Genomic DNA, 109,140 nt, shown 5'->3' on the forward strand with positions numbered 1-109,140 from the left:
TCGGCCAGCGTGATCATGGTGTCGAGCACTTCCTTGACCATCTCGGGGTCGAGCGCAGAGGTGGGCTCGTCGAACAGCATGATCTTGGGCGCCATGCACAGCGCCCGCGCGATCGCGACGCGCTGCTGCTGGCCGCCCGAGAGCTGGCTCGGATACTTGTTGGCCTGCTCCGGAATGCGCACGCGCTGGAGGTACTTCATTGCCACCTCCTCGGCCTGCGCCTTCGTCATGCCGCGCGAGCGCATCGGCGCGAGCGTGCAGTTCTCGAGGATGGTGAGGTGCGGGAACAGGTTGAACTGCTGGAACACCATGCCCACCTCGGCACGCACCGCATCGACGTTCTTGCCGCCGGCCGTGAGGTCGATGCCGTCGACCACGATGCGGCCCTTCTGCACCGTCTCCAGCCGGTTGATGCAGCGGATCAGCGTGGACTTGCCCGAGCCCGAGGGCCCGCAGATCACGATGCGCTCGCCCTGGCGCACCGACAGATCGATGCCGGTCAACACCTGGAATTCACCGTACCACTTGTTGACCGCTTCCATGCGGATGATCGATTCCGTCGTCATGCCAGGATTCCTTCAGCCTCGGGGTTGCTTATTGCATCTTGGGCAGGTCTGCCTGCAGCCACTTTTGATACAGCTTGTTCAGCTCACCATTGGCGGTGTTCTTCTGCACGAAGTCGTTCACCGCCTTGTGCAGCTCTTCCTGGCCGGGGCGCATCGCGATGCCCATCGACTGCTGCACCAGCGTGAACTTGTTCTCGAAGGTGTTGGCCGGCACGCGCTTGGCGATCTGGGCTGCGACGGTCACCGAGCAGCCGATGGCGTCGACCTGGCCGGAGATCAGTGCCTGCATGGCGGAGGCGTCGTCGTCGAAGCGGCGGATCTCGGTGCCTTCGGGGGCGGCCTTGGTCACGGCCACGTCCTGCGTGGAGGCGCGGGCCACGCCCACGCGCAGGCCCTTCAGGTCGCCAGCGGCCTTGATGGGGGTCTTGATCGCGCCGTACAGCACGATGGTGGCGGCCGCGTAGGGCTGCGAGAACTGCACCTGCTTGGCGCGCTCGGGCGTGATGGCCAGCGAGGCCACCAGCAGGTCGACCTTGTTGGTCAGCAGGAAGGGAATGCGGTTGGGGCCGGTCACGGGAACGATGTTGGCCTTCACGCCCCAGTCCTTGGCCAGCAGCTTGGCCACGTCGGCGTCGTAGCCGTCGGGCTGGTTCTTCGCGTCGGTGGTGCCGTAGGGCGGAAAGTCGACCAGCATGCCGATGGTGATCTCGCCCTTCTTCTTGATGTCGGCCACGCTCTGCGCCGAGGCGAAGGGAGCGAACACGGTGAGGGCGGCGCCGAGGCCGAGGGCTGCGAGCGCGACGCGGCGCGAGGTGGTACGGGTCATTGGATGTCTCCTGAGGAAGAAAGAGAAACGAAGAACGAAAAACGAAGAACCAAGAAAGCGAAAGGGGCTTAGCGGGCCAGGGCCCGGGCGCGCTTGCGCTCCATGCTCGCGGCCAGCAGCGACAGCGGCCAGCAGATGACGAAGTAGATCGCCGCCACCACCGAGAACACGATGAGCGGCTGGAAGGTGGCGTTGTTGACGATCTGCCCCGCGCGCGTGACCTCCACGAAGCCGATAATGGCCGCCAGCGAGGTGCCCTTGATGATCTGCACCAGGTAGCCCACCGTGGGCGCGAGCGCGATCTTCAAGGCCTGCGGCAGCACCACGTCGCGCATGCGGTCGAAGTACTTGAGGTTCAGGGCCTGCGCCGCCTCCCACTGCCCGCGCGGAATGGCCTGGATGCAGCCGCGCCAGATCTCGCCGAGGAAGGCGCCGCTGTTGAGGATGAGCGCCACGCCGGCGGCGATCCACGGGTTGATGTCCAGCCCGAGCACCGGCGCGCCGAAGAACACCAGGAACAGCTGCAGCAGCAGCGGCGTGCCCTGGAAGACCTGGATGAAGGTGGTCGACGCGCCGCGCGCCCACGTCGACTCCGACGTGCGCATCAGCGCCAGCGCCAGGCCCAGGATCGCGCCGCCCACGAAGGCGATGGCCGACAGCGCGAGCGTCCACTTGGCCGCTTCGAGGATGAAAAGGAATTCGGGAAAGCCGAAGGTGCGCATGGTGTTGTTGCTCCGTCCGTCGTCTGTGTCTCTGGGTGATCAGCGGCGGTCCGGGTAGTTGAGCGTGCGCTTGTAGATCAGCTTGAACATGGCCGAGAAGGCCAGTGCCAGCGCGAGGTAGATGGCGGCCACGACGATGTAGATCTCGAAGCTGCGGAAGGTCTGCGACTGCAGGTTGGCCGCCACCGAGGTCAGGTCGTCGGCCGAGATGACCGACACCACCGCCGAGCTCAGCATCAGCAAGATGAACTGGCTCGTGAGCGCCGGGTAGATGGCCTTGAGCGCCGGCTTGATGATGACGAAGCGGAAGATCTCCCAGGGCTTGAGGTTCAGCGCCCTGCCCGCCTCGATCTGCCCCTTGGGAATCGACTCGATGCCCGCGCGGATGATTTCCGTGGCGTAGGCGCCCAGGTTCACCACCATGGCCACCAGCGCGGCCGTCTGCGGCGACCAGCGCAGCCCGATGGCCGGCAGCGCGAAGAAGAAAAAGAACAGCTGCACGAGGAAGGGCGTGTTGCGGATCACCTCGATGTAGGCATTGATGATGAAGCGCAGCCAGCCCGGGCCCGAGGTCTTGCCCCAGGCGCAGAAGATGGCCACCACCAGCCCCAGCACCGTGGCAACGAGCGAGAGCTGGATCGTGATCCACGTGCCCTTGAGCAGCAGCGGCCAGGCGGCGAAGACGGCGTCGAATTGAAACTGGTAGTTCATGGTGGGCGGACCCTGAAGCTGCGCGGCGCAGACGCGCGCAGACCCTGAAAGCAATGCTTGCAGCTTATATGAAACCGGTTTCAGGATTTCATAGGGATTCCCCTAGGTGGTCGTTTTGTCCCACCTTCTGCCTACTTCAATGCCATGCTGAATCCACCCGCGGCCAACATGCCCACAGAGGCGAATGCGCTCCCCACGGGCGCGCCCACCGTGCAGCACTTCAGGCAGGCGCTGCTCTGGCCCCTGCGGCTGATGCCCGCGCCGCACGCCGGCCACCATCACGCGCCATGGCACGTGCTGCGCGAGATGGGCGATGCATCGCCCTGGCGCGAGGAGGTCGACGAATACACCGGCGACAGCAGCCGCTTCCACGAACGGCACTACAACGAGTTCGTGAGCTTCCTGCCGTACGTGCAGCGCTTCCTCTACGGCGAGGGCCGCTCGCGCGGCAACGGCGACGGGAGCGACGGCGACTCGCCCATGCGCATCTTCCGCCGCCACGACGTCGCAGCCGTGCGCCTCGTGTCGAAGCCGGGCGATGCACCGGTCACGCTCGACGTGATCCATTGCGACCTCTACTTCTTTTTCGACGTCGACGTGGTGATGCTCAACCTCGAAGTCGGCGCGAGCGACCTGAGCCTCGCGCAGGCGCAGGACATCCTCTACCGCTTCGGCCGCGCCTACCCCTCGGGCTGGGAAGCCGACGGTTCGGCGCTGCATTGCATGACCAGCGTCGAATGGCTGGGCGTCGACGGCCGCGTGCTCGCGAGCTCCGACGCGCAGCAGCGCGAGGCCTTTCTCTCGCACGTGGCGCAGCACCGCGCACCGCGCATCGCCGCGCACTGGGCCTACCTGATGCAGCCGCTCGTTAGCGACCATTCCGAAGACGCGGGCGTTCTGCGCTACCGGCAGATCGAGTACTACCGCATGCCGGTGATGGCATATCTGTCGCTCGACGATCCGCGCCGCCTCACGCGCGACGACTTCGTGCGGCTGGCGCTCGTCACCGGCGCAGGCGCCACCGACGCACACCTGCCCTACGCCGACCATCATCTCGCCGACTTCGAGCACAAGTACTGCTACGACCGCTTCTGGGTGAACGCGGGCGCCGCACCCAACACGCGCTACCTGTGCAACGGCCACGCGCTCATCGTGGTGGGCGACGCGCGCTCCGAGTTCTTCTGCTGCCGCGACCGCGGCGTGCTCGCGCAGTTCAGGCATCAGCACTTCCTGCTGTTCCTCATCGCGCACTTCCAGAAGGCCTCGCTGCTGATGTTCTCCGACCAGCTGGTGGAAGCGCTGAAGCGGCTGGACATCCGCAGCACGCCGAGCGTGAAGCAGTTCAAGCGCGCCATCCGCGCGAGCTTCGAGCGCTTCTTGCGCTTCACGCACCGCTACTGGTTCCACGAGATCTCCGAGCAGGCGCAGGTGCGCGCCCTCTCCCACATGTGCGCAACGCACCTCGGGCTCGATCCGCTCTACGACGAGGTCAAGGCGCGCATCGCCGACATGAACACGTACCTCGACGCCGACAGCCTGCGCCGCCAAGCCGCCACCGTGGTGCGGCTCACGGTTGTCACGCTCTTCGGCCTCATCGGCACCATCACCACCGGCTTCCTCGGCATGAACCTGCTGGCAGAGGCCGAGGCGCCGCTGTGGCGCAAGGCCGTGTGGTTCGGCGTGGTGTTCGTCGCCACGACCTGGCTCACGATCTACACGATGGTGAAGTCGCAGCGGCTCTCGGACTTCATCGATGCGCTGTCGAACGACAGGCTGGGGTTCAGGGGCAAGCTGGCGGCGCTGGCGAAGGTGTGGCGGCCTGGGGCGGATTGACTGATTTCCCCAGAGCATCGCGCAGAGAACTGATCGTGCTGTCCGCAGCTTCGATTCGCCGTTGCAGCTCCTCGTTGACCAGGCGGAACAGCGCGCCGAATTCGGATCGCGTCGGATAGATCTCCTCGCGCTCGTTCACCTGCATCGGAACGACGAGCTTTTCGAGGCACACGTAGGCGCTGTGCACCTGGCGAATGCCCTCGACGTCGTCGCCCGCCTGCAGGGCAGCCGACTCGGCATTTGCGTTTGAATGGGGATGAACCGGCTTCGGCGTTGAAGCGGTATCGGATTTCGGCGCGTGCTTGAGCACGCGGGCAGACTTGGTCACGGAAGACCTCCAGAGGTTGCGATTTGCAAAAACCGCCACACCCGCTGCTAAACGAGGCGGCAGCTCGGACGGGTTAGCAGACCGGCCAACCTCTTGCGAGAAACCGGCAGGGCGCGAGCCCTCCCATCCGAGCCGCCAAAACTGGAAGCACGAATGACAAAGCCGCAGGTCCTGCGGAGACTGCGGCTTGCGTCGCAGAGGTTGCTTCGGGCTGCTAAACCCGATCACGCCTCATTCGGCGTGACGGGCGCAGTATAGCCATGCAGTTGGCTCGCAGCCGTGCGACTCGGCATTGGTGTTCGTGGCGGCGACTCGGTTCGCGATTCCCTCAGAATCGGCACATGCGCATTGCCATCGTCTCCGACATCCACGGAAACCTTCCCGCACTCGAAGCCGTCGTCGATGACGTCGGCCGCCGCGGCGTCGATACCGTCGTCAACCTGGGCGACAGCCTCTCCGGCCCGCTGATGCCGCTGGAAACCGCACGTTTCCTGATGGCGCAGGACTGGACGCATCTCGCGGGCAACCACGAGCGCCAGGTGCTCACCCTTCCTGCCGGCAAACGCGGCGCGTCCGACGAGTTCGCGCACGCGCGACTAGGCCCTCAGGAGTTCGCGTGGATGGCCTCGCTCGAACACAGCCTGCGATTGAGCGCCGAGGTGCTGCTGTGCCACGGCACGCCCGACAGCGATCTGCACTACTTCCTGGAGACGGTCGAGCCTTCGCTGCTCAGGCCGGCCACGATGGCCGAGATCGATGCGCGGCTCGGCACGGTCGATGCGCAGGTACGGCTCGTCGCCTGCGGGCACACGCACGTGCCGCGCGTGGTTCGCGCTTCTGGCGGGCAGCTGATCGTCAATCCGGGCAGCGTCGGGCTGCAGGCTTATGACGACATCCACCCGCATCCGCACGTCGTCGAGACGGGCTCGCCCGATGCGCGCTATGCCATCGTCGAGCGGCTGGCGAACGAAAGCTGGGCTGTGACGCTGATCTCAGTGCCCTACGACCACGCGAGCATGGCGGCGCTTGCGATGACCAATGGCAGGCCGGACTGGGCGAGCGCACTCGCCACTGGCCGGATGCCCTGAGGCCGTTGACGCTACGCGCGGAATACATGCCGGCGGGCAAAGAAAAACCCGCCGAAGCGGGTCGATTGCGTCGCAGAGGTTGCTTCGGGCTGCTAAACCCGATCACGCCTCATTCGGCGTGACGGGCGCAGTACGGCCACGCAGTTCGCTCACGGGCCGAGTGCTACCAGCCGCGAAGCCTTTCATTGGCAGCTGAAACTCTCGGCCTTCTCGATATCGCCCGTGCCCTTGTAGCGCGCAACCTTCGGGTAAGCGCAGAGCGGCCGGGTGCGGGTGGGCGACCAGCCTGCGGGAACATCCCCGTTCACGCCGCCCGCGTTGCCTGCACCGCGCGCCGAAGCGACGACGGAATCGGCGGCCTCGCCCTTCTCCACCCAGTTGACGAGCGGAGCGAGCATGTCGAACTGGTCGGTGGTCGGGCCGCCGGAGCAGTGGTTCATTCCGGGCACCCGATAGAAGCGCGCGAAGTTGGATGCATCGCCGCCGTTGGCCGCGGTCAGCTGGTCATACCAGTGCTGCGTGTCGTCGCTCGAGAAGATGGGATCGCTCGTCCCGTGATAGGCCATGACCTTGGCGCCGCGCTTCTTCAAGCGGCTCAGATCGGTCGGGTTCGGCGGCGTCATGAACGAAAGCGAGTTCTCGGTGTAGAGCCCGTCGGTCGAGGTGATCTTCGCGAGGATCGAATCGATGTTGGCCGTGAGCGTGAAGTTGGGGCCATTGAAGCCGGACGGGTTCTCGGGCGGCACCTGCCAGACGAAGGCGACCGCGCCCGAATCGAGGTTCAATGAATTCGAGAACTTCCACGACGACCAGCCGGTGGTGTTCAGGCCTGCATCGAAGGGAAAGCTCGCATAGATCTTCTTTCCGCCGCCGTCGAGCGCGCCCGCGAAGAGCTGCCCGATGCGAAGCTTCTGGTCGGCAGAGAGGCATGTGCCATCGCGCGAGCCGCTGCAGGTGGGAACGTCGCGGTCGATGGAGAAAGCCGCCTGGCATGCGCCGGTGTCCTGCACGATGCCGTCGGTTGTGCCGTCGAGGGCGTCGCACTTGGCAAGGACTGCGTTGGAGACCAGGGTGCGTTCGGCCAGCGTGAAGCCCGTGCCCGGATCGCCCGGGGTGGTTGCCAGGGCGTTGTAGTTCTGGGCGCCGACGATGTTGGCGGAGGCCGCAAGGGGAAGCCGGAAGCCGGGGTCGCCCACCAGGAAGCCGTCGTAGTCGTCCGCATAGCGCGACATGGCGACCATCGTGTGGCGCCCGCCATTGGAGCAACCGCCGATGTAGGAGCGGTCCGGGCCCTTTCCGTAGGCCGACGCGATCAACGCCTTCGCCATCGGCGTGAGCTTGCCGACCGCCTGGTAGCCGTAGTCGAGGCGGGCCTGCGGGTCGATGCCGAAGAACGGCGTGGGTGCCGCGTGCCCCGCGTCGGAGCTGATCACGGCGAAGCCCTTGTTCAGCGCGTTGTCCAGAACGCCGCCTCCGCCCACCGGCCCGGCAGCAGTGCCGATGCTGCCGTCGAGCCCCCCGTTGGCTTGATAGAAATACCGCCCGTTCCAGTTCACCGGCAAACGCATCTCGAAGCCGATCGCATAGCTCTGGCCATCGACCGGACTCGTGCGCTGATACATCGATCCGCGCACCTGGCAGTGCGCCCCTACCGGCTTGCCTGCGACGCTCAGAGCGCCGGCGGCAATCGAATTGGCTGCGGTGATGGTCGTGTTAGCAAAGGTGAAGCCGGCGAGCGAGGCGCAATCGATGAGCGCCGCGCCGGTGGCCGCGCCGAGCACCGGCAGTGTCTCGACGGGCGGCGCCGGATTGTCGGGAGGAGGCGTCACGGGATTGCCGTTGCCGGCCGGCGGGGTGCTCGTCGGCGTGCCGGTCGCGGGGAACGAGGCGAGAAAGCTGCCACCGCCATTTCCTCCGCCACAGGCGGTCAGCAACGAAGCGACAAATATCAGGGATGCAGAGGTCTTCAAGAATGTCTCCTTTGACGCCTGGATTCAGCGCCAATTAGTTAATCTACTTAACTATCAAAGATAACCAGTTATGGTTTTCCATTAAGCAGTTTGCATTCCCAGCACGACCCCTGATTCAGTTAGATCAGGCAGTGAATCACTTGGAGGCCGAACGACAATGCCCGGAATGCCCAAGAACAGAAGCAATCCGGTAGACGCCACACCAGCCGGCCGGCTGGTCGAAGCGTCCCTGCATCACGTGCTCGGCTATCAGCTCGCACAGGCGACGATCGTCACCGACGCAGTGTTCGCCGAGCGAGTGGGCGCACCTTTCGACCTGCGCCCGGTCGAGTTCACGGTGCTGTGCCTGATCCACGAAAACCCCGACGTGTCGGCCGCCCGCCTGGCGAAGGCGCTCGCGGTCACGGCACCCAACATCGCCGCATGGCTCGAACGGCTCGAACGGCGAGAGTTGATCCGCCGCACGCCGCACGCAACGGACCGCAGGGCCCAGCACCTTCGCACCACCCCGACCGGCGCCACCCTTGCGAGCAGCGCGACGCGGTCGGTCATCGAAGGAGAGCAGCAGGCGCTCGGCAACCTCTCCAAGGGCGAGCAAATGATCTTGATCGAGCTTCTGCACAAGGTTGCCATGTCACGCAGCGCGTGAGCGCTCAGGCAACGCGCACGTGCTCCGTGCGGTTCGTGCAGGCTGTGTTCTTCAGTCGCCGAAGGCGACTTCCGCGCTGGCGATTGCGCGGATCGGCACGCCGAAGCTCGTGATGTCCGCGAGCGTGGCGTTGTGATGCTCGCGGATCTTCGCGCCCGTGGCGTGCGGCTTGTCGTGCGAAGTGTGCGCATCGGCCGCGAGTACCACGTGGTAGCCCAGCGCGGCAGCGCGGCGCACTGTCGTGTCGACGCAGAACTCCGACGAATAGCCGCAGACCACCACGCGCTTCACGCCGTGCTCGGAGAGCCAGGCTTCCAGGGGCGTGCGCAGGAAGGAATCGGGCGTGATCTTGCGGATGCGCGCGTCGCGCGAATCGGTGTTGAGCACGCTCGCAAGCTGCCAGCGCTCCGAGTCGAATTCGAGGTCGACGGCGTTCTCGTGCTGGATGAAGGCCACCGGCACGCCGGCAGCGCGGGCGCGTTCGGTGAGCGCGTTGATGCGCTGCATCACCTCGTGGGCCTCATGGGGGCGCGGCGGATCGTCGCAAAGGCCACGCTGGACATCGATGACGAGAACGGCAGTTTTCATGGGTCCGGATCGGCGGGTTCTTGACCGGCGCGATTGTGCCCGACCCTGCCTGACCGGCGCCCTACTGCCAACCCCCAGGCGCTCTATTGCCAGGCGCTCACCTCCAGCCGCACCTTGCCGCTGATGCCCGGCGCGGCCGGCGCTGCGCCCAGGCTCGACAGCGGCACCACGAACTGCAGCTTGCCGCTCGCGAGCTGCTTGGGGCTCATCGGCAGCGAGGCGCGGCCGGCGGTGTCGGTCTGCCAGCCGTACTTGACGTTCCAGTTCTGCGCTGCGTCGTCCGGCTGCGGCGGCGCGATCTCGATGATCAGCGTGTCGCGGAAGAGCGAGCTGCCCTCGTAGTGGCCGTCGAGCCAGAACTTGTTGTTGACTTGGTAGTCGGGCACGCGCACGCCCAGGGTCATGGCGTAAGCCAGCGTGGGTCGGTCCTGCTTCACGCGGGCCCGGTTGGCGAGGAACACGGTCGAGAGATAGATGGAGCGGCGGTCGGCCGTGGCCGGGTCGGTCAGTTCCTTGTGCGTGCGGCAGGCGGGCGAGTCTTCTTCGGCGATGCGGCGGCTCAAGTACCAGCGCTTGCCGCGCGGCGCGGCCAGCAGTTCGACCTGGTAGAGCGCATCGACGTCGGCGCCCTTCGGCAGGTCGGGCGGCAGCGTGACGCCGTCGACGTCGAACCAAAGGTCCACGCGCACGTCGCCGAACAGGAAGCGCGTGAGGTTCTGGTAGGCCTCCTCGGAATTGACGATGCCGAAGTAGCCAGAGTGCGAGCGGTAGGTGTACGCGGTGGCCACCGGCTGGGTCTTGCCCGCTCCGTCGACGGCCCAGAGCGATGCGTTCTCGATGCGCACGAGGCCATCGCTGCCGTGGCCCGCGAACATGCGCGAGAGGCCCTTGGCGGTCTCGTAATCGCCACGGTTGGTGCCGACCATGCAGAAGAAGCGCTCGGGCGGAAAAGCCGCCGCAGGCAGGTAGTCCATGCGGCCGTTGACGGCGGGCGTGGCCAGGAACTCGGACATCTTCTCGCGGTTGAAGGTGTTCATCTCGTTCAGCGTGAGCCAGGCCGGCACGTTGATGCCGCCCATGTCGATGCCGTTGTGCGGCGTGGCGTAGGTGAACACCTTGTCGACGCAGGCGCGCGCGGCCGCGTCGCCGAGCGCGGGGTTCTGCAGGAAGGCGCGCACCACCAGCCCGCCCATGGAATGCGCGACGAGGTAGCAGCGGAAGTCGTCGGCCGTGAAGCCCGAGGGGCCTTCGCGCTTCACGACGAGGTCGCGCACGCGCAGGATGAGCTGGCTCAGGCCCTGCGCGTACACCTTGACGTCTTTCGCCTTGCCGTCGCCCAGCAGCTCGGAGCCCGAGTCGTAGTAGCGGTAGATGATGACCGAGGCCGATGGAATGCCGTCGACGTCGTTGCCGTTGGCGTCGGGCGAAGGCTTCCAGTCGGGGTCGAGGATGTCCAGGCCGTTCTGGTAGACGCTCTGGTACTGGAAGTCGGCCAGCAGCCGCACCATCGGCGACTCGAAGACGAACTTCTGCGCCGGCGCCTCCTTCTTCACGGTGGCGCGATACACCGTGGAGCCGATGTTGAAGCCGCAGAACGGATCGGCCGCCGTCTCGTCGCGCTCCGATTCGGTCATGGCGTAGCCGCGCACGTAGATGATGGGATAGCGATTGCTGCTCATGGATCTGCCGCTTCCTGGAAATCGATGAAGTCCGGCAGTGTGCCGGGCCACGTCGATGCCCGCCATACGGCACATGGCATAGCACCGGAATGCCCCTCCCGCCCGAATGTTTCTATCGCTGAAACCATTGAAACACGCGCCTTCGATAGTCTCCGGCCATCCGACAAACACAATCCAGAAGGCTCTCCCATGGCTGAAGACCCCGGCTCGCAAGGCTCCTACCTGCCCCAACTCCTGCGCCGCGGCACCGCGCTCGCCGCGGCCGGCTGCGCCTTCGTCGCAGGCTGCAGCGCCGCGGGCGGCGGCGAAACGCGCTACGAGAACTCGCCCCAGTTCAAGGACGGCGGCTTCCACAACATGGCCAACCCCGACCTGCCCCAGCAGGCCAGCGCATGGCGCATCTGGTCGCGCTTCATCGTGGGCAGCAAGATCGACACGGTGCCGGTCGATCCGATTCCGGTGAAACCGCTGGACAAGCCCACCCTCGACGCGCTGGACACCCAAACCAACCACGTCGTGCGCCTGGGCCATTCCTCGCATCTGCTGAAGCTGCGCGACAAGTACTGGTTGATCGACCCCGTGTTCAGCGACCGCGCGTCGCCGGTGCAGTGGGCGGGGCCGAAGCGCTTCCACAAGACGCCGATCGCGCTGGAGGACCTGCCGCCCGTCGAGGGCGTGATCCTCTCGCACGACCACTACGACCACCTCGACGTGGCGACCATCGAATACCTCGCCAGGGACGTGAAGCGCTACTTCGTGCCGCTGGGCGTGCGCTCGCGGCTGCTGGCGATGGGCGTGCCGGCCGATCGCGTGACCGAACTCGACTGGTGGCAGTCGGCCGAACACGACGGCGTGAAGCTCACCGCCACGCCCGCGCAGCACTTCTCGGGCCGCACACTGGGCGACCGCGACCGCACGCTGTGGGCCTCATGGGTGGTGCAAAGCGGCGACCAACGCATCTTCTACAGCGGCGACTCTGGCTACTTCCCGGGCTTCAAGCAGATCGGCGAGCGCTTCGGCGGCTTCGACATCGCGCTCATGGAGAACGGCGCCTACGACAGCATGTGGCCCGCCGTGCACATGACGCCCGAGCAGAGCGTGAAGGCCTTCGAAGACCTGCGCGGCAAGGTGTTCTTCTCGGTGCACAACAGCACCTTCGACCTCGCCTTCCACAACTGGCACGACCCGCTGGACCGCATTGCGGCCCTCACGGAGTCGAAGAAGATCGAGCTGGCGACGCCGGTGATCGGCGAAGTGGTGACGGTGGGAGCGGCGCGGACCAACACGCGGTGGTGGGTCGGCCTGCGATAGAAGCGATTCACCGCGAATACGGCTGTCGCGGCCACCTCGACGATGGTTCCGTCGCAAGAGCAAACTGCGAGTGCGATGCTCTATAGTTCGGCCGCCATGTCCGCCTCCCCCACGCCGATCAAGCCACCGAAGACCCGGGATCGCGACGTGCGGTCGCTCGTGCTGAGAACCGTGCTGGCCGATCATGCCAACGATGCCAATGCCCGAATAGTTCAGGAGCTCGGCTTGGAACACGGCTCATGTCGCGTCGACATCGCCGTCGTGAATGGTTACTTGCACGGGTTCGAACTCAAGAGCGACGCAGACAATCTTTCAAGGTTGCCCAGGCAGGTCGAGGCCTATTCCCGCTCGCTCGACAGGGCCACCCTTGTCGTGGGTAGTGCGCATTTGCCGGAAGCGCAGGCTTTGATCCCGTCATGGTGGGGAATCAAGGTCGTCCATATGGGGAGCAAAGGTGCCTTGAAGCTCGAAACGCATCGGAGACTGCGCAACAACCCCGACCCTTCGCTCTTTCACATGGCACATCTGATGTGGCGACACGAGGTGGTCGAGGTACTGAAGGCAAACGGCGCAACTCAAAAGGAAATGGGCCTGAATCGCGCTGGCCTGTATCGCTTGTTCGTTGATTCCTTTCAACCAGGCGACGTCCGGCGGAAAATCAGGGAGGCGCTAAAGTCCCGTGAAAACTGGCGACGTCCCGAACAGCCTTCGTAACATGGTGATTTGTAGCAACGGAGGGCCAGGTAGACGAGCCACCCGTTCCCCTCCGAGCCTAGCGCGCAGCCATGAATGTAGGCATCCCCCCATGAATAGCCAGGCCCCGGGAAATACGAGGGACTTGCATTGATGATGCCTTGACACATAGCTTGATATTGCCCTCTTCCAAAGCGCTTGACCTGCGTCCCCACGTGCACGATCCATTCATCGCTCAACGTGTATTTGATCTTGGCATTGGGATCGACCATGCGCGGATCGAGCTCTCCCGTATTTGGACTCGATGTGGCGTAGTCTCCGAACGTGGGCTTTCTGGCGGAAACCGCAAGTTGCCGAACAAGCTCCTTGTATGCGAGCCATTCGCTTCTGGGAGTCCGTCCGTGCGGGCGATATTGATCGGCACCGAGTGCTGCAGGAAATGACGTACCGACCAAGGTGAGAGTGCGCCAGGGCGTCGCTGAAATCTGCGAAAGACAGGTCGACCACGTCGATACCTGTATTGGCAGGACCTCGGCAATTGACGCCTCAAGGTCGATGACAAGGTCAACGTAGCGGACCGGGATGGCGAGAGCCTGAATCAATGACTGAAGAGTTGATTGAAGCCCAGGTCCGAAATCATCCCTTTCCAGTCGGACGCAGACTCCGTTTTGCGTCCAGCCAACGATGAATTGGACAGCCGCCAGATAAGCGGGATGCCTTTGCAGGCCAATCACGGGAATCGCCGAACAGCCGGCCTGCCTTGCCTGCAGGAAGATGTGCTGCATATGGTGCACACCTGTCGAAAGTACGCTTGCACCGTCCAGATAGGGACTGTCGATAAAACAGGTCCGAGCGCCCCATTTGGAGAACAGCTTTTCCCCGAAGCCCGCCAAATGATCATCGAGCGAGCGCAGAGGCGCTTCCGTTTCGAAGTTCCATCCTTCGGTTGGTATTTCGAAAAGAGGGGTAACCCAGTCCTTGACGAGTTCTCCCAACCGCATGAGAGCTTGGTATTCGCCCATGCGCCACTTAAGCACAGGCACGTAGTGATTGTGATCGAACATTTTTCTTCTCCCTTGCCGAAATTGGCAAACCAATCTTAGAGAGAAAAATATTCAAAAAGGGAAGTATGGCGTTCAGTCTCGCGAATAGCACACCGTTGAATGATTGCGATGCGATTTCTATTCATCGATCGCTCTGGACCGCCAAGCTTCAGCCGCCGCGCTCCTTGCGCTCGCGGGCGCGCCGCACCTGGCGCGTCTCGTTCGCCTGCGAGACGATGCGGTCCTTCTCACGCTTCTTGGCCGCCCGCTTCTCGCGCATGCGCCGGCCCAGCACGTAGCTGCCGATGCCGGTGACCACGGCGATGAAGACGCCGATGACGCTGATGTCGATGCCGCCCATGGCTACTGCACCCGCACGATGCTGGTCGGCTTGAAGCCCAGGTCGGCTGCCTTGCCCTTGCGTGCGCGGCTGCCGCGTGCGTTGTTGAGCGTGCGGATCTCCAGCGTTTCCTCGCGCTCCTTGCCGCCGCGGCCGATGCCTTCGATCTTCACGCTGCGCGTGTAGGCGGCCGCGCCGGCCAGGGTGTCCTTGGCTTCCAGGTCGATCAGCGTGAGGCCGCGGCCGCCCTTGGGCAGGCTCTTGAGCTCGGCGATGTCGAAGGTCAGGATGCGTCCGCCGGTCGAGGCGCAGGCCACGTGCGTGGCCAGGGGCATCGGCTCGGCGCCGCTCGCGCCGCCCACCAGCGAGGGGCGACACAGCTGCTCGCCCTCGCCCACGTCGATGAAGGCCTTGCCGCCGCGCTGGCGCGACATCATGTTCTCGACCGTGGCGATGAAGCCGTAGCCGCCGGTGTTGGCCAGCAGCAGGCTCGCGCCCACCGGTCCCGCGAAAAAGTGCGTGACGTGCGTGCCCGCATCCAGGTCGATGAGCGTGGTGACGGGCTGGCCGTCGCCGCGGCCGCCGGGCAGCGACGCCACGGGCACGGTGTAGACGCGCACGCTCTTGTCCTTGGCGCTGCCGAAGACCAGCAGCGTGTCGACGCTGCGGCACTCGAAGGCGCCGTAGAGCGAGTCGCCCGACTTGAAGCTGTACTCGGGCGCCGCACCGTTTCCGTTGCCCGCCGCCTTCTCGCTGGCCCAGCCCTTCTGCGTACGGACCCAACCCTTCTGCGACACGATGACGGTGACGGGCTCGTCGACCACCTTCACCTCGGCCACGGCGCGCTTCTCGGCCTGGATCAGCGTGCGGCGCGGGTCTTCGAAACTCTTGGCGTCGGCCTCGATTTCCTTCACCAGCAGGCGACGCAGCGCCGCGGGGCTGGCGAGGATGTCTTCGAGCTTCTTCTGCTCTTCGCGCAGTTCCTTGAGCTGCTGCTCGATCTTGATGGCCTCCAGCCGCGCAAGCTGGCGCAGCCGGATTTCAAGAATGTCCTCTGCCTGGATCTCGCTCAGATTGAAGCGCGCGATGAGCGCCGCCTTCGGGTCTTCCGCCGCGCGGATGATCGCGATCACTTCATCGATATTCAGCAGCACCAGCTGCCGGCCTTCGAGGATGTGGATGCGGTCCTGCACCTTGCCCAGGCGGAAGCGCGAGCGCTTCTCGACGGTGATCTCGCGGAACGCGATCCACTCGTTGAGCATCTGGCGCAGCGACTTCTGCGTGGGCTTGCCGTCGATGCCGACCATCGTGAGGTTGATCGGCGAGGAGGTTTCCAGCGAGGTCTGCGCGAGCAGCGTGGTGATGAACTCTTCCTGGCTGATGCGCGAGGTCTTGGGCTCGAACACCAGGCGCACGGCGGCGTCCTTGCTCGACTCGTCGCGCACCACGTCGAGCACCGACAGCATCGCGGCCTTGAGCTGCGTCTGTTCCGCGCTCAACGCCTTCTTGCCGGCCTTGACCTTGGGGTTGGTGATTTCCTCGATTTCTTCCAGCACGCGCTGCGAGCTGACGCCCGGCGGCAGTTCGTTGACCACCAGCTGCCACTGGCCGCGCGCCAGTTCCTCGATCTTCCAGCGCGCGCGCACCTTGAGCGAGCCGCGGCCGGTGCGGTAGGCGTCGGCGATGTCCGCCGCGCTGCTGATGATCTGCGCGCCGCCCGGATAGTCGGGGCCGGGCACGATGGCGAAGAGTTCTTCCTCGCTGAGCTTGCCGTTCGACTTGATCAGCGCCACGCAGGCGTCGGCAATCTCGCGCAGGTTGTGGCTCGGGATCTCGGTGGCGAGGCCGACCGCGATGCCGCTGGCGCCATTGAGCAGCGTGAACGGCAGCCGCGCGGGCAGCAGGCGCGGCTCTTCGGTGCTGCCGTCGTAGTTGGGAATGAAGTCGACCGTGCCTTCGTCGATCTCGTCGAGCAGCAGGCTGGTGATGCGCGCCAGGCGCGCTTCGGTGTAGCGCATGGCGGCTGCGCCGTCGCCGTCGCGGCTGCCGAAGTTGCCCTGGCCATCGACCAGCGGATAGCGCTGAGAGAAGTCTTGCGCCATGCGCACCAGCGCGTCGTACGCGGCCTGGTCGCTGTGCGGGTGGAAGCGGCCGAGCACGTCGCCGACCACGCGCGCGCTCTTCACGGGCTTGGCGCCCACGGTGCCGTTGGTGCCACCGAAGCCCAGGCCCATGCGCGACATCGAATACAGGATGCGGCGCTGCACCGGCTTCTGGCCGTCGGACACATCGGGCAGCGCGCGGCCCTTGACCACGCTCAGCGCGTATTCGAGGTAGGCGGTCTGTGCGTAGTCGGCGAGGGTCAGGGTCGTGTCGCCGTCGGTGGGACCCTGGAGATCGAGCGGAGGTTGGGAATCCATGAAAGAACTGGTGAGAAAAACTTTTGTTGTTGCTGGCTGCGCGTTCAGCCCAGGGTAAAGGCCTCGTGGACTGCGGACTGTACGGCGCCGCCGAGCACCGCGCCGCCGCCGGCCACGTAGATCCAGTCGCCGATGACGGCCGCGCCCACGGCGTGGCGCGGCGTGGTCATCGGGGCGTGCCGCTGCCAGGTGTCGTCGACGGGGTTGTAGCTTTCCATCTGGCCGAACACCTTCGCCTGGCGCGGCACGCCGTCGACGAGGATGCCGCCCTCCCCGCCCATGGCGAAGAAGCGGCCGCGATACACCACGAGCCCGTGGCCCGATCGCGCGGTTGGCAGCGGCGAGCGCAGCTCCCAGGTGTCGCGCGCGGGCAGGTAGACGTGGTGCAGGTCGGTGTTGTATTCGAAGGTGTTGAAGCGCCCGCCGATCACATGGATCTGGCCGCCGTGCGACACGCAGCCCACGTGGTCGCGCGCGCCCGGCAGCGGCTTGCGGGCGGACCAGCGGTCGGCCTTCGGGTCGTAGACCTCGTGCCAGCCCACGCTCGCGCGCTCCGCGGCGGGCTCGGACGCGCCGCCGATCAGATGCAGCGCGCCGTCGAGCATCACGGCGGCTGCGGCGCCACGCGGACGGGGCAGTGGCGCAATGGCGCTCCAGCGGTTGGCGGCGATGTCGTAGACGTAGGTGTTGGTGTCGGAGCGCCGGTTCTGCTCGACGAAGCCGCCCAGCGCGTAGACGCGGCCGCCGTCGGCCGTCACCGCGACGTGGTTGGCACCGCGCGGCAGCGGCGCGCCGTCGAGCCAGCGGTCGGCTTTCGGGTCATAGATGTGGTGGTAGTCGCGGTTGACCTTGCCTTCGCCATAGCCGCCGACCACGTGCATGCGGCCCATCGCCGCAGTGGCCCAGGCCATCTCGCTGCGCGGGATCGGCAATGCAGCGCGCGGCTCCCAGCGGCCCTGCGGGCCGGGCGGCGCGGAACTCTCGATGAAGCGCTGGGCTTCCTGCTCGGGCGTCATGTGGTGCGGCACGCCGCCCTGCAGACGCGCATAGGGCTCGGCCGAGGAAGGCACGGCCGGCAGCGTGTCATGCGTGGCCGCGTGCTGCGCACGCGCCGTGCCCGCCACCATGCCGGCAGCGGTCGCGAGAACGAAGCTTCGACGATCCATGGCCTCCTCCCTCCTCCGGTCGATCAGGACATCGGCGTGCCCGGTGGCGCATCAGCCGCGCCCGTAGGCACTGTCGACGGCTCGGGGATGTCGGGCATGGCCGGCATGTTGCGGGGCGCGTCCGACGGCATGTTGCCGCGGCCGAGCGCGCCGCCCTGCGGCACGGTCAGCTCCATGCGGATGCGCCCCGGCGTCTTGCCGCCGCGTGCGACCGCGCTGCCGCCGGTGGCAACGGAGGGCTTCAGGTACGCATACAGCTGCAGCACCGTCTGCACGTAGTTCTGCGTTTCCTTGTAGTTCGGGATCTTGTTGCCCGCGCGCTGCACCGCGCCCTCGCCCGCGTTGTAGGCGGCCAGCGCGAGCTCGATCTGCCCCGGGAACATCGCGATCAGGTCGCGCAGGTAGCGCGAGCCGGCGGCGATGTTGATGCGCGGATCGAACAGCTTCTTCTCGATGGTCGCGCGCTTGTCCGCCGCGACGCCGTAGCGCTGCGCGGTGGCGGGCATGAGCTGCATCAGGCCCATCGCGCCCTTGGGCGAGACGGCCTGCGCGTCGAAGCCCGACTCGGTGGCCACCAGCGCCTGCAGCAGTTCGTAGTCGATCGCGTGCTTGCTCGCCGCATCGCGCAGCGCCGACTTGGCGGTCTTGTAGCTCGGCGAAGCCTCGAACATCGCCAGCAGGCTCTGCGAGGCCGGCGGCACCTTGCCGTCGAGCTTGCCCACGCCGCGGCCCAGCGGGGCGATGCCGTTGGCGGTATCGAAGCTCTGGCCGCCGCGGAAGAAGATCTGGTAGCGCTCGTCGAGCTTCTCGGAGGCGAAGTGCGCGTTGCCCTTGCTGTCGATGTAGCCGTAGATGTCGGTGGCGTGCGCAGCCTGCTGCGACAGCACGAGCGCTGCACACAGCATGAATGGACGGAACCAGCGTTTCATGGCGATGCGGGTCCTGCCTTCAGAACCACCAGCCGTAGCGCTTGCGGCGCTCGGCGTGAACGGCGGCATCGTCGCCCATGCTCTTCGCATGGCCGCCGCCCTTTAGTCCGACCCAGAGCGACATGCCGCCCAGCGCGAGCACTGCGAAAAAGACGGGCAGATGTTCGACCTCGATGCCGGTGAAGATCATCGACACGGCCAGTCCCAGGAAGATGAGCGCAGCGCTCCAGCAAAGGATGCGGCGCGTCCAGAGCCACGTGGTAGCGACAACCCGCTCGACGCGGCTGGGCTCGGCGTTGTCGTTGACCGCGTCGTCCCACCAACCCATCCAGACGAACACGAATGCCAGCAGGATGCAGATTCCGGCGAAGAACATGTTCGCGGCCTGCCCGACCTGGTCGCGCTCCGCCAGCAGCAGGCCTGCTGCTCCAGCAACGCAAGCCCCTGCCAGCGAACCGCAAATGATCTTGTGTCCGTTCATGCCCTGTCGTGAGAAATGTCCCGGCCGGAATCAGACGTCGATATCGACGTCATCGGCGCGCAACTCCATGAGCTCGCGCCGCGCCGCCGCTTCGCCCTTGCCCATCAGCTTGGTGATTTCGCCCTGGGTGGACGTGAAATCGAAGCGGCCCAATTGGACCTGCATCAGGCGCCGGGTGTCGGGATTGAGCGTGGTTTCCCACAATTGTTCCGCGCTCATTTCGCCCAGGCCCTTGAAGCGGCTGATGCTCCAGGCGCCTTCGCGCACGCCGTCCTTGCGGAGCTTGTCGAGCGTGGCGGTCAGTTCGCCTTCGTCCAGAGCATAGACCTTGGAGGCCGGTTTCTTGCCGCGCGCGGGGGCATCGACCCGGAACAATGGCGGCTTCGCGACATACACGTGGCCGGCTTCGATGAGTTTCGGAAAGTGCCGGAAGAAAAGCGTGAGCAGCAGCACCTGGATGTGGGAGCCGTCCACGTCGGCGTCGCTCAGGATGCAGATCTTGCCGTAGCGCAGGCCGCTGAGGTCGGGCGAATCGCCGGGGCCGTGCGGATCGACGCCGATGGCAACCGAGATGTCGTGGATTTCGGTGTTGGCGAAGAGCCGATCGCGCTCCACTTCCCAGGTGTTGAGCACCTTGCCGCGCAGCGGAAGAATGGCCTGGCTTTCCTTGTCGCGGCCCATCTTGGCGCTGCCGCCGGCGGAATCGCCCTCGACCAGGAAGACTTCGTTGTGGCTGATGTCCTTGCTCTCGCAATCGGTGAGCTTGCCGGGCAGCACGGCCACGCCGGAGCCTTTTCGCTTCTCGACCTTCTGGCCGGCGCGCTGGCGGGTCTGGGCGGCCTTGATGGCCAGTTCGGCCAGCTTGCGGCCGTAGTCGACGTGCTGGTTGAGCCACAGCTCCAGCGCGGGGCGCACGAAGCTCGACACGAGGCGCACTGCGTCGCGCGAGTTCAGGCGCTCCTTGATCTGGCCCTGGAACTGCGGGTCGAGCACCTTGGCGCTCAACACATACGAGGCGCGCGCGAACACGTCCTCGGGCAGCAGCTTCACGCCCTTGGGCAGCAGCGAGTGCAGCTCGATGAAGCTCTTCACCGCATTGAACAGGCCGTCGCGCAGGCCGCTTTCGTGCGTGCCGCCGGCGCTGGTCGGAATGAGGTTGACGTAGCTCTCACGCACCGGCTGGCCTTCCTCGGTGAAGGCGACGGCCCAGTCGGCACCCTCGCCCTCGGCGAAGTTGTCCGCGTTCTTGTCGGCGTGGCCGCTGCCTTCGAACAGCGGAATGACCGGGTCGCCGTTGAGCGTCTGCATCAGGTAGTCGCTCAGGCCGCCCTTGTAGAGCCACTGCTGCGTTTCCTTGGTCTTCTCGTTGACGAGCGTGACGCTCACGCCCGGCATCAGCACGGCCTTGCTGCGCAGCAGGTGGGTGAGTTCGCCCATGGGCAGCGCGGCGGTCTCGAAGTACTTGGCGTCGGGCCAGGCACGAACCGTGGTGCCCTGCTTGCGCTCGCCGGCCTCGAGCTTGCGGACCTCCAGCGCCTCGATCACGTCGCCGCCGCTGAAGGCCAGCTTCGCGACCGAGCCCTCGCGGTGCGTGGCCACCTCGAGGCGCTTCGACAGCGCATTGGTCACCGACACGCCCACGCCGTGCAGGCCGCCCGAGAAGCTGTAGGCGCCGCCCGAGCCCTTGTCGAACTTGCCGCCGGCATGCAGCCGGGTGTAGACCAGCTCGACCACGGGCGCCTTCTCTTCCGGATGAAGGCCGAAGGGAATGCCCCGGCCGTCGTCTTCCACGCTGACCGAGCCGTCGGCGTGCAGCGTGACCTTGATCTTCTTGCCGTGGCCCGCGAGCGCCTCGTCGGCGGCGTTGTCGAGCACTTCCTGGATGATGTGCAGCGGGTTGTCGGTGCGGGTGTACATGCCCGGGCGCTGCTTGACGGGCTCGAGGCCCTTGAGCACGCGGATGGAGCCTTCCGAATAGCCGGAGGATGCGGACGATGAACTGGGGGGAGTCTTGGGGGGAGTCGCCATGGGGGCGGATTGTAGTCAGTACCCGCCAAACAACTGGATACCCATACAGGAGCCTGCCGGGCTCGGCAGGCGGCGGCCCGCACGGGAGCGGCTACTTGTCGAGGAGGGCCTGGCCCGAATAGGCGAGCCAGCCCAATTCGGCCTTCGCCTTTTCGGGTGTCTCCAAGTCCAGCACGATGCTGCCGGTCACGAGCCCGAAAGACGGCGACATGCGCACGTATTTGGTTTCGCCTTCCTCGAGCGGAATACCGAGCGTTTTCTGGGGGTCGGCCACGGTTGCCGCCAGGTAGGTGCCCGCAGGACGGTCGACGAAGAAGAAGCTGCCGGGCCTCGACTTTCCGACAGCCACCTTGTCCAGGCGGACGCCCGGCTGCAGCGCGGAGCCAAAGGGCGTGTCGGCCCGGAAGAAGAAGATGCGCCCCTCGCCCGGCTTGATCTTGGCAAGGACGTTGGCCATGTCACGGTACTTCGTGCCGCCGTTACTGGCGCAACCCGCCGACAGCAGCGCCAATGCGGCAATGGCGATGAATTTCAGGGCGGTTCTTCTCATCGTCGACATCCTTCCTGGAGGAATTTGAAAACAGAAAACCACCGGAATGTAACGAATCGCAGCAAAGGCTTGTGACAAGGCATGCCACCAATGCGTTGCGTGCATTGAAACCCGCCCGATAAATCATCAATGGCTTTGGCCGGTGCGCCACCTGCTCGAGCAGGCGAATAGTTACATTCGAAGTCATGCAATCCCCAGCCGCCCCCGCCCTCTCGGTCAAGCAAGTCCTTTTCTGCGGGGCGATGATCGTCACGCTGTCGATGGGCATACGCCACGGTTTCGGCCTCTGGCTGCAGCCGATCACGCAGGCGCAGGACTGGAGCCGGCAGACCTTCTCGTTCGCGCTGGCGATACAGAACCTCTCGTGGGGCATCTTCGGCGTGTTCGCGGGCATGCTGGCCGACAGGTTCGGCGCGTTCAAGGTGCTGATCGGCGGCTCCATCTTCTATGCGCTGGGGCTCTTCGGCATGGCGCATTCGCCGACGCCGCTGCTCTTCACGCTGAGCGCGGGCATCCTGATCGGCGCGGCGCAGGCGGGCTCGACCTACGCGGTGATCTACGGCGTGATCGGGCGGCAGATCCCGGCCGAGCGGCGCTCGTGGGCCATGGGCGTGGCGGCGGCGGCCGGCTCGTTCGGGCAGTTCCTCATGGCGCCCATCGAGGGCCGGCTGATCGGCAGCCTGGGCTGGCAGACGGCGCTGGCGGTGGTAGCGGTGCTGGCGCTGGTGATCGTTCCACTGGCCTTCGGGCTGCGCGAGCCGAAGACGGCGGCACAGGCCGGCCACCGCGAGCAATCGGTGATGCAGGCGGTGGGCGAGGCCTTCCGCTACCCGAGCTTCGGCCTGCTGATGGCGGGCTACTTCGTCTGCGGCTTCCAGCTGGCCTTCATCGGCATCCACATGCCGACCTACCTGCGCGACCGCAGCCTGCCGGCCGAAGTGGCGGGCTACGCGCTGGCGCTGATCGGCCTGTTCAACGTGTTCGGCACCTACACCGTGGGGCTGCTGGGGCAGAAGCTGGCCAAGCGCAAGATCCTGGCGGCCATCTACTTTGCGCGGGCGGTGTCGATCGCGCTCTTCCTGATCGCACCGATCTCTCCGATGAGCGTGTACCTCTTCTCCGCGGCGATGGGCTTCCTGTGGCTGTCCACGGTGCCGGCCACCAATGCCATCGTGGCGGGCATCTTCGGCGTGGCGCATCTCTCGATGCTCAGCGGCTTCGTGTTCCTGAGCCACCAGGTCGGCTCCTTCCTGGGCGTGTGGCTGGGCGGCTACCTGTACGACACCACGGGCAGCTACGACATCGTCTGGTACATCGCGATCGCGCTGGGCGTGTTCGCGGCGGTGGTCAACCTGCCGGTGAAGGAAAGCGCCATTCCGCGCGGTCCGCAGCCGGTGGGCGCCGCGGGCTGATCCCGAGCCGGTTGCGTGTAAAACAGGGCCATGACTCCCCGGATGCGACATCACATCGTCCACGCAGGCTGGCTGGCCGCCGCGCTGGCGGTGCTGGGCGGCGTGTTCGCGCTGTACGTGCATCCGGACTTCCTGGTGACGCTGGTCGACCAGATCTGGTCCTGCTTCTGAGCCTCATTGCTATGAAAGAAATAGCGCCGATGCACGGCCTGGGTGCACCTTCCGAATGGATCGTGCGGTGGTCGCACCTGCTTGCGACCGGCACGTCGGTGCTGGACGTGGCCTGCGGCGCGGGGCGGCACATGAAGTGGTTCGCCGGACGCGGGCACGCGGTCACCGGCGTCGACCGCTCTCCCGAGGCCGTCGAGGCGGCAAGCGCGTTCGGCAAGGTGGTCGAGGCCGACATCGAATCCGGCCCCTGGCCCTTCTCCGGCCGGGCCTTCGGCGCCGTGGTCGTCACCAACTACCTCTGGCGCCCGCGCATGGCCGACATTTTGGCTGCCGTGGCGCCGGGCGGCGTGCTGCTCTACGAGACCTTCGCCGCGGGCAACGAGACCGTCGGCAAGCCCTCGCGGCCCGACTTCCTGCTGCAGCCGGGCGAGCTGCTGGCGGCATGCGCCGGACTGCGCGTGGTGGCGTACGAGGACGGCTTCATCGAACAGCCCGAACGCTTCGTGCAACGCATCGCAGCCGTTCGCCCGGCCGCGGCCGATTCCGGCCTGCCGGCGCGCCGCTTCCTTAAGGGAAACTAAGGGGCCCGGCGCCGCTGTCTGGCCGGGCGCCGGAGTAAGTAGAATCGGCGCTTTCGTCCACCGACAAAGAGATTCCCCCTTGGAGCAACTGACAGGCAGCATCGTCGCGCTCGTCACGCCGATGCACGACGACGGCAGTGTCGACTACCCCGCCCTGCGGCGACTCATCGACTGGCACATCGAAGAAGGCACCGACTGCCTGGGCGTGGTCGGCACCACCGGCGAATCGCCGACGGTCGATGTCGAGGAGCACTGCGAAATCATCCGCGTCTCGGTCGAGCAGGCCAAGGGCCGGGTGCCCGTGATGGCCGGCTGCGGCGCGAACTCCACCAAGGAAGCCATCGAGCTCGCCAAGTTCGCCAAGGGCGTGGGCGCCGACTCGCAGCTCCAGGTCGTGCCCTACTACAACAAGCCCACGCAAGAGGGCCAGTACCAGCACTTCAAGGCCATCGCCGAAGCCGTGGGCGACCTGCCCATCGTGCTGTACAACGTGCCCGGCCGCACGGTCGCCGATATGGCGCACGACACCGTGCTGCGCCTGGCACAAGTGCCCGGCATCATCGGCATCAAGGAAGCCACCGGCAACATCGAACGGGCCCAGTGGCTCATCCGCGAAGTGCCGAAGAACTTTGCCGTCTATTCCGGCGACGACCCGACCGCGGTCGCGCTCATGCTCTGCGGCGGCCAGGGCAACATCAGCGTCACGGCCAACATCGCGCCGCGCAAGATGCACGAACTGTGCGTGGCTGCGCTGGCGGGCGACGTGAAGCGCGCCATGCAGATCCAGTTCGAGCTCATGCCGCTGCATCGCAACCTGTTCGTGGAGCCCAACCCGATCCCGCTGAAGTGGGCGATGGCAAGGCTCGGCCTGTGCGGCGGTACGCTGCGCCTGCCGCTCACCGAACTCGGCGAAGCGAGCCGCCCCGCGGTCGAGGGCGCCCTGCGCGCCACCGGCCTGCTGAAGGGCTGAGCACTCCTCTCCAGCACGTCCCGGACCCGCCTTTCCCCTGGCCGCAGCAAGGTTAAGCAACCTTTTGCCCGAACCGCGCTCAGAGATGGCGGCGGGCACTGCGGCCCCTAGATTGACCGAACCATTCCAACAAGGAAGACGACGTTGAAGAACCTTTCGCGACTTGCACTGCTGGCCCTCGTTGCCAGCCTCGCCGCCTGCTCCGTCCTCGAGAGCGACAAGATCGACTACAAGAGCGCAGGCAAGGCCCCGACGCTCGAAGTCCCACCCGATCTCTCCCAGCTCTCGCGCGACAACCGCTACGCCATCCCCGGCGGCGCCGTGACCGCCAACTCGTACCAGGCCGGCATCGCCAACGCCCCGGGCATCCCCACCGCGGTGGCCAACATCGGCGACGTGCGCATGGAGCGCTCGGGCACGCAGCGCTGGATCGTCGTCAACCGCACCCCCGACCAGCTCTGGGACCCGGTGAAGGACTTCTGGCAGGAAAACGGCTTCCTGCTGACCACCGACCAGCGCAACCTGGGCATCATGGAAACCGACTGGGCCGAGAACCGCGCCAAGCTGCCGCAGGACATCATCCGCGGCACGCTGGGCAAGCTGGTCGACTCGGTCTACTCGACCGGCGAACTCGACCGCTTCCGCACCCGCCTGGAGCGCAGCACCACCGGTACCGGCACCGAGATCTTCATCAGCCACCGCGGCATGCAGGAGGTCTACAACAACTCCCGCCAGGACCAGACCGTGTGGCAGCCCCGCCCGAGCGATCCTGAGCTCGAGACCGAATTCCTGCGCCGCTTGATGGTCAAGCTCGGCGTGTCGCAGGAGCAGTCGAAGATCCTGGCCGCGACCACCGCGACGCCCAAGACCGCGACGATCTCCAAGGTCGGCAACCAGCCGGTCGTGCAGATCAGCGAAGGCTTCGACCGCGCATGGCGCCGCGTCGGCCTGGCGCTCGACCGCACCGGCTTCACCGTGGAAGACCGCGACCGCACCGCCGGCGTCTACTTCGTGCGCTACGTGCCGCCGAACCCCGACAAGAAGGAGCCCGGCTTCTTCGGCAAGCTGTTCGGTGGCTCGAGCAAGACCGAGGCGCCCGCGAAGTTCCGCATCTCGGTCAAGGGCCAGGGCGAATCCACCACCGTGTCGGTGCTCAACGAAGCCGGCGCGCCCGAGACCTCGGTCAACGCCGAGCGCATCGTCAAGGTCATCGCCGACGACCTGAGATAACCCGCATGCTCCGCTTCCGAAGCCTCGGCAGCGGCAGCACGGGCAACGCCGCGCTGGTCGAGACGACCAGCGCCGGCCGCACCTCCCGCCTCCTCGTCGACTGCGGCTTCGGCATCAAGCAGCTCGACCTGCGCCTGGCCCAGGCGGGCCTTGCAGCCAGCGACATCGATGCGGTCTTCGTGACACACGAGCACGGCGACCACATCGGCTGCGCCCATTCGCTGTCGCGGCGCAACCGCATTCCCGTCTGGATGAGCGAAGGCACGTGGCTCGCCACCGGCGGGCGCGACTTCGAGGGCCTGCTGAACTTCGCGCGCGACGATGCCGACTTCACGGTCGGCGACATCTGTGTGCAGCCCTTCACCGTTCCGCACGATGCGCGCGAGCCGCTGCAGCTGCGCTGCACCGACGGCAACCGCACCCTGGGCGTGCTGACCGACCTGGGGCACGCCACGGCCCACGTGCTGGCCCGGCTGGGCGGCGTGCATTCGCTGCTGCTGGAGTTCAACCACGACAGCGATCTGCTGGCGAACTCGAGCTACCCGCCCTTCCTCAAGCACCGCGTGGGCGGCAACTACGGGCACCTGTCGAACACGGCCGCCGCGGAGATCGCACGCGCGCTTCTCCACGACGGGCTGCGGCACGTGGTCGCGGCACACCTGAGCGAGCAGAACAACCGGCCCGAGATCGTGCGGCGCCTCATGGCCGAAGCGCTGGGCGGCAACGAGTCGGAGATGCTGACGGCCACGGCCAGCACAGGCTCGCCCTGGCTCGACGTCTGAGCGCCAGGGCCCTCACGCTCTCCTAAGAAAAAAAGCCGCCTCATGGCGGCTTTTTCATCGCTGGTGCAGCGCTTGCTGTTTACTGCTTCGGCGCTTCATTCTTCTTCGCGGCCTCGGTCGCAGCGTTCGCGGCATCGAGCGCGGACTGAGAGCCCGAAGAAGGCGCGGTCGACGACGAAGACGATGCGCCCGGATCGGCCGATGGCGCAGGAGCCGGAGCAGCGGGCGCAGGTGCGGGTTCGGTCACAGGCGCAGGAGGCGGCGTCACGACAGCCGGCGCTGCATCCTCCTTCTTCCCGCAGGCGACGAGCGCGGCAGCGGCAATCAGCGAGGCGATCAGGACGGACGATGACTTCTTCATGGAAACTCCTTTGGCAATGAAGGTCAGGAACGAAAAAATTCTAGACCTGCATATCCGCCCGAATATGTCTCGCGGCCGCATTCGCGGCATTGGCTTACAAGCCGAGTGTCGATGCCGGAAACGCGGCGCGCCCGAGACGCCAGCACTCTTCGATGGCCTCGCGCAGTTCACGGCGCGCACGCGAATCGGTGCCGCTCACGCCCCTGCCGCGTTCAGGGTCGATGCGGTGCACGAACCATGTGGGCGTCCAGATGGCGCTCGGTACTTCCGAGCCCGCGGCCTTGCCGGTGGCGCGGCATTCGATGATGTGGTCCCACATGCGGCGCCATGCAACGAAGCGCGCATGGCCGCGTTCGAGAACGTCGTAGCGCTGCGCGAGCAGCATCAGGCGACGGCCGCTCGCCGACCAGGCTTGCAGCGCCTCGATGGTCGCGCGCTCGCCGAGGGGCCAGTCGGCGAAGTCGGCGTCGCTGAAGACGATCTCCTTCCAGCCCTCGCGCGCCGCGGCAGAGAGCGCACTGCGCAGGAGCGCATCGAAGGCTTCGCGGCCGTCGAAGCGCCCTTCAGGCAAGGCTGAACCGGACGCCTCATCCGGCATGGAGCCACCCTGCCTCGCACCACTCGCCAAGCAATGCAAGAGCGCCCTCGCTGGCACGCGCGAGTTCGCGCGGGCCGAGCTCGCGGCGGTCGGCCAGCTTGCGCATCAGCGTCGCGTCGGCACCGCCCGCGCGAAAGCTCTCGCCGTTGATGTAGATGTGCCGCGCGTCGTAGAGCATGCGCGTGCGGCGATCGAGCTTCACGTGCTGCATCGCGTCGGGCGCCTCGCCGCCTTCGCCGAACCAGACGTTGGCCTTGGGCTCGGTGAGCGACTCGCCGAGGGCGCGCTCGATGGCGTCGGGGTCGCGCAGCGCAGCCTCGATGGCCTTGCGCGCAAAGCCCTGCAGCGCGGCGGGCATCGCTGCCGGTGCATCGACCGCCGGCTGGGTCGGATCGCGGTAGCGCGCCAGCTCGGCCGGGCCGGCGTCTTCCAGGTCTTCCGCATAGGCCTGCGCCATGCGCGCGAGCAGGTCGGCGCCGAGCTCGCCAAGTGCCGACGAACGCAGGCCGATGGAACATGTCATGCAGTCGTCGCCCACTGCCACGCCATCATGGGCATAGCGCGGCGGCAGGTAGAGCATGTCGCCGGGCTCGAGCACGAAGGTCTGCTCGGGCTCGAAGTTCTCGAGGATCTTCAGCGGCAGGCCCGGCTGCAGGCGCAGGTCGCCCTGCTTGCCGATGGACCAGCGCCGGCGCCCCTGCGCCTGCAGCAGGAACACGTCGTAGCTGTCGAAATGCGCGCCCACGCCGCCGGTGTCGCTCGCATAGCTGATCATCAGGTCGTCGAGGCGGGCGTCGGGCAGGAAGCGGAACTGCCGCATCAGTTCGTGCACGCCCTCGTGATGCAGGTCGACGCCTTGCACCAGCAGCGTCCACGCCGGCTGCTTCAGCGGCGGCAGTGCGCGCCGGGCGAGCGGCCCGTGCTTCAGCGACCAGCCGGCCTTGCCGTGGCGGATGAGGCGCGATTCGACATCCTCACGCCCGGCAAGCGCGAACAACTCGGAACGCTCGATCGGTGGCACCATCGCGGGTATCGCCTGCCGCACGAGCAAGGGTTTCTTCTGCCAATGCCGCCGCATGAACTGCGCGGCGCTCAGGCCACCCAGCAAGGGCAGCGGTTTGTTGATCTCCATGGGAGAATTCTGCAATGGAAATCTCTGAACAATGCGTGGTCGGCCTGACCTGGACGATGAAAGACACGCTCGGCGACGTGCTTGACGTGCTCGACGAGCCGGTCGAATTCCTGGTCGGCGGCGACGATCTCTTCGACGTGATCGAAGCGGCCCTGCAGGGCCATGAACCCGGCGCCCGGGTGCAACTGCAGATCGAGCCGGAACAAGGCTTCGGCGACTTCAACGACCAGTTGCTCTTCCTGGAGCCGCGCTCGCTCTTCCCCGAAGGCACGGAAGAGGGCATGACCTTCGACGGCTCCGCCCTGCCCAAGGGCGTGAATGCCGACATTCCGAAGGACACGATCTACACCGTGGCCGAGATCTATCCCGACCACCTCGTGCTCGACGGCAACCATCCGCTGGCCGGCATCGCGATCCGGCTCGACATCACGGTGCGCTCGGTGCGCGAGGCCACCGAAGAGGAAATCGGCCGCGGCACGGCAGGCACGGGCTTCTTCAAGGTCGCGCCGATGGCGCCTGGCAACGAGACGCTGCACTGACGGCGGCATGCGCCACCCATGAAAAAGCCGGGCATGCCCGGCTTTTTCGTTCCCCGACGAGCGGGGGTTCGCTTACATCCGCGAGATCTGGCCGTTGTCGATGCGCACGCGGTCGCCGATGCGCAGGTCGCCGGGGCTCTGCACGTCGAAGGCGCGGTAGCCGCCGCGGTCGGTCTGCACCGACACCCGGTACATCTCGTAGACGCGCGGACCGTTCTGCTGCGCCTCGATGGTGTTGCCCAGCAGGGCGCCGCCCACGATGCCCAGCGCGGTCGCCGCGGCGCGGCCATTGCCTCGGCCGAACTGGTTGCCCACCACGCCGCCGATGACGCCACCGGCGACGGCACCGCCACCCGTGGTGCCGGTGCCGGCGGTTTCGCTGCGCAGCACCTCGATGTTGGCCACGTGGCCGTACTCGACGTAGGAAGCTTCCTGATAGGGAATGGCCTGCGGAGGCGCCTGGTAGGGATAGCGCGAGGTCTGGTAGACGGGCGCCGGTGCCACGCACGCCGTGAGCGTGGCCACGGCCAGCACGGAAGCGGTGACGGAAACAAAGCGCATTGAGATCTTCATGTTGGAGGCTCCTCGGAAAGAACGATGCAAGGATGATGAATGCATGCACCCTGCGTGTGCCTGACTAACGCCGCAGCATCGGCCGCGATGACGCCGTTCACACACTGAAACCTTCGAGGCCGCAAGGCCCGGGCCGGTTCCGCTCTTTACCGCCCGGAAACTCAGCCGATCTTCAGGATTCGCTCAATGTTTGCCGGTGGAGCCGTATCCGCCCTCGCCGCGTTGCGTAGGTGCAAATTCCGTGACCACACGAAACTGCGCCTGCACCACGGGCACGATCACCAGTTGCGCCAGCCGCTCCATCGGGTTCAGCACGAAGGGCGTGTCGCTGCGGTTCCAGGCGCTGATCTTCAGCTCGCCCTGGTAGTCGCTGTCGATCAGGCCGACGAGGTTGCCCAGCACGATACCGTGCTTGTGGCCCAGCCCCGAGCGCGGAAGGATGAGCGCCGCATAGGCCGGGTCGGCCAGGTGGATGGCGATGCCGGTGCCCACCAGCTGCCAGCCGTTGGGCTCCAGCGTGATGGGGGCGTCGAGGCAGGCTCTCAGGTCGAGGCCCGCGCTTCCGGGGGTGGCGTATGCGGGCAGTTGATCCACCATGCGCGGATCGAGGATGCGAACGTCGACTTTCACTTAGTTGTTGCCTTGTTTCTGTTGCTGTTCTCTTTGTTTTCGGGCCGCCTCTTCGAGCACCTGCTGCCACTTGGCGACGCCGGGGGTGAACTTCACGCCCTTCAGTTTCTTGCCGAACCAGGCGGCCAGCGCCGCCAGGACGATCAGCACGCCGAAGGGCACGCCCGCCGCCCAGAGCACCAGGAATGCCAGCGCGCCGAAGATGCCGAGCACCTTGAGCAGCGCCGGGTCGAACGAGCCCGGCTGCTTTCTCGGCACCTCGCCGGGCGGCAGCTCGGCGCGCTGCATCGCGGCCGTGACGGGGCCCTGCCCCTGGTGCGGGCCCGCGGTCGGCGTCATGCCGACGTCGAGGCCGTGCTCGCCAGGCGAAGCGGCCCGCTTCGGCAGCGCCGCCTGCGCGGCCAGCCGCTCGACATAGCGGGCGAAATCGCCGTTAGGCGGCGTGTTCCATTCGGGGTTCATCATCAGACCCTCCAGTCGGGAAGCCTCGCTGCGATCTCGGTCATGAGCTCGCGCGCCAGCGTGAGCTTGGGTGCGCGCGGCAGTTCGCGCACGCCGTTGGCATCGACCAGCAGCAGCGCGTTGTCGTCCTGCCCGAAGGTCAGCGGGCCGATATTGCCCACCAGCAGCGGGATGCCCTTGCGCTCGCGCTTGGCCTTGGCGTGTTCGGCAAGGTTCTCGCTCTCGGCGGCGAAGCCCACGCAGAAGAGCTTCTTCGACTGCGCCCGCTCGCTCTTCGCGACGGAAAGGAGGATGTCGGTGTTTTCGGTGAAGTGGAGCACCGGCGTCCTGCCGCTGCCGTCCTTCTTGATCTTCTGATCGCTCTGTGTGGCCGGGCGCCAGTCGGCAACAGCCGCCGTAGCTACAAAAATGCTAGCACTCTGCGCAGCGCGCGTGGTGGCTTCGAGCATGTCCTGCGCCGAGAGCACGTCGACGCGCGTCACGCCGCGCGGGGTGGGCAGGTGCACCGGGCCGGCCACCAACGTGACCTCGGCGCCCGCCTCGCGGGCAGCCCGGGCGATGGCGAAGCCCATCTTGCCGGACGAATGGTTGGTGATGCCGCGTATCGGGTCCAGCGCCTCGAAGGTCGGGCCGGCCGTGACCAGCACCTTCTGCCCCGCCAGCAGCTTGGGGCTGAAGAAGGCGGTGATGTCTTCCAGCAGCTGTGCCGGCTCCAGCATGCGGCCGTCGCCGGTCTCGCCGCAGGCCTGCCAACCGTTACCCACGCCCAGCACGGTCGCGCCGTCGGCGGCCACCTGCATCAGGTTGCGCTGCGTGGCGGGATGAACCCACATCTCGCGGTTCATGGCCGGGGCGATCAGCAGCGGAACGCGGTCCATCGGGCGGGCCAGGCACATCAGGCTCAGCAGGTCGTCGGAGCGGCCCTGCACCAGCCGGGCGATGAAGTCGGCGCTGCAGGGCGCCAGCACGATCGCGTCGGCCTCGCGGCTCAGGTTGATGTGCGGCATGTTGTTGGGCTCGCGGGTGTCCCACTGCGAGGTATAGACGGTACGCCCCGAGAGCGCCTGCATGGTCACGGGCGTGATGAACTGCTCGGCCGCCTCGGTCATGACCACCTGGACGGTCGCGCCCGCCTTCACGAACAGCCGGCACAGCTCGGCCGACTTGTAGCAGGCGATGCCTCCGGTGAGGCCCAGGACGATGTGTTTGCCGGCGAGGTCTTGCATGGGCTGTATTGTTGCTCACATGCCATCGGCCCCAAGGCAACAAGCCCTTGGCGGGAGGTGTCGCGAAGGGCACACCTATAATCGCAATTTCCCACTGCCCGGATTCACAGCGTCCGGAACTGGCATGACCAAATTTGTCTTCGTCACCGGTGGTGTCGTTTCTTCCCTTGGCAAGGGAATCGCCTCCGCCTCGCTCGCCGCGATCCTCGAATCGCGCGGCCTCCAAGTCACCCTCATCAAGCTCGATCCGTACATCAATGTCGACCCCGGCACGATGTCGCCCTTCCAGCATGGTGAAGTGTTCGTCACCGATGACGGCGCAGAGACCGACCTCGACCTCGGCCACTACGAGCGCTTCATCGACACGCGGATGCGCAAGGCCAACAACTTCACGACCGGCCAGATCTACAAGACCGTGCTCGAAAAAGAGCGCCGTGGCGACTACCTCGGCAAGACGGTCCAGGTGATCCCGCACATCACCAACGAGATCCAGGAATACATCAAGCGCGGCGCCGGCATCGGCACGGCGCACGAGGTGGACGTGGCCATCGTCGAGATCGGCGGCACCGTGGGCGACATCGAATCGCTGCCCTTCCTGGAGGCCGTGCGCCAGATGAGCCTGCGCATGGGCCCGAACAATTCGGCCTTCGTGCACCTGAGCTACGTGCCCTGGATCGCCGCCGCCGGCGAGCTCAAGACCAAGCCCACGCAGCACACCGCGCAGAAGCTGCGCGAGATCGGCATCCAGGCCGACGCCCTGCTATGCCGCGCCGACCGCCGCATCCCGGACGACGAGCGCGCCAAGATCTCGCTGTTCTCGAACGTGCCCGAATGGGGCGTGATCTCCATGTGGGACGTGGACACCATCTACAAGGTGCCCCGCATGCTGCACGAGCAGGGCCTGGACGGCCTGATCTGCGACAAGCTGCGCATCAACACCCCGCCCGCCAAGCTGCAGCGCTGGGACGACCTGGTCTACGAGGTCGAGCATCCGCAGAAGGAAGTGTCGATTGCCATGGTCGGCAAGTACGTCGACCTGTCGGACAGCTACAAGTCGCTCAACGAGGCGCTGCGCCATGCCGGCATGAAGAACCATGCCCGCGTGAAGATCGACTACATCGACTCCGAGACCATCTCCGCGCAGGACGTGTCCCGCCTGGCCAAGTACGACGCCATCCTGGTGCCGGGCGGCTTCGGCCAGCGCGGCGTGGAAGGCAAGATCTCGGCCGCGCGCTTCGCCCGCGAGAGCAAGGTGCCCTACCTCGGCATCTGCCTGGGCATGCAGGTGGCCACCATCGAATACGCCCGCCACGTGGCCGGCCTGAAGAACGCCAACAGCACCGAGTTCGACCCCGAGACGCCCACCCCCGTGATCGCCCTGATCACCGAGTGGAAGGACGCCGACGGCACCGTGAAGACGCGCGACGAGAAGTCCGACCTCGGCGGCACCATGCGCCTGGGCGCGCAGAGCTCCGACGTGGCTCCGGGCACGCTGGCCCACAGCATCTACGGCGACGTGGTCACCGAGCGTCACCGCCACCGCTACGAAGCCAACGTGAACTACCTCGACCAGCTGCGTAGTGCCGGCCTGGTGATCTCCGCCCTCACCCAGCGCGAGCACCTCACCGAGATCGTCGAGCTGCCGCAGGACGTGCACCCGTGGTTCATGGGCGTGCAGTTCCACCCCGAGTTCAAGTCGACCCCGTGGGGCGGCCACCCGCTGTTCAACGCCTTCATCAAGGCTGCGCTCGAGCACAAGGAAAAGGGTTCGGGCAGCACCAACAAGACGCTCAAGGCCGTCGCATGAGTAGTGGCTACGTTATCGCGCACGTCGAGGTCACGAACCCGACGCAGTACGAGGAATACAAGAAGTGGTCGACCGTGGCCATGCAGGCGCACGGCGCCGAGGTGTGCGTGCGCGGCGGCCAGGTGCAGCCGCTGGAAGGCGACTGGAAGCCCACGCGCATCGTGATCCTCAAGTTCCCCAGCTTCGAGAAGGCCAAGGCCTTCTACGAGACGCCCGAGTACCTCAAGGCGCGCGAGGCGCGTGCCGGCGCCGCGATCATGAACATGATCGCCGTCGAGGGCCTCTGAGCCGTCCGATCCGTTTTCCCATCTATTCATCCGCCCAAAGAGACCAGAAAGAGAAAGACAGAAGATGAGTGCAATCGTTGACATCGTCGGCCGCGAAATTCTCGACAGCCGAGGCAACCCCACCGTCGAATGCGACGTGCTGCTCGAGTCGGGCACCATGGGCCGCGCGGCCGTGCCCTCGGGCGCGTCGACCGGCTCGCGCGAAGCCATCGAGCTGCGCGACGGCGACAAGAGCCGCTATCTCGGCAAGGGCGTGCTGAAGGCCGTCGAGAACATCAACACCGAGATCTCGGAAGCCGTGCTCGGCCTGGACGCCAGCGAACAGGCCTTCCTCGATCGCACGATGATCGACCTCGACGGCACCGACAACAAGGGCCGCCTGGGCGCCAACGCCACCCTCGCCGTCTCGATGGCGGTGGCCCGCGCCGCGGCCGAAGAGTCGGGCCTGCCGCTGTACCGCTACTTCGGCGGCATGGGCGGCATGCAGCTGCCGGTGCCGATGATGAACGTCATCAACGGCGGCGCGCACGCCAACAACAGCCTCGACCTGCAGGAATTCATGATCATCCCCGTGGGCGCCAAGAGCTTCCGCGAGGCCGTGCGCTATGGCGCCGAGGTGTTCCACGCACTCAAGAAGATCCTGGGCGACCGCGGCATCAGCACGGCGGTGGGCGACGAAGGCGGCTTCGCTCCCAGCGTCGAGAGCCACGAAGCTGCCATCCAGCTGATCCTGGAAGCCATCGACAAGGCCGGCTACACGGCAGGCGAGCAGATCGCCCTGGGCCTCGATTGCGCGGCCAGCGAGTTCTACAAGGACGGCAAGTACGTGCTGTCGGGCGAAAACCTGTCGCTCACGGCCGAAAGCTGGACCGACATGCTCGCGACCTGGGTCGACAAGTACCCGATCATCAGCATCGAAGACGGCATGCACGAAGGCGACTGGGACGGCTGGAAGCACCTGACCGAACGCCTGGGCAAGCGCGTGCAGCTGGTGGGCGACGACCTGTTCGTCACCAACACCAAGATCCTGCAGGAAGGCATCGACAAAGGCATTGCCAACTCGATCCTGATCAAGATCAACCAGATCGGCACGCTGACCGAGACCTTCGCCGCCATCGAGATGGCCAAGCGCGCGGGCTACACCGCCGTCATCTCGCACCGCTCGGGCGAGACGGAAGACAGCACCATCGCCGACATCGCCGTGGGCACCAACGCCGGCCAGATCAAGACCGGCTCGCTGTCGCGCTCGGACCGCATCGCCAAGTACAACCAGCTGCTGCGCATCGAAGAAGACCTCGGCGACATCGCCGTCTACCCCGGCCGCGGCGCGTTCTACAACCTGAAGTAACGCCCGGACGCCACGCGGCATGCGCGCCCGCCTCGTTCCACCGATCGTCCTGCTGCTCCTGCTGGCCATCCTGCAGTGGCAGCTGTGGAACGGGCGCGGCAGCGTGCGCGACGTGACCCAGCTGCGCACCAAGCTGGCCGACCAGAAGGAAGCCAACGCCAAGGCCGCGCTGAACAACGAGCGCCTGAGCTCCGAGGTCAACGACCTCAAGGACGGCCTCGAGATGGTCGAGGAGCGGGCGCGCGCCGAACTCGGCATGGTGAAACCGAACGAAGTGTTCGTACAAATCGCGCACTGACCCTTCTTCATCTTTCCGCCTGCTGATGACCGAGCTTCTCTCGGCCCCCGCATTCCTGCTCTGGGGCTCTCCTGTCAGCTGGCTCGAACTCGTCGCGTCGACGCTGGCGCTCGCCATGGTGGGCTGCAACATGCGAGAGATCCACTGGGGATGGCCGCTGGCCATTGTCAGCTCGGTGCTCTACGTGGCGGTGTTCGCCAAGGCGCGCATCTACGGCGACGCCTCGCTGCAGGTCTTCTTCGCGCTCGTCGCCCTCTGGGGATGGGCGCAGTGGCTGCGCGGCCATCGCGCCGACGGCAGCGCGCTGCGCGTCAGCCGGCTTTCGTCGCGCGGCATCGCGCTCACGCTGCTGGCCTGCGCAGTGGCATGGCCGGCGGTCGCCCTCTTCCTGCGCCGCTTCACCGACACCGACGTGCCCTGGTGGGACGGCTTCGCCACCGGCCTGAGCCTGGTCGGGCAGTTCCTGCTGGGGCGCAAGTTCATCGAGAACTGGCTGATCTGGCTGGCGGTGAACGTGGTGAGCGTGGGCCTCTTCATCCACAAGGGCCTGTGGCTCACGGTGGGGCTGTACGCGGTGTTCGCAGTGCTCAGCGTGGCCGGCTACCTTGCCTGGCGCCAGCGCATGCCGTCCAGCGCCTCCGAGGCTGCGCGCGCATGACACCCGTGCTGCCGAAGGGCTGCGTCATTGCCCTCGTGGGTGCCGAAAGCACCGGCAAGACCGAGCTGACCCGCGCCATCGCGCAGCGCCTGCAGGACCGCGGCGTTCCGACGATATTGGTGAGCGAGTACCTGCGCGAATGGTGCGAACGCGAGAACCGCACGCCGCGCCCCGACGAGCAGCAGGCCATCGCCGACGAGCAGACGCGCCGTATCGCAGCCGCCGCAGCCAGCGGCGTGGTGGTGGCCGACACCACCGCGCTCATGACGGCCGTCTACAGCGAGCAGCTCTTCGCCGACACGTCACTCTACGAAGCCGCCCTGGCCGCCCAGCGCGGCTACGCCATCACGCTGCTGACCGCGCTCGACCTGCCCTGGGTCGCCGACGACATGCGCGACGGCCCGCACGCACAGCAGCCGACCGACACGCTGGTGCGCGCCGCGCTCGCGGGCGCGAAGCTCTCATATGCCGTGGTGCACGGCAGCGGCGCCGAGCGGCTGGCCAACGCCTGGAACGCCATCGTCTCCATCGCGGGCAACGAGGGCCGGCCGCGCACGCGCGTCAAGTCCGACGCGAAACCCGCCTCCTGGTCGTGGCCTTGCGAGAAATGCTCCGACCCCGGAATGCGAACATAAGCTCTTCAGCGATCTCATCGCGCGCCGCGAGTAACGCGCCTCGCCTTCCCTCCCCTTACCCGGAGACCCGATGCCCCTTTCGACCCTCGCGCGCATCGCGCTTCTTCCTGCCGCCGCACTGCTTCTGCCCGCCACCGGCCCAGCCCACGCGGCGCCCGTCGCAGCCACCGTCGAGAACGGCACCACCACCACCGCCTGCGCCGAGGAAGACAACGTCTCGCTGACCCTGCGCGGCGAAGGCATCCGCCGCATGCGCATCGAGGCGCTGCAGCCCGACTACCTCGACAAGATCGGCAACGACGTCACCGCGCCCGACTTCTCCGGCTGCAACTTCGACGGTGGCGCGCATCCCACCGACCCGGCCTACCGCTTCCGCAAGCGCACCGTGGTGCTGATGGACAACGCCCAGTGGCGCGTCGTCGGCATGACGCTGCCCAGCTTCTGGCGGCCGCAGCGCGTGCCCGTGCAGGTGGGCAAGCGCAAGGACCGCGGCTTCCACCTGCTGCAGGTGTTCAAGAAGGAGAACGGCAAGCCGCTCGAAGCCATCGTGCTCTATCCGTCGGACGGCTACTGGCGCATCAAGCCGCTGCCCGAGGCGCGCTTCGGCGACGGCGTGTACGGCTCGTCCTTCCTGCTAGGCCCGGTCGAGGCCGCCGCGCGGCCGGTGGTGAACATCGCGTCGATCCGCATCGTGCCCCGGCCGCTGGCCATCCACGTGCGCTTCACCGACGGCGGCAGTGCAGCGGTGAAGGTCGACGAGATCAGCCGCGTACGCACCGCGCTCGACGTCACGCTGTCGAAGCCCACCGCGAGCAACCAGCCCTTCGCGGTGCTGCGCTCGATGTACGTCACGCCCGATAACGCCGACGTGAGCGAAGTGCGTTGGCAGGCGTCGCCCCAGGCGGCGCAGCAGGTGCTGCCGCTGCCGGAGGTGAAGAGCCTGCAGGGCACGCAACTGCGCTTCGGGCGCAGCCTGCCGTCGAAGCACAACACCAGCGCGCCGGACATCGCGTTCGGCGGCTTCGACGATCGCGACTAAGCCGCTGGCGCGCTACTCGATGCCCAGGTCGGCGATGAGGCGCTCGCGCCGCTCCAGCGCCTGCAGCGCCTTTTGGCCCAAGTCAGTGGCGACAAGGTTCAGCAGCCCTTCGCAGAAGATCACGTAGGCGCCCATCGAATTGCTGAAGAAGGTACTGCCATGCGGCACGAAGAAGGAATGCTTCGCGAAGGCTGCAAGCGGCGAGGCGCGATGGTCGGTGATGGCGATCACGACCATGCCGGCCTTGGCCGCGGCCTCGGCCGTCTCAGCGATGCTGCGTGTGTAGGGCTCCACGCTGGTCACCACCACCAGGTCGCCGGGCTGCAGTTGGGCCAGTCCTTCGGCCACGCCCAGCCCGTGCGGATCGAGGAGCGCCACGTCGCCGCGCACCATCGCCAGCCCGTAGGCCAGGAAGCTCGCAAGCGCGCTGAACTGCCGCAGGCCGTGCACGCGCACCCGTGGCGCCGTGGCAAGCAGTCGGGCCGCCTGCTGCAATTCGTCGGCCGACAGTTGCGCGAGAAAGCCTTCGGTGTTGGCGATCGAATCGCGGGCGATCTGCACCATCGTGTCGATCTCCGGACGCTGCCCCGGCCCTTCGGACTGCGAACGCTCCGATGCATGCGCCACCAGCCGGCCGGCCTGCTCGCTGTAGAAGTGGCGATGCCTGGACGCCAGCCCGTCGCGGAACACGGTCTGGAACTCGACGAAGCCGGCGTAACCCAGCCGAGTGGCAAGGCGTGTGAGCGTCGATGCGTTCACGCCCAGCGAATCCGCCAGTTCGGTGATGGTGCGCACCGCAACCTCTTCCGGGCGCTCGACCAGACGCGCCAGCACGCTGTGCGCCTTGCTGCCCATCGAGATCAGCGCGTCGCCGCGCCCGAGGCTCACCGTCAGCGCGCGCAGTTCCTCGACGGTTCGCGGCGGCGAAGCACCGGTCGCACCGGCGTCATCGGTTTCATCGGCATCAGTCGGGGCGGGCACGCTGGCTTTTTTCGGTGCTTGCATGGCCGTCGATCATATGGAATCGCGGCGGCCGGGCCGGGTGCTCATACACCGCCCACTCGATGTACGAAGCACCGGCGACGATGCGGATGTCCGCAGTCGCCATCGTGTTCTCCGCGTCGCTGTCGTCCGGACTGGCACGCAGGATCGGGAACTCCGCGTTGCTTCCGTCGGCCAGCAGGTGCAGCGGTTCGATCGCCGCGCCCTCGCCGGCCAGCAGTGCATCGCCGCGCTCCTGCCGATGCCGCGAAGAGCCCGTGACGATCTGCGGCAGTTCGCGCAGCGACTCGTGCAGCGCATGGTTGGCATGCAGCTGGCGCCCGTCGATCTCCACGATGGAGCATGCTTCGGAGCTGAACTCCACGCTGAAGAGCCCGGGCGACGCCCGGTGCGCCACCGTGAGGTGGAAGCCGCCTGCGCGCTCGTTCGACTCGAGCAGCGTGCGCACATCCTGCACGCTGGCGGCTTCGAGCAGCGCCCGCGCGAGCACCATGCGCGGAACGCCCGGCCGCACGTTCAGGCAGCGAAGGTTGTTCACCGTCATCGCGAGCCCGCCGTCGGTCACCGCGAAGGTGTGGCCGGGCAGCGATCCCGGATAGACGAAGGACGCGAACGAGGCCCCGCCCTCCACCACGCACCCGGCGATCGCGCAATGGCCGGCGAAGGCCGGGTCGCCGTCTTCGTTGTGCGTGATGCGGCGCAGCGCGCCCGCCGATTCCTGCACGGTGGTGCAGCCGTCGGGCGCCATGGCCCACAGGTCGCCGCGGCAGTTCCACAGGAACACGTCTTCGAAGGGCAGCTCCAGCCCTGCGGCCAGGCCCTGGAGTTCGTCCCAGATGCGCGGGAAGCGCGAACGCACCAAGGCGGACATCGCCACCGCGGCGGGTGTGCCACGATGGTGCATCACCGATGCCCAGGCAGGCGAATCCTGCGCGTAGTCCTGCATCGCCGCGGCGCCGAAGCGGCCCAGCGTTCTTCCGATCTCGAAGGGCGATCCTGCGGCCTCGAGGTAATTCAATGTCGGCATGTCACTCCACGTGCTGAAGAAAGTCGCGCAGGCGCTGGTTGGGCGGGTTGTCCAGCAGCTGCGCCGGCGGTCCGTCGACCGTGATGTGGCCGTGCTCCATGAAGATGAGCCGCGTCCCGACCTTGCGGGCGAACTGCATCTCGTGGGTCACGACCACCATCGTCATGCCCTCCTCCGCGAGCGACTGCATCACGCGCAGGACCTCCTGGCGCAGCTCGGGGTCGAGCGCGGAAGTGGGCTCGTCGAACAGCATCAGCTTGGGCCTCACGGCCAGCGCGCGCGCGATGGCCACGCGCTGCTGCTGTCCGCCTGAGAGTTCGCTCGGGTAGTGGTTCATGCGCTCGGCGAGCCCCACCTTGGCGAGCAGTTCGGCCGCCTGGGCCTGCGCCTGCGACTTGGAGGCGCCGCGCACCTGGCGCGGGCCGAAGGCGACGTTCTCCAGCGCGGTCATCTGCGGGAACAGGTTGAACTGCTGGAACACCATGCCGGCCTCCTGGCGGATCTCGCGCGCCACGGCATTGCCGCCGCGCACGCTGAGGCCGTCCACCAGCAGGTCGCCGCCGTCGATCTGCTCCAGCGCATTGATGCAGCGCAGCAGCGTCGACTTGCCCGAGCCCGAGGGGCCGATCAGCACCACGACCTCGCCCTTGCGGATCTGCAGGCTCACGCGGTCGAGCACCTTGTTGGCGCCGAAGCGCTTCTCGACATTCTTGAATTCGACGATGTTCACAGGATGCGCATCCTTCTTTCGACAGTCCGCAGGCCGAGCGTGAGAAGCCCGATCAGCAGCAGGTAGATCGCTGCGACCGCGCTCCAGATCTCGATGGCGCGGAAGTTGGCGGCCATGATTTCCTGCCCCTGGCGCGTGAGCTCTCCCACGCCGATGACGATGAAGAGCGAGGTGTCCTTCAGGCTCACGATGAACTGGTTGCCCAGCGCCGGCGTCATGCGCCGGAACGCGACCGGGCCGACGACGAAGGCCAGCACCCGCCAGCGCGGCAGGCCCATGGCCAGCCCCGCCTCGCTCAGGCCACGGGGCACGGAGAGAAAAGCGCCGCGCACGATTTCCGCGATGTAGGCGCCCGAGTTGATGACGATGGAGGCGATGGCCGCCGTCATCGGGTCCACGCGCACGCCCAGCAGGCCGGGCAAGGCGAAGTAGATGAACATGACCTGCACCACTATGGGCGTGCCGCGCACCAGCCCCACGTAGGCGAAGCCGATGCTCGCGACGAGGTTGTTCCCGTAGGCGCGCATCAGGCCGAACAGCACGCCCAGCAGCGTGCCTCCGGCAAGACCCGCCACGGTGATGAGCACCGTCAGTTGCGCACCCTTCAAGAGCGCCGGCAGCGCGCCGGCGATCACTGACCAATCGAAATCCATGAATGGCTCCGCGGCTGCCGCTCAGGACTTCGGCGGTTCGGCCTTGAACCACTTGCGGTAGATGGTGGCGTAGCGGCCGTCGGCCTTGATCTTCGCGAGCGCCGCGTTCACCTGCGGCACCAGCGGGCTGCCCTTGGGAAAGCCGATGCCGTACTGCTGCGCCATCATCTGCGGGCCCACCGCCTTGGCCTTGCCCGCACCTGCGGTGGCGATGTAGTACAGGACATTGGGCGTGTCGTGCATGGCGGCATCGACGCGGCCGGTCATCAGCTCCAGGTAGGCGTTGTCGATGTTCGGGAACTGGCGCAGCTCGGTGCCGGCGAAGTTGGCCTTGGCGTAGTCGGCGGCGGAGGTGCCGGTCTTGATGGCCAGCGTCTTGCCCTTCAGGTCGGCCACGCCGGCGATCTTGCTGGCGGTGGGCACCATGAGGATGAAGCCGCTGTCGTAGTAGCCGTCGGAGAAATCGATGACCTTCTTGCGCTCGTCCTTGATGGTGATGCCGGCCAGCGCCACGTCGACGTTCTTGGTCTGCAGCGCGGGCAGGATGCCCGCGAAGTCCATCGGCTGCAGCTTGTATTCGAGCTTCAGCTCCTTGGCGACGGCCTCCCACAGGTCGATGTCGAAGCCCACGTACTTGTCGCCCTCCTTGAATTCGAAGGGGACGAATGCGGTATCGACCGCCACCAGCAGCGGGCCGGCCGCCATCGCGGGCGCGGTGATGAACGACGTGGCGACGGCCGCGGCCGCGAGCAGTCGGAGTACGAGTTTCTTCATGACAATCCTTCCGGAGTAAGAGCTCACCGAATTGGTGCAATTGAATTTGCATGAAAATCAAATTCGCAAATCCATTTGCATAATGTGTGCCATGCGGCAGCGCGCGGCAAGCTCGGGTTTGCCCTGAGCGCCACGGCAGCGGCTCGCCCCGATGCCTGAGGCAGGGGCGATGCGGATGTCCTGGAAACGGGAAGCTGGAACTCGAAAGCCCCCCGCGGCGGGGGGGCAGGCGGCTCGGCCGCATCAGGCAGGCGTTGCGCCTGCCTGCATCTGTCGTCTGATTACTGCACGACCGGGCTGCCCGGAATCTGGTCGCCCAGCGGCGTGAACAGCTGCGCCGCATCCACCGCGTCGAAGCGGTACTGCTTTCCGCAGAAGTCGCAGCCCACCTCGATGTTGCCGCGCTCGGCGAGGATACTCTCGGCCTCCTGCTCGCCGAGGCCGCGAATCATCTGCGCCACGCGCTCGCGACCGCAGGTGCAGGCGAAGCGCGGGCCGAGCATGCCGGCCTGCGGCTCGAAGCGCAGCAGCTTCTCTTCCCAGAACAGGCGGCGCAGGATGGTCTCGACGTCGAGCGTGAGCAGCTCGTCGCGCGTGAGGCTCGACGCGAGGATCGAGATGCGGTTGTAGTCCTCGTTGCGGCCGATCTGGTCTTCGTTGGCCTGGTCGTGGTCCTTGTCGGCGGTGCCTTCGAGGTTGCCCTCTCCCTTGACCGGCAGGCGCTGGATCAGCAGGCCCGCGGCCACCTTGTCGTCGGCGGCCAGCACCAGCGTGGTGTCGAGCTGCTCGCTTTGCAGCATGTAGTGCTGCAGCACGTCGCTGAGCTTGCCCAGCTTCTCGCCGTCGTCGCCGAAGAGCGGCACGACGCCCTGGTAGGGGGTGGTGCCGGGCAGCTTGTCCTTGGGGTCGAGCGTGATGGCGCAGCGGCCCTTGTTGTTCACGTTGACCATGTCGGGCAGGTGCGCGTCGGCGGGCAGCTCGCCCATCACCTTGGCGGTGGCGCGAAGGCTCAGGTCGGGCTTGGATTCGGCCACCGCCACCTTGACGGGCCCGTCGCCGAAGATCTGCAGGATCAGCGCGCCGTTGAACTTGATGTTGGCCTGCATCAGCGTGGCAGCAGCCGTCATCTCGCCGAGCAGTTCGACCACCGGCTGCGGATAGGCGCCGGTGGCGGTGTTGGAGGCGCGCCGCGCGAGGATCTCCTGCCACGCGTCCGTCAGGCGCACGATCATGCCGCGCACCGGCAGGCCATCGAACAGGAATTTGTGCAGCTCGCTCAAAACATCTTCTTTCTGTGTATGTGCCTGCGACCGGGATGGTCAGGCGATCTTCTTCAGCCCTTTGGCAAAGCGGCGGGCGTTGGCCACGTAGTTCTCCGCGCCCTGGCGCAGCTTGGCGGCGGCCTCGTCGTCGAGGGTGCGCACCACCTTGGCGGGCGATCCCATGATGAGCGAGTTGTCGGGAAACTCCTTGCCCTCGGTCACCACGCTGCCGGCGCCAACGATCGAGTTGCGGCCGATCTTCGCGTTATTCAAGACCACGGCCTGGATGCCGATCAGCGTGTTGTCGCCGATGGTGCAGCCATGCAGCATCACCTGGTGGCCGACGGTCACGTTGTCGCCGACGGTCAGGGGACAGCCGATGTCGGCGTGCAGCACCGACAGGTCCTGGATGTTGCTGTTGCGCCCGATGCTCAGCGTCTCGGTGTCGCCGCGCAGCACGGCGCCGAACCACACGTTGGCGTTGTCCGCCAGCCTGACGTTGCCCATCACCTCCGCGCTGTCGGCCACCCATGCACCTTCGCCCACCTGGGGTGCCACACCGTCGAGTTCGTAGAGCGCCATTGTTTCCAGTCCCTGCAAGGTCAAAACCTAGAATTGTAGGGATGCACCCCCGATTGAGCGCGCTGGCCGCGCTTCGCCTTACAGATCCCGATGAAAAGGTGGCCGCCACCCGTGCCATCAGCGCCATCCCTCTGGACGGCGCTACCGATTCCATAGCAACCGAAGCCATCCGCACCACGGGCGACGATCTGGGCGTGCCGGGCCGCCCCGAACGCCCGCTGCGCGTGGCCGCCACCGCCGTCCAGAAGCGCTCGCCCTTCACCACCGAAGGCCGCGCCGCGCTGATCCATTCGATCTGCCACATCGAGTTCAACGCCATCAATCTCGCGCTCGACGCCGTCTGGCGCTACGACGGCATGCCCGAGGCCTACTACCGCGACTGGCTGCGCGTGGCCCACGAAGAGGCGCTGCACTTCACGCTGCTGCATGCGCATCTGCAGGACATGGGCTGGCGCTACGGCGACTTCCCCGGCCACGACGGCCTGTGGAACATGTGCGAGAAGACGAAGGACGACGTGCTCGCCCGCATGGCGCTGGTGCCGCGCACGCTGGAGGCGCGCGGGCTCGACGCCACGCCGCTCATCCAGGGCAAGCTCAAGCGCGTGAACACGCCCGACGCGCTGCGCGCGGTGGAGATCCTCGACATCATCCTGCGCGACGAAGTGGGCCACGTGGCCATCGGCAACCACTGGTACCGCTGGCTGTGCGAGCGCGCTGGCATCGACCCGGAGGCCAGCTATCCGGCGCTGGTCGCGCGCTACGACGCGCCGCGGCACAAGCCGCCTTTCAACCTCGAGGCGCGCGGCCGGGCCGGCTTCAGCGCCGAAGAGCTTCGCCAGCTCTCGCAAGCACAGGACAAGGCCTGAGGCCGCGCCCGGGGCTTTCCTGGGCTCAGGCTGGGCGGGCGTGCACCACCAGCTTCGGCGAGAAGTCCTGGAGCACCTCGCCGCGCTGGTTGAGCGTCTGGCAATGCATCGTCACCATCGCGCGCCCGGGCTTGGAGCGCGAAGGTGCGATCGCGATCACCTCGCCCTCCACGTGCAACACGTCGCCGGGCCGCGTCGGCCGGGGCCACTGCAGTTCGCCGCCCGAGCCGATGATGCCGTCGGCCAGCGGGATGCCGCTCTCGACCAGCAGCTTCATCGTGAGGGCGGCCGTGTGCCAGCCGCTCGCGGCAAGGCCGCCGAAGAAGGTGTTCTTCGCGGCCTCTTCGTCGGTGTGGAAGGGCTGCGGATCGAACTGCTGCGCGAAGGCCTTGATCTGCGCCACGTCGAGCGCGTGCTCGCCGCTGCGGAAGCGGTCGCCGACCTTCAGGTCTTCGAGATACAGCTTGGCCATGGGGTCTCCTTTGTCTTCAGTGGCGATCGTCATTCTCGCGCTCGGCGCTGCGTTCAGACGCGCTCGAGGATCGTCGCGATACCCTGCCCTCCGCCGATGCACTGCGTGGCCAACGCATAGCGGCCGTTCTCGCGCGCCAGCAGCGACGCCGCCTTGCCGGTAATGCGCGCACCGGTCGCGCCCAGCGGATGTCCGATGGCGAGGCCGCCGCCGTCGAGGTTGATCTTCGCCGGATCGAGCCCCAGGTCGCGGATGCAGGCCAGCGCCTGCGAGGAGAAGGCTTCGTTGATCTCGATCACGTCGAGGTCGGCCGCGCTCAGGCCCGCGCGTGCCAGCGCCTTGCGCGTGGCCGGGATCGGGCCGATGCCCATGATCGCCGGGTCGACGCCCACGGTCGCGAACGAGCGGATGCGTGCCAGCGCCTTCAGGCCGTGCTTCGCCGCGAATTCGTCGCTGGTGACGAGCACCGCCGCCGCGCCGTCGGTCAGCGGGGACGAGGTGCCGGCCGTCACCACGCCGTCCGGGCGGAACGCCGGCTTGAGGTTCGCCAGCGCCTCGGCGGAGGTAGTCGGGCGGATGCAGCCGTCGGCATCGATCACGTCGCCCGAAGCCAGGCGCACCGGCACGATCTCGCCGGCCAGGCGCCCCTGCGCGCGCGCCTCGGACGCCTTGCGGTGCGACTCCACCGCGAAGGCTTCCTGGTCGGCGCGGCTAACGTTCCAGCGCTGCGCGACGTTCTCGGCGGTCTCGCCCATCGAGATGTAGGCGTCGGTGTTCTCCTTGAGCTCCGGGCTCGGCGAGAAGTTGAAGCCGCCCTGCGGCACCATCGTCATCGACTCGACGCCCACGCACAGGAACGCATCGCCCATGCCCGCCTCGATCTGCGCGGCGGCGATGTGCACGGCCTGCATCGACGAGCCGCAGAAGCGGTTGACCGTCATGCCGCCCACTTCGTGCGGAAGGCCCGCCAGCAGCCCGACGATGCGCGCGAGGTTGTTGCCCTGCGAGGCCTCGGGGTAGGCGCAGCCGAGGATGACGTCCTCGAGCAGCGCGGGATCGAGATCGGCGCGCTGCAGCAGGCCGCGCACCACGCCGGCGGCGAGCGTGTCGGGGCGCACCTCGGCGAGCGCGCCCTTCTTCGCGAAGTGGAACGGGGAACGGGCGTAGGCGGAAATGACGGCTTTCATGAATGCTCTCCAGCAGGTTTGACTACCTTCCAATCGGTAGGCTTAGAGGTCGAAAAATAAGCACGCCGAAGCGTGCCTGCACGGCGCCGGGCGCTCAGCCCGGCAAGGAACTCCTGAGTTGGGCGATGGCGTCGTCGAAATCTTCGACGCGGCCCGTCATGCGCGCCGACAGCAGCGCGCCCTGGCATACGGAAAAGACGTAGGCAGCCAGCGAAGCCACCGAGGCGCCGGTCTTGCGCTGCGGCATCAGCGCGCCCAGCACGCCGGTGAGCCACGTCACCTGCGTGTTGCGCAGCTCCTGCACGGCCAGGCGCAGTTCGTCGTTGACGACGCCCCAGCCCGGCGCCATCGCCCCTGCGGGACACATCGCCGAGCCGGCCCTGAGCGTGTTGCGGTACATGCGGAAATACGATTCGAGCGCGTCCTTCGGCTCGCGCGCCCGGGCGGCGTCCCAGTCCTTGAAGCCCTGCGTGGCCCCGCGGATCACCGCGACGCCCAGCGCCTCCTTGGTCGGGAAGTGGTGGTACAGACTGGCCTTGCGCACGCCGACCGCATCGGCCACGTCCTGGAAGCTGAAGCCCAGGTAGGAGCGCGTTTCGATCAGGCCCCGCGCCACCGCGAGGATCTGCTCGCGGGTGCTGCCGGTGGCCAGGGCTGTGGCGTTGATCATCTACCTACTATAAGGTAGGGAAGATTAACCCACAAGCGGAGGTGTCATGAAGGCGTCAGCTTGGTCGGTCGGCCTGCTCAATCGGCCTTGATGCCCGCCGCCTTGACGATGCGCCCGTTGCTCTCGAACTCGCTGGCGATTTCCTTCGCGAACGCGGCCGGCGTGCCGCCGGTGGGCACGTTGTCGGTGGCCGTCAGCTTGGCGCGCAGTTCGGGCGTGGCCAGCGCCTTGTTGATCTCTGCGTTGTACTTCGCGACCAGCGCCGGCGGCGTGGCGGCGGGCGCGAACACACCGAACAGCGAATTGATGTTCGCCGCCTTGTAGCCCAGCTCGCCCAGCGTGGGCACCTGCGGGAGGCTGTCGAGCCGCGCGGGCGCGCCCACCGCCAGCGGGCGCAGCTTGCCCGACTGGATGTGCGAAGAGAGCGTCGGGCTCGCGTTGGTGGAAAGAATCTCGAACTGCCCGCCGATCGCGTCGTTGAGCTGCTGGCCGCCGCCCTTGTAGGGCACGTGCGTGATGTCGACGCCGGCCGCGGCGCGCAGTTGCTCCAGCACGATGTGGCCGAGCGACGCCGGCCCCGAGGTGGCCCAGCGCACCGCGCCCGGATGCGCCTTGGCATCGTCGATCAGCGCCTTGAAGTCCTTGGCCTTGCTCGCCGGCGTGGCGATCAGCAGCACCGGCGAATACATCACGCTGGCCACAGGCGCCACGTCCTTCAGCGGATCGAAGGGCAGCTTGCCCAGGTGCGGGCTCAGCACGAGCGGGCTGATGGCCGAGAAGCCCAGCGTCGCACCGTCGGGCGCGGCCTTGGCGACGGCGTCCATGCCGATGGCGCCGCTAGCGCCCGCGCGGTTGTCGACGATCACCGTGACGCCCATCTGCGCCGCGAGCCGGTCGCCCAGCGCACGCGCGACCACGTCGCTGACGCCGCCCGCCGGGTAGGCGACGATGAGGCGCACGGTCTTGGGCACGGTTTGCGCGAAGGCGCCGGATGCGGCGCACAGCGCGGCGGCGGCGAGGAGTCGGGTCGCCGTGCGGCGCGAGGGCTTCGAGGAAGCGAGGAAATTCATGGTGTCGTGTGTGGCAGCCCGTGTCGTCTGCCTGCTTGCTTGATGGATGGCGTCAGTCCAGCTGCAGCTTGCGCTCCTTGATCAGCCTGGACCACTTCTCATTGTCCGCCTTCACGAAAGCCGCGAACTCGGCCGGCCCGAGCGAATGCACCTCGGCGCCCGCCGTCGCGAACTTGGCCTTGATCTCGGGCTGCGCCAGCGCCCTGGCCAGCTCGCTCGAAAGCCGGTCGACGACTTCCTTGGGCATGTTCGCCGGCCCGACCAGCCCCTGGAAGCCGACCGACTCCATGCCCGCCAGCCCCAGCTCCTTCACCGTGGGCACATCGGGCAGCTGCGGATCGCGCGCCGGGCCGGTCACGGCCAGTGCCTTGAGCTTGCCGCCCTTCACCTGCGGCAGCAGCACGCTGCCCGCGTCGATGAGGATCTGCGTCTGCCCGCCGATCAGGTCCTGCACCGCGGGCGCGCTCCCCTTGTACGGCACGTGGGTCATGTCGAGCCCGGTCACCTGGTTCATCAGCTCGCCGTTGAGGTGCGTGGAGGTGCCGTTGCCGCCCGAGGCGAAGTTGACCTTGCCCGGCTGCCCCTTGGCCCACGCGACGAACTCCTTGAGGTTCTTCGCCGGATGGTCCGGCCGCGTCACCGCGATGTAGCTGCCCTGGCTGATCTGGCCGATGTAGGTGAACTGCCTGATCGGGTCGTAGGGCGGCTTGCTCTGCAGGTACGGCGCGATGGCGAAGGGCCCCGTGTTGGCCAGCAGCAGCGTGTAGCCGTCTGCGGGCTGGCGCGTGAGCTCGGTGGCCGCGATCATGCCGCTCGCGCCGGGCTTGTAGTCGACCACCAACTGCTGCTTGAGCGCCTCCTGCAGCGGCACCTGCACGGTGCGCGCCGCGAAGTCGATGCCGCCGCCGGGCGGATAGCCGACGATCAGGCGGATGGGCTTGGCGCTCGGGAATGCCTGGGCGGCGGCGAGGCCGGCGGCTGCGGCCATTGCAAAGCCGAGCCCAAGGCCTGCGCAGAGTCTGTTGAATTTCACGTTCCGTCTCCTCTTGTTGATCATTGATTTTCCAGCAGCCGCTGCAGCGACAGCGCGTTGCCCGTTGCCTCGCCGCCGGCCGTGTTGTCGAACACGCACCAGCACTGCGCACCCTCCTCTTTCGCGCGCTGCAGCCGCCGGGCGAGGCGCGCGAGCAGTTCTTCGTCGTAGGCGGACCAGTAGCGCCGCGGCGAACCGTGCAGCCGCAGATAGACAAGGCCCGCCCAGCCGCCGGGGGCCGCGGCTTCGTCGAACAGCACCGGGTCCGCGAGCACGCGGGCCACTTCGAAATTTGACAAGAACCCGTCGGCCTGCGGCGTGAACCAGCTGCGATGGCGCGGCTCCAGCACCACCGCGCCGCGGTGCCTGTGCCGCAGCGCGGTGAAGAAGCCGCGCACCGCTTCTGCATCGAACGCCAGGCTGGGTGGCAACTGCACGACCAGGGCACCCAGCTTGCTGCCGAGGCCCTCGACCTGCGCGGCAAACGCCTCGAAAGCCGGCATCGCATCGACCAGCCGGCATTCGTGCGTCACCGCCTTGGGCAGCTTGACCGCGAAGCGAAACCCTTCAGGCGTGCTCGCGGCCCAGCGCTCGTAGGTCTCGCGCCGGTGCGGCCGGTAGAACGAGGTATCGATCTCGACCGCGTCGAAGCGCTGCGCATAGCGCTCCAGGTGCGAGCCTTCGGCCGGAAACACCGGCCACAGCGCGCGCGGCAGGCTCCATCCGGCGCAGCCGATGCGGCAGTCCTGCGAAGGCTCAACCGCGCGGGTGGTGCGTGGCATGCAGCTGCTTCAGGCGCTCGCGCGCCACGTGCGTGTAGATGGTCGTCGTCGAGATGTCGGCGTGCCCCAGCAGCAGCTGCACCGCGCGCAGGTCGACGCCGTGGTTCAGCAGGTGCGTGGCGAAGGCATGGCGCAGCGTGTGCGGCGACAGCGGCACGTGGATGCCCGCCGCGGTGGCGTGCTTCTTCACGATGATCCAGAACATCACGCGCGTCATGCCGGCGCCGCGCGCGGTGACGAACAGGTCGGGTGTCTGCTGTCCGTCGAGGATGGCGGGGCGCGACTCTTCCAGATAGCGCTCGATCCAGCGCCGCGCCTCGCCGCCGAAAGGCACCAGCCGCTCCTTGCTGCCCTTGCCGAGCACGCGCAGCACGCCGTCGTTGAGGCTCATGTCGGTGACCTTGAGCGCCACCAGCTCGCTCACGCGCAGGCCGCTGGCGTACATCAGCTCCAGCATCGCGCGGTCGCGCAGGCCGAGCGGCGACTCGACGTCGGGCGCGGCCAGCAGATCGTCGACCTGCTTTTCGGAAAGCGTCTTGATGGCGCGAGGCATCTGCCGCGCCGGCACGAGCCGGATGCTCGGATCGGCCGCGATGCGCCGCTCGCGCAGCGCCCAGCGGTAGTAGCGCTTGAACACCGTGAGCCGGCGGTTCGCCGACGTGGCCTTGCCCTTGGTCGACAGCCGCGCGCCCATGTAGGCCTGCAGGTCCGTCTCCTTCGCGGCGTTGAGTGCGGTGCCGCTGCGCTGCGCGCCGAGCCACTGCGCGAACAGCGCCAGGTCGCGGCGGTAGGCCGCCAGCGTGTTCTTCGACAACCCGTCCTCGAGCCACAGGGCGTCGATGAAATCGTCGATCTCGGGTGTCGTCTGCGTGGCTGCCTCTGTGCTCATGCCTTGCAAGATAGCAAAAAGAAAAAGCCGCCCGGCATGCGGGCGGCTTCCCTGGTGCGAGGAGCGATCCTCAGTCGAGCTTCAGGTTCTGCTTCTTCACGACCTGCTTGTACACGTCGTACTCGGCCTTGATCTGCGCGGCGAACTGGTCGGGCGTGTTCGCCACGATCAGCGAGCCCGTGTCCTCGATGCGCTTGCGCACCGCCGGTTCTTCGACCGCCTTCTTCACGCCCGCGCTGATCTTCTCGACCACTTCCTTGGGCAGGCCCTTCGGGCCGAGGATGCCGTAGTAGGCCATGCGGTTCACCGGCTCCAGGCCCACTTCCTTGAAGGTCGGCACGTTGGGCAGCGCGGCCAGGCGCTGCGGCGCCGACACCACGATCGGGATCAGCCGGCCGCTCTGGATGAAGGGCATGGCCGAGGGGATGTTGTCGAACATGATCGGCACCTGGCCGGCCACCACGTCGTTCAGCGCCGGGCCCGCGCCGCGGTAGGGGATGTGCGTGACGAAGGTGTTGGTGAGGCTCTTGTAGAGCTCCATCAGCAGGTGGCCGATGCCGCCCGTGCCCGACGAGGCGTACGAGTACTTGCCGGGGTTCTTCTTCAGCTCGGCCACGAACTCTGCGTAGTTCTTGGCGGGGAAGCTCGGGTTGACCGCGATGATGTTCGGCGTGGCCGCGATGTTGATGATCGGCGTGAAGTCGTTGATCGGGTCGTACGGCGTCTTCGGATTGATGGCCGGGTTGGCCGCCGTGCTCGACACCGTGGCGATGCCCAGCTTGTAGCCGTCGGGCGTCGCACGGGCGGTTTCGGCCGCGCCCACGATGCCGCCGCCACCGGCGCGGTTGATCACCACCACCGGCTGGCCCAGCACCTTGCCCAGCGGATCGGAAATCACGCGCGCCACGATGTCCGTCGTGCCGCCCGGTGCGAACGGCACGCTCAGTTCGACGGGCTTGTTGGGATAACCCTGCGCAAAGCTCTGACCCGCCACTGCGACCAGTGCCGCGGCTCCCACCATCGCGCCCCATTGACGACGTTGCATCGAAAACTCCTTATTGATCTGACTTGGCTGATGTCGAAAAACGAAGCCCGGATGCTAGCGGCTAGCCGGCGGTCTCCGTGCTCTGGATTACCCATGGTCAAGCGGGTTTATCCTCGAAGCGGTGAATTACGCGCAGCTGCTCTTCCCCGACTTCTCCCTCATCGCCATCGGCTGGCTCCTGTGCCGCTACACCGCCCTCGACCGCCGCGTGTGGGACCAGGTCGAGAGCCTCGTTTACTACTTTCTATTTCCCGTCCTGCTCTTCCACTCGATCGTGCGCAGCCCGCTCGACTTCGGAGCCACGTCGAACCTGCTGACCGCGGGGCTGTGCATCGGAGCCTGCGGCATCGCGCTGGCCTATGCCCTGCCTTTCGTACCGGGCCTGCGCACGCACATCGACCGGCGCGACCACGCCGCCAGCACGCAGGTCGCGTTCCGCTTCAACTCCTTCATCTGCCTGGCGCTCGCCGAAAGGCTCGCAGGCTCCGAGGGTCTGCTGCTGATCGCCGTGCTCATCGGCGTGTGCGTGCCCATCTTCAACATCGCGGCCGTGTGGCCGATGACGCGGCATGCGCAGACGGGGTTCGTGCGGCAGCTGGTGCGCAACCCGCTGATCGTCGCGACCGTGGCGGGGTTGCTGGCCAATGTGCTGGGGCTGACCGTGCCCGGCTGGGCAACTCCCACGCTGACGCGGATCGGGGCTGCTTCGCTGGCGCTTGGGCTGCTGGCCGCGGGGGCGGGGATGAAGTTTTCCACCCTCGGGGCCGGGAAGGTGCTGGCCGTGTCTGTGCTGGCGATACGGCATCTGTTGCTGCCGTTGGTGGCCTGGGGGCTGGCTCGGGCGCTTCGGCTCGATGCTGCGCAGGGGGCTGTGCTGATGGCGTTTTCTGCTGTGCCTACTGCTTCTAGCGCTTATGTGCTGGCTGCTCGCATGGGGTACAACGGGCCTTATGTGGCGGGGCTGGTGACTTTGTCTACCTTGCTGGGGGTGGTTAGTTTGCCGTTTGCGTTGGCGTTGCCCCGGTGACGTTCTTTGGGGCTTTGCTTCCCGAGGCCGGGTCTCGGCCCGGCGGCCGACCTACTTTTCTTTGCCTCGCCAAAGAAACGTAGGCAAAAGAAAGGCGACCCTACTGTCTGCGTCCCTGCGCTTCGCTACGGGCAACCTGCGGTGCTCGACGTAGGAGGGGGTCCGCAGAACTCGCTTCGCTCAAACAGCTGCGGCCCTTATCCCTCCTACGCCTGCGCTCCTCGGCGCAGCCAGAAGGGAGCGACCCGCGCCATCGCTTCGCTCGGCTTCCTGAACAGCCTGGACTGGCCTTCGCTTTGCTCGGCGCGGACTCAATCCGCCCCCAACAACCAACGATCGATTCCAAGCACGGCGGGCGCGAAGCGCCTGCCGTGCCTTGGTGGCCGAGCAACGCGATGGCCCGCACGTTCCCCCTCCCCTCTGGCTGCGCCGAGGAGCGCAGCGTTTCGCGGATCAGGGCTCGCAGCTGTTTGAGCGAAGCGAGTTCTGCGAGACCCCGCGAAACGCGAGCACCGCAGGTTGCCCCGTAGCGCAGCGAAGGGGTCGCAGACAGTGGGGTCGCCTTTCTTTTGCCTACGTTTCTTTGGCGAGACAAAGAAAAGTAGGTCGCCTGCCGGGGCGAGTCCCGGCCCCGGAAAGGAATCGCTCAGCTACGAGAAAACAAGGCCGGAACAGCAGAAGCCAACAGAGCAACCCCAGAACCAGTCAACAACCCCAAGACAATCTTCCGAAACGCAACCTCACTGATCCCGATATAAAGCCGAGCCCCCAGCAACACAGGCACAGCCACCGCCAGCGCCACCACCCCCAGCAAAGGCACGACAGACCGCCCGATATTCCCGCTGAAGACGTGAATCCCGAACGCCACCAGCAACATCGACAGATTGAAGTTCTGGATCACCGCCCGCTGCGTATCCCGCTGAAACCCGCGCAACGTGCACCACAGCGTAGGAATGGTCCCCGAGAACCCGCCGATACCGGCCATCGCGCCACCGATCGCACCGGCCACCCCATCAGCCACGCGCCCGCCGAAAGCCACCTTCGGCAGATGCTGCGACATCAGCATCGCCGGACACCACAGCACCAGCAGCACGCCAAGGCAAAGCTTGAAGACGACAAGGTCCAGATGCGGCAGCAGCCAGACGCCGAACGGCACGCCCACCAGACCGCCAAGCAGGAAGGGCCAGAGAACGCTTTTGTCGAAGGAGCGCCGCACGGTGACAGCGGCAATCACCTGCCCCGTGAGTGCCCCGAACAGCGCGAGCACGGCGGCAAGCTGGGGCTCCAGTGTCCAGGCCCAGACAGACATCGCCACCAGGCCGAACGCAAAGCCCGACAGGCCCTGCACGAAACCCGCCAACACGGCGCCGGCGACCACATAGACATACAAGGCTTGCATGCGGTCGATGATATCGGCGGCACTTAGGCCGCGCGGCGCGCAGACTCAGGCGGAAGCCGGCACCACCAGCGCCGTGCGCCGCACGCGCCGCACGTTGAACGCGCTGGCGATCAGCACGCCCTGCACCAGCGCCAGTCCCACGATCACGCTGGTGTACTGGCCGTGGTCCATGAGCCGGCCGAACACCAGCGGTGCCACGGCCTGTCCGATGTCGAGGCCGGCGTAGACCACGCCGTAGACGCGGCCGGTGGCGTTGGGCGGCGTCGACTTCTTCACCAGCAGGTCGCGCGACGGCCCGGCGACGCCTGAGACGAAACCCATCGCGCCGAAGAGCACCGGCACGATGATCGGCGGGAAGTCGGCAAAGGCCAGCATCAACGCCAGCGCGGCGGCCAGGCCGAAGCCCACGCCCACGATGCGCTCGCAGCGCGACGGGTCGGAAGCAAGGAAGCCGCCCACCACCATGCCCGCGGCGCTCGCCACCATGTAGACCGTGAGGCACACGGCCACCAGCGCCACCGGCACCGCGTGCAGATGCCCCGCGGCCACGGGCGCGAAGGTCTGCACCACGCTGATCACCACGGCATAGAAGAAGAAGAAACCGAAGCACATCCACACGGCCGGGATGCGCAGGAAGTCGAACTCGCCGCCCGAGTGCGCGGCTTCGCCCTGCCCCGTGGCCTTGTGCACCGCCGCCGCATCGAGCGACAGCACGCTGCGATAGATCCACAGCACCAGCAGCACCAGCAAGGCCACCGCACCGGCCGATGCCAGCGCCACGCGCCACGAGAAGGCAATCGCGATCGGCACCACGAAGGCCGGCGCGAGCGCCCAGCCCAGGCTGCCGGTGATGCCGTGCACGCTGTAGGCATGGCCCAGGCGCGTGGGCGCAACCTTGCGGTTGAACAGCGTGTAGTCCACCGGGTGGAACACGCCGTTGCCGATGCCGCCGACCACCGCGCACAGCAGCAGCATCCAGTAGCTCTGCGCCAGGGCATAACCGAAAGCCGCCAGCCCCAATGCCCCGAGCCCGACGAACAGCACCGGCCGCGGCCCCAGCTTGTCGACGATGAAGCCCGAGGCCGCCTGCACGATGCACGAGACCACGAAGAACACGGTCAGCACCGCGCCCAGCTCGACATAGCTCACGTTGAACGCGTCCTTCAGCCAAGGGAACAGCGGCGCGAGGATGAGCTGGCTGAAGTGGCTGACCGCGTGGGCCAGGCCGACCAGGCCGATCAGCTTGGCATCGCTGCCCAGGGTGTTGGAGGAAGGGGAAGCGGCGGGAGCGGCGCTCGTGGGCGAGTTGGAAGACATGGATTGCTACAAAAAATCGGGGCAGGCGTCGATGCTATGCGTCGGGGACGCGGCAGAATGGCGATACAGCGACAACATTTGTCGAAACCATGCCAAGCGCCGCCTCACCCACCTCCAGGAGCGCCGCGTCCGCCGCCAGGCTGCGCGGGCCCACCCCGATCAACAGCGTCGCCTCCCTCACGCCGCACCTGTTCGCACCCGACGCTGTGCGGCCGCTGCGCGCCAAGGAGCACTTCCTGAGCGCTGACACGCTGGTCGAGCTTCACGAGCACCCGTGGCCGCAGCTCACTTTCTCCACGCGCGGCGTGATCCGCCTGAGCACGCAGGACGGCAGCTACATCGTGCCGCCCTCGCGCGCGCTCTGGGTGCCGGCCAACATGCCGCACAGCATCACGCTGATCGAAGACGCCGAACTGCGCACCATCTACCTGCACGCCTGGATCGCGCCCTCCTGGGAGAAATGCGAGGTGCTCGAGATCAGCCCGCTGCTGCGCGCGCTGATGCTGGCGCTCGACACCACGCCCGACGGCCTGCCGCCGGCCGATGCGCATGCGCCGCAGCGCGAGCGGATGATCGCGCCGCTGCTGGTCGACGAACTGGAGCGCGCCACGCAGATCCGCATCGACGTGCCGCTGCCCACCGACAAGCGCCTGCGCCAGCTCTGCGAGACGCTGCTGCGCAACCCGGCCGACCGCGCCACGCTGGCCGAGCGCGCGGCGGCCATCGGCGCCAGCGAGCGCACGGTGGCGCGCCTGTTTCGCGACCAGCTCGGCATGAGCTGGCAGCAGTGGCGACAGCAGGCCGTGATGGCGCATGCGCTGCCGCTGCTGGCGCGCGGCATGGCGGTGAGCCAGGTGGCTGCGGCCAGCGGCTACGCCACCGACAGCGCCTTCTGCGCGATGTTCAAGGCCGCCACGGGCCGCTCGCCCACCTCGTTCCAGCACCGCAAGCGGGCCGCGCCCGCCTGACGCGGCGAAGCACCGGCGGGCGCTTCGCGGCGCTCTGGCAAGATCGGCGGCCGACAACACCATGCACTCTCCGATCTCCCTGAACGCAGCCCCCGTCGCCAGGCCGCCCACGTGGACCGCCGACATCTGGCTGCGCGTGCGCCGCCACTTCCTGCTGAAGGCAGTCGGCACCACGGTCTTCACGTGGCTGTTCTTCATCGGCTACTTCCACCTGCTGCGCAACCCGGTCTTTCCGATCGAGGTGATGCCGCTGACGCCGCTGGACCACCTGCTGCCCTTCCAGCCCTACCTGCTGGGCCCGTACCTCTCGCTGTGGGTGTACGTGGGCATCGCGCCGGGGCTGCAGCTGACCTTCCGCGAGCTGGTGGTCTACGGGCTGTGGATCGGCGGGCTGTGCGTCACCGGCCTGGGCATCTTCTATTTCTGGCCGACCCAGATACCTCCCTTGGCCATCGACGTCTCCGGCTACCCGGGCTTCGCGATGCTGCAGGGCGTGGACGCGGCGGGCAACGCCTGCCCGTCGATGCATGTGGCGGTGGCCATCTTCACCGCCATCCGCATCGAGGACGTGCTGCGCGAGGCGCGCACGCCGGCCTTCTGGCGCTGGCTGAACTGGGCCTGGTTCGCTGCCATCGCCTATTCGACGCTGGCGGTCAAGCAGCACGTGGCGCTCGACGTGGCGGCGGGCGCGCTGCTGGGCATGGCGTTCGCCCTGCCCTCGATGCGCTGGCGCCCGGGCGGGCGGGAACGCAGGGATTCCCCTCGCGTGGGAGCGGATATCATCCGTAAACACTGACCACTCACCACTGGCCGACGAGGAAGGGATCGATTGACTCAAGGACCGCACAGGGCGGCGATCGATCGGCGGCACACGACGACAGGCATTGCACGATGAGTTCGCTGAAGGAATTGCAGGACCTGATCCACGAGAAGTACGGCATCGAACCGTCGAAGCTCGACCCTCACGCCTCCATGCGTGAGACCGGCGGACTCGATTCGCTGGCCCTCGCCGAGTTTCTGTTCGCCATCGAAGACCACTTCGGCATCACCATGCCCGACGAGGACGCGAGCATCGACACCCTGGCCGAACTCTCCGTGCTGGTCGACAAGGTCAGGGCCGAGAAAGCCGCGTCGGCGTCGTGAACCACGAAGTCGCCGTCACCGGGCTGGGCGTCGTGGCGCCGCACGGCGACGAGCCCGGCGCCCTCTTCCAGGTCCTGCTGCAGGGCCGGTCGGCCATACAGCCCGTTTTCCCTGAACTACCCAAACCGGCAGCGGCGGCCACCGTCGCCTTCGACGAGACCCGCTGGTTCACCAAGCTGCAGCTCGCTGGCGTCGACCGCGTGAGCCAGCTGGCCGTGGCCGCCGCCGACCTGGCGATGCGCGACGCGGGCCTGGCCGTTTCCGACGCCGACCCGGAGCGCGTCGGCGTTTTCTCGGGCTGCGGCATGGGCGGCGCCGCGGCACTCGAGGCGGCCTATCGCGGCAACGGCCGCGTGTCTCCGCTCACCATTCCCGCCTTCATGCCCAACGCACCCGCCGCCCACGTGGCGATGCGCCAGGGCGTGAAGGGCCCGGTGCTCACCTACTCGGTCGCCTGCGCCTCGTCTTCGGTCGCGATCGCCGAAGCGGCCAAGGCCGTGCAGCGCGGCGAGGTCGACATCGCCATCGCCGGCGGCAGCGAAGCGCTGATCGTGCCGGGCGTGGTGGTGGCATGGCAGGCCATGCAGACGCTGGCCGGCTTCCAGCCGGGCGAAGCGGCCGGCGCTGTAAAGCCCTTCGCCACCGACCGCAGCGGCTTCGCGCTGGGCGAAGGCGCGGCCTTCCTCGTTCTCGAATCGGCCGAGCGCGCACGCGCGCGCGGCGCCCGCAGCCACGCCACGCTGGCCGGCTGGGGCCTGAGCAGCGACGCCACCCATCTCACCAAGCCCGACGCGCCGGGCCAGGCCCGCGCGCTGCGCGCCGCCCTGCGCCTGGCCGGCCTGCAGCCGCGCGACGTGGGCTACTGCAACGCGCACGGCACGGCCACGCGCATCGGCGACGTGGTCGAGCGCAACGCGCTGGCCGACGTGTGGGGCGACGATCTCGACACGCTGCGCGTGAGCTCGACCAAGGCGCTGCATGGCCACATGCTGGGCGCGGCGGGCGCCATCGAGGCGATCGTCACGGTGATGGCGCTGCAGCAGCGGCAGCTGCCGCCCAACGCGAACTGCCGCGAGATCGATCCGGAATGCAGGCTCGACCTGGTGACGCAGGACGATACGGCGGCACCGTCGCTCGAAGCCGCCATCAGCAACTCCTTCGCCTTCGGCGGCACGAACTCGGTGCTGCTTTTCAGGCGCGCCTAGGCGGCCACCGCCTGCAGCGGAGGCGCGGCCGCCGCGCGCAGCCATGCCACGAAGGCGCCGACCAGCGGGTCGTCGGTGCGGCTCGGCGCCACGAACACGCTGTAGCCCCGGCTCGAGGGCGCACGGTGCGGGCAGGCCAGCACCAGCTCGCCCGAACGCAGTTCGCGCTCCACGAAATAGTCGGGCACCAGCCCCACGCCAAGGTCGGCGCGAACCGCCGCGACCAGCGACGAGAACAGGTCGAAGCGGTGCCCCGCCACGAGGTTGTCCGGGGCGCGCAGGTTCGCCACCTGCCCGAACCACTCCTCCCACGCCCCCATGCGCGTGCGCAGCTGCAGCAGCTGTGCCGCGCGGAAGTCGCCCCGCGCCATGGCCCCGCGCCCCTTCGCCTGGGGTGAACACACCGCGACGCAGGACTCGCCCATCAGCGGCTGGGCATTCGCGCCCGGCCATACGGCGTCGTCGTACTGCACGCCCACGTCGAAGGGCTGGTCCTCCATGTAGAGATGCGTAGGGAACACCTGCAGGTGCAGGCTGCAGCCCGGATTGCGGGAGACGAACTCGGGCAGCCTCGGCGTGAGCCAGCCCTCGGCCAGCACCGGCACCGCCCCCACCAGCAGGCGCAGGCCGTCGGTGCGCTGCGCCATGGCTTCGAGCGTGTGGTTCTGCAGCCGCAGCAGGTCGCCGGAGATCTGCCCGTGGTAGCGCTGCCCGGCCTCGGTGAGCTCGGTGCCGCGCGCGGTGCGCTGCACCAGCCGCACGCCGATCTGCTCCTCCAGCAGCCGCAGCTGCTGGCTCACCGCGCTGTGCGTGAGGCACAGCTCCTCGGCGGCCTTGCCGACGCCGTGGTGCCGGGCCACCGCGTCGAAGATCAGCAGCGCTCGGGTGCTCGGAATGTGGCGGCGCATGAGGGCTTCGTTAGAAAAACTGACAACGCGGAAGATTAAACCAGAGCGCGCGCCTAACACAGCCATAAGAATCGCTGACGACGGCGCTGCACCGGCGGCGCCGATCTCGATCCGGCCCGCTTCAAAAAACCAGGACACCTCCACACCATGCCCCGCACCGCGTCACCTCGTTCCGCCGCACTTCGCCTCGCCCCCCTCATCCGCGTCCTTGGCCTCGCCCTGGCCTCGGCCGCCGCCGGCTTCGCGCACGCCCAGGGCGGCAGCGTCGCGGCCCCGCCCGCGCAGGTGCGGCCCGAAGTGGACAAGGCCTACACCCAACTGATGGCCTCGCCCGCCATCCAGAAGCTGCTGGACGCGGTCAAGGCCGATCACGACCGCTCGGTCGAAGACCTGAAGATGCTCACCGAGATCGAAGCCCCGCCCTTCAAGGAGCAGAAGCGCGCCGAAGCCTTCCTCGCACGCATGAAGGCGCTGGGCCTCGCCGACGCGAAGATCGACGCCGAAGGCAACGTGGTCGGCCTGCGCAAGGGCACGGGCAACGGACCGAAGCTGCTGATCTCGGCCCACCTCGACACCGTGTTCCCCGCCGGCACCGACGTGAAGGTGAAGGAACGCGACGGCAAGCTCTACGCGCCCGGCATCTCCGACGACACGCGCGGCCTCGCGGTGCTGCTGTCGTGGCTCAAGGTGCTGAACGACAACAAGATCCAGACGGTGGGCGACCTGCTCTTCGTGGGCAACGTGGGTGAGGAAGAGCTCGGCAACCTGCGCGGCATCAAGGCGATCTTTCGCGACAACCTCGACATCGACGGCATGGTCGGCCTGGAGCCCGCACCCGACGGCACCGTGCTGATGCTGGGCACCGGCAGCCACCGCTACGAGGTGAGCTTCAAGGGCCCCGGCGGCCACAGCTACGGCGCCTTCGGCCAGGTGCCGAGCGCCATCCACGGCATGGGCCGCGCCATCGCGAAGATCGCCGACATCCGCACGCCGAGCTTCCCCAAGACGACGTTCACGGTCGGCACGGTCGGCGGCGGCACCTCGGTGAACACCATCGCACCGGATGCGCGCATGGCGGTCGACATCCGCTCCGACGACATGGCGCCGCTGCTGGAGACCGAGAAGAAGATCCTCGCGGCCATCGACGAAGCCGTGGCCGAGGAAAACAAGCGCTGGAACGTCAACACGCTGAGCGTGAGCACCAAGCTCATCGGCGACCGTCCGGGCGGCCGCACGCAGTCGGACACGGTGATCGTCGAGGCCGCCACGCGCTCGAACGCCGCGTTCGGCCACAAGACGCTGCTGACCGGCGCGAGCACCGACGCCAACTTGCCGATGTCGCTGGGCATCCCGGCCATCATCATCGGCGGCGGCGGCAAGACCGGCGGCTTCCATGCGCTGTCGGAGTGGATCGACGTGACCGACGGCTGGAAGGGCGCGCAGAACTCGCTGGTGACGGTGCTCGGCCTGGTCGGCGTGCAGGGCACCAGCGCGCCGCTGCTCGAAAAGCGCCCTCCACGGTCGAAGTAAACACAGGCGCAAGGGCGACTGCGGCCGGGGCCTCGCCCCGGCGTCTCCGTTATGCTGGTGGCCGCTTTCCACCACGCGTACCGACAGGAGGACGACATGCACGCCCGTTCAACCCTCATCGCCCTGGCGCTGCTCGCCGCGGGCGCCTCGGCGCAGGCCAACAACCTGCTCGACCAATTGAAGGAAAAGGCCGGCGAAGCCGCCAGCGCCAACTCGCAGGGCGGCACCGGCAACGCGGGCGGATCGGCGCTCGGCAACCTGGGCAGCAGCCTGGGCTTCAAGATGCCCGCCGTCGGCACCAGCACCATGGGCAACGCGGCCGGCGTGCTGCAGTACTGCGTGAAGAACAACTACCTGGGCGGCGACGCGGCCTCGGTGAAGGACAAGCTGCTCGCCAAGATCACCGGGCAGAAGAAGCAGGAGACCGGCTTCGCCAGCGGCGCCAAGGGCCTGCTGCAGGGCGGCGACGGCAAGTCGCTGAACCTCAAGGGCCTGTCGTCGAAGGTCAAGGAAAAGGCCTGCGACTACGTGCTCAAGAACGCCACTTCCTTGATCTGACCCGGCTACACATTCCGCATCGCTTTCGCGCGGCGCACCGCGCATGTGCCTGCAGTTTTCTCCCGTGCGCCCGCAAACTTCCATGACCCCGGCTGCCCCCTCTCCTTCCCTGCGCCAGCGCCTTTCGCGCTGGGTTCCGTGCCTGGCCTGGCCCCGCCCTTCCGCCGCGCTGCTGCGCAACGAGGCGATGGCCGGCATCACCGTGGCGCTGATGGTCATTCCGCAGGGCGTCGCCTATGCGGCGCTGGCGGGCATGCCACTGGTCACCGGGGTCTACGCAGCGCTGTTCCCGGCGCTGGTCGCGGTGATGTTCAGTTCGTCGCAGCGGCTGTCGGTGGGGCCGACGGCGCTCACCAGCCTGCTGGTGGGGGCCTCGCTCGCGCCGCTGGCAGTGGCGGGCAGCGCCGAGTGGGTGGCGATGGCTGTGTGGCTCACGCTGATGTCGGGCGCGATCCAGATCGTGCTGGGCGCGGGGCGCTTCGGCTGGCTGCTGCGGCTGGTGAATTCGCCGGTGCTCATCGGCTTCACGCAGGGCGCGGCAGTGCTGATCGCGATCTCGCAGCTGCCGGCGCTGCTGGGCTTCACGGGACGGACCATTCCGCAGGTGCTGAAGGGCGGACCGCTGCCCGACCTGGTGGCCATCGCCTTCGGGCTGGGCAGCATCGCGGTGCTGTGGCTGGGCAAGCGCCTGCTGCCACGCTTTCCGACAACGATGGCACTCGTGGCCGGCGCAGCGGCTCTCAGCTGGCTGGCCGACTACGCGCTGCGCGGCGGCGCGGTGGTGGGCACGCTGCCCTCGGGCCTGCCCTCTTTCTACTGGCCGGGGCTGCTGCCGCTGAGCACCTTCAGCGCGCTGGTGCTGCCGGCGCTGATGATCACGCTGGTGAGCTTTCTCGAAACGGCTTCGAGCGCCAAGGTCGACAACGCGCGCGCCGGCACGCTCTGGAACGAAAACCAGGATCTGATCGGCCAGGGACTGGCCAAGCTGGCCTCGGGCTTCAGCGGTGCCTTTCCCACGAGTTCGTCGTTCTCGCGCTCGGCCATCACGCTGTATGCGGGCGCGCAGACCGGCTGGGCGACGCTCTTCAGCGTGGTCGTGGTGGCGGGCGCGCTGCTGTGGCTGATGCCGCTGCTCTATCACGTGCCGCAGGCGGTGCTGGCGGCGGTGGTGGTCACGGCCATCCTGGGGCTGGTGAAGCCGGCGAGCTTCACCGCGCTGTGGCGCATCTCGCGCATCGAAGCGGGCATCGCCTTCGGCACCTTCGCGCTGACCATCGCGACCGCGCCGAGCATCTACTGGGGCGTGCTCGGCGGCCTGCTGGCCGCGCTGGCGCACTACATGTACCGGCACCTGCACCCGCGCATCATCGAGGTGGGCCTGCATCCCGACGGCAGCCTGCGCGACCGCAACCTCTGGAAGCTGCCACCGCTGGCGCCGAACCTCTATGCGCTGCGCATGGACGCCGAACTCGACTTCGCATCCGCCTCCACGCTCGAACGCGCGCTCACGGTGGCCCTGGCCGAGCGGCCGCACCTCACCGACGTGTGCCTGTTCGCGCAGCCGATCAACCGCATCGACATCACCGGCGCCGAAGTGTTCGGCTCGATCCGCCGGATGATGGAATCCAAGGGCATCCGCCTTCACCTGAGCGGCATGAAGCTGCCCGCGATGCAGGTGCTGGAAAGCGCCGGGCTGCTGGCGCCGGGGCCGATGCTCTTCAGCTACCGCACCGACGGCGAGGCGCTCGCGGCGCTGATGCCGCGCGTCGAAGTGCCCGCGCAGCAGGAAGCCGCCGCCTGAGGCGCCATCGCCCATGAAGACCACCATCGAAGAGCTCGTCGCGTTCCGCACGGTGGTGGACACCGGCTCGATCACGGCCGCGTCGGAGCAGCTCTCTCAGACCGTCTCGGGCATCAGCCGCGCGCTGAGCCGGCTCGAGCAGAAGCTCGACACCACCTTGCTTCGCCGCACCACGCGCAGGCTCGAACTCACGGAGGAAGGCGCGGCCTTCCTGCAGCGCACGCGCGCGATCCTCGATGCCATCGACGACGCCGAGGAACACATGGCCGCGCGCCGCGAGCAGCCCGCCGGCCGCCTGCGCGTGAACGCGGCCTCGCCGTTCATGCTGCACGCCATCGTGCCGCTGGTGCCGGAGTTCCGCCGGCTCTATCCGCAGATCAGCCTGGAGCTCGACACCGACGACCTGCCCATCGACCTGCTGGAGCGCCGCACCGACGTGGCGATCCGCATCGGCCCGCTGCGCGACTCCACCCTGCATGCGCGACCGCTCGGCACGCACCGGCTGCGCGTGCTCGCGAGCCCCGCGTACCTCGAGGCGCACGGCAAGCCGCGCAAGGTGGCCGACCTGGCCGAACACGCGCTGCTGGGCTTCACCCAGCCCGAGTCGCTGAACCGCTGGCCGCTGCGCGGCGTGCATGGCGACGAATGGAACATCGCGCCCACGCTGGTGGCATCGAGCGGCGAAACGCTGCGCCAGCTCGCGCTGGCGGGCGTGGGCATCGTCTGCCTGTCGGACTTCATGACCGGCACCGACCGCGCCAACGGCGCGCTGGTGCAGGTGCTGGCGAAGGAGACTGCGGACGTGCGCCAGCCGGTGAACGCCGTGTACTACCGCAACACGCAGCTGTCGGCGCGCATCACGTCGTTCCTGGATTTCCTGTCGCAGCGAATGGGCAGCTGAGCGCCGTCGCTCACTGCGGCTGCTTCGCCACGAAGCGCTCGACCGCGGCCGATTTGATCTCGTAGCCGCTCACGCCCATGTCTTCCGACGAATAACGCGCCGCCTTCATCGTGCCGCTGACGTACACCGTGTCCATCGCGTGCAGACCCTTCACGACCGAGGCCGCGACCACGTGCACGATCTGGTTGGCCGGTGGCGGCGGGGTGTGGATGCAGGCGCCGAAGTACGGCACCAGCAGGAACTCGCGGATGCCGTCCTGCGTGTTGTCCAGCGGAACGACGAAACCTGCGAGCTTGGCGGGCTTGCCGTCGAGCGCGACGTTAACGGGGGCGTTGTCCCAGACGGCGCGCATCTCGTCGAGCATCTGGATGGCGCGGGGGTCGTTGTCGCGCAGGGCTTCGAGGCTGATGTTGCGGTAGCGCTTGGTGGGGTCCCAGCTCTTGGGGATCAGTTCTTCCCACTTGAGCTCGGGGGCCGCGGCGGTGCTTGCGTCTGGTTTCGCTGCCGCTCCGGGGCCGCATCCGCTCAGGAGCGCCGCGGCCGGAGCCAGCAGGAACGCGGCCAGCACGGCGCGCGATAAGGGCCTTCTCATGCGTGCGATTGTGATCGGCAGACGTTTCAACCCCGTGGAGCAGGGCCTTTTGCACTCAATTCATCCCAGATTGCGCAAATTTGTTGCAAAGCGCCAGAATGCCGCACCACGACACGAGGAGATCCGCATGGCACCGACAGGATGGCTGGGACTCACGTCCCTGGGGACGGTTCATACGGCGATCAGCCTGATCGCCGTCGTCGCAGGGCTGCTGGCCCTGTTCCGCTACAAGGAGATCACCATGCGCACCGGCCTCGGACGGCTCTTCGTGTGGACCACCGTGCTCACCTGCCTCACGGGCTTCGGCATCTTCCAGCACGGCGGCTTCGGCAAGCCGCACGCGCTGGGCATCATCACGCTGGCTGCGCTGGCGGTGGGCGCACTCGCCGGGCGGGGCGTGTTGTTCGGCAAGTGGGCGCGCTACATCGAGGCCGTCGCGTTCTCGGCGAGCTTCCTGTTCCACTGGATCCCGGCCTTCACCGAAACGCTCACGCGGCTGCCGCTGGGCGCCCCTCTGCTGCCGAATGCCGATGCGCCGGAACTCAAGGCGATCACCGGCGTGCTGCTCGTGCTGTACCTGGTCGGCGTCGGACTGCAGATCCGCCGGCTGCGCGGCGGCGGGGGAACGCTCAGTCCCGAACCGGCCCGCGCAGGCTCTTGATCTGCGAGCGCTGGCTCTTGCCTTCGAGCCGGCGCTGCTTCGAACCGTAGGTTGGCTTGGTAGCCCGCCGCACGCGCGGCGCGACGGCCACGCTGTCGACCACCGCCTGCAGCCGCGCGAGCGCGTCGGCGCGGTTCATCTCCTGGGTGCGGTGCTGCTGCGCCTTGAGCACGAACACGCCTTCCTGCGTGATGCGGCTGTCGCGCAGCGCGAGCAGCCTCTCCTTCACGTCGGCCGGCAGCGAGCTCGCATGGATGTCGTAGCGCAGGTGCACCGCGCTCGACACCTTGTTGACGTTCTGCCCGCCCGCGCCCTGCGCCCGGATGGCGCTGAAGTCGACCTCGTCGGGGTCGATCAGGACAGCCGGACGGAGCATGCGTTCAGACCCGCTCGAAGATCGCGGCGATGCCCTGCCCGCCGCCGATGCACATCGTGACCAGCGCATAGCGCCCCTGCACGCGTTGCAGTTCGGCGATCGCCTTGGTCGTGATGATCGCGCCCGTCGCGCCCACCGGATGGCCCAGCGAAATGCCCGAGCCGTTCGGGTTCACCTTGGCCGGATCGAAGCCCAGCTCCTTGATGACCGCGCAGGCCTGCGCGGCGAAGGCTTCGTTCGACTCGATCACGTCGAGGTCGCCCACCTTCAGGCCGGTGCGCTCCAGCACCTTGCGCGTGGCCGGCACCGGACCGATGCCCATGTACGCGGGCTCGACACCGGCATGCGCGTAGCCCACGAGGCGCGCCAACGGCTTCAGGCCCCGCGCCTTGACGCTCTCGCCGCTGGCGAGCACCACGGCAGCCGCTCCATCGTTGATGCCCGATGCGTTGCCGGCGGTGACGAGGCCGTCCTTCTTGAACGCGGGTTTCATCTTCGACAGCGTGTCGACCGTGGTGTCGGCGCGCACATGCTCGTCGGTGTCGAAGAGCACCACGCCCTTGCGCGTTTTGACCTCGACCGGAACGATCTGCTCCTTGAAGCGGCCTGCCGCGATGGCGGCCGCAGCGCGCTGCTGGCTCAGCACCGCCAGCTCGTCCTGCTGCTCGCGCGTGATGCCGTAGCGCGCGGCCACGTTCTCGGCGGTGATGCCCATGTGGATCTTCTCCCACGGGTCGTGAAGGATGCCGAGCATGTAGTCGACCAGCACCGCATCGCCCATGCGTGCGCCGTAGCGTGCCGAAGTATCGAAGTACGGCCCGCGGCTCATCGACTCCGAACCGCCGCCGATGGCGATGTCGCAGTCGCCCAGAGCGATGGCCTGCGCCGCCGACACGATGGCCTGCAGGCCCGAGCCGCAGAGGCGATTCACGTTGAAGGCCGGCGTCTCGATGGGGCAGCCCGCGTCGATGGCCGCCACGCGGCTCAGGTAGGCGTCCTTCACGTCGGTGGGGATCACGTTGCCCATGACCACGTGGCCTATGGCATCGGCCGCGACGCCGCTGCGCTCGATGGCGGCCTTGACGGCGGTGGTGGCAAGCTGGGTGTTGGGCACGTCCTTCAGCGAGCCGCCGAAGGTGCCGATGGCGGTGCGGGCGGTGCCGACCACGAAGATATCGCGCGAAGTCATGGAATGTCTCTCCTGGATGAAAGCAGAAAGCCGCGGCTGGCGAGCAGCGGCTCCAGGAGGACGATTCTGACGGCGAACGGCGCGAGAGGCTGTCGCGCCTGGAATAGCCGGCGAGCGGCGCTGCCAGCCCGCTGTCAGCCGCGCGGAGAGACCGATTTCGGCGAAACGTCGGTCACGTCGCTGGCGCTGCCGCGAATGCGCACCGGGCGCTCCACCGATTCGCCGCGGGCACGGGCGTTGGCAACGTCGGCGGCGGTCGGTTCAGCTGCCTGTGCCGCATTGCGAAATCGATCGAAGCCCGAGCGGGGGTTGAAGCGCCCGCCCATGGAAGCCATCCAGGGCGTCACGGGCTTGCCCGTGAGGCGCCCCCAGGCGTAGCGAACGCCCCAGACGGCCGCCAGCAGCATGACCGCGACGGCCAGGCTGGCCGCGAAGACCAGCCCCAGGAGCAGAAGAATGACGCGTATTACGAAGTTCATCATCCGACTTTAGGCCGAAGCGGCCGCCGTTGGTTCCCCCGCCTTGCGGAAGGAGAACTGCCCCGGCGACAGGATCGGATCGGTCGTGACCTCGATCGTGTCCTTCGGCCCGAAGCTGCCGTCCAGCAGCAGCTTCGACAGCGGGTTCTCGATGCGCTGCTGAATGGCCCGCTTGAGCGGCCGGGCGCCGAACACCGGATCGAAGCCGACCTTGGCGATCTCCGCCAGCGCCGCCGGAGAAACCTCCAGCCCCAGGTCCATCTTCGCGAGCCGCGCCTGCAGCACCTTCAGCTGGATCGCGGCGATCGACTCGATGTTCTTCGCGTCGAGCGCGTGGAACACGACCGTCTCGTCGATGCGGTTCAGGAACTCGGGGCGGAAGTAGTTCTTCAACTCGTCCCACACCGCTTCCTTGATCTCGTCCGAGGGCTTGCCCACCATGGCCTGGATGATGGGCGAGCCGATGTTGCTCGTCATCACGATCACGGTGTTCTTGAAGTCCACGGTGCGGCCCTGGCCGTCGGTGAGGCGGCCATCGTCGAGCACCTGCAGCAGCACGTTGAACACGTCGGGGTGAGCCTTCTCGACCTCGTCGAGCAGCACCACGCTGTAGGGCTTGCGGCGCACGGCTTCCGTGAGGTAGCCGCCCTCCTCGTAGCCCACGTAGCCCGGCGGCGCGCCAATGAGGCGGGCGACCGAATGCTTCTCCATGAACTCGCTCATGTCGATGCGGATCAGGTGGTCTTCGCTGTCGAACAGGAAGCCCGCGAGCGCCTTGCACAGCTCGGTCTTGCCCACGCCCGTGGGGCCGAGGAACAGGAACGAGCCGGTCGGGCGGTTCGGATCGGACAGGCCCGAGCGCGAGCGGCGGATCGCGTTGGCGACCGCGCCGATGGCCTCGTCCTGGCCGACCACGCGCTCGTGCAGCTTGTCTTCCATCACGAGCAGCTTGTCGCGCTCGCCCTGCATCAGCTTGGCGACAGGGATGCCGGTGGCGCGCGCTACCACTTCGGCGATCTCTTCGGCGCCGACCTGGGTGCGCAGCAGCGTGGGCGCACTCGACTTGCCCTTGTTCGCCTCGCTGGCCTCGGCCTCCTTCAGGCGCTTCTCGAGCGCCGGCAGCTGGCCGTACTGGAGCTCGGCGACCTTGTTGAAGTCGCCCTTGCGCTTCCATTCCTCGATCTGGAACTTGATCTTGTCCACGTCCTCGCGCACCTGCGCGCTGCCCTGGGCCTGGGCCTTCTCGGCCTGCCAGATCTCGTCGTAGTCGGCGATCTCCTTCTGCAGCTTCTCGATCTCGTCCTCGATCAGGCCCAAGCGCTTCTGCGAGGCCTCGTCCTTCTCGCGGCGCACGGCTTCGCGCTCGATCTGCAGCTGGATCAGGCGGCGGTCGAGCCGGTCCATGACCTCGGGCTTGGAGTCCATCTCGATCTTGATCTTGGCCGCGGCCTCGTCGATCAGGTCGATGGCCTTGTCGGGCAGGAAGCGGTCGGTGATGTAGCGGTCGCTCAATTCGGCCGCGGCCACGATGGCCGGATCGGTGATCTGCACGCCGTGGTGCACCTCGTACTTCTCCTGCAGGCCGCGCAGGATGGCGATGGTCGCCTCCACGCTGGGCTCGCCCACGATGATCTTCTGGAAGCGGCGCTCCAGGGCCGCATCTTTCTCGATGTACTTGCGGTACTCGTCGAGCGTGGTGGCGCCCACGCAATGCAGCTCGCCGCGCGCGAGCGCCGGCTTGAGCATGTTGCCCGCGTCCATGGCGCCCTCGGCCTTGCCGGCGCCGACCATGGTGTGAAGCTCGTCGATGAAGACGATGGTCTGGCCCTCGTCCTTCGCGAGTTCGTTGAGCACCGTTTTCAGGCGTTCTTCGAACTCGCCGCGGAACTTGGCACCGGCCAGCAGCGCAGCCATGTCGAGCGACAACACCCTTTTGCCCTTGAGCGAGTCGGGCACTTCGCCCGAGACGATGCGCTGCGCCAGGCCTTCGACGATGGCGGTCTTGCCCACGCCGGGTTCGCCGATGAGCACGGGGTTGTTCTTGGTGCGGCGCTGCAGCACCTGGATGGCGCGGCGGATTTCCTCGTCGCGGCCGATGACCGGGTCGAGCTTGCCCAGCCGGGCGCGCTCGGTGAGGTCGAGGGTGTATTTCTTGAGGGCTTCGCGCTGGCCTTCGGCGTCGGCGCTGTTCACGCCCTGGCCGCCGCGCACGGCGTCGATGGCGGCCTCGAGCGACTTGCGGCTCAGGCCGTTTTCCTTCGCGATCTTGCCGACGTCGGCCTTGCTGTCGGCCAGCGCCAGCAGGAAGAGTTCGCCGGCGATGAACTGGTCATTGCGCTTGATGGCTTCCTTCTCGGTGGCCTGCAGCAGCTTGCCGAGCTCGGGGCCGACCTGCACGATGTCATGGCCCTGCACCTGAGGCAGCTTCTTGATGGCGGCCTCGGCCGCCTGCGTCAGGCCGGGGACGTTGACACCCGCACGCTCCAGCAGGGCGCGCGGGCCGTCGTCCTGGCGCAGCATCGCGAGCAGCAGGTGGGCCGGCTCGATGTAGGCGTTGTCGTTGCCCAGCGCCAGCGACTGTGCGTCGCCCAGCGCTTCCTGAAATTTGGTGGTGAGTTTGTCTTGTCGCATGGTGATATTCCTGCATCCAAAATAGGGCTGTTCGGGCACGATTCAAGGTTGCCGGTCCGGCCGGTGCCCTGGGCACGGGTATTGCACAGGATTCCTCATCTCCCGCCCGTAGGCATTTCTCTCTCTCGAATGGAGTCGATCATGGTTTTTTCAATGCGCGTTCAACCGGTGCGCCGGGCGATCAGCGTGGGTCTCTTCATGGCCGCAGCCGGGCTTTGCGGCCTTGCGCAGGCGCAAAGCGGCACGCCCGTGCGCCTGCTGGTGGGCTTTCCCGCCGGCGCCGGCAGCGACGCGATCGCACGCACGCTGGGCGAAAAGCTCAAGGACGTGCTGGGCGTGCCGGTGGTGGTCGAGAACCGCGCCGGCGCGGGCGGCCAGATCGCCGCGACGGTGCTGAAGTCTTCCCCGGCCGACGGCCACACGCTGTTCCTGTCGCACGACCACACCATCTCGATCCTCCCGCAGGTGGTGAAGAACCCCGGCTTCAACCCCGCCACCGACTTCGTGCCCGTGGCCGGCTTCGCCACCTTCGCCAACGTGCTGGCCGTCTCGGGCGGCACGCCGGCCAAGAGCCTCGACGAGTACGTGAAGTGGGTCCGCACCCAGAAGGGCGGCAAGGAAACCATCGGCATCCCGGCGCCGGCCTCGATCCCCGAGTTCCTGGTCAAGATGATCTCGGACAAGTACAAGATCGACGTGCAGCCCGCCCCCTACCGCGGCAGCGCCCCCATGACGGCCGACATGCTGGGCAACCAGATCACCGCGGGCATCGCCTCGGTGCCGGACTTCATCGAGAACCACAAGGCGGGCAAGGTGCGCATCGTGGCGTCCATCGGTGCCAAGCGCCAGGCGGTGATTCCGAACGTGCCGACCTTCAGCGAGCTGGGCTTCTCGAACCTGGACGACCTGCCCTACTACGGCATCTTCGCGCCGGTGGGCACGCCGCAGCCGATCATCGACAAGTACGGCGACGCGCTGCAGAAGGTGCTGGCCATGCCCGACGTGAAGCAGAAGCTCACGACGATGGGCCTGACGGTGGGCTACGAGCCGCAGGGCCAGTTCGCGGGCCGCGTGCGTACGTACACGCAGGCCTGGGAAAAGATCATCCAGTCCAGCGGCTTCAAACCCCTGTAAGGCCTGGCTCCCTCTCCCCAAGGGGAGAGGGAACAAGAGGCGAATCAGGCGTTCGGGGCGCTGATGCCCCAGCGCGCCAGCGCCGCGTCGTCGGCCACGCGCGCATCGACCCAGCGGGCGCCTTCGGGCGTCTGCTCCTTCTTCCAGAAGGGCGCCTGGGTCTTGAGGTAGTCCATCAGGAACTCGCAGGCCTCGAAGCTCTGGCCGCGGTGGGCCGAGACCACCGCCACCATCATGATCTGGTCTTCCGGCTGCAGCAGGCCGACGCGGTGGATCACGCGTGCCCCCAGGATGTCGAAGCGCCGGTGGGCCTCGTCGATCATGGCCTCGATGGCCTTCTCGGTCATGCCGGGGTAGTGCTCGAGTTCCATCGACGAGACGCTGCTGCCGTCGTTGCGGTCTCGTACCGTGCCGACGAAGCTGCAGACGGCGCCCACGCGTTTGTCGCCGGCGCGCAACGCGGCGACTTCCCGCGAGAGGTCGAAATCGTTCGTCTGGATCGAAACACGGGCAACGCTCATGTCCGAATTGTGGCATCGCGATAGACTGCGACGATGCCCTGCCTTGCCACGCCCACGCTCTTCCCGGTGCCTTCGCGCCTCGAAGACCGCCGCGCCGGCCAAGGCAGCAGCAACGACAAAGCCAAAAAACCAAAGCTCGTCTGACCGGAGCCGAGGTTCCGTCGTCGGATGAGCGACGGAACCCGCCAAAGGCTTTGGCCCCTCCTGGGTTGCGCGCGCATCGGACGATGGTTCTTTCCATCGGTCGATTCCTGAAAGGAAGCCCGCGTGCCTCAACAACAACCAAGCCCCACCACCCCCGACTTTTCCGGCTTCTGGGTGGCTCTCGTCACTCCGTTCCGCGACGGCGCGGTCGACCATGCCGCGCTCGCCGCGCTGGTCCGGCGGCTCGCCGACGAAGGCGTGACGGGTTTCGTGCCCTGCGGCTCCACCGGCGAAGCGGCCGCGCTGGACGAATCCGAGCAACTGGCCGTGCTCGACACGGTGCTGGGCGCGGCCGGTGGCCTGCCGGTCGTCATGGGCATTTCGGGCTATCACCTGGGCAAGGCCACGGCCTGGGCCCGCAAGCTCTCGGAGCGCCCGATCGCGGGCCTTCTGGTAGCCGCGCCGCATTACGTGCGCCCCTCGCAGGCCGGCCTGCTCGAATGGTTCCGCACCATCGCCGACGCCAGTTCGGTGCCCGTGCTGGTCTACGACATCCCCTACCGCACCGGCGTCACCATCACACGCGAGACGCTGCTGGCGCTGGCCGCACACCCCCGCATCCGCGGCATCAAGGACTGCGGCGGCGACATGGCCAAGACGCGCGCGGTGATCGCCGACGGCCGGCTGCAGGTGCTGACGGGCGAGGACCACCAGATCTTCGGCACCATGGCCGAAGGCGGCGCGGGCGCCATCGCTGCCAGCGGCAACGTGCAGACGTCCCGCTTCGTGCGCCTGGTGCGCCTGCTGGCGGAGAACCGTCTGGCCGATGCGCGCGCCGAATGGCAGCCGCTGCAGCCGCTGGTGGAGATGCTCTTCGCCGAACCCAACCCGGGCCCGCTGAAGGCGCTGCTGGCGCACAAGGGCGAGATGGCCGACGAACTGCGCTCGCCGATGACCCGGGCTTCCGACGGACTGCGCGAACGCCTCGTGGCGCTGGACGCCCGCCTCAGCCGCCCGTGACCGGCGGGAAGAAGGCGACCTCGCAGCCTTCCCGCAGCGCGGCGGCTTCGTCGCTCATGACCTGGTCGAGCGCCATTCGCACCGCCTTGCCGCGCGCGAGCGCGGTGGCGTAGGCACCGCCCCTGGCGATGAGCTCGTCGCGCAGTGCAGCGAGCGTCTCGGCTTGCGTCTCGACGGTTTCGCCGCTGCTGGAAAGCGCCTCGCGCACCGAGGCGAAATAACGGACCTGGACTTTCATGCGGCTCAACCCAGCAGCGACGCGAAGGGAATGAAGTCGACGACGTCGCCCGACTTGATCGTCTTGCCCGCCGCGTTGTCGACCACGCCGTCGCCCCAAACCATCGAGGTGAGCACGCCCGAGCTCTGGTTGGCGAACAGGTCGAGGCCGCCGGCCGCATTGCGACGAACGCGCAGGAACTCGCGGCGCTTGTCGGCGCGCGGCCAGTCGAAGTCGGCGCGCATCTGCACCGCCTCGGGCGCAACGCGCGCGGCGCCCTGCAGCGTCAGCAGGAAGGGCCGCACCAGCATCAGGAAGGTCAGGAAGCTCGACACCGGATTGCCCGGCAGCCCCGTCACATGGCAGGCGCCCTGCCCGCTGCTGCGTGCGATGGAGCCGTAGGCGAAGGGCTTGCCCGGCTTCATCGACAGCGACCACAGCTGCAGCTCGCCCAGCGACTGCAGCGCAGCGCGGATGTGGTCTTCCTCGCCGACGGAGACGCCGCCGGTCGTGATGATCAGGTCGCTGGCCTCGGCCGCGTCGCGCAGCGCCACGACGGTGGCTTCGCGGTTGTCGGGCACGATGCCCAGGTCGTTCACCTCGCAGCCCAGGCGATGCAGCAAAGCCCGCATGAAGAAGCGGTTGGAGTTGTAGATGGCGCCGGGCTTCATCGCGTCGGGCGCGACCTCGCCGGGCATCACCAGTTCGTCGCCGGTGGAGAGCATCGCCACGCGCGGCTTGCGCGCGACCTGCAGGCGGTCGAAGCCGACGCTCGCGGCAAGGCCGAGCGCGGCGGGCCCGAGGCGCTCGCCCTTCCTGAGCACCACGTCGCCGGAGGCCACGTCCTCGCCCGCGCGGCGGATCCATTGGCCAGCCGCCGGCACGATGGCGATGCGCACCGCGCCCAGGCTGCCTTCCTGCGGCACGGCGGTGGTGTCCTCCTGCATCACGACGGCATCGGCGCCCTCGGGAATCTGCGCGCCGGTGAAGATGCGCGCCGCGGTGCCGGGCACGAGCAGCGTGCCGACAGTGCCCGCGGGAATGCGCTGCGCCACCTTCAGCTCGGCGTCCGGCGCGGCGCAGTCGGACACGCGCACGGCATAGCCGTCCATCGCGCTGTTGTCGCGCGGCGGCACCGTGAGGCCCGAGACGAGATCCTGCGCCAGCACGCGGCCGTCGGCGTCGAAGGTGCCGACGCTTTCGGTGGGCAGCACCGGCACCGCCTTCGCGAGCAGCGTCGCGATCGCCTCGTCCAGGGGCATCAGCGGCGGACGCGAAGACGAAGCGGCGAAGGGGACGGGTGAATCAGCCATGGTGATCGGGGTTGTATTCGAAGCGCTCACCGCTGTCGACCAGCCACTTCGCAATGGCCTCGGCGTCGTTGAGGTCGAAGAGCGGCCGCTCGGTCGGCTGCGGCAGCCTGGCCGGCGCGTCGGTGGCCACGGCGACGACGAAGGGGTCGCCCGGGTACAGCACGGGCCGCACCGGCTCGCCCGCCTCCGGCTCGCGCCAGATCTCGATCTTGAGCACGTCGCTGTGCCGGAAGCCCTCGACCAGCACCCAGTCGGCCACCGGGTGCACCTCGGCCAGCAGTTGGTGCACGCTGAGCTCCACGGGCGCCTCGAACTCGCGCATCACGGCAAGCCGCTTGTCGGAGGCGACGACCACCTCGAAGGCGCCCGCCTCGCGGTGGCGATACGTGTCCTTGCCCGGATGATCGATGTCGAACTTGTGGTGCGCGTGCTTGACCACCGACACGCGCTGGCCCAGCCGCTTGAGCGCGGGAATGAGGCGCTCGAGCAGCGTGGTCTTGCCCGCGCCCGAGTAGCCGGCGAAACCGACGACCTTCATGCGCAGCCTCGCCCTTGGCTAATCACAGTGCTCGGCGATGTACGCCTTGACGGCTTCCGCGTCGGCCGGCAGCTTGACGACGCGCTTGGGCAGCGCCTCGATGCCCTCGAACTTCTTCGGACGCGCAGGCTCCTCGCCCAGCGCCTCGACCAGCGTGGCCGCGAACTTGATGGGCAGCGCGGTCTCGAGCACCACCATCGGCACGCCGGGGGTGAGCTGCTCGCGCGCGGCCTTGAGGCCGTCGGCGGTGTGCGGATCGACCAAGGTCGCGAAGCGCTTGTCGGTGTCGCGGATGGTGGCCAGGCGGTCGGCGTGCGTGCTGCGGCCGCTGCGGAAGCCGAAGCGCGCGGCGGCCTGCGCGAATGCGGGATCGGCGCTCAGGTCGAAGCTGCCGTTCAAGCCCAGGTCGTCCACGAAGAGCTTGTGCAGCTTCGCAGAGTCGCGCCCGACCAGGTCGAACACGAAGCGCTCGAAGTTGCTGGCCTTGCTGATGTCCATCGACGGGCTGGAGGTCTCGTGCGTGTCGACCGCGCCGCGCACGCGGTACACGCCGGTGCGAAAGAACTCGTCGAGCACGTCGTTCTCGTTGGTGGCGACCACCAGCGTGTGGATCGGCAGGCCCATCATGCGCGCCACGTGGCCCGCGCAGACGTTGCCGAAGTTGCCCGAGGGCACGGTGAAGCTCACCGGCTTGTCGTTGCCCGCCGTGGCCTGGAAGTAGCCCGCGAAGTAATAGACGACCTGCGCCAGCAGCCGCGCCCAGTTGATCGAGTTGACCGTGCCGATGCGGTACTTGCGCTTGAAGGCCAGGTCGTTCGACACGGCCTTGACGATGTCCTGGCAGTCGTCGAACACGCCGGTGATGGCGATGTTGTGGATGTTCGCGTCCTGCAGGCTGAACATCTGCGCCTGCTGGAACGGGCTCATGCGGCCGTCGGGCGAGGTCATGAAGACGCGCACGCCCTTCTTGCCGCGCATGGCGTACTCGGCCGCGCTGCCGGTGTCGCCGCTGGTGGCGCCCAGGATGTTGAGCTCGGCGCCGCGGCGGGCCAGTTCGTACTCGAACAGGTTGCCCAGCAGCTGCATCGCCATGTCCTTAAAGGCCAGCGTGGGGCCGTTGGACAGGGCTTCGAGGTACACGCCGTCTTCCAGCTCGCGCAGCGGCACGATCTCGTCGGTGCCGAACACTTCGGCCGTGTAGGTCTTCGCGCAGATCGCCTTCAGGTCGGCCGGCGGAATGTCGTCGATGTAGAGCGAGAGGATCTCGAAGGCCAGCTCGGCGTATGGCAGCTTGCGCCACTTCGCGAGCGTGGCGGTGTCGATCCGCGGATATTGCTCGGGCAGGTAGAGGCCGCCGTCGGGCGCGAGGCCTTCGAGCAGGATTTCGCAGAAGCGCTTGCGGTCGGGGTGGCCGCGGGTGCTCAGGTAATTCACTTCAACTCTTCCTTGCGGATGCGCACGATCGGCTCCAGCACGGTCGGCAGCGCCTGCAGCTCGGCCAGCACGCCGTCAACCGTGCCCTCGCGCGCGTCGTGCGTGAGGATGATCAGGTCGGTCTGCGTGGAGCCCTCGCCGCCGACTTCGTCGGCTTCGCGCTGCAGCACGGCGTCGATGCTGATGCCGGCGGTGGCCAGCAGGCCCGTGACCTTGGCGAGCACGCCGGCCTGGTCGGCCACGCGCAGGCGCAGGTAGTAGCTGGTGACGACTTCCGACATCGGCAGCACCTGCAGGTCGCTCAGCGCGTCGGGGTGGAAGGCCAGGTGCGGCACGCGGTGCGCGGCATCGGCCGTGTGCAGGCGGGTGATGTCGACCAGGTCGGCGATCACCGCGCTGGCGGTGGGCTCGCTGCCGGCGCCCTTGCCGTAGTAGAGCGTGGTGCCCACGGCGTCGCCGTGCACCACCACCGCGTTCATCGCGCCTTCGACATTCGCCAGCAGGCGCTTCGACGGCACCAGCGAGGGATGCACGCGCAGCTCGATGCCCTTGGCCGTGCGCTTGGTGACGCCCAAGAGCTTGATGCGGTAGCCGAGCTGCTCGGCGTACCTGATGTCCTGCGCGGCCAGCTTGGTGATGCCCTCGATATGGGCCTTGTCGAACTGCACCGGAATGCCGAAGGCCAGCGCGCTCATCAGCGTGACCTTGTGGCCGGCGTCCACGCCTTCGATGTCGAAGGTCGGGTCGGCTTCGGCGTAGCCCAGGCGCTGCGCTTCCTTGAGCACGGTCGCGAAGTCCAGGCCCTTGTCGCGCATCTCGGACAGGATGAAGTTGGTGGTGCCGTTGATGATGCCGGCCAGCCACTGGATGCTGTTGGCCGTGAGGCCTTCGCGCAGCGCCTTGATGATCGGGATGCCACCGGCCACCGCGGCCTCGAAGGCCACCATCACGCCCCTGGCGTGCGCGGCCGCGAAGATCTCGGTGCCATGCACCGCCAGCAGCGCCTTGTTGGCCGTGACCACGTGCTTGCCGGCCGCGATGGCCTCCAGCACGAGCTGCTTCGCGATGCCGTAGCCGCCGATGAGCTCGATGACGATGTCGATCTCGGGGTTGGCGATGACTTCGCGCGCATCGCTGACCACCTTCACGCCCTCGCCTGCCACTTCGCGGGCGCGGGCGGTGTCGAGGTCGGCGACCATCGTGATCTCGATGCCGCGGCCGGCGCGGCGCTTGATTTCTTCCTGGTTGCGCTTGAGCACCTTGAAGGTGCCGCTGCCGACCGTGCCTGCGCCGAGCAGGCCTACTTGGATGGGTTTCATTGGGAGAGTCGCACTCATGGCGTTCAGGGTTTGGATGGGGTGGCGGCCGGCTCGGAGAGCTTCACCTGCGAGACATAGCGCTGCAGGCTCCATGCGCCGCCGGGGAAGCCGCGGCACATGCCGTCGTAGGTGTGGCCGGTGAGAACGAAGCCCTTGCCATCGAAATGCCAGGTCTGGCTCGACCAGCAGTCGCCGATGCCGCGGCCCTTCATGGAGGAAGTGACGCTGGCGCTTTTCTCGTCGAAGTCGCCGTTGGCCTCGATGGCGACGGGCGCATAGGGCGGCTTGTCGTTGGCGATCCAGAGCACGCTGGTGTAGTTGTAGGCGCCCATGCCGCAGCCGAAGGACAGCAGCACCTTGCGCTCGGTCAGGCGCGAGACGTTCAGCGACTTGGCGTTGAACTCGTCGTGGTTGTTGCAATCGTCCGCGGACGGATCCGACTTCAGCGACGGGAAGATGCGCGCAGCCAGCGCGTCGTCGCCCGGACGGGCCTTCGGCGGCAGGACCGCGTTCACGACAGGTGCCTGCACCGGCGGCAGCACCGAGGATTCGGGCTTGTTGCCGCGGCGCACGAGCGCGCCCGGCGTGCCGACGCGGCCCTGGACCTCGTCCATCTTCAGCAGCACGGCGTTGAGGCCGGCGAGCGAGAGAACCCACTTGTGCCCGCCGCTGTCCGTGACCGTGGCGTCGTCGCCCTTGAGCAGCTCAGGCAGCACAGTGCGGATCTGGCCCTGATCGAGGCTGGCGGCGCCGTCCTTGAGGCCCGACAGGGTGGCCTTGCCGACCTTGAAACGCATCGAGCCCTTGGGCTCCTCCTGCCCGCCGGTCTGCAGGTCGATCTCGATGGCTGTGCCGGGCCCCGCATGGCGGGTGATGAGCATCGACACCGGCTCCAAGGCGCTCCCGCTCTCCACCTGGTAGCCGGCGGCACGGCAGGTGCGTGTGTTGTCGCAGGCCAGTTCCCAGTCGTTGTGCGAGAACGAGACGCCATCCTTGCCAGCAGTTCCTGCTGCGGCTGCGGAAAACGCGGCGAACGACAGCGCCGCGGCGGCAGCGATGCGGGCAGAGTTCATTGGCGCGACTTGCGGCGCAAGCGGTACTGCTCCAGGAACTTCGCGATGCGGTTGATGGCCTCGCGCAGGTCGTCCTCATGGGGCAGGAACACGATGCGGAAGTGGTCGGGCGTGGCCCAGTTGAAGCCGGTGCCCTGCACCAGCATCACGCGGGTTTCCTTCAGCAGCTCGAGGAAGAACTGGCGGTCGTCCTCGACCGGATAGACCTCCGGATCGAGCTTGGGGAACATGTACAGCGCGGCGGTCGGCTTGACGCAGCTCACGCCCGGGATGGCGGTGATCAGTTCGTAGGCCAGGTCGCGCTGGCGGCGCAGGCGGCCGCCCTCGCACACGAGGTCGTTGATGCTCTGGTAGCCGCCCAGCGCCGTCTGGATGGCCCACTGGCCCGGCACGTTGGCGCACAGGCGCATGTTCGAGAGCATGTTCAGGCCCTCGATGTAGTCCTGCGCGCTGCGCTTGTCCCCCGACACCACGAGCCAGCCGGCGCGGTAGCCGCACGAGCGATAGCTCTTGGAGAGCGAATTGAAGGTGAGCGTGAGCACGTCGGTCGACAGGCTGGCAATGGCGGTGTGCTTCGCACCGTCGTAGAGCACCTTGTCGTAGACCTCGTCGGCGAAGATCACCAGGCCGTGCTCGCGCGCGATGCCGACGATGCTCTTGAGCAGTTCGTCGGAATACAGCGCGCCGGTCGGATTGTTGGGGTTGATGACCACGATGCCCTTGGTGCGCGGCGTGATCTTGGCGCGGATGTCGTCGAGGTTGGGCATCCAGCCGTTGGCCTCGTCGCACAGGTAGTGCACCGGGGTGCCGCCCGAGAGGCTCGTGGACGCGGTCCACAGCGGATAGTCGGGGGCCGGCAGCAGCAGCTCGTCGCCGTCGTTGAGCAGCGCGTTGGTGGACATGGCGATCAGCTCGCTGGCGCCGTTGCCGAGGTAGATGTCGTCGAGGGTGACGCCCGCAATGCCCTGCTTCTGCGTCTCGTGCATCACCGCCTTGCGTGCCGCGAAGACGCCCTTGCTGTCCGAATAGCCCGCCGAGGTGGGCAGGTTGCGGATCATGTCCTGCTGGATTTCCTCGGGAGCATCGAAACCGAACACGGCCAGGTTGCCGATGTTGAGCTTGATGATCTTCTGGCCGTCCTCTTCCATCTGCTTGGCCGCGTCCATGATGGGACCGCGGATGTCGTAGAGAACGTTGGCCAGCTTGGCCGATTTCTTGAGCTGCTTCAAAGGGGCCCTCCCGGGCGCGGGGTTAGGTTTGCTTACGCGGAATCAAAGGCCCTTGCGAGCCCCGTGGCACTAGGGAAAACCTATAATTTGACCACAGTTCCCAGTGCCCAGATGAAGCTCCAGCCTGACAAATCCGACGCTCAATCGCTCACCGCACACGGCCCCGGCTGGGTGGCGATCAACAACGAAAAAGTCGAGGGCAGCGTAGTGGTTGGCTCGCGCGGCGAGCGCTTCGAGTGGAATTGTTCGAGTTTCGACCAGATCGGCGCCGAACATTTCGCGCAATTGGCGGGCCTGGGCGCCGAATTGATCATTTTCGGCAGCGGAAACCGCATCCGCTTTCCCCAGCCCGTCTGGCTGAAGCCGCTGATGGCCCAACGCACCGGCGTGGAGACCATGGACACCGCGGCAGCCTGCCGGACCTACAACATCCTCGCCGGAGAAGGCCGGCACGTGATCGCCGCCCTGCTGGTAGAGAGCCCCGCGGGTGGCTGATGGGGGTGTTTTCGGGGTAAAATACCGGGTTGCGAACAGGCCGGCTACCCCAAAGTTAGCAACGACCAATCCTCCATTCCTTGAGCAAGCCCTGGGCGAAATAGGGCGAGAGGGCTCAGGAGCGGAATCTAACGGAGAAAACAAGTTTCATGGCGATCGTTGTCAACAAACCCATTCCTGAATTCGACGCCAACGCCACGGGCGGCATCAAGGTCTCGAACACCTCGCATCTCGGCCACGTGCTGGTCATGTATTTTTACCCGAAAGATAACACTCCGGGCTGCACCACCGAAGCGATGCAGTTCCGCGATCGTTACAAGGACTTCGAAAAGGCCGGCGCCACCGTTTTCGGCGTGTCGCGCGACAACATGAAGTCGCACGACGAATTCAAGGCCAAGCTCGAGCTGCCCTTCGAACTCATCGCCGACACCGAAGAGAAGATGTGCCACATGTTCGGCGTGGTGAAGAACAAGATCATGTACGGCAAGAAGGTCAAGGGCATCGAGCGCAGCACCTTCCTGATCGGCGCCGACGGCATCCTGAAGGCCGAGTGGCGCGGGCTCAAGGTCCCCGGCCATGTCGACGACGTGCTCAAGGCCGTCAAGGCACTCAAGAAGGCCGCCTGAGCGCCTCCCGGCAAGCCGGTCGTGCGCTTTTCCGCTTCCGCGTGGGAATTGCCCAACGCGGTGCGTAAAGAGCTCCCGGCGCGTCATCCGCGGTGTGCATAATGGCCTCATGCCGTTGAGCTCCACGACCGCATCCTCCGAACAAAGCCGCCTTGGTCTTCAGGCGGCTTTTTCGTTTTCTGGTTCCTACTTTCTGCGAGCGATCTGACACATGCCACTGCCCCCCGCACCCACGAAACGCGCTGCACTGCTCTCGCCGGACGCACTCGACGCGCCCGCCCGGTCCTCGCACCGCGGCTCGCGACGCTCCGGCGATTCGCGCGCCGACGAAGCCGTGGCGCGCAGTCCGCAACCCCTGGAGCTGTTCGACAGCCTCGGCGCCGAAGCTGCCGGCGGCGGCGAGGCCGTGCGCCCGGCGCGCCGGACCAAATCGTCGAAATCCACGCCCGCACCCGTGAGCGCACCGCAACCGCAGGCGCTCGTGCAGGTCGAAACCAAGGTGCCGGCCATCGAGCCCGCCCCGGCTCCCGTGGCAATGCCGCAGCCCGCGGCGCGTGCCAAGCGCAGCAAGTCGTCCGGCCCGGCCAAGCTGTTCGTGCTCGACACCAACGTGCTGCTGCACGACCCGATGTGCCTGTTCCGCTTCGAGGAACATGACATCTTCCTGCCGATGATCGTGCTGGAGGAGCTCGACGGCCACAAGAAGGGCACCACCGAAGTCGCCCGCAACGGCCGCCAGACCAGCCGCACGCTCGACGCGCTGGCCGCTGCCCAGGGCGCGGACATCGACAAGGGCCTGAAGCTCGACACCACCGGCCACCGCGAGGCCGGCGGCCGCCTGTTCTTCCAGACCGCCCCGCTCGACTATTCGCTGCCCGTCAGCCTGCCGCAGGGCAAGGCCGACAACCAGATCCTCGGCGTGGTGCACGCGCTGCGCGACGAGTACGCCAAGGACCGCCCCGGCCGGCCGAAGCAGGAAGTGGTGCTGGTGTCGAAGGACATCAACATGCGCGTCAAGGCGCGGGCACTGGGCCTGGCCGCCGACGACTACCAGAACGACAAGACGCTGGAAGACGGCGACCTGCTCTACGCGGGTTCGCTCGCCCTGCCCGCCGATTTCTGGACCCGCCAGAGCAAGACCATCGAGAGCTGGCAGAGCGGCAGCAACACCTTCTACCGGATCACCGGCCCGCTGGTGCCCAACCTGTTCATCAACCAGTTCGTGTACTTCGAGGCTCCCGGCGAGCCGAGCATGTACGCGCGCGTCACCGAGATCCGCGACAAGACCGCGGTGCTCAAGACGCTGAAGGACTACAGCTCGGGCAAGAACGCCGTGTGGGGCGTGAACACGCGCAACCGCGAGCAGAACTTCGCGATGAACCTGCTGATGGACCCCGAGATCGACTTCGTCACGCTGACCGGCACCGCCGGCACCGGCAAGACCCTGATGGCGCTGGCGTCCGGCCTGACCCAGGTCCTGGACGACCGCCGCTACACCGAGATCATCATGACCCGCGCCACCGTGAGCGTGGGCGAGGACATCGGCTTCCTGCCCGGCACCGAAGAGGAAAAGATGGGCCCCTGGATGGGCGCGCTCGACGACAACCTCGAGTTCCTGGCCAAGGGCGACGGCGGCGGTGCCGGCGAATGGGGCCGCGCGGCCACCAACGAGCTGATCCGCAGCCGCATCAAGGTCAAGAGCATGAACTTCATGCGCGGGCGCACCTTCCTCAACAAGTACGTGATCATCGACGAGGCGCAGAACCTCACGCCCAAGCAGATGAAGACGCTGATCACCCGCGCCGGCCCCGGCACGAAGATCATCTGCATGGGCAACCTGGCACAGATCGACACGCCGTACCTCACGGAAGGCTCCTCGGGCCTGACCTTCGCGGTCGACAAGTTCAAGGGCTGGCCGCACGGCGGGCACATCACGCTGGCGCGCGGCGAACGCTCGCGCCTGGCCGACTTCGCGAGCGACGTGCTCTGATTCACGGGGCACGGCCCCATGCGAGCCCGCGCATGCTCTTTCGAGCAGCGCGGGCTTTTTTCATCCGCGGGTGACAGGCTACTGACAACACGCTGTCAGTAGGCCGGCAGCACCATCCGGGCTCCTTCCAACGCAACGAAAGAAAGAGAGCTCCGAATGCAAAACGCCATCACCTGGTTCGAGATCCCGGTCGTCGACATCGACCGCGCCCAGGCCTTCTACGAGACCGTGCTCGCCCGCAAGCTGCGCCGCGAGGACTTTGGCGGCGAGACGCTGGCCATCTTCCCGCACGACAAGCCCGCCACCGGCGGTGCACTGCAAGCCGGCGCCAATGCCAGCGCGCGCGCCGGCACGGGCATCCGCATCTACCTCGACTGCAACCCGAGCATCGACGCCGTGCTCGCGCGCGTCGAGGCGGCCGGCGGACAGATCGTGGCGCCCAAGTCCGCTCTGCCGCCCGGCCTGGGTTTCATCGCCCACCTGCGCGACACAGAGGGCAACGAAGTCGGCCTGCATTCGCTGGAGTGACTCGCGATGGCGCAACGCAACTGGATCGCAGTGGCCAGCGCCGAGCATGCACGGCGCGGCCGCGACAACCGGCCGCTCGGCTTCATGCAGGTCGGCCACGGCAAGCATGCGCCGCTCAAGCGGCTGTCAACGGGCGACCGCGTCGCCTACTATTCGCCGGCCACGGTGTTCGGCGGCACGGACAAGCTGCAGAGCTTCGTGTCGATCGGCATCGTGCAGCCGGGCGAGCCCTACGAGTTCGACATGGGCAACGGCTTCGTGCCGTGGCGGCGCGACGTGGCCTACGCCGCCGGGCACGAGGCGCCGATTGCCCCGCTGATCGAGCGCCTCGCCTTCATCGAGAACCCCAGGCAATGGGGCTACAAGTTCCGCTTCGGCATGTTCGACGTCGGCGACGACGACATGAAACTGATCGCACAGGCCATGAAGGCCGACCTGAAGACACTATCGCTTTGAGGAGAAGAAAACACATGGAACCAGTTCGCCGACGCCAGGATGCGTTCCGCGTCTCGGGCCTCACCATCCGCACCACCAACCGCGAGGAGCGCGACCCTGCCACGGCTCGCCTCGGCCAGTTGTGGAACCGATTCTTCGGCGAGGAAACCTATGCGTCGACGCCGCATCGCACCGCCGACACGCGCATCTTCGGCGTCTACTCGGCCTACGAATCGGACAAGGATGGCGCGTTCGACGTGACGGCGGGCGTCGCCGTGTCGGGGGGCGAGAACAGCCTCGCCGTGGAAGCCGGCGACTACCTCGTCTTCAACGGCGAGGGGCAGATGCCGCAGATGGTGATCGCCACGTGGGAGCGCATCTGGCAGTATTTCGAGGCGCACCCGGAGATCGCACGCCGCTATCGCAGCGACTTCGAGGCCTACGAAGGGCCGGACAAGGTAGCGATCCACATCGGAGTTTCATGAGCATCAGCCCCAAGAGCCGGCGCGCCCCGCCGGCACGCCGCCATCGCCCGCTCGCCGGGGCCTGCTGATGCGCCGCGCCGATCGCCTCTTCCAGCTCGTGCAGCTCATCCGCGGGCGCCGGTTGACCACGGCCGCGTTCCTCGCGCAGCGCCTGGAGGTGTCGGAGCGCACGGTCTACCGCGACATCGCGGACCTGCAGCACCAGGGCGTACCCATCGAGGGCGAAGCCGGCGTTGGCTACAGGCTCGGCGCGGGCTTCGAGCTGCCGCCGTTGATGTTCACGCAGGACGAGGCCGCGGCACTCGTGGCTGCAGCCCGGCTCGCGCAGAGCTGGGTCGATCCGGCGCTGGCGCGGGACATCGAGACGGGGCTGGGCAAGATCCTGTCGGTGCTGCCGCCCGGGGCGCGGGTGTCGGCCGAAGCGCTCGCGCTCTATGCGCCCGGGCTGGGCCTGGACGACACCCTGCGCGCGCGGCTGCAGACGCTGCGCGAGGCGACGCAGTCGCACAACAAGCTGCGGCTGCACTACCGCGATGTGTCGGGCGATGCCAGCGAGCGCACGGTGCGTCCGCTGGGCTGCTTCTACTGGGGCAAGGTCTGGACGCTGTCGACCTGGTGCGAGCTGCGCGACGACTTCCGGGGCTTCCGCCTCGACCGCATGGACGCGATCGAAGTGCTGCCCGATCGCTTTCGCGACGAGCCGGGCAAGACGCTGGCCGACCTGTTGCGGCAGGTCAACGCCGAGACGGCACACGGCAAGGTGGTGCCGCAGAAGCCGGGCACCCCGCCGCCCTGGAACAGCGGCGGCGGCAAGAGCGGCAACGCGGGCTGACGGCCTTCTTTAGCGCCTCGGCGCCGCCGCTTCAATAGTCGTCGTTGTTGCTGTAGCCGGCCAGATTCTCGAACTTGGTGAGCGGCTTCAGGAAGCCGAGCTTGACGGTGCCGGTCGGGCCGTTACGGTGCTTGCTGATGATCACCTCGGCCACGCCCGGCTCCTTCGACTCCTTGTTGTAGTAGTCATCGCGGTAGATGAACATGATGATGTCGGCGTCCTGCTCGATGGCGCCGGATTCGCGCAGGTCGCTCATCATGGGGCGCTTGTCGGTGCGGCTTTCCACGCCGCGGCTGAGCTGAGACAGCGCGATCACCGGGCACTTCAGTTCCTTGGCGAGCATCTTCAGGCCACGCGAGATTTCGCCCACGGCCGTCGCGCGGTTCTCGTCGCCCGAGCTGCTGGTCGACATGAGCTGCAGGTAGTCGACCACGATCAGGCCCAGCCGCCCGTACTGGCGCGCCAGGCGGCGCGCGTTGGCGCGCAATTCGCTGGTGGAAAGGCCCGGCGTCTCGTCGATGTGCAGCGACACGGTGCGCAGCTTCTCGATGGCTTCGGTAAGCCGCGGCCACTCCTCGTCGGTGAGCTTGCCGGTGCGCAGGTGGCCCTGGTCGATGCGGCCGATGGAGCCCACGATACGCACCGCCAGCTGCGCCGCGCCCATTTCCATGGAGAACACGGCCACCGGCAGGCCTTCGTCGAGCGCAACGTGCTCGGCGATGTTGATCGCGAGCGAGGTCTTGCCCATCGAGGGGCGCGCGGCCAGCACGATCATGTCGCCCGGCTGCAGGCCCGAAGTCATCTTGTCGAAGTCGTTGAAGCCGGTGCGAACGCCCGTGATGTCGTTCGGGTTCTCGGCCATCTCCGTCACGCGGTCGAGCAGGTCGACCACCAGGGCATCCATGCTCTGGAAGCCCTGCTTCATCCGCGTGCCTTCCTCGCCGATGTTGAAGATCTTCTGCTCGGCCTCGTCGAGGATCTTGTCGACCGGCTTGCCCTGCGGATTGAAGGCGTTGGTCGCGATCTCGTCGCTGGCGGAAACCAGCTTGCGAAGAATGGAACGCTCGCGAACGATCTCGGCGTAGCGGCGGATGTTGCTCGCGCTGGGCACGTACTGCGCGAGCGAGTTCAGGTAGACCAGCCCGCCGATTTCGTCGGCCTTGCCGAGGTTCTGCAACTGCTCGTAGACAGTGATCACGTCGGCCGGCTTGCTGGCGTTGATCAGCCCGCCGATGGCTGCGTAGATCAGCTTGTGCTCGTGGCGGTAGAAGTCGCCGTCGACCAGCAGGTCTCCCATGCGGTCCCAGGCGCCATTGTCGAGCAGCAGGCCGCCGAGCACGCTCGATTCGGCCTCGATGGAATGAGGCGGAATGCGCAGTTGAGCGACTTGGCGATCGGCCGACGGGTCATTGTCGGCATAGGAAAAAACGGCGGACATGGACTTCCCTTGCAACCCTGCATGCTAAGCCGCGCAGGTCGATGCGAGTGTGGACAAGGTTGTGAATAAACGGTGATCTTCCAGTGCAATCGGCTGGAAAAGACGGGACAACCTCGGTTCGGAAAAAGAAAAGCCGCCCGAAGGCGGCTTTTGCGCAGCGCACGAGGCGCTGTGGACGATCAGGCGGTTTCGCCGTAGACCGTCACGGTGATGTCGACCACCACGTCGGTGTGCAGGGCCACGCTCACGGTGCTGTCGCCGACGACCTTGATCGGACCGTTGGGCAGGCGCACTTGCGACTTGGCAACCTTGTAGCCTTGCTTGCCCAGCTCTTCGGCGATGTCGCCGTTGGTGACCGAGCCGAACAGGCGGCCGTCGACGCCGGCCTTTTGCGTCAGCTTGATGGTCGTGCCACCGAGCTTTTCGCCTTGAGCTTGCGACTCGGCCAGCTTGGCGGCCGCAGCCTTCTCGAGTTCGGCGCGCTTGGCTTCGAATTCGGCCTTGTTGGCGGCGGTGGCACGGCGTGCGCGGCCCGTCGGGATCAGGAAGTTGCGTGCGTAGCCGTCCTTGACCTTGACGATGTCGCCCAGGGCGCCGACGTTGACAACCTTGTCCAGAAGAATGATTTGCATGGTGTCGACTCCTTAGACGCGGTGCTGGTCGCTGTACGGCACCATGGCCAGGAAGCGCGCGCGCTTGATGGCGGTGTTCAGCTGGCGCTGGTAGATCGCGCGCGTGCCGGTCAGGCGTGCGGGGATGATCTTGCCGTTTTCGCTGATGAAGTCACGCAGCGTGTCGATGTCCTTGTAGTCGATTTCCTCGACGCCAGCGACGGTGAAGCGGCAGAAGCGCTTGCGCTTGAACAGCAGCGACTGGGTGTTGCGCTTCGGGCGCTTGTCTTTGTTGAATTTCTTGAACGTGGCCATTTCGGGACCTCTTGTCGAAAATTAATCTTGCTGAAAATCCTGGATGTGCAGGACCGGATGCTTGCCGTTGCCCGGTGTCGCGAGGAAGCCCTGAAAACGCCAGAGACTTCCCATCGACTGTCTTGCGAGCCGTTCGGCGATGGCGCCGAAGGCAACGGCCTTGAGGGCCGTCTTCACCTGCCGGGGCTTTCCTGCCTCCTGGAGCGTCGACTCGTGTTCGAGCTTCAGGTCTAGGGCGGGCAAGCCGGCTGGCGTGAATCGCAGGTTTCCGAGTTCGGCAACGGAGGCGGTCAGCAGAAGCTGGTTGACCCCGGTTGCCGCAGCGGCGGCAGTCACGCCATCAGTTGTTGTTGGCGGCGTACTCGGCCTGCTGGGCCTTGCGGGCCTCTTCGCGCTCGACCGTCTTCATCATCGACGAAGGACCGGTTTCGGCCTTCTTCTTCTGGACGGTCAGGTGACGCAGCACGGCGTCGTTGAACTTGAACGCGTGTTCCAGTTCACCCATCACGGTCTGCTCAGCTTCGATGTTGACGCACAGGTAGTGGGCCTTGTTGAGCTTGTTGATCTGGTAGGCCAGCTGACGGCGGCCCCAGTCTTCGACGCGGTGGACCTTGCCGCCGCCGGCCGTGATCAGGCCCTTGTAGCGCTCCAGCATGGCCGGAACTTGTTCGCTCTGATCCGGGTGGATCAGCAAAATGATTTCGTAGTGACGCATGGCACTCCTTGTGGATTCTTCCGAGGAAGAGGAAAAGCCACCTGCAGCGTCGGGCGCAGTGTGGCAAGGCAAAGCCGGCGATTATAGCCCTCTCCGGGCCGATCCGACAAGAGACTCAGTCGTTCAGCGCCTTGTCGAGCGCGGCGGCCTTCTCGGCCCCGACGGCTGCGCGGATCTTCGGCGCCAGCGCCAGCAGGTCGTCGTAGCCCGTGGCGGCCTCCACCTGCAGGTTGAGCCGGAAGCCCTTCAGGCCCAGGCTGCCGGTCAGCTGGGTGGCGATGGGGTAGGCATCCTTGTAGCGCTGCTGCTTGCTGCGGCCCGAAGAACCCTGGGCAGGCGCTGCGGCCGCCGTGGACGCCGCAGAAGGCGGCGCGCTTCCCGCCGCCGGCTCCAGCAATCCCAGCCCGACCATCTGGTCGATGTCTTCGCGGACGATGCCCATGCCGGCCGCCAGCACGTCATCGACCGAGCGCTTGCCGTCGAACAAGATGAACGCCGAGCGCTGGCGCGGCGACAGCGGGACCGAGCGGTCTTTCAGTGCCTGGTGGCCGGTTTCCGTCTTGACGAGGATCATGGTGTTCTTCCCTTCCGGGATACGCCCGTGAGTCCCGCCAGTCTGGCATCAAATACGCAATTTGTTTCAATCACCGGCCCAGGTCGCGGGAATCCCCCCATGGGGATTTCCGCAATCCGGAGCTTCGGCCTTCGCCCCGGCTCAGCGCTTGGCGAGCTGCTGCCAGGTGTCGATCACGCTGTCGGGGTTCAGCGAGATCGATTCGATGCCCTGCTCCGCCAGCCACAGCGCGAAGTCGGGATGGTCGCTGGGGCCCTGGCCGCAGATGCCGACGTACTTGCCCTGCGACTTGCAGGCCTTGATGGCGCGGCTAAGCATGGCCTTGACGGCCGGGTCGCGCTCGTCGAAGTCGGCGGCCAGCAGCTCCAGGCCGGAGTCACGGTCCAGGCCCAGCGTGAGCTGGGTCAGGTCGTTCGAGCCGATCGAGAAGCCGTCGAAGTACTGCAGGAACTCGTCGGCCAGCACGGCGTTGCTCGGCACCTCGCACATCATGATCAGCTTGAGCTCGTTGCCGCCGCGCTTCAAGCCGTGCTCGGCCAGCAGGCCGGTCACGCGCTCGGCTTGGCCGAGGGTGCGCACGAAGGGCACCATGATCTGCACGTTGGTCAGGCCCATGTCGTTGCGCACGCGCTTGAGCGCCTCGCATTCCATGGCGAAGGCTTCCCCGAAGTCGGCGCTCAGGTAGCGCGCGGCGCCGCGGAAGCCCAGCATCGGGTTCTCTTCCTCGGGCTCGTAGCGGCTGCCGCCGATCAGCTTGCGGTACTCGTTCGACTTGAAGTCCGACAGGCGCACGATCACCTTCTTCGGCCAGAAGGCCGCGGCGATGGTCGCGATGCCCTCTGCCACCTTGTCGACGTAGAAGGCGCGCGGCGAGGCGTGGCCGCGGGCCACCGACTCGACCGCCTTCTTCAGGTCGTTGTCGACGTTCGGGTAGTCGAGGATCGCCTTCGGGTGCACGCCGATGTTGTTGTTGATGATGAACTCCAGGCGGGCGAGGCCCACGCCGTGGTTCGGCAGCTGCGCGAAGTCGAAGGCGAGCTGGGGGTTGCCCACGTTCATCATCAGCTGGATGTCGATCTCGGGCATCACGCCGCGCTGCACCTCGGTCACCTCGGTCTCGAGCAGGCCGTCGTAGATGAAGCCGGTGTCGCCCTCGGCGCAGCTCACCGTGACCAGCGTGCCGTCCTTCAGCAGGTCGGTGGCGTCGCCACAGCCGACCACCGCCGGAATGCCCAGCTCGCGCGCGATGATGGCCGCGTGGCAGGTGCGTCCGCCGCGGTTGGTGACGATGGCCGAGGCACGCTTCATCACCGGTTCCCAGTTGGGGTCGGTCATGTCGGTGACGAGCACGTCGCCGGCCTGCACCTGGTCCATCTCGCTGATGCTGTGCACGAGCCGCACGGGGCCGGTGCCGATCTTCTGGCCGATGGCGCGGCCTTCGGCCAGCACGGCGCCCTTGCCCAGAAGCTTGTAGCGCTGCTCGGCCTTGCCCTGCTGCTGGCTCTTCACCGTCTCGGGACGCGCCTGCAGGATGTAGAGCTGGCCGTCGGTGCCGTCCTTGCCCCACTCGATGTCCATCGGGCGGCCGTAGTGCTCCTCGATCACCAGGGCGTACTTGGCGAGCTGCTCGACCTCGGCGTCGGTCAGCGAATAGCGGTTGCGCTGCTCGGCCTTGACGTCGGTGGTCTTCACCAGCTTGCCGGTCGCCTTCTTTTCCTCGGGCGTGGCGAACTCCATCTGGATCAGCTTGGAGCCGAGGTTGCGGCGGATGACGGCCTTCTTGCCGGCCTTCAGGGTCGGCTTGTGCACGTAGAACTCGTCGGGGTTCACGGCGCCCTGCACCACCGTCTCGCCCAGGCCGTAGCTGGAGGTGATGAAGACCACGTCCTCGAAGCCCGATTCGGTGTCGATGGTGAACATCACGCCGGCGGCGCCGAGGTCGGAACGCACCATGCGCTGCACGCCGGCCGACAGCGCGACCACGTCGTGCTCGAAGCCCTTGTGAACGCGGTAGCTGATGGCGCGGTCGTTGTAGAGGGAGGCGAACACCTCCTTCATCTTGTGCAGCACGTCGTCGATGCCGACCACGTTCAGGAAGGTTTCCTGCTGGCCTGCGAAGGAGGCGTCGGGCAGGTCTTCGGCGGTGGCGGACGAACGCACGGCGAACGATGCCGACGGATTGCCGGCGCTCAGCGTGGCGAAAGCCTCGGTGATGGCCTTCTGCAGGTCGGCCGGGAAAGGCTGGGCCTCGACCATGCCGCGGATCTCCGCGCCGGCGGCGGCCAGCGCGCGAACGTCGTCGACGTTCAGCGCAGCAAGGCGCTTGCTGATCTTGTCGGCCAGGCCATCGTGGGCCAGGAACTGGCGGAACGCGTGGGCCGTGGTCGCGAAACCGGTGGGCACCCGCACGCCTTGCGGCAGCTGCGAGATCATTTCGCCGAGGCTGGCGTTCTTGCCGCCAACCGCCTCGACGTCGGTCATTCTCAGGTTTTCAAACGGTACGACCAGGGCGGTCGCGTCGAAAAGTGCAGACATGGGAAAGCTCCAGAAGTTGAAACCTGTGCCGCATGCAGACGGCGCGGCACGATCGTTCTCGTTGCTTTGGGTGCGGGCGCGGTGTGCATGGAGAGAATTGGGTTGGGAAAGCGGATTCCCGATAATGGCCCTGATTGTAGGCGGGGCAAGGTTGTCCGCGCCGCAGGACAAGGCCGCATGACCATGCATTCACGTACTGTTTTCTTTGTTTCAGACGGCACCGGCATCACCGCTGAGACCTTCGGCAATGCCGTTCTCGCCCAGTTCGAGATGAAGCCCCGCCACGTGCGGCTGCCGTTCACCGACACGGTCGACAAGGCCCACCAGGCGGTGAGGCAAATAAACCACACCGCCGAAATCGAGGGCGTACGCCCCATCGTCTTCACCACGCTGGCCAACATGGACGTGCTGGAGGTGATCGAGACCGGCTGCAAGGGCATGCTGCTGGACATGTTCGGCACCTTCGTGCGCCCCCTCGAGATCGAGCTGGCCATGAAGTCGAACCACCGCATCGGCCGCTTCAGCGACGTCAGCAAGAGCAAGGAATACAACGACCGCATCGCCGCGATCGACTTCAGCCTGCAGCACGACGACGGCCAGAGCAACCGCGACCTGGAGGGCGCCGACGTGATCCTGGTCGGCGTGAGCCGCAGCGGCAAGACGCCGACTTCGCTCTATCTGGCGATGCAGCACGGCCTGAAGGCTGCCAACTACCCGCTCATTCCGGAAGATTTCGACCGCCGCCAGCTTCCGCCGGCCCTGATTCCGCATCGCAAGAAGATCTTCGGCCTGACCATCCAGCCCGAGCGGCTCAGTGAGATCCGCAACGAGCGCCGGCCCAATTCGCGCTACGCCAGCATCGAGAACTGCCGCCACGAAGTTGCCGAGGCCGAGGCAATGATGCGGCGCGCGGGCATCCGATGGCTCTCGACCACCACGAAGTCGATCGAAGAGATCGCCACCACGATCCTGCAGGAGCTGCGGCCCGAGCGCCTGGTCTATTGATACCGCTATCTTTTAAATAGCAAAAGCGCCCCACTGGGGCGCTTTTTTCGCTTTGCATCGCCGATGGCCGCTTACGCAGGCGCCGAGGTGCGGATCAGATGGTCGAACGCACCCAGTGCAGCCTTCGCGCCGTCGCCGGCCGCGATGATGATCTGCTTGAACGGCACCGTGGTCGCATCCCCCGCCGCGAACACGCCAGGCACCGAGGTCTGGCCGCGCGCGTCGACGATGATCTCGCCGTGCTTCGACAGCTCGACCGTGCCCTTGAGCCAGTCGGTGTTGGGTACCAGCCCGATCTGGATGAACACGCCCTCGAGCTCGACCTTCTTCGACTCGCCCGTCGCGCGGTCCTTGTAGACCAGGCCGTTGACCTTCTGGTCGCCGGTGATCTCGGTGGTCTGCGCGTTGGTGAACACATCGACGTTCTTCAGACTCCTGAGCTTGCGCTGCAGCACGGCGTCGGCGCGCAGCTGCGTGTCGAACTCGATCAGCGTGACGTGGCCGACGATGCCGGCCAAGTCGATGGCTGCCTCGACGCCCGAGTTGCCGCCGCCGATCACCGCGACGCGCTTACCCTTGAAGAGAGGACCGTCGCAGTGCGGGCAATAGGCCACGCCCTTGTTCTTGAACTCGTGCTCGCCGGGCACGTTGATGTTGCGCCAGCGCGCACCGGTCGAAATGATGACCGACTTGCTCTTGAGCGAGGCGCCGCTCTCGAGCTGCACTTCGATCAGCCCGTCGCCCGGCACCAGCGCCTTGGCGCGCTGCAGGTTCATGATGTCGACGTCGTAGTCGCGCACATGCTCCTCGAGCGCGTGGGCGAACTTCGGTCCTTCGGTTTCCTTGATCGAGATGAAGTTCTCGATGCCCATGGTGTCGAGCACCTGGCCGCCGAAACGCTCGGAGGCGACGCCGGTGCGGATGCCTTTGCGCGCCGCGTAGACGGCAGCCGCAGCGCCCGCGGGGCCGCCGCCGACGATCAGCACGTCGAACGGGTCCTTGCCGGCGATCTTCTTGGCTTCGCGCTCGACGCCGCTGTTGTCGATCTTGGCGAGGATTTCCTCCAGGCTCATGCGGCCCTGGCCGAACTCGGTGCCATTGAGGAACACGGTCGGCACGGCCATGATCTGGCGTTCCTTCACTTCTTCCTGGAAGGTGCCGCCTTCGATCATCGTGGTGCGGATGCGCGGGTTCTGCACGGCCATGAGGTTCAGGGCCTGGACCACGTCGGGGCAGTTGTGGCAGGTGAGCGAGACGTAGATCTCGAACTCGAAGTCGCCGTCGAGCGCCTTGATCTGGTCGAGCACGGCCTGCTCGACCTTCGGGGGATAGCCGCCGATCTGCAGCAGCGCGAGGATCAGCGACGTGAATTCATGGCCCATCGGCAGGCCGGCGAAGCGCGGGCCGTGGTTTTCGCTCGGGCGGTTGACCGAGAACGAGGGCTTGCGATGGTTGTCGTCGCGGCTTTCGGTCAGCCTGACCAGCGGCGACGATTCGGCGACGTCCTTCAGCAGCGACAGCATCTCGCCCGAGGCCTTGCTGTCGTCGAGCGAGGCGACGATCTCGATCGGCTGCGTGGCGCGCTCGAGGTAACTCTTCAATTGGGCTTTGGTGTTTGCGTCGAGCATGAGGGACTCTCTTTCGATAACGTAAAACTATCAACTGGGGCTGAAAAAGCCCGGGGGCCTATGAGCGCCCGGGCTTTCGCTCGGGTGACGCTTAGATCTTGCCGACGAGGTCCAGCGACGGAGCGATGGTCTTGTCGCCTTCATTCCACTTGGCCGGGCACACTTCGTTCGGGTGGGCGGCGGTGTAGACGGCTGCCTTCAGCTTGCGCAGCGTTTCCTTCACGTCGCGGGCGATTTCGTTCGAGTGCACTTCGGCGGTCTTGATGATGCCTTCGGGGTTGATCACGAAGGTGCCGCGCAGTGCCAGGCCTTCTTCGGGGATGTGCACGCCGAAAGCGTTGGTCAGCGTGTGGGTCGGATCGCCGACCAGGGGGAACTTGGCCTTGCCGACGGCCGGCGAGGTGTCGTGCCAGACCTTGTGCGAGAAGTGCGTGTCGGTGGTCACGATGTAGACCTCGGCGCCCAGCTTCTGGAACTCGGCGTAATGTTCGGCCGCGTCTTCGACTTCGGTCGGGCAGTTGAAGGTGAATGCCGCCGGCATGAAGATCAGCACGGACCATTTGCCCTTGAGCGTCTCGTCGGAAACGTCGATGAACTTGCCGTTGAGGTAGGCCTGGGTCTTGAAGGGCTGGACTTGGGTGTTGATCAGGGACATGTTGATTCCTTGGATGCTTCGGTTGGACAAAAGATGAGAGCGAGACATGAGTATAACTACCAATTCGACCAAATTAATAGCTATCACCTATTAAAAGCATTGGGTCTCGCTATGTTTTCGATGGCTTCGAAATGCGTTCGGCAACGCAGCAATACGAACGTGTATCACCATCACACGCATGCAGACCGACGCAGCATGGGTTTGCTTGCAAGCGCGTGTTTGGACCTCTGACAATCACCGCTTTTAGAACAAGGAAAAACCATGAAGGGCGACCCTAAAGTCATCGAACACCTGCAGGCGCAGCTCAAGAACGAGCTGACCGCGATCAACCAGTACTTCCTGCACTACCGCATGCTCAAGCACTGGGGCCTGGACAAGCTGGCGAAGAAGGAATACGAGGAATCGATCGGCGAGATGAAGCATGCCGACAAGCTCATGGACCGCATCTTCATGCTCGACGGCCTGCCCAACCTGCAGGACCTCGGCAAGCTGAACATCGGCGAAGACGTGCCAGAGCTGCTGCGCTGCGACCTCGGCGCCGAAACCGGCGCGCAGGCCACCATCAAGGACGGCATCGCGCATTGCGAATCGGTGCGCGACTATGTCTCGCGCGACCTGCTCCAGGAGATCCTGGACGACACCGAGGAGCACATCGACTTCCTCGAAACCCAGATCGACCTGATCGACAAGGTCGGCCTGCAGAACTACCTGCAGTCGCAGATGGGCGAGCTCGAATAAGGCGGGGCCTGCCTCTCCTCGATCGACGGGACTTCGGTCCCGTTTTTTATTGCTTTACGTAACTTCACCGCTCACGAATAACAGTCATTCTCATTCGCACGGATAAAATCCGCGCCTTCTATGACTGCCGCCGCCCGCCCCGACAACCGCCGCCGTGCCTACTGGCTCAAGACCCTGCACGAATGGCACTGGGTGAGTTCGGCGATCTGCCTCATCGGCATGATCCTGTTCAGCGTCACGGGCTTCACCCTCAATCACGCCAGCCAGATCGAGGCCAGGCCGGTCGTCACCAGGCTGGCCGGCACGATCGACGAGACCATGCGCGCGCAGCTCGAGAAGCAGTTGCCCGCCGCCAAGGCTCTCAAGGGCAAGGCCCCTCTTCCCCCCGAACTCCAGTCCTGGGTGCAGAAGCACTGGGGCATCAGCACCGCCGGCCGCGAGGCCGAGTGGTCCGACGACGAGATCTACCTGTCGCTGCCGCGTCCCGGCGGCGACGCCTGGCTGCGCCTGAGCCTGGCCGACGGCGAGATCGAATACGAGCGCACCGACCGCGGCTGGCTCTCCTACCTCAACGACCTCCACAAGGGCCGCAACACGGGCGCCGCGTGGAGCTGGTTCATCGACATCTTCGCGGGCGCCGCCCTGGTCTTCTCGATCACGGGCCTCTTCATTCTCAAGATGCATGCGGGCAACCGGCCTTTCACATGGCCGATGGTCGGCATAGGGCTGGTCGTGCCGGTGCTGCTCGCGCTGCTGTTCATTCACTGAATTCGTTCATCAATTCATCCAGATCCAGGAAAGAGGTTTCCCGTGCACGTTCGCTACTCACTCGCGCCGCTGGCCATGTCGGCGCTGTTCGCGGCTCCGGCCTTCGCGTCGGGGCTGGCCGTCAACATCGAGATTCCCCGGCTGAACGTCTCCGAGTACCACCGCCCCTACGTGGCGACCTGGATCGAGCGCGCCGACAACACCGTCGCCGGCACGCTGGCCGTCTGGTACGACGTGCGCACCAAGACCAACAACCCCGAGGGCGAAGGCACGAAGTGGCTGAAGGACATGCGCCAGTGGTGGCGCCGCGGCGGCCGCGAACTCTCGGTGCCGGTCGACGGCGTGACGGGCGCGACCAGGCCCGCCGGCAAGCACCAGCTGAGCTTCACGGAAGGCACGGCGCCGATGCCCAAGCTCGCCCCTGGCGCCTACAAGCTGGTAGTAGAGGCCGCGCGCGAAGTCGGAGGCCGCGAGGTCGTGAGCATCCCCTTCCAGTGGCCACCGACGGCGGCAGCGCAGCCGACCGCGACGGGCAAGGAAGAGCTCGGCGAGATCAGGCTCGAACTCAAGCCCTGAACAAGTCTCCCGCACCGCAGCCCGCCCATCAGAAAGGACCCGCCATGACCCGCTTCAACCTGCGCCTCGCTTCCCTCGCAATTGCCCTGTCGACCGCCGCGTCGCTCGCCCAGGCGCACAACGCCTGGCTGCTGCCCTCCTCCACCGTGTTCTCCAAGGCCGACACCGTGACGGTCGACGCCGCCGTGTCCAACGACCTGTTCGTCGCCAACCACGCGCCGCTGCGCCTGGACGGCCTGCAGATCACCGCGCCCGACGGCAGCACCGTCAAGCCCGAGACCGAGGCCAAGCTCAAGCTGCGCAACGTGTTCGACGTGAGCGTGGCGCAGCCCGGCACCTACCGCATCGCCGTGATCAACGCCGGCGCCTTCGCGAGCTGGAAGGACAAGGCCACGGGCCAGACCAGGCGCGCGCGCGGCACTGCGGAGACCATCGGCAAGGAGATTCCGGCCGACGCGCAGGACGTGACGGTCACGCAGTCGTCCGGCCGCATCGAGACCTTCGTGACGGTCGGCAAGCCCTCCGCGCTCAAGCCTGTCGGCCAGGGCCTGGAGCTGATTGCCACCGGCAGCCCGACCGATCTGGTCAAGGGCGAGAAGGCCACCTTCACGCTGAACCTCGACGGCCAGCCCGCCAAGGGGCTCGAAGTGACGGTGACGGCGGGCAACACGCAGTACCGCGACAAGCTCGAGGAAATCAAGCTCAAAACCGACGACAAGGGCCAGTTCAGCGTGACCTGGCCGGCCGCGGGCATGTACTGGCTCGACGCCAGCACCAAGGACAACAAGACCACGGTGCCGCAGGCCAAGGAACGTCGCCTGAGCTACGCGGCCACCCTCGAAGTGATGCCCTGAGGCCGCGGTAGAGCGGACCACCTCCTTGGGCCTTTCGTTCAGCACCTGGCGCGCTGGCGGCTACGCCAACGCGGCCGTCCCCCGCCCTGCCGATCCTGCGACGCTGCAGCAGCTGGGCGGCCAGACCATGGGCACCACCTGGTCGCTGCGCTTCGACAACCCGCGGATGCTGCCGCTGGCGGAAGTGCGCCTGGCCGTCGAATCGGCGCTCGACCGCGTGATCGCACAGATGAGCCACTGGGAGCCTGAGTCGGACATCAGCCGGATCAACCGCGCCGAACCCGGGTCGCGCCACATCCTGCCGGCGGAGCTCGCCACCGTGATGCGATGCGCGTTCCGGTGGGCGACGGCCAGCGGCGGTGCGATCGATCCGACCGTCGGCCCGCTGGTCGCCTGCTGGGGCTTCGGTCCTGAAGCCGGCGCCGAAAACACCCTGCCCGCCGCGGATGCCCTGGCCGAGGCTCGAAAGCGTGTCGGCTGGTCGCGGCTGGCTTTCGATGACGCCGATGGCTCGCTGCTGCAGCCCGGGGGCGTCGCGCTCGATCTCTCGGGCATTGCCAAGGGCTTCGCGGTCGATCACGGCATCGAGGCCTTGCGCGCACTGGGCATCACGGATGCGCTTCTCGAAATCGGCGGCGAGCTGCGAGGCATCGGCAAGCGGCCTGGCGGGCAACCCTGGCAGGTGCTCGTCGACGACGATCCGGCCGGGGCCAGGCGCGTGGCGCTGGCCGACATGGCCATCGCCACCTCGGGCGACCGATGGCACCAGCGCTCGCACGAGGGGCGCCGCTGGTCGCACACCATCGATCCCCGGACGGGCGAGCCGGTCGCGCATGCTCTCGCCAGCGTCACCGTGCTGCACGCCGAATGCATGCAGGCCGACGCGCTCGCCACCGTGCTGACTGTGCTGGGCCCAGATGAAGGATTCGACTTCGCGTTGCAGCACGGCGTTGCCGCGCTGTTCGTGAGCCAAGGCGTTCCTTCGCCCGCCGCAAAGGCCACGCCCGCTTGGCCCGCGCCGGCCGGCACATGAACGACTTCGGCTGGCGCGCCCTGGGCGCGGGCTCCACCCTTGCTGCGTACGCGGCGCTCTGCGCGTCGATCTACCTGCGCGAGCACAGGCGAAAAGCCGCGGCCGCGCGCGATGCCGCAGCGCTTTCAGGTGACAGCGGCGAGCCCCCGGTGCTCGTGCTGTTCGCCAGCCAGACCGGCCAGGCCGAAGCCATCGCGTGGCAGACCGCCCGGCAACTGGGCGCCGCGGGCATCCCGGCGCGCGTGATGGAACTGAACGCGCTGGACGCCCCTGCGCTGGCCGCCGCGCGCCGCGCGCTCTTCATCGCCAGCACTTATGGCGAAGGCGATGCACCCGACGGCGCCAGCGTGTTCGTCGAGCGAACGATGACGGCGAATTCGCCACCTGCGCTGCCTTCGCTGGGCTACTCGGTGCTGGCCCTGGGCGACCGGCAGTACGCCAACTTCTGCGGCTTCGGCCGCGCGCTCGACGAGTGGCTGCAGGCCGCGGGCGCCACGCGCGAATTCGATCGCATCGAGGTCGACAACAGCGACCCGGCCGCGCTGGCGGCCTGGCAGGCGCAATGGGGCGCAGTGCCGGAGGGCGGCACCGGCGATGCGGCCCCTGCCAGCTTCGCCCAATGGCGGCTCGTTGTGCGCGAGCGCCTCAATCCGGGCAGCGCGGGCGGGCCGGTCTTCCACCTCGGGCTCGTACCGCAGTCGGGCCCCATGCCGCCCTGGGCCCCGGGCGACCTCGCGCAGGTGGCCGTGGCGAGCGATCCGAAGCGGCCGCGCGACTACTCCATCGCCTCGGTGCATGCCGACGGCGAACTGCAGCTGCTGGTGCGGCAGGAACAGCATCCGGACGGCACGCTCGGTGCCGCATCGGGCCTGCTCACTTCCACGCTGAGCATCGGCGACACGGTGGCCTTGCGCGTGCGGCCGCACCGGGGCTTCCGGCTGGACGGCAACGAGACGCGGCCGCTGATCCTCGTGGGCAACGGAACCGGCATCGCGGGCCTGCGCGCGCATCTTCGGGCGCGCGCGGCCATGGGCAGGCACGACAACTGGCTGGTGTTCGGCGAGCGCCAGGCGGCCCACGACTTCCTCTATCGCGAAGAACTCGAGGCATGGCGGGCCGATGGCGTACTCAAGCGGCTCGACATGGTCTTCTCGCGCGACCAGGCCGAGCGCTTCTACGTCCAGCACCGGCTGCTGCAGTCGGCCGACACTCTGCTGCGCTGGCTGCACGACGGCGCGGCCATCTACGTCTGCGGGAGCCTGCAAGGCATGGCCTCGGGCGTGGACGCGGCATTGCGCCAGATCGCCGGCGAGGCGTTGTTCAGCGAGCTGGCGACGAGCGGCCGCTACCGGCGCGACGTGTACTGAGGCTCGGCAGCCCTGCGAGCTTTCGTTGCACAACAGCAACGCGCCTGCCACGTTCGTTAATTAATTCGACTCAATTGTTAATTTTGATATTGAGAACCAATATCATTCGCAGCGATTTGCGACACCTCGCGAATCGACTCACCCAGCCAGTCCCCCTCGTTTCTCCGACCCAGGAATGCAGGCCGCCCGGACATCGCCAGTCGAGTCCTGCCGCCCGCCCCTTTCGGAGAAAACTTCATGGCCTACATCAAGAGCCGCAAACACACCGTTGCGCGCGCCGTTCCTCACCTCTCGGGCGCTGCCGCCGCCACGCTGCTGGCCATTGCGGCACCCGGCGCCCTGGCCCAATCGGGAGGCGCACTTCCCGAAGTCCGCGTGCAGGACACCGCCACCGCCGACTACAAGACCGACAACTCGTCGAACCCCAAGTTCACGGCCCCGCTGGTGAACACGCCCCAGACCATCCAGGTCATCAAGGAACAGATCATTCGCGACCAGGGCGCGACCACGCTGACCGAGGCGCTGCGCAACACGCCCGGCGTGGGCACCTTCTTCCTCGGGGAGAACGGCAACACCAACACCGGCGACGCCGTCTTCATGCGCGGCTTCGACAGCTCCAGCGCCATCTTCGTCGACGGCATCCGCGACCTGGGCTCGGTCTCGCGCGACATCTTCAACATCGAACAGGTCGAAGTCGTGAAGGGCCCCTCGGGCACCGACGTGGGCCGCACCTCGCCGACCGGCTACATCAACCTCGTCACCAAGAAGCCCAAGCTCGAGGACAGCTTCCTGGGCTCCCTGAGCTTCGGCAGCGCCGACTTCAAGCGCGGCAGCGTCGACTGGAACAAGTCGCTCAGCGGTGCCAACGGCGTCGGCGCGGCCTTCCGCCTGAACGCGGTGAGCGAAGACGGCGGCGTGGCGGGCCGCGACTTCGTCAAGAACAAGCGCTGGGCGATCGCGCCTTCTCTCGCCCTCGGCCTGAACAGCCCGACGCGCATCTTCCTCGACTACCTGCACGTCAAGCAGAACAACATCCCCGATGGCGGCGTGCCCACCATCGGCCTTCCGGGCTACACCACGCCCGACGCCACCGCAATCACCCGCGGCCTGGCCCGCCGCACCTATCTGAACTACGCGCCGCGCGTCGATTCGAGCAACTTCTACGGCACCAGCTCGGACTTCGACAACGTCACGGCCGACATGTTCACCGCGCGCATCGAGCACGACCTCACGCCCGACATCACCATCCGCAACACCACGCGCTACGGCAAGACCTCGCAGGACTACATGCTGACGTCCTTCATGGGCGGCGGCCTGACGTCGACGAACGGCGCCGGCACCCTGCCCGCGGCGAACTCGGGCTTCCTGAACACGGTGATCCCGACGATTCCTGCAAGCTGGACGATCACGCGCAACCTGCCCACCAACAAGGACCAGGAAAACACGATCTTCACCAACCAGACGAGCGTGTCGGCCAAGTTCAACACGGGCAGCATCAGCCACTCGTTCAACGGCGGCCTCGAGTTCATCCGCGAGAAGCAGACCGCCAACAACTTCTACGCACCAGGCTTTGCGAGCGTGGGCACCACGCTGGCCGCTGTCGGCTCGTGGCCCGCCGCCAACCTCTACAACCCGAACCCCTACGTGAGCGGCTACAACCGCATCGCCAACGGCACCGGCTCGGAGGGCAGCACCGACACCATCGGCCTGTACGCCTTCGACACGCTGAAGTTCAACGAGCAATGGCAGCTGACCGCCGGCCTGCGCTACGACCACTACTCGACCACCTACAACGCCACCGCCCTGACGCTGGCGCGCAGCGGCAACGGCCCGCAGACCGCGACCATCACGCCGACCAGCCTGAAGCTGTCGGACAACCTGCTCTCCGGCAAGATCGGCCTGGTCTACAAGCCGACCGAGAACAGCAGCGTCTACGCGGCCTACGGCACCGCGGCGCAACCGCCGGGCGGCGCCAACTTCCAGCTGGCTGCCGGCGGCACCGGCAACAGCACCGGACGCACCGACTTCCTGCCGCAGAAGGCCAAGACCTACGAACTCGGCACCAAGTGGGACGTGATGAACAAGCGCGTGGCCCTGACGGCGGCGCTCTATCGCACGGACGTGAGCAACGAGGTGGTGCAGGACTCGGTCACGCAGCAGTACTTCCAGACCGGCAAGAAGCGCGTGCAGGGCGTGGAACTCGGCGTGTCGGGCGCGCTGACCGACAACTGGGGCGTGAGCTCGGGCTTCACCACCATGAACACCCGCGTGCTGAGCGGCCCCTCGGTGCTGGCGGACGGCTCGACCGCCCTCGCCTACACGCCGAAGAAAGCCTTCACGCTGTGGACCACCTACCAGTTCCCGTTCGGCCTGACGCTCGGCGGCGGCGCGCGCTACAACGGCAAGCTGCAGCGCGGCACCGACGGCGCGGTGGGCACACCGGCTTATGTCGACTCGTACTGGGTGTTCGACGCGATGGCGTCCTATCGCATCAACAAGAACATCGACATCCAGCTGAACGTCTACAACCTGTTCAACAAGGACTACGTGGCGGCCATCAACAAGAGCGGCTACCGCTACACGCCGGGCATCCCCCGATCGGCCAAGATCACCGCGAACTTCGCGTTCTGACGGCCCCCTTGCACGTGCACCGGCCTCGCCCGGTGCGGTGCGGTGCGACACTCGAGCCCCGGCCCGCGCCGGGGCTTTTCTCGATTGCGGAGTTCCCGAAAAATGATGCTGCATGTGCCCGAAGTGCTGAGCCCCGAGCAGGTGCGCGAGATGCGCGCCGCGCTCGACGCCACGCAATGGACCGACGGCCGCCAGACGGTCGGTGCGCAGGGTGCGCAGGTCAAGCGCAACCGCCAGCTGCCGGAGCATTCGCCGGTCGGCAAGGAGCTGGGCGGCATCGTGCTCGCCGCGCTGGCGCGGAATGCGCTCTTCTTCTCGGCGGCGCTTCCGTCGCGCTTCGTACCGCCGCTTTTCAACCGCTATGAAGGGGGCGAGCACTACGGCGTCCACGTCGACGGCGCGGTGCGGGCCGTGCCCGGCAGCGGGCAGCAGCTGCGTACGGACCTGTCGTGCACCCTTTTTCTTTGCGACCCGGAAGACTACGAGGGCGGCGAACTGGAAGTGATCGACACCTACGGCTCGCACGAAGTGAAGCTGCCGGCCGGCGATCTCATTCTTTACCCCGCGAGCAGCCTTCACCGCGTCCAGCCCGTGACAAGGGGGGCGCGGGTCTGCTCGTTCTTCTGGCTGCAGAGCATGGTGCGTAGCGACCAGCAGCGCGGCATGCTTTTCGAGCTGGACCAGAACATCCAGAAGCTGCGCGCGCGCCTGGGCGAATGCGAGGAAACCGTGGCTCTGACGGGGCATTACCACAACCTGCTGCGGCTCTGGTCGGAGGTCTGATTTTTCAGCGGGCCGGGTGTTGCATGAATCAGTAACACATAGTTATTGTGAATGCGATGGATTCTTATTTTATAATCACCCACGTCCAACAGCCAGCCAACTGAGCTTTCACCGCCATGATCGTTTGTGTCTGCCGCCGAGTCTCCGACCGCGAAATCGCACGTCACGTGCGGGCCGGCATGACTTTCGACGAAGTCCAGTTCGAACTTGGCGTGGCCACCCAGTGTGGCCAATGTGAAGGCTGCGCGCGCGATATCGTCGCGCAGTGCAGCGCTTCGCACCCGGTCGCCGCATTGAATTGCGAATCGGGCCCGAGAGCGATCCAGCTTGCCAACTCCATCAAGGAAAGCAAAGCATGGAACTCGTCTCGGCAATCGGCGGCAGCCTGATCCTCGTCGCTGGTTCGGCCTGGTGGATCTTTCGCAAGTAGCGCCAGTGGCGTCTTCGTAGCGGTTTTGCTGCAATCGGGGCACCTTTGGCGGTGCCCGCATTCGAATGGTTGATCGTGTCTGACCGCTTCGCCCCCCCTCCTTCCCTCTTCGGCCTTTCGCGCAATGTCGTCATTGCCGGAGGGGTCGTCCTGTTTCACGCTGCTGCGCTGTGGGCGCTCCAGAGTGGCCTGCTGCGCCGCGCCGCCGAAGTGGTGATCCCCGTGGAGATCATCAGCCAGCTCGTGGAGCCGCCCAAGCCGGCCCCTCCCCCGCCGCCTCCGCCCCCACCGCCGGAAAAGAAGGTGGTCAAGTCGCCGCCTCCTCCGCGGCCGCAGGCGATCAGAGAACCCAAGCCGACCCCGGCGCCCAACGCGCCGACAGGCAGCGTCGAGCCCCCGCCGCCGCCGGCCCCCATTCCGCCGCCCGCTCCCGAACCGCCGCCGGCGCCGCCTCCCGCACCGCCGGCGCCCAAGCTGGTCGAGATCAGCGAAGGCCAGACGCAGTACGTGCGCGAGCCGCGCGTGGTGTTTCCCGCAATGAGCAGGCGCCTGGGCGAATCCGGCGTCGTGGTCGTTGCCGTGTATTTCAACAGCGCGGGCATCCCCAAGCGGGCCGAAATCTTCAAGTCCAGCGGCTACGAGCGGCTCGACCAGGCTGCGCGCGAAGCGCTGATGTCCTCCCAAGTGACGCCGTTCAAGCAACCGGGGGCCAACGAGGCCACGGTCTACATGCTGAAGGCGCCCATCCGGTTCAATCTTTCCCAGTAATTTTTTGGAGTAGTACGCATGGATTCTCAATTCGGCTTGATGAACGTCTGGAATCAGGGCGACTTCGTCACCAAGGCCGTGGCGGTGCTGCTGATCGGCATGTCGCTCGCGTCGTGGATCGTGATCATCGTCAAGGCGCTCGATGTCATCCGCTACAAGCGCCTGGCCAAGCACTCGCAGGACTTCTGGCACAGCGAAGACTTCGCCACCGCCCTGAACAAGCTGGGCAAGGACGACAGCAACCCCTTCCGCGCGCTGGCCCTCGAAGGCCGCGAGGCGGCTGCCCACCACCGCAACACCAAGGCCCACCTGCACGATGCGCTGGACGTGAGCGACTGGATCACGCGCGCGCTGCGCAACGGCATCGACGCCTTCACCGCCCGCCTGCAGACCGGCCTGGCGATCCTGGCTTCGGTCGGCTCCACGGCTCCGTTCATCGGCCTCTTCGGCACCGTGTGGGGCATCTATCACGCCCTCATGAGCATCGGCTCGGCCGGCCAGGCGACCATCGACAAGGTGGCGGGCCCGATCGGCGAGGCGCTGATCATGACGGCGCTCGGCCTGGCCGTCGCCATTCCCGCGGTGCTGGGCTACAACGCGCTGGTGCGCGGCAACAAGTTCGTGCTGACCAAGCTCAACGCCTTCGCCCACGACCTGCACGCCTACTTCGTTACGGGTGCCCGCGTCCAGAGCGGCAGCGGTGACGCCATCGTGGTTCCGCTCAAGAAGGGCTGAGCATCATGGCCTTCGGAACACAAGACGAACCCGATGAGGTGATGAACGAGATCAACATGACGCCGCTGGTCGACGTCATGCTGGTGCTGCTCATCATCTTCATCATCACCGTGCCGGTGATGAAGCACGCGGTCAACATCGACCTTCCGCGCGCCACGAGCGAGCCCGAACAGCCCAAGCCGCAGAACATCCTGTTCAGCGTCACGGCCGACGGCACCTACTACTGGAACGAGCAGAAGATCGACGACAGCGAGCTGCCGGGGCGCCTCGCCGCGGAAGCCGCCAAGGAACCGCAGCCCGAACTGCACATCCGCGGCGACAAGGCCGTTCGCTACGAGCGCGTGGCCAAGGCGATGTCGGAAGCCCGGGAAGCCGGCGTGCGCAAGATCGGCTTCGTCACCGAACCCGACGCGAAGTGACCTGAAGGAAAGTCACAAGGAAAAAAAGTTGATCGCGACGATTGACTTCTACTTGCGAATCATTATCATTCAGTCATCGCTTCGATAAGGGAACTCAAGATGCCAGCCACACCGAATGCCTTTTCTGTTCTGAACCATCCTTCGCTCGACCAATCGGGTGGCGGCCATGCGTCCATCCAGGCAACGCGTCCGGTACCAATGCTCGAAAGCACGGAGCTCCTCAAAGGAAGCAAGACCGTGGGCATCATGCACAACGGCTCCCTCTACCGGCTGCAAGCCACCAAACTCGGCAAGCTGATCCTGACCAAGTAAGTCACCCAGCCCGCCCTTCGCGCAAGTTTCATCGTGGGGCGACTCAAGGAGATTCATCTCCGAAGGGTCGTTTTTTGCTAGCCAACGGTTTTCCGACTAGCCAAGCTTTTTTTCCACGCTGAAGCAGCCTAGACAAAAACGCCGACCTCGAAGTCGGCGTTTTGCATTGCGCGAAAGAAAAGAATCAGAGGCCGAGAGCCGCAATGCCGGCCTTGGCGATCTGCGCGTCTTCGTTCGACTTCACGCCGCTCACGCCGACCGCGCCGATCACGTGGCCGTCCTTGACGATCGGCACGCCGCCTTCGAGCAGGCCCTGGACTTCAGGCGCCGTCAGGAAAGCCGTGCGGCCGCCGTTGATGATGTCTTCATAGACCTTGCTCTCGCGGCGGCCCATGGCAGCCGTATGTGCCTTGGCGGGTGCGATGTGCGAGGAGAGCGCAGCGGCGCCGTCCAAGCGCTGCAGCCACAGCAGGTTGCCGGCGTCGTCCGAGATCGCGATGGTCACTGCCCAGTTGTTCTTGAGGGCTTCGGCCTCGGCTGCTGCGGCAACGGCCTTGACGTCGGCGAGTTCGAGGAAGGATTTGGTCTTCATGATGGATGAGCTCTGCTTGCGTGAAAACCCAAGAGCATAACGGCCATGCCGCAGCCGCTGCGCCAAGGCGGCTTCAGGGCTTGGGAACACCCCGCATACGGTCTTTTCGATACCCCCTCTTGCGGCCCCCTAGAATGCGCCCAACTGCATCCTTGCAGCAACCACAGGAGCTCCGGCCATGAACGACCGCGTTACCACCCTAGACACCTCTTCCGGCTACGGCCAGCCACTGGCTCAAGCCGAACGCCAGCGCGTGCTGCGCAACACCTACTGGCTGCTCGCACTGAGCCTGCTGCCCACCGTGCTGGGCGCATGGGTCGGCGTCAGCACCGGCATCACCCGCTCGCTGACCGGCGGCCTGGGCCTCATCGTCTTCCTCGGCGGCGCCTTCGGCTTCATGTTCGCCATCGAGAAGACCAAGAACTCCGCCGCCGGCGTGCCGGTGCTGCTGGCCTTCACCTTCTTCATGGGCTTGATGCTGTCGCGCCTGATCGCGATGGTGCTCGGTTTCAAGAACGGCTCCGAACTCATCATGACGGCCTTCGGCGGCACCGCCGGCGTGTTCTTCGTGATGGCCTCGCTGGCCACCGTCATCAAGCGCGACCTGTCGGGCATGGGCAAGTTCCTGTTCGTCGGCGCCATGGTGCTGATGGTCGGCGGCATCATCAACGTGTTCGTCGGCTCGACCACCGGCATGCTGGTCATCTCGGTGGCCGCCATCGGCATCTTCTCGGCCTACATGCTCTATGACCTGAAGCAGATCATGGACGGCGGCGAGACCAACTACATCAGCGCCACGCTCGCGCTGTACCTCGACCTGTTCAACGTGTTCCAGAGCCTGCTGGCCCTGCTGGGCATCTTCGGCGGCGAGCGCGACTGAGCGAGCGGACCGACCGCACCAACAAAAAGGGCCCCGAAGGGCCCTTTTTTCATTCC

Annotated in this window: 118 protein-coding genes and 1 pseudogene (2 of these 119 running past the window's edge); 54 read left to right on the forward strand and 65 right to left on the reverse strand. The window is 66.9% G+C overall.

The genetic code is table 11. The annotated features are described in order from the left end of the window. The 4 genes from ACHMXA_RS22615 to ACHMXA_RS22630 all read right to left on the reverse strand — a co-directional run. A protein-coding gene (locus ACHMXA_RS22615) for an amino acid ABC transporter ATP-binding protein (RefSeq protein ID WP_176668205.1) crosses the window boundary here: on the reverse strand, positions 1-566 show its 5' portion. 190 nt of this gene lie to the left of the window's left edge; the window shows 566 of its 756 coding nt (coding positions 1-566); the start codon lies at positions 564-566; the stop codon falls past the left edge of the window. Between the two features lie 28 nt (positions 567-594). Next, positions 595-1,392, reverse strand: coding sequence for a transporter substrate-binding domain-containing protein (locus ACHMXA_RS22620; RefSeq protein ID WP_395316390.1), 798 nt, complete (start codon positions 1,390-1,392; stop codon positions 595-597). A gap of 68 nt (positions 1,393-1,460) precedes the next feature. Then, on the reverse strand, positions 1,461-2,114 hold the full coding sequence (locus tag ACHMXA_RS22625; RefSeq protein WP_176668203.1) for an amino acid ABC transporter permease: 654 nt from the start codon (positions 2,112-2,114) through the stop codon (positions 1,461-1,463). 39 nt (positions 2,115-2,153) lie between these two features. Beyond that, positions 2,154-2,825: an amino acid ABC transporter permease gene (locus tag ACHMXA_RS22630; RefSeq protein WP_126021763.1), complete on the reverse strand. Its 672-nt coding sequence runs from the start codon at positions 2,823-2,825 to the stop codon at positions 2,154-2,156. 144 nt (positions 2,826-2,969) lie between these two features. Here ACHMXA_RS22630 and ACHMXA_RS22635 point away from each other — a divergent pair, with 144 nt between their 5' ends. Continuing rightward, on the forward strand, positions 2,970-4,658 hold the full coding sequence (locus tag ACHMXA_RS22635; RefSeq protein WP_256099220.1) for a CorA family divalent cation transporter: 1,689 nt from the start codon (positions 2,970-2,972) through the stop codon (positions 4,656-4,658). Here ACHMXA_RS22635 and ACHMXA_RS22640 read toward each other — a convergent pair. Further along, a complete protein-coding gene (locus ACHMXA_RS22640; protein WP_371132286.1) occupies positions 4,606-4,986 on the reverse strand; it encodes a hypothetical protein in 381 nt (126 codons plus the stop codon). The genes ACHMXA_RS22635 and ACHMXA_RS22640 overlap by 53 nt on opposite strands. A gap of 341 nt (positions 4,987-5,327) precedes the next feature. Here ACHMXA_RS22640 and ACHMXA_RS22645 point away from each other — a divergent pair, with 341 nt between their 5' ends. After that, positions 5,328-6,074, forward strand: coding sequence for a metallophosphoesterase family protein (locus ACHMXA_RS22645; protein WP_395316391.1), 747 nt, complete (start codon positions 5,328-5,330; stop codon positions 6,072-6,074). 182 nt (positions 6,075-6,256) lie between these two features. Here the strand turns inward: ACHMXA_RS22645 and ACHMXA_RS22650 are convergent, their stop codons facing one another. Continuing rightward, complete coding sequence (locus tag ACHMXA_RS22650) at positions 6,257-8,044, reverse strand: tannase/feruloyl esterase family alpha/beta hydrolase (protein WP_176668201.1); 1,788 nt, start codon at positions 8,042-8,044, stop codon at positions 6,257-6,259. Positions 8,045-8,210: 166 nt separating this feature from the next. Here ACHMXA_RS22650 and ACHMXA_RS22655 point away from each other — a divergent pair, with 166 nt between their 5' ends. Beyond that, entirely contained in the window at positions 8,211-8,693 is a 483-nt protein-coding gene (locus tag ACHMXA_RS22655) for a MarR family winged helix-turn-helix transcriptional regulator (RefSeq protein ID WP_176668200.1), read from the forward strand. A gap of 51 nt (positions 8,694-8,744) precedes the next feature. Here the strand turns inward: ACHMXA_RS22655 and ACHMXA_RS22660 are convergent, their stop codons facing one another. Continuing rightward, positions 8,745-9,281, reverse strand: coding sequence for a cysteine hydrolase family protein (locus ACHMXA_RS22660; protein WP_176668199.1), 537 nt, complete (start codon positions 9,279-9,281; stop codon positions 8,745-8,747). A gap of 83 nt (positions 9,282-9,364) precedes the next feature. Then, a complete protein-coding gene (locus tag ACHMXA_RS22665; protein ID WP_395316392.1) occupies positions 9,365-10,960 on the reverse strand; it encodes an esterase/lipase family protein in 1,596 nt (531 codons plus the stop codon). A gap of 189 nt (positions 10,961-11,149) precedes the next feature. Here ACHMXA_RS22665 and ACHMXA_RS22670 point away from each other — a divergent pair, with 189 nt between their 5' ends. Both ACHMXA_RS22670 and ACHMXA_RS22675 read left to right on the forward strand, forming a co-directional pair. Further along, positions 11,150-12,271, forward strand: coding sequence for an MBL fold metallo-hydrolase (locus ACHMXA_RS22670; RefSeq protein WP_395316393.1), 1,122 nt, complete (start codon positions 11,150-11,152; stop codon positions 12,269-12,271). Between the two features lie 96 nt (positions 12,272-12,367). Beyond that, entirely contained in the window at positions 12,368-12,985 is a 618-nt protein-coding gene (locus ACHMXA_RS22675) for a sce7726 family protein (RefSeq protein WP_176668196.1), read from the forward strand. Here ACHMXA_RS22675 and ACHMXA_RS22680 read toward each other — a convergent pair. From ACHMXA_RS22680 to ACHMXA_RS22715, 8 genes are all read right to left on the reverse strand, one after another. Continuing rightward, positions 12,904-14,028, reverse strand: coding sequence for a beta family protein (locus ACHMXA_RS22680; protein WP_395316394.1), 1,125 nt, complete (start codon positions 14,026-14,028; stop codon positions 12,904-12,906). The two genes, ACHMXA_RS22675 and ACHMXA_RS22680, sit on opposite strands and share 82 nt — an antisense overlap. A gap of 148 nt (positions 14,029-14,176) precedes the next feature. Continuing rightward, positions 14,177-14,368, reverse strand: coding sequence for a hypothetical protein (locus ACHMXA_RS22685; protein ID WP_176668194.1), 192 nt, complete (start codon positions 14,366-14,368; stop codon positions 14,177-14,179). Between the two features lie 2 nt (positions 14,369-14,370). Beyond that, complete coding sequence (gene parC / locus ACHMXA_RS22690) at positions 14,371-16,767, reverse strand: DNA topoisomerase IV subunit A (RefSeq protein ID WP_176668193.1); 2,397 nt, start codon at positions 16,765-16,767, stop codon at positions 14,371-14,373. 44 nt (positions 16,768-16,811) lie between these two features. Next, positions 16,812-17,933, reverse strand: coding sequence for a Kelch repeat-containing protein (locus tag ACHMXA_RS22695; RefSeq protein WP_395316395.1), 1,122 nt, complete (start codon positions 17,931-17,933; stop codon positions 16,812-16,814). A gap of 23 nt (positions 17,934-17,956) precedes the next feature. Beyond that, positions 17,957-18,862: a lytic transglycosylase domain-containing protein gene (locus ACHMXA_RS22700; protein WP_256099219.1), complete on the reverse strand. Its 906-nt coding sequence runs from the start codon at positions 18,860-18,862 to the stop codon at positions 17,957-17,959. 19 nt (positions 18,863-18,881) lie between these two features. After that, positions 18,882-19,343 carry a hypothetical protein gene (locus ACHMXA_RS22705; RefSeq protein WP_176668191.1) on the reverse strand — a complete coding sequence of 154 codons (462 nt, stop codon included), beginning with the start codon at positions 19,341-19,343 and terminating at the stop codon, positions 18,882-18,884. Positions 19,344-19,373: 30 nt separating this feature from the next. After that, the gene (locus ACHMXA_RS22710; RefSeq protein WP_176668190.1) at positions 19,374-21,371 is read right to left on the reverse strand and encodes a DNA topoisomerase IV subunit B; all 1,998 of its coding nucleotides are present in this window, start codon (positions 21,369-21,371) and stop codon (positions 19,374-19,376) included. 91 nt (positions 21,372-21,462) lie between these two features. After that, on the reverse strand, positions 21,463-21,921 hold the full coding sequence (locus tag ACHMXA_RS22715; protein WP_176668189.1) for a hypothetical protein: 459 nt from the start codon (positions 21,919-21,921) through the stop codon (positions 21,463-21,465). A 185-nt stretch (positions 21,922-22,106) separates the two neighbouring features. Between ACHMXA_RS22715 and ACHMXA_RS22720 the strand changes: the two genes are divergently transcribed. The 6 genes from ACHMXA_RS22720 to ACHMXA_RS22745 all read left to right on the forward strand — a co-directional run bounded on the left by ACHMXA_RS22720 (position 22,107) and on the right by ACHMXA_RS22745 (position 27,067). Continuing rightward, the gene (locus tag ACHMXA_RS22720) at positions 22,107-23,333 is read left to right on the forward strand and encodes an MFS transporter (RefSeq protein WP_176668188.1); all 1,227 of its coding nucleotides are present in this window, start codon (positions 22,107-22,109) and stop codon (positions 23,331-23,333) included. Between the two features lie 30 nt (positions 23,334-23,363). Further along, on the forward strand, positions 23,364-23,504 hold the full coding sequence (locus tag ACHMXA_RS22725) for a hypothetical protein (protein ID WP_165909614.1): 141 nt from the start codon (positions 23,364-23,366) through the stop codon (positions 23,502-23,504). Positions 23,505-23,515: 11 nt separating this feature from the next. Then, entirely contained in the window at positions 23,516-24,085 is a 570-nt protein-coding gene (locus ACHMXA_RS22730) for a bifunctional 2-polyprenyl-6-hydroxyphenol methylase/3-demethylubiquinol 3-O-methyltransferase UbiG (protein ID WP_176668187.1), read from the forward strand. A gap of 121 nt (positions 24,086-24,206) precedes the next feature. Beyond that, positions 24,207-25,055: a 4-hydroxy-tetrahydrodipicolinate synthase gene (gene dapA, locus ACHMXA_RS22735; RefSeq protein ID WP_395321354.1), complete on the forward strand. Its 849-nt coding sequence runs from the start codon at positions 24,207-24,209 to the stop codon at positions 25,053-25,055. A 144-nt stretch (positions 25,056-25,199) separates the two neighbouring features. Further along, positions 25,200-26,285 (forward strand): outer membrane protein assembly factor BamC, encoded by a 1,086-nt coding sequence (gene bamC, locus ACHMXA_RS22740; RefSeq protein ID WP_176668185.1) that lies wholly within the window; start codon positions 25,200-25,202, stop codon positions 26,283-26,285. 5 nt (positions 26,286-26,290) lie between these two features. Then, the gene (locus tag ACHMXA_RS22745) at positions 26,291-27,067 is read left to right on the forward strand and encodes an MBL fold metallo-hydrolase (protein ID WP_395316396.1); all 777 of its coding nucleotides are present in this window, start codon (positions 26,291-26,293) and stop codon (positions 27,065-27,067) included. Between the two features lie 79 nt (positions 27,068-27,146). On the opposite strand, the gene ACHMXA_RS22750 is transcribed toward ACHMXA_RS22745, so the two are convergent. The 3 genes from ACHMXA_RS22750 to ACHMXA_RS22760 form a co-directional block, all read right to left on the reverse strand. Then, positions 27,147-27,428: a hypothetical protein gene (locus ACHMXA_RS22750; RefSeq protein ID WP_019655983.1), complete on the reverse strand. Its 282-nt coding sequence runs from the start codon at positions 27,426-27,428 to the stop codon at positions 27,147-27,149. A gap of 94 nt (positions 27,429-27,522) precedes the next feature. Beyond that, a complete protein-coding gene (locus tag ACHMXA_RS22755) occupies positions 27,523-28,026 on the reverse strand; it encodes a hypothetical protein (RefSeq protein ID WP_395316397.1) in 504 nt (167 codons plus the stop codon). Continuing rightward, entirely contained in the window at positions 28,016-29,158 is a 1,143-nt protein-coding gene (locus ACHMXA_RS22760) for a JmjC domain-containing protein (protein ID WP_395316398.1), read from the reverse strand. Before ACHMXA_RS22760 ends, ACHMXA_RS22755 begins: the two co-directional genes overlap by 11 nt. 14 nt (positions 29,159-29,172) lie before the next feature. Between ACHMXA_RS22760 and ACHMXA_RS22765 the strand changes: the two genes are divergently transcribed. Next, positions 29,173-29,697 carry a peptidylprolyl isomerase gene (locus tag ACHMXA_RS22765; RefSeq protein WP_176668181.1) on the forward strand — a complete coding sequence of 175 codons (525 nt, stop codon included), beginning with the start codon at positions 29,173-29,175 and terminating at the stop codon, positions 29,695-29,697. 72 nt (positions 29,698-29,769) lie between these two features. On the opposite strand, the gene ACHMXA_RS22770 is transcribed toward ACHMXA_RS22765, so the two are convergent. The 4 genes from ACHMXA_RS22770 to coaBC all read right to left on the reverse strand — a co-directional run bounded on the left by ACHMXA_RS22770 (position 29,770) and on the right by coaBC (position 32,588). Further along, positions 29,770-30,270: a glycine zipper 2TM domain-containing protein gene (locus ACHMXA_RS22770; protein ID WP_126021744.1), complete on the reverse strand. Its 501-nt coding sequence runs from the start codon at positions 30,268-30,270 to the stop codon at positions 29,770-29,772. Positions 30,271-30,453: 183 nt separating this feature from the next. Beyond that, complete coding sequence (gene dut / locus ACHMXA_RS22775; RefSeq protein WP_019655978.1) at positions 30,454-30,900, reverse strand: dUTP diphosphatase; 447 nt, start codon at positions 30,898-30,900, stop codon at positions 30,454-30,456. Then, on the reverse strand, positions 30,901-31,365 hold the full coding sequence (locus ACHMXA_RS22780) for a hypothetical protein (RefSeq protein ID WP_256099217.1): 465 nt from the start codon (positions 31,363-31,365) through the stop codon (positions 30,901-30,903). It lies immediately after the preceding gene. Then, complete coding sequence (coaBC, locus tag ACHMXA_RS22785; protein WP_176668180.1) at positions 31,365-32,588, reverse strand: bifunctional phosphopantothenoylcysteine decarboxylase/phosphopantothenate--cysteine ligase CoaBC; 1,224 nt, start codon at positions 32,586-32,588, stop codon at positions 31,365-31,367. The genes ACHMXA_RS22780 and coaBC overlap by 1 nt, the downstream gene beginning before the upstream one ends. 124 nt (positions 32,589-32,712) lie before the next feature. On the opposite strand from coaBC, the gene ACHMXA_RS22790 reads away from it, so the two are divergent. The 7 genes and pseudogenes from ACHMXA_RS22790 (at position 32,713) to ACHMXA_RS22820 (ending at position 38,660) form a co-directional block, all read left to right on the forward strand. Then, positions 32,713-34,395 carry a CTP synthase gene (locus ACHMXA_RS22790; RefSeq protein ID WP_176668179.1) on the forward strand — a complete coding sequence of 561 codons (1,683 nt, stop codon included), beginning with the start codon at positions 32,713-32,715 and terminating at the stop codon, positions 34,393-34,395. Beyond that, complete coding sequence (locus ACHMXA_RS22795) at positions 34,392-34,682, forward strand: DUF1330 domain-containing protein (protein ID WP_176668178.1); 291 nt, start codon at positions 34,392-34,394, stop codon at positions 34,680-34,682. Before ACHMXA_RS22790 ends, ACHMXA_RS22795 begins: the two co-directional genes overlap by 4 nt. A 64-nt stretch (positions 34,683-34,746) precedes the next feature. Then, complete coding sequence (eno, locus tag ACHMXA_RS22800) at positions 34,747-36,030, forward strand: phosphopyruvate hydratase (RefSeq protein WP_125951808.1); 1,284 nt, start codon at positions 34,747-34,749, stop codon at positions 36,028-36,030. Between the two features lie 19 nt (positions 36,031-36,049). Then, complete coding sequence (gene ftsB / locus ACHMXA_RS22805) at positions 36,050-36,328, forward strand: cell division protein FtsB (RefSeq protein ID WP_395316399.1); 279 nt, start codon at positions 36,050-36,052, stop codon at positions 36,326-36,328. A gap of 25 nt (positions 36,329-36,353) precedes the next feature. Beyond that, entirely contained in the window at positions 36,354-36,986 is a 633-nt protein-coding gene (pnuC, locus tag ACHMXA_RS22810) for a nicotinamide riboside transporter PnuC (RefSeq protein ID WP_395316400.1), read from the forward strand. After that, a pseudogene (locus tag ACHMXA_RS22815) lies at positions 36,983-37,655 on the forward strand (AAA family ATPase). Before pnuC ends, ACHMXA_RS22815 begins: the two are co-directional and overlap by 4 nt. A 36-nt stretch (positions 37,656-37,691) precedes the next feature. Continuing rightward, positions 37,692-38,660: a hypothetical protein gene (locus ACHMXA_RS22820; RefSeq protein WP_395316401.1), complete on the forward strand. Its 969-nt coding sequence runs from the start codon at positions 37,692-37,694 to the stop codon at positions 38,658-38,660. Positions 38,661-38,672: 12 nt separating this feature from the next. Here the strand turns inward: ACHMXA_RS22820 and ACHMXA_RS22825 are convergent, their stop codons facing one another. The 7 genes from ACHMXA_RS22825 to ACHMXA_RS22855 all read right to left on the reverse strand — a co-directional run bounded on the left by ACHMXA_RS22825 (position 38,673) and on the right by ACHMXA_RS22855 (position 44,690). Beyond that, the gene (locus ACHMXA_RS22825; protein ID WP_395316402.1) at positions 38,673-39,665 is read right to left on the reverse strand and encodes a MurR/RpiR family transcriptional regulator; all 993 of its coding nucleotides are present in this window, start codon (positions 39,663-39,665) and stop codon (positions 38,673-38,675) included. Then, positions 39,625-40,689 (reverse strand): C45 family autoproteolytic acyltransferase/hydolase, encoded by a 1,065-nt coding sequence (locus ACHMXA_RS22830; RefSeq protein WP_395316403.1) that lies wholly within the window; start codon positions 40,687-40,689, stop codon positions 39,625-39,627. Before ACHMXA_RS22830 ends, ACHMXA_RS22825 begins: the two co-directional genes overlap by 41 nt. A 1-nt stretch (position 40,690) precedes the next feature. Beyond that, on the reverse strand, positions 40,691-41,419 hold the full coding sequence (gene glnQ, locus ACHMXA_RS22835) for a glutamine ABC transporter ATP-binding protein GlnQ (RefSeq protein ID WP_371132285.1): 729 nt from the start codon (positions 41,417-41,419) through the stop codon (positions 40,691-40,693). Continuing rightward, on the reverse strand, positions 41,416-42,072 hold the full coding sequence (gene glnP, locus ACHMXA_RS22840; protein ID WP_395316404.1) for a glutamine ABC transporter permease GlnP: 657 nt from the start codon (positions 42,070-42,072) through the stop codon (positions 41,416-41,418). Before glnP ends, glnQ begins: the two co-directional genes overlap by 4 nt. A 21-nt stretch (positions 42,073-42,093) precedes the next feature. Beyond that, a complete protein-coding gene (glnH, locus tag ACHMXA_RS22845; RefSeq protein WP_395316405.1) occupies positions 42,094-42,846 on the reverse strand; it encodes a glutamine ABC transporter substrate-binding protein GlnH in 753 nt (250 codons plus the stop codon). A 281-nt stretch (positions 42,847-43,127) separates the two neighbouring features. Then, on the reverse strand, positions 43,128-44,126 hold the full coding sequence (locus tag ACHMXA_RS22850) for an Hsp33 family molecular chaperone HslO (RefSeq protein ID WP_395316406.1): 999 nt from the start codon (positions 44,124-44,126) through the stop codon (positions 43,128-43,130). A 39-nt stretch (positions 44,127-44,165) separates the two neighbouring features. Continuing rightward, a complete protein-coding gene (locus ACHMXA_RS22855; protein WP_395321356.1) occupies positions 44,166-44,690 on the reverse strand; it encodes a gamma carbonic anhydrase family protein in 525 nt (174 codons plus the stop codon). Between the two features lie 41 nt (positions 44,691-44,731). Here ACHMXA_RS22855 and ACHMXA_RS22860 point away from each other — a divergent pair, with 41 nt between their 5' ends. Beyond that, positions 44,732-45,556, forward strand: a complete 825-nt coding sequence (locus ACHMXA_RS22860) for a ferritin-like domain-containing protein (protein ID WP_395316407.1) — start codon at positions 44,732-44,734, stop codon at positions 45,554-45,556. 25 nt (positions 45,557-45,581) lie between these two features. Here ACHMXA_RS22860 and ACHMXA_RS22865 read toward each other — a convergent pair whose 3' ends face one another. The 8 genes from ACHMXA_RS22865 to ACHMXA_RS22900 all read right to left on the reverse strand — a co-directional run bounded on the left by ACHMXA_RS22865 (position 45,582) and on the right by ACHMXA_RS22900 (position 52,704). Further along, positions 45,582-46,028: a MaoC family dehydratase gene (locus tag ACHMXA_RS22865; RefSeq protein WP_395316408.1), complete on the reverse strand. Its 447-nt coding sequence runs from the start codon at positions 46,026-46,028 to the stop codon at positions 45,582-45,584. Between the two features lie 53 nt (positions 46,029-46,081). Next, complete coding sequence (locus ACHMXA_RS22870; RefSeq protein WP_395316409.1) at positions 46,082-47,215, reverse strand: thiolase family protein; 1,134 nt, start codon at positions 47,213-47,215, stop codon at positions 46,082-46,084. 94 nt (positions 47,216-47,309) lie between these two features. Beyond that, positions 47,310-47,885, reverse strand: a complete 576-nt coding sequence (locus tag ACHMXA_RS22875; protein WP_395316410.1) for a TetR/AcrR family transcriptional regulator — start codon at positions 47,883-47,885, stop codon at positions 47,310-47,312. A 77-nt stretch (positions 47,886-47,962) separates the two neighbouring features. After that, the gene (locus tag ACHMXA_RS22880) at positions 47,963-48,955 is read right to left on the reverse strand and encodes a Bug family tripartite tricarboxylate transporter substrate binding protein (RefSeq protein ID WP_395316411.1); all 993 of its coding nucleotides are present in this window, start codon (positions 48,953-48,955) and stop codon (positions 47,963-47,965) included. Positions 48,956-49,007: 52 nt separating this feature from the next. After that, entirely contained in the window at positions 49,008-49,988 is a 981-nt protein-coding gene (locus ACHMXA_RS22885) for a Bug family tripartite tricarboxylate transporter substrate binding protein (RefSeq protein ID WP_395316412.1), read from the reverse strand. A gap of 20 nt (positions 49,989-50,008) precedes the next feature. Next, positions 50,009-50,770, reverse strand: coding sequence for a DUF72 domain-containing protein (locus tag ACHMXA_RS22890; RefSeq protein WP_395316413.1), 762 nt, complete (start codon positions 50,768-50,770; stop codon positions 50,009-50,011). Continuing rightward, positions 50,745-51,659 carry a site-specific tyrosine recombinase XerD gene (xerD, locus tag ACHMXA_RS22895; RefSeq protein ID WP_395316414.1) on the reverse strand — a complete coding sequence of 305 codons (915 nt, stop codon included), beginning with the start codon at positions 51,657-51,659 and terminating at the stop codon, positions 50,745-50,747. The genes ACHMXA_RS22890 and xerD overlap by 26 nt, the downstream gene beginning before the upstream one ends. Positions 51,660-51,729: 70 nt before the next feature. Continuing rightward, entirely contained in the window at positions 51,730-52,704 is a 975-nt protein-coding gene (locus ACHMXA_RS22900) for a tripartite tricarboxylate transporter substrate binding protein BugE (protein ID WP_176668161.1), read from the reverse strand. Positions 52,705-52,825: 121 nt separating this feature from the next. On the opposite strand from ACHMXA_RS22900, the gene ACHMXA_RS22905 reads away from it, so the two are divergent. Further along, positions 52,826-53,731 (forward strand): AEC family transporter, encoded by a 906-nt coding sequence (locus ACHMXA_RS22905; RefSeq protein WP_395316415.1) that lies wholly within the window; start codon positions 52,826-52,828, stop codon positions 53,729-53,731. Between the two features lie 646 nt (positions 53,732-54,377). Here the strand turns inward: ACHMXA_RS22905 and ACHMXA_RS22910 are convergent. Further along, the gene (locus tag ACHMXA_RS22910) at positions 54,378-55,130 is read right to left on the reverse strand and encodes a sulfite exporter TauE/SafE family protein (protein ID WP_395316416.1); all 753 of its coding nucleotides are present in this window, start codon (positions 55,128-55,130) and stop codon (positions 54,378-54,380) included. 45 nt (positions 55,131-55,175) lie between these two features. Then, complete coding sequence (locus tag ACHMXA_RS22915) at positions 55,176-56,447, reverse strand: MFS transporter (protein WP_395316417.1); 1,272 nt, start codon at positions 56,445-56,447, stop codon at positions 55,176-55,178. A gap of 89 nt (positions 56,448-56,536) precedes the next feature. Here ACHMXA_RS22915 and ACHMXA_RS22920 point away from each other — a divergent pair, with 89 nt between their 5' ends. The 4 genes from ACHMXA_RS22920 to ACHMXA_RS22935 all read left to right on the forward strand — a co-directional run bounded on the left by ACHMXA_RS22920 (position 56,537) and on the right by ACHMXA_RS22935 (position 59,763). Then, positions 56,537-57,415 carry a helix-turn-helix domain-containing protein gene (locus tag ACHMXA_RS22920; protein WP_176666956.1) on the forward strand — a complete coding sequence of 293 codons (879 nt, stop codon included), beginning with the start codon at positions 56,537-56,539 and terminating at the stop codon, positions 57,413-57,415. Between the two features lie 61 nt (positions 57,416-57,476). Next, entirely contained in the window at positions 57,477-58,211 is a 735-nt protein-coding gene (locus ACHMXA_RS22925; protein WP_395316418.1) for a phosphatase PAP2 family protein, read from the forward strand. Positions 58,212-58,306: 95 nt separating this feature from the next. Continuing rightward, entirely contained in the window at positions 58,307-58,558 is a 252-nt protein-coding gene (locus ACHMXA_RS22930) for an acyl carrier protein (RefSeq protein WP_176666958.1), read from the forward strand. Next, the gene (locus tag ACHMXA_RS22935) at positions 58,555-59,763 is read left to right on the forward strand and encodes a beta-ketoacyl-[acyl-carrier-protein] synthase family protein (RefSeq protein WP_395316419.1); all 1,209 of its coding nucleotides are present in this window, start codon (positions 58,555-58,557) and stop codon (positions 59,761-59,763) included. Before ACHMXA_RS22930 ends, ACHMXA_RS22935 begins: the two co-directional genes overlap by 4 nt. Here the strand turns inward: ACHMXA_RS22935 and ACHMXA_RS22940 are convergent. Continuing rightward, entirely contained in the window at positions 59,760-60,671 is a 912-nt protein-coding gene (locus tag ACHMXA_RS22940) for a LysR substrate-binding domain-containing protein (RefSeq protein ID WP_395316420.1), read from the reverse strand. The genes ACHMXA_RS22935 and ACHMXA_RS22940 overlap by 4 nt on opposite strands. A 147-nt stretch (positions 60,672-60,818) precedes the next feature. Here ACHMXA_RS22940 and ACHMXA_RS22945 point away from each other — a divergent pair, with 147 nt between their 5' ends. From ACHMXA_RS22945 to ACHMXA_RS22960, 4 genes are all read left to right on the forward strand, one after another. Then, on the forward strand, positions 60,819-62,201 hold the full coding sequence (locus ACHMXA_RS22945) for a M20/M25/M40 family metallo-hydrolase (protein ID WP_395316421.1): 1,383 nt from the start codon (positions 60,819-60,821) through the stop codon (positions 62,199-62,201). A 96-nt stretch (positions 62,202-62,297) separates the two neighbouring features. After that, positions 62,298-62,759, forward strand: a complete 462-nt coding sequence (locus ACHMXA_RS22950) for a DUF2501 domain-containing protein (protein WP_176666962.1) — start codon at positions 62,298-62,300, stop codon at positions 62,757-62,759. 82 nt (positions 62,760-62,841) lie between these two features. Further along, complete coding sequence (locus ACHMXA_RS22955; RefSeq protein WP_395316422.1) at positions 62,842-64,560, forward strand: SulP family inorganic anion transporter; 1,719 nt, start codon at positions 62,842-62,844, stop codon at positions 64,558-64,560. 13 nt (positions 64,561-64,573) lie between these two features. Then, the gene (locus tag ACHMXA_RS22960) at positions 64,574-65,461 is read left to right on the forward strand and encodes a LysR substrate-binding domain-containing protein (RefSeq protein WP_395316423.1); all 888 of its coding nucleotides are present in this window, start codon (positions 64,574-64,576) and stop codon (positions 65,459-65,461) included. 10 nt (positions 65,462-65,471) lie between these two features. On the opposite strand, the gene ACHMXA_RS22965 is transcribed toward ACHMXA_RS22960, so the two are convergent. After that, on the reverse strand, positions 65,472-66,053 hold the full coding sequence (locus tag ACHMXA_RS22965; RefSeq protein WP_395316424.1) for a DUF3299 domain-containing protein: 582 nt from the start codon (positions 66,051-66,053) through the stop codon (positions 65,472-65,474). A gap of 127 nt (positions 66,054-66,180) precedes the next feature. Between ACHMXA_RS22965 and ACHMXA_RS22970 the strand changes: the two genes are divergently transcribed. Then, positions 66,181-66,714: a hypothetical protein gene (locus tag ACHMXA_RS22970; RefSeq protein WP_176666966.1), complete on the forward strand. Its 534-nt coding sequence runs from the start codon at positions 66,181-66,183 to the stop codon at positions 66,712-66,714. On the opposite strand, the gene arfB is transcribed toward ACHMXA_RS22970, so the two are convergent. The 4 genes from arfB to clpB form a co-directional block, all read right to left on the reverse strand. Beyond that, positions 66,683-67,090, reverse strand: coding sequence for an alternative ribosome rescue aminoacyl-tRNA hydrolase ArfB (gene arfB / locus ACHMXA_RS22975; protein ID WP_176666967.1), 408 nt, complete (start codon positions 67,088-67,090; stop codon positions 66,683-66,685). The two genes, ACHMXA_RS22970 and arfB, sit on opposite strands and share 32 nt — an antisense overlap. Before the next feature lie 4 nt (positions 67,091-67,094). Further along, positions 67,095-68,279 (reverse strand): acetyl-CoA C-acyltransferase family protein, encoded by a 1,185-nt coding sequence (locus tag ACHMXA_RS22980; protein ID WP_395316425.1) that lies wholly within the window; start codon positions 68,277-68,279, stop codon positions 67,095-67,097. Positions 68,280-68,413: 134 nt separating this feature from the next. Next, positions 68,414-68,758, reverse strand: coding sequence for a hypothetical protein (locus ACHMXA_RS22985; RefSeq protein ID WP_295982244.1), 345 nt, complete (start codon positions 68,756-68,758; stop codon positions 68,414-68,416). 9 nt (positions 68,759-68,767) lie between these two features. Continuing rightward, on the reverse strand, positions 68,768-71,389 hold the full coding sequence (gene clpB / locus ACHMXA_RS22990; RefSeq protein ID WP_176666970.1) for an ATP-dependent chaperone ClpB: 2,622 nt from the start codon (positions 71,387-71,389) through the stop codon (positions 68,768-68,770). A gap of 153 nt (positions 71,390-71,542) precedes the next feature. On the opposite strand from clpB, the gene ACHMXA_RS22995 reads away from it, so the two are divergent. Beyond that, complete coding sequence (locus ACHMXA_RS22995; RefSeq protein WP_395316426.1) at positions 71,543-72,523, forward strand: Bug family tripartite tricarboxylate transporter substrate binding protein; 981 nt, start codon at positions 71,543-71,545, stop codon at positions 72,521-72,523. A 44-nt stretch (positions 72,524-72,567) separates the two neighbouring features. Here the strand turns inward: ACHMXA_RS22995 and ACHMXA_RS23000 are convergent, their stop codons facing one another. Beyond that, positions 72,568-73,044 carry a molybdenum cofactor biosynthesis protein MoaE gene (locus ACHMXA_RS23000; RefSeq protein ID WP_176666972.1) on the reverse strand — a complete coding sequence of 159 codons (477 nt, stop codon included), beginning with the start codon at positions 73,042-73,044 and terminating at the stop codon, positions 72,568-72,570. Positions 73,045-73,311: 267 nt separating this feature from the next. Between ACHMXA_RS23000 and dapA (ACHMXA_RS23005) the strand changes: the two genes are divergently transcribed. Further along, entirely contained in the window at positions 73,312-74,208 is an 897-nt protein-coding gene (dapA, locus tag ACHMXA_RS23005; protein ID WP_395316427.1) for a 4-hydroxy-tetrahydrodipicolinate synthase, read from the forward strand. On the opposite strand, the gene moaD is transcribed toward dapA (ACHMXA_RS23005), so the two are convergent. From moaD to ACHMXA_RS23040, 7 genes are read right to left on the reverse strand one after another with little or no spacing between them, the layout of a single operon-like run. Continuing rightward, on the reverse strand, positions 74,195-74,446 hold the full coding sequence (gene moaD, locus ACHMXA_RS23010; RefSeq protein ID WP_395316428.1) for a molybdopterin converting factor subunit 1: 252 nt from the start codon (positions 74,444-74,446) through the stop codon (positions 74,195-74,197). The two genes, dapA (ACHMXA_RS23005) and moaD, sit on opposite strands and share 14 nt — an antisense overlap. 5 nt (positions 74,447-74,451) lie before the next feature. After that, on the reverse strand, positions 74,452-75,738 hold the full coding sequence (gene glp / locus ACHMXA_RS23015; protein WP_395316429.1) for a gephyrin-like molybdotransferase Glp: 1,287 nt from the start codon (positions 75,736-75,738) through the stop codon (positions 74,452-74,454). After that, positions 75,731-76,276, reverse strand: coding sequence for a molybdopterin-guanine dinucleotide biosynthesis protein B (gene mobB, locus ACHMXA_RS23020; protein ID WP_176666976.1), 546 nt, complete (start codon positions 76,274-76,276; stop codon positions 75,731-75,733). Before mobB ends, glp begins: the two co-directional genes overlap by 8 nt. A gap of 18 nt (positions 76,277-76,294) precedes the next feature. Further along, the gene (gene thrC / locus ACHMXA_RS23025) at positions 76,295-77,710 is read right to left on the reverse strand and encodes a threonine synthase (protein WP_395316430.1); all 1,416 of its coding nucleotides are present in this window, start codon (positions 77,708-77,710) and stop codon (positions 76,295-76,297) included. Continuing rightward, entirely contained in the window at positions 77,707-79,029 is a 1,323-nt protein-coding gene (locus tag ACHMXA_RS23030) for a homoserine dehydrogenase (RefSeq protein ID WP_395316431.1), read from the reverse strand. Before ACHMXA_RS23030 ends, thrC begins: the two co-directional genes overlap by 4 nt. 23 nt (positions 79,030-79,052) lie before the next feature. After that, the gene (locus ACHMXA_RS23035) at positions 79,053-80,102 is read right to left on the reverse strand and encodes a DUF1176 domain-containing protein (RefSeq protein ID WP_395316432.1); all 1,050 of its coding nucleotides are present in this window, start codon (positions 80,100-80,102) and stop codon (positions 79,053-79,055) included. Continuing rightward, positions 80,099-81,331 (reverse strand): pyridoxal phosphate-dependent aminotransferase, encoded by a 1,233-nt coding sequence (locus tag ACHMXA_RS23040; protein WP_176666980.1) that lies wholly within the window; start codon positions 81,329-81,331, stop codon positions 80,099-80,101. Before ACHMXA_RS23040 ends, ACHMXA_RS23035 begins: the two co-directional genes overlap by 4 nt. 111 nt (positions 81,332-81,442) lie before the next feature. On the opposite strand from ACHMXA_RS23040, the gene ACHMXA_RS23045 reads away from it, so the two are divergent. From ACHMXA_RS23045 to ACHMXA_RS23075, 7 genes are all read left to right on the forward strand, one after another. Next, complete coding sequence (locus tag ACHMXA_RS23045; protein WP_176666981.1) at positions 81,443-81,826, forward strand: Mth938-like domain-containing protein; 384 nt, start codon at positions 81,443-81,445, stop codon at positions 81,824-81,826. 149 nt (positions 81,827-81,975) lie between these two features. Then, the gene (locus ACHMXA_RS23050) at positions 81,976-82,452 is read left to right on the forward strand and encodes a peroxiredoxin (RefSeq protein WP_019655927.1); all 477 of its coding nucleotides are present in this window, start codon (positions 81,976-81,978) and stop codon (positions 82,450-82,452) included. Between the two features lie 211 nt (positions 82,453-82,663). Beyond that, positions 82,664-84,442, forward strand: a complete 1,779-nt coding sequence (locus ACHMXA_RS23055; RefSeq protein ID WP_176666982.1) for a PhoH family protein — start codon at positions 82,664-82,666, stop codon at positions 84,440-84,442. A gap of 156 nt (positions 84,443-84,598) precedes the next feature. Beyond that, entirely contained in the window at positions 84,599-84,970 is a 372-nt protein-coding gene (locus tag ACHMXA_RS23060) for a VOC family protein (RefSeq protein ID WP_176666983.1), read from the forward strand. 6 nt (positions 84,971-84,976) lie between these two features. Then, positions 84,977-85,426 (forward strand): EVE domain-containing protein, encoded by a 450-nt coding sequence (locus tag ACHMXA_RS23065; protein ID WP_395316433.1) that lies wholly within the window; start codon positions 84,977-84,979, stop codon positions 85,424-85,426. Between the two features lie 14 nt (positions 85,427-85,440). Beyond that, entirely contained in the window at positions 85,441-85,890 is a 450-nt protein-coding gene (locus ACHMXA_RS23070) for a GyrI-like domain-containing protein (protein WP_395316434.1), read from the forward strand. A gap of 67 nt (positions 85,891-85,957) precedes the next feature. Continuing rightward, positions 85,958-86,722 carry a helix-turn-helix transcriptional regulator gene (locus ACHMXA_RS23075; protein ID WP_395316435.1) on the forward strand — a complete coding sequence of 255 codons (765 nt, stop codon included), beginning with the start codon at positions 85,958-85,960 and terminating at the stop codon, positions 86,720-86,722. 31 nt (positions 86,723-86,753) lie between these two features. Here the strand turns inward: ACHMXA_RS23075 and dnaB are convergent, their stop codons facing one another. From dnaB to ppsA, 7 genes are all read right to left on the reverse strand, one after another. Then, positions 86,754-88,160, reverse strand: coding sequence for a replicative DNA helicase (gene dnaB / locus ACHMXA_RS23080; RefSeq protein WP_176666987.1), 1,407 nt, complete (start codon positions 88,158-88,160; stop codon positions 86,754-86,756). Between the two features lie 179 nt (positions 88,161-88,339). Next, positions 88,340-88,792, reverse strand: a complete 453-nt coding sequence (rplI, locus tag ACHMXA_RS23085) for a 50S ribosomal protein L9 (protein ID WP_258353962.1) — start codon at positions 88,790-88,792, stop codon at positions 88,340-88,342. Between the two features lie 12 nt (positions 88,793-88,804). Beyond that, positions 88,805-89,086 (reverse strand): 30S ribosomal protein S18, encoded by a 282-nt coding sequence (gene rpsR, locus ACHMXA_RS23090; RefSeq protein ID WP_007830781.1) that lies wholly within the window; start codon positions 89,084-89,086, stop codon positions 88,805-88,807. A 21-nt stretch (positions 89,087-89,107) separates the two neighbouring features. Beyond that, positions 89,108-89,422 (reverse strand): primosomal replication protein N, encoded by a 315-nt coding sequence (gene priB / locus ACHMXA_RS23095; RefSeq protein WP_126025882.1) that lies wholly within the window; start codon positions 89,420-89,422, stop codon positions 89,108-89,110. Positions 89,423-89,426: 4 nt separating this feature from the next. After that, the gene (rpsF, locus tag ACHMXA_RS23100) at positions 89,427-89,801 is read right to left on the reverse strand and encodes a 30S ribosomal protein S6 (RefSeq protein WP_019655917.1); all 375 of its coding nucleotides are present in this window, start codon (positions 89,799-89,801) and stop codon (positions 89,427-89,429) included. Positions 89,802-89,916: 115 nt separating this feature from the next. Next, on the reverse strand, positions 89,917-90,375 hold the full coding sequence (locus tag ACHMXA_RS23105) for a hypothetical protein (RefSeq protein WP_395316436.1): 459 nt from the start codon (positions 90,373-90,375) through the stop codon (positions 89,917-89,919). A 141-nt stretch (positions 90,376-90,516) separates the two neighbouring features. Next, the gene (gene ppsA / locus ACHMXA_RS23110) at positions 90,517-92,910 is read right to left on the reverse strand and encodes a phosphoenolpyruvate synthase (RefSeq protein ID WP_395316437.1); all 2,394 of its coding nucleotides are present in this window, start codon (positions 92,908-92,910) and stop codon (positions 90,517-90,519) included. Between the two features lie 183 nt (positions 92,911-93,093). Between ppsA and ACHMXA_RS23115 the strand changes: the two genes are divergently transcribed. Then, a complete protein-coding gene (locus ACHMXA_RS23115) occupies positions 93,094-93,915 on the forward strand; it encodes a pyruvate, water dikinase regulatory protein (RefSeq protein ID WP_093203586.1) in 822 nt (273 codons plus the stop codon). Between the two features lie 71 nt (positions 93,916-93,986). On the opposite strand, the gene ahpF is transcribed toward ACHMXA_RS23115, so the two are convergent. Together ahpF and ahpC are read right to left on the reverse strand one after the other, a co-directional pair. Continuing rightward, positions 93,987-95,543: an alkyl hydroperoxide reductase subunit F gene (ahpF, locus tag ACHMXA_RS23120; protein WP_395316438.1), complete on the reverse strand. Its 1,557-nt coding sequence runs from the start codon at positions 95,541-95,543 to the stop codon at positions 93,987-93,989. A 91-nt stretch (positions 95,544-95,634) separates the two neighbouring features. Beyond that, entirely contained in the window at positions 95,635-96,198 is a 564-nt protein-coding gene (ahpC, locus tag ACHMXA_RS23125) for an alkyl hydroperoxide reductase subunit C (protein ID WP_377414537.1), read from the reverse strand. 261 nt (positions 96,199-96,459) lie between these two features. Between ahpC and bfr the strand changes: the two genes are divergently transcribed. The 13 genes from bfr to hemP all read left to right on the forward strand — a co-directional run bounded on the left by bfr (position 96,460) and on the right by hemP (position 107,612). Further along, on the forward strand, positions 96,460-96,936 hold the full coding sequence (gene bfr / locus ACHMXA_RS23130; protein WP_081270476.1) for a bacterioferritin: 477 nt from the start codon (positions 96,460-96,462) through the stop codon (positions 96,934-96,936). A 120-nt stretch (positions 96,937-97,056) separates the two neighbouring features. Beyond that, positions 97,057-97,704, forward strand: a complete 648-nt coding sequence (locus ACHMXA_RS23135) for a PepSY-associated TM helix domain-containing protein (protein ID WP_395316439.1) — start codon at positions 97,057-97,059, stop codon at positions 97,702-97,704. A gap of 75 nt (positions 97,705-97,779) precedes the next feature. Next, positions 97,780-98,280: a DUF2271 domain-containing protein gene (locus ACHMXA_RS23140; RefSeq protein WP_218088394.1), complete on the forward strand. Its 501-nt coding sequence runs from the start codon at positions 97,780-97,782 to the stop codon at positions 98,278-98,280. A 44-nt stretch (positions 98,281-98,324) separates the two neighbouring features. Further along, positions 98,325-99,134: a DUF4198 domain-containing protein gene (locus tag ACHMXA_RS23145; RefSeq protein ID WP_395316440.1), complete on the forward strand. Its 810-nt coding sequence runs from the start codon at positions 98,325-98,327 to the stop codon at positions 99,132-99,134. A 25-nt stretch (positions 99,135-99,159) separates the two neighbouring features. Further along, a complete protein-coding gene (locus tag ACHMXA_RS23150; RefSeq protein ID WP_395316441.1) occupies positions 99,160-100,167 on the forward strand; it encodes an FAD:protein FMN transferase in 1,008 nt (335 codons plus the stop codon). Next, positions 100,164-101,534 carry a sulfite reductase subunit alpha gene (locus ACHMXA_RS23155; RefSeq protein ID WP_395316442.1) on the forward strand — a complete coding sequence of 457 codons (1,371 nt, stop codon included), beginning with the start codon at positions 100,164-100,166 and terminating at the stop codon, positions 101,532-101,534. Before ACHMXA_RS23150 ends, ACHMXA_RS23155 begins: the two co-directional genes overlap by 4 nt. 237 nt (positions 101,535-101,771) lie before the next feature. Next, entirely contained in the window at positions 101,772-104,165 is a 2,394-nt protein-coding gene (locus ACHMXA_RS23160; protein WP_395316443.1) for a catecholate siderophore receptor Fiu, read from the forward strand. Positions 104,166-104,267: 102 nt separating this feature from the next. Next, positions 104,268-104,948, forward strand: coding sequence for a Fe2+-dependent dioxygenase (locus ACHMXA_RS23165; protein WP_395316444.1), 681 nt, complete (start codon positions 104,268-104,270; stop codon positions 104,946-104,948). 116 nt (positions 104,949-105,064) lie between these two features. After that, on the forward strand, positions 105,065-105,337 hold the full coding sequence (locus ACHMXA_RS23170) for a bacterioferritin-associated ferredoxin (RefSeq protein ID WP_176667000.1): 273 nt from the start codon (positions 105,065-105,067) through the stop codon (positions 105,335-105,337). 116 nt (positions 105,338-105,453) lie between these two features. After that, positions 105,454-106,146 carry an energy transducer TonB gene (locus ACHMXA_RS23175; protein ID WP_395316445.1) on the forward strand — a complete coding sequence of 231 codons (693 nt, stop codon included), beginning with the start codon at positions 105,454-105,456 and terminating at the stop codon, positions 106,144-106,146. An 18-nt stretch (positions 106,147-106,164) separates the two neighbouring features. Further along, a complete protein-coding gene (locus ACHMXA_RS23180) occupies positions 106,165-106,881 on the forward strand; it encodes a MotA/TolQ/ExbB proton channel family protein (protein WP_176667003.1) in 717 nt (238 codons plus the stop codon). A gap of 5 nt (positions 106,882-106,886) precedes the next feature. After that, positions 106,887-107,300 (forward strand): biopolymer transporter ExbD, encoded by a 414-nt coding sequence (locus ACHMXA_RS23185; RefSeq protein ID WP_176667004.1) that lies wholly within the window; start codon positions 106,887-106,889, stop codon positions 107,298-107,300. Positions 107,301-107,399: 99 nt separating this feature from the next. Next, positions 107,400-107,612, forward strand: a complete 213-nt coding sequence (hemP, locus tag ACHMXA_RS23190; RefSeq protein WP_019655899.1) for a hemin uptake protein HemP — start codon at positions 107,400-107,402, stop codon at positions 107,610-107,612. 184 nt (positions 107,613-107,796) lie between these two features. On the opposite strand, the gene ACHMXA_RS23195 is transcribed toward hemP, so the two are convergent. After that, positions 107,797-108,204: a heme-binding protein gene (locus ACHMXA_RS23195; protein ID WP_007830736.1), complete on the reverse strand. Its 408-nt coding sequence runs from the start codon at positions 108,202-108,204 to the stop codon at positions 107,797-107,799. Between the two features lie 178 nt (positions 108,205-108,382). Here ACHMXA_RS23195 and ACHMXA_RS23200 point away from each other — a divergent pair, with 178 nt between their 5' ends. Further along, the gene (locus ACHMXA_RS23200; protein ID WP_395316446.1) at positions 108,383-109,084 is read left to right on the forward strand and encodes a Bax inhibitor-1/YccA family protein; all 702 of its coding nucleotides are present in this window, start codon (positions 108,383-108,385) and stop codon (positions 109,082-109,084) included. A gap of 49 nt (positions 109,085-109,133) precedes the next feature. Here the strand turns inward: ACHMXA_RS23200 and rlmD are convergent, their stop codons facing one another. Next, a protein-coding gene (rlmD, locus tag ACHMXA_RS23205) for a 23S rRNA (uracil(1939)-C(5))-methyltransferase RlmD (RefSeq protein WP_395316447.1) crosses the window boundary here: on the reverse strand, positions 109,134-109,140 show its 3' portion. The gene runs 1,439 nt beyond the window's last position; the window shows 7 of its 1,446 coding nt (coding positions 1,440-1,446); its start codon lies beyond the right edge, outside the window — the gene reads right to left on this strand; it ends in the stop codon at positions 109,134-109,136.

It is taken from the genome of Variovorax sp. UC74_104 (genome assembly GCF_044055375.1).
Classification (GTDB): Bacteria; Pseudomonadota; Gammaproteobacteria; order Burkholderiales; family Burkholderiaceae_C; genus Variovorax.

Coding starts and splice junctions, on each gene's coding strand:
- ACHMXA_RS23045 (WP_176666981.1), top strand. CDS start 81,443: ATGAAGCTCCAGCCTGACAAATCCGACGCTCAATCGCTCACCGCACAC.
- ACHMXA_RS23060 (WP_176666983.1), top strand. CDS start 84,599: ATGCAAAACGCCATCACCTGGTTCGAGATCCCGGTCGTCGACATCGAC.
- ACHMXA_RS22630 (WP_126021763.1), bottom strand. CDS start 2,825: ATGAACTACCAGTTTCAATTCGACGCCGTCTTCGCCGCCTGGCCGCTG.
- ACHMXA_RS23070 (WP_395316434.1), top strand. CDS start 85,441: ATGGAACCAGTTCGCCGACGCCAGGATGCGTTCCGCGTCTCGGGCCTC.
- ACHMXA_RS22710 (WP_176668190.1), bottom strand. CDS start 21,371: ATGGCGACTCCCCCCAAGACTCCCCCCAGTTCATCGTCCGCATCCTCC.
- ACHMXA_RS22940 (WP_395316420.1), bottom strand. CDS start 60,671: ATGCGCCGCCACATTCCGAGCACCCGAGCGCTGCTGATCTTCGACGCG.
- pnuC (WP_395316400.1), top strand. CDS start 36,354: ATGACCGAGCTTCTCTCGGCCCCCGCATTCCTGCTCTGGGGCTCTCCT.
- ACHMXA_RS22915 (WP_395316417.1), bottom strand. CDS start 56,447: ATGTCTTCCAACTCGCCCACGAGCGCCGCTCCCGCCGCTTCCCCTTCC.
- ACHMXA_RS22705 (WP_176668191.1), bottom strand. CDS start 19,343: ATGAACGGACACAAGATCATTTGCGGTTCGCTGGCAGGGGCTTGCGTT.
- ACHMXA_RS22945 (WP_395316421.1), top strand. CDS start 60,819: ATGCCCCGCACCGCGTCACCTCGTTCCGCCGCACTTCGCCTCGCCCCC.
- ppsA (WP_395316437.1), bottom strand. CDS start 92,910: ATGTCTGCACTTTTCGACGCGACCGCCCTGGTCGTACCGTTTGAAAAC.
- ACHMXA_RS23155 (WP_395316442.1), top strand. CDS start 100,164: ATGAACGACTTCGGCTGGCGCGCCCTGGGCGCGGGCTCCACCCTTGCT.
- dnaB (WP_176666987.1), bottom strand. CDS start 88,160: ATGTCCGCCGTTTTTTCCTATGCCGACAATGACCCGTCGGCCGATCGC.
- ACHMXA_RS23055 (WP_176666982.1), top strand. CDS start 82,664: ATGCCACTGCCCCCCGCACCCACGAAACGCGCTGCACTGCTCTCGCCG.
- ACHMXA_RS22665 (WP_395316392.1), bottom strand. CDS start 10,960: ATGAGCAGCAATCGCTATCCCATCATCTACGTGCGCGGCTACGCCATG.
- ACHMXA_RS23185 (WP_176667004.1), top strand. CDS start 106,887: ATGGCCTTCGGAACACAAGACGAACCCGATGAGGTGATGAACGAGATC.
- glp (WP_395316429.1), bottom strand. CDS start 75,738: ATGGCTGATTCACCCGTCCCCTTCGCCGCTTCGTCTTCGCGTCCGCCG.
- ACHMXA_RS22920 (WP_176666956.1), top strand. CDS start 56,537: ATGCCAAGCGCCGCCTCACCCACCTCCAGGAGCGCCGCGTCCGCCGCC.
- ACHMXA_RS22760 (WP_395316398.1), bottom strand. CDS start 29,158: ATGGAGATCAACAAACCGCTGCCCTTGCTGGGTGGCCTGAGCGCCGCG.
- ACHMXA_RS23000 (WP_176666972.1), bottom strand. CDS start 73,044: ATGAGCGTTGCCCGTGTTTCGATCCAGACGAACGATTTCGACCTCTCG.
- mobB (WP_176666976.1), bottom strand. CDS start 76,276: ATGAAGGTCGTCGGTTTCGCCGGCTACTCGGGCGCGGGCAAGACCACG.
- ACHMXA_RS22890 (WP_395316413.1), bottom strand. CDS start 50,770: ATGCCACGCACCACCCGCGCGGTTGAGCCTTCGCAGGACTGCCGCATC.
- ACHMXA_RS22765 (WP_176668181.1), top strand. CDS start 29,173: ATGGAAATCTCTGAACAATGCGTGGTCGGCCTGACCTGGACGATGAAA.
- rplI (WP_258353962.1), bottom strand. CDS start 88,792: ATGCAAATCATTCTTCTGGACAAGGTTGTCAACGTCGGCGCCCTGGGC.
- ACHMXA_RS22745 (WP_395316396.1), top strand. CDS start 26,291: ATGCTCCGCTTCCGAAGCCTCGGCAGCGGCAGCACGGGCAACGCCGCG.
- ACHMXA_RS22730 (WP_176668187.1), top strand. CDS start 23,516: ATGAAAGAAATAGCGCCGATGCACGGCCTGGGTGCACCTTCCGAATGG.
- ACHMXA_RS22625 (WP_176668203.1), bottom strand. CDS start 2,114: ATGCGCACCTTCGGCTTTCCCGAATTCCTTTTCATCCTCGAAGCGGCC.
- rpsF (WP_019655917.1), bottom strand. CDS start 89,801: ATGCGTCACTACGAAATCATTTTGCTGATCCACCCGGATCAGAGCGAA.
- ACHMXA_RS23145 (WP_395316440.1), top strand. CDS start 98,325: ATGACCCGCTTCAACCTGCGCCTCGCTTCCCTCGCAATTGCCCTGTCG.
- ACHMXA_RS23180 (WP_176667003.1), top strand. CDS start 106,165: ATGGATTCTCAATTCGGCTTGATGAACGTCTGGAATCAGGGCGACTTC.
- ACHMXA_RS22960 (WP_395316423.1), top strand. CDS start 64,574: ATGAAGACCACCATCGAAGAGCTCGTCGCGTTCCGCACGGTGGTGGAC.
- ACHMXA_RS22995 (WP_395316426.1), top strand. CDS start 71,543: ATGCGCGTTCAACCGGTGCGCCGGGCGATCAGCGTGGGTCTCTTCATG.
- ACHMXA_RS22955 (WP_395316422.1), top strand. CDS start 62,842: ATGACCCCGGCTGCCCCCTCTCCTTCCCTGCGCCAGCGCCTTTCGCGC.
- ACHMXA_RS22780 (WP_256099217.1), bottom strand. CDS start 31,365: ATGATGAACCCCGAATGGAACACGCCGCCTAACGGCGATTTCGCCCGC.
- ACHMXA_RS22900 (WP_176668161.1), bottom strand. CDS start 52,704: ATGCAACGTCGTCAATGGGGCGCGATGGTGGGAGCCGCGGCACTGGTC.
- ACHMXA_RS23200 (WP_395316446.1), top strand. CDS start 108,383: ATGAACGACCGCGTTACCACCCTAGACACCTCTTCCGGCTACGGCCAG.
- ACHMXA_RS23050 (WP_019655927.1), top strand. CDS start 81,976: ATGGCGATCGTTGTCAACAAACCCATTCCTGAATTCGACGCCAACGCC.
- ACHMXA_RS22660 (WP_176668199.1), bottom strand. CDS start 9,281: ATGAAAACTGCCGTTCTCGTCATCGATGTCCAGCGTGGCCTTTGCGAC.
- ACHMXA_RS23195 (WP_007830736.1), bottom strand. CDS start 108,204: ATGAAGACCAAATCCTTCCTCGAACTCGCCGACGTCAAGGCCGTTGCC.
- ACHMXA_RS22680 (WP_395316394.1), bottom strand. CDS start 14,028: ATGTTCGATCACAATCACTACGTGCCTGTGCTTAAGTGGCGCATGGGC.
- ACHMXA_RS22880 (WP_395316411.1), bottom strand. CDS start 48,955: ATGAATTTCCTCGCTTCCTCGAAGCCCTCGCGCCGCACGGCGACCCGA.
- dapA (WP_395321354.1), top strand. CDS start 24,207: ATGCACGACGACGGCAGTGTCGACTACCCCGCCCTGCGGCGACTCATC.
- ACHMXA_RS23160 (WP_395316443.1), top strand. CDS start 101,772: ATGGCCTACATCAAGAGCCGCAAACACACCGTTGCGCGCGCCGTTCCT.
- hemP (WP_019655899.1), top strand. CDS start 107,400: ATGCCAGCCACACCGAATGCCTTTTCTGTTCTGAACCATCCTTCGCTC.
- eno (WP_125951808.1), top strand. CDS start 34,747: ATGAGTGCAATCGTTGACATCGTCGGCCGCGAAATTCTCGACAGCCGA.
- ACHMXA_RS23115 (WP_093203586.1), top strand. CDS start 93,094: ATGCATTCACGTACTGTTTTCTTTGTTTCAGACGGCACCGGCATCACC.
- clpB (WP_176666970.1), bottom strand. CDS start 71,389: ATGCGACAAGACAAACTCACCACCAAATTTCAGGAAGCGCTGGGCGAC.
- ACHMXA_RS22695 (WP_395316395.1), bottom strand. CDS start 17,933: ATGGATCGTCGAAGCTTCGTTCTCGCGACCGCTGCCGGCATGGTGGCG.
- ACHMXA_RS22820 (WP_395316401.1), top strand. CDS start 37,692: ATGCCCCTTTCGACCCTCGCGCGCATCGCGCTTCTTCCTGCCGCCGCA.
- coaBC (WP_176668180.1), bottom strand. CDS start 32,588: ATGCAAGACCTCGCCGGCAAACACATCGTCCTGGGCCTCACCGGAGGC.
- ACHMXA_RS22970 (WP_176666966.1), top strand. CDS start 66,181: ATGGCACCGACAGGATGGCTGGGACTCACGTCCCTGGGGACGGTTCAT.
- ahpF (WP_395316438.1), bottom strand. CDS start 95,543: ATGCTCGACGCAAACACCAAAGCCCAATTGAAGAGTTACCTCGAGCGC.
- ACHMXA_RS22860 (WP_395316407.1), top strand. CDS start 44,732: ATGCACCCCCGATTGAGCGCGCTGGCCGCGCTTCGCCTTACAGATCCC.
- parC (WP_176668193.1), bottom strand. CDS start 16,767: ATGGATTCCCAACCTCCGCTCGATCTCCAGGGTCCCACCGACGGCGAC.
- ACHMXA_RS22700 (WP_256099219.1), bottom strand. CDS start 18,862: ATGAAACGCTGGTTCCGTCCATTCATGCTGTGTGCAGCGCTCGTGCTG.
- ACHMXA_RS22645 (WP_395316391.1), top strand. CDS start 5,328: ATGCGCATTGCCATCGTCTCCGACATCCACGGAAACCTTCCCGCACTC.
- ACHMXA_RS22980 (WP_395316425.1), bottom strand. CDS start 68,279: ATGACTTCGCGCGATATCTTCGTGGTCGGCACCGCCCGCACCGCCATC.
- ACHMXA_RS22855 (WP_395321356.1), bottom strand. CDS start 44,690: ATGGCGCTCTACGAACTCGACGGTGTGGCACCCCAGGTGGGCGAAGGT.
- ACHMXA_RS22790 (WP_176668179.1), top strand. CDS start 32,713: ATGACCAAATTTGTCTTCGTCACCGGTGGTGTCGTTTCTTCCCTTGGC.
- ACHMXA_RS22675 (WP_176668196.1), top strand. CDS start 12,368: ATGTCCGCCTCCCCCACGCCGATCAAGCCACCGAAGACCCGGGATCGC.
- ACHMXA_RS22755 (WP_395316397.1), bottom strand. CDS start 28,026: ATGCCGGATGAGGCGTCCGGTTCAGCCTTGCCTGAAGGGCGCTTCGAC.
- rpsR (WP_007830781.1), bottom strand. CDS start 89,086: ATGGCCACGTTCAAGAAATTCAACAAAGACAAGCGCCCGAAGCGCAAC.
- ACHMXA_RS22670 (WP_395316393.1), top strand. CDS start 11,150: ATGGCTGAAGACCCCGGCTCGCAAGGCTCCTACCTGCCCCAACTCCTG.
- ACHMXA_RS22715 (WP_176668189.1), bottom strand. CDS start 21,921: ATGAGAAGAACCGCCCTGAAATTCATCGCCATTGCCGCATTGGCGCTG.
- ftsB (WP_395316399.1), top strand. CDS start 36,050: ATGCGCGCCCGCCTCGTTCCACCGATCGTCCTGCTGCTCCTGCTGGCC.
- bfr (WP_081270476.1), top strand. CDS start 96,460: ATGAAGGGCGACCCTAAAGTCATCGAACACCTGCAGGCGCAGCTCAAG.
- ACHMXA_RS22750 (WP_019655983.1), bottom strand. CDS start 27,428: ATGAAGAAGTCATCGTCCGTCCTGATCGCCTCGCTGATTGCCGCTGCC.
- ACHMXA_RS23105 (WP_395316436.1), bottom strand. CDS start 90,375: ATGATCCTCGTCAAGACGGAAACCGGCCACCAGGCACTGAAAGACCGC.
- ACHMXA_RS22720 (WP_176668188.1), top strand. CDS start 22,107: ATGCAATCCCCAGCCGCCCCCGCCCTCTCGGTCAAGCAAGTCCTTTTC.
- ACHMXA_RS22830 (WP_395316403.1), bottom strand. CDS start 40,689: ATGCCGACATTGAATTACCTCGAGGCCGCAGGATCGCCCTTCGAGATC.
- ACHMXA_RS22875 (WP_395316410.1), bottom strand. CDS start 47,885: ATGATCAACGCCACAGCCCTGGCCACCGGCAGCACCCGCGAGCAGATC.
- ACHMXA_RS22655 (WP_176668200.1), top strand. CDS start 8,211: ATGCCCAAGAACAGAAGCAATCCGGTAGACGCCACACCAGCCGGCCGG.
- ACHMXA_RS23075 (WP_395316435.1), top strand. CDS start 85,958: ATGCGCCGCGCCGATCGCCTCTTCCAGCTCGTGCAGCTCATCCGCGGG.
- ACHMXA_RS23035 (WP_395316432.1), bottom strand. CDS start 80,102: ATGAACTCTGCCCGCATCGCTGCCGCCGCGGCGCTGTCGTTCGCCGCG.
- ACHMXA_RS22725 (WP_165909614.1), top strand. CDS start 23,364: ATGACTCCCCGGATGCGACATCACATCGTCCACGCAGGCTGGCTGGCC.
- ACHMXA_RS23030 (WP_395316431.1), bottom strand. CDS start 79,029: ATGAAACCCATCCAAGTAGGCCTGCTCGGCGCAGGCACGGTCGGCAGC.
- ACHMXA_RS22930 (WP_176666958.1), top strand. CDS start 58,307: ATGAGTTCGCTGAAGGAATTGCAGGACCTGATCCACGAGAAGTACGGC.
- ACHMXA_RS22635 (WP_256099220.1), top strand. CDS start 2,970: ATGCTGAATCCACCCGCGGCCAACATGCCCACAGAGGCGAATGCGCTC.
- ACHMXA_RS23135 (WP_395316439.1), top strand. CDS start 97,057: ATGACTGCCGCCGCCCGCCCCGACAACCGCCGCCGTGCCTACTGGCTC.
- ACHMXA_RS22825 (WP_395316402.1), bottom strand. CDS start 39,665: ATGCAAGCACCGAAAAAAGCCAGCGTGCCCGCCCCGACTGATGCCGAT.
- glnP (WP_395316404.1), bottom strand. CDS start 42,072: ATGGATTTCGATTGGTCAGTGATCGCCGGCGCGCTGCCGGCGCTCTTG.
- glnH (WP_395316405.1), bottom strand. CDS start 42,846: ATGAAGAAACTCGTACTCCGACTGCTCGCGGCCGCGGCCGTCGCCACG.
- ACHMXA_RS23140 (WP_218088394.1), top strand. CDS start 97,780: ATGTCGGCGCTGTTCGCGGCTCCGGCCTTCGCGTCGGGGCTGGCCGTC.
- ACHMXA_RS22865 (WP_395316408.1), bottom strand. CDS start 46,028: ATGGCCAAGCTGTATCTCGAAGACCTGAAGGTCGGCGACCGCTTCCGC.
- ACHMXA_RS22985 (WP_295982244.1), bottom strand. CDS start 68,758: ATGAACTTCGTAATACGCGTCATTCTTCTGCTCCTGGGGCTGGTCTTC.
- ACHMXA_RS22620 (WP_395316390.1), bottom strand. CDS start 1,392: ATGACCCGTACCACCTCGCGCCGCGTCGCGCTCGCAGCCCTCGGCCTC.
- ACHMXA_RS22925 (WP_395316418.1), top strand. CDS start 57,477: ATGCACTCTCCGATCTCCCTGAACGCAGCCCCCGTCGCCAGGCCGCCC.
- ACHMXA_RS23065 (WP_395316433.1), top strand. CDS start 84,977: ATGGCGCAACGCAACTGGATCGCAGTGGCCAGCGCCGAGCATGCACGG.
- xerD (WP_395316414.1), bottom strand. CDS start 51,659: ATGAGCACAGAGGCAGCCACGCAGACGACACCCGAGATCGACGATTTC.
- ACHMXA_RS23170 (WP_176667000.1), top strand. CDS start 105,065: ATGATCGTTTGTGTCTGCCGCCGAGTCTCCGACCGCGAAATCGCACGT.
- moaD (WP_395316428.1), bottom strand. CDS start 74,446: ATGAAAGTCCAGGTCCGTTATTTCGCCTCGGTGCGCGAGGCGCTTTCC.
- ahpC (WP_377414537.1), bottom strand. CDS start 96,198: ATGTCCCTGATCAACACCCAAGTCCAGCCCTTCAAGACCCAGGCCTAC.
- ACHMXA_RS22770 (WP_126021744.1), bottom strand. CDS start 30,270: ATGAAGATCTCAATGCGCTTTGTTTCCGTCACCGCTTCCGTGCTGGCC.
- arfB (WP_176666967.1), bottom strand. CDS start 67,090: ATGCTCCGTCCGGCTGTCCTGATCGACCCCGACGAGGTCGACTTCAGC.
- ACHMXA_RS22965 (WP_395316424.1), bottom strand. CDS start 66,053: ATGAGAAGGCCCTTATCGCGCGCCGTGCTGGCCGCGTTCCTGCTGGCT.
- ACHMXA_RS22950 (WP_176666962.1), top strand. CDS start 62,298: ATGCACGCCCGTTCAACCCTCATCGCCCTGGCGCTGCTCGCCGCGGGC.
- ACHMXA_RS23165 (WP_395316444.1), top strand. CDS start 104,268: ATGATGCTGCATGTGCCCGAAGTGCTGAGCCCCGAGCAGGTGCGCGAG.
- ACHMXA_RS22795 (WP_176668178.1), top strand. CDS start 34,392: ATGAGTAGTGGCTACGTTATCGCGCACGTCGAGGTCACGAACCCGACG.
- ACHMXA_RS22685 (WP_176668194.1), bottom strand. CDS start 14,368: ATGGGCGGCATCGACATCAGCGTCATCGGCGTCTTCATCGCCGTGGTC.
- ACHMXA_RS22910 (WP_395316416.1), bottom strand. CDS start 55,130: ATGCAAGCCTTGTATGTCTATGTGGTCGCCGGCGCCGTGTTGGCGGGT.
- ACHMXA_RS22870 (WP_395316409.1), bottom strand. CDS start 47,215: ATGAAAGCCGTCATTTCCGCCTACGCCCGTTCCCCGTTCCACTTCGCG.